Annotated in this window: 95 protein-coding genes, 3 tRNA genes, 1 rRNA gene and 1 pseudogene (1 of these 100 running past the window's edge); 36 read left to right on the top strand and 64 right to left on the bottom strand. The window is 43.4% G+C overall.

Annotated features, from left to right (window positions below; genetic code table 11):
• Positions 1-57 (top strand): annotated as a pseudogene (locus tag EDD70_RS15085) (low molecular weight phosphatase family protein); its annotated part reaches 217 nt to the left of the window's first position; the annotation flags it as partial.
• 392 nt (positions 58-449) lie between these two features.
• On the opposite strand, the gene EDD70_RS00500 reads toward EDD70_RS15085, so the two are convergent.
• The 3 genes from EDD70_RS00500 to EDD70_RS00490 all read right to left on the bottom strand — a co-directional run bounded on the left by EDD70_RS00500 (position 450) and on the right by EDD70_RS00490 (position 2,793).
• On the bottom strand, positions 450-1,460 hold the full coding sequence (locus EDD70_RS00500; RefSeq protein WP_092754060.1) for a hypothetical protein: 1,011 nt from the start codon (positions 1,458-1,460) through the stop codon (positions 450-452).
• A gap of 242 nt (positions 1,461-1,702) precedes the next feature.
• On the bottom strand, positions 1,703-2,101 hold the full coding sequence (locus tag EDD70_RS00495; RefSeq protein ID WP_092754062.1) for a VanW family protein: 399 nt from the start codon (positions 2,099-2,101) through the stop codon (positions 1,703-1,705).
• Positions 2,102-2,229: 128 nt separating this feature from the next.
• Positions 2,230-2,793, bottom strand: a complete 564-nt coding sequence (locus EDD70_RS00490) for a hypothetical protein (protein ID WP_092754064.1) — start codon at positions 2,791-2,793, stop codon at positions 2,230-2,232.
• A 197-nt stretch (positions 2,794-2,990) separates the two neighbouring features.
• Between EDD70_RS00490 and EDD70_RS00485 the strand changes: the two genes are divergently transcribed.
• A complete protein-coding gene (locus tag EDD70_RS00485; protein ID WP_242943143.1) occupies positions 2,991-4,229 on the top strand; it encodes a HEPN/Toprim-associated domain-containing protein in 1,239 nt (412 codons plus the stop codon).
• 341 nt (positions 4,230-4,570) lie between these two features.
• Here EDD70_RS00485 and EDD70_RS00480 read toward each other — a convergent pair whose 3' ends face one another.
• The 12 genes from EDD70_RS00480 to EDD70_RS00425 form a co-directional block, all read right to left on the bottom strand.
• Positions 4,571-5,332, bottom strand: coding sequence for a DUF2971 domain-containing protein (locus tag EDD70_RS00480; RefSeq protein WP_162840875.1), 762 nt, complete (start codon positions 5,330-5,332; stop codon positions 4,571-4,573).
• 281 nt (positions 5,333-5,613) lie between these two features.
• A complete protein-coding gene (locus tag EDD70_RS00475; protein WP_092754070.1) occupies positions 5,614-8,025 on the bottom strand; it encodes an ATP-binding protein in 2,412 nt (803 codons plus the stop codon).
• A gap of 21 nt (positions 8,026-8,046) precedes the next feature.
• Positions 8,047-8,856 carry a TIGR02391 family protein gene (locus EDD70_RS00470; protein WP_092754073.1) on the bottom strand — a complete coding sequence of 270 codons (810 nt, stop codon included), beginning with the start codon at positions 8,854-8,856 and terminating at the stop codon, positions 8,047-8,049.
• A 1,944-nt stretch (positions 8,857-10,800) separates the two neighbouring features.
• Complete coding sequence (locus EDD70_RS00465) at positions 10,801-11,970, bottom strand: hypothetical protein (RefSeq protein ID WP_092754078.1); 1,170 nt, start codon at positions 11,968-11,970, stop codon at positions 10,801-10,803.
• Positions 11,971-12,163: 193 nt separating this feature from the next.
• Positions 12,164-12,249: transfer RNA gene (locus EDD70_RS00460), tRNA-Leu, on the bottom strand.
• 71 nt (positions 12,250-12,320) lie between these two features.
• On the bottom strand, positions 12,321-13,589 hold the full coding sequence (locus tag EDD70_RS00455; RefSeq protein WP_092754678.1) for a methionine gamma-lyase family protein: 1,269 nt from the start codon (positions 13,587-13,589) through the stop codon (positions 12,321-12,323).
• Between the two features lie 19 nt (positions 13,590-13,608).
• Positions 13,609-14,361: a GNAT family N-acetyltransferase gene (locus EDD70_RS00450; protein ID WP_092754081.1), complete on the bottom strand. Its 753-nt coding sequence runs from the start codon at positions 14,359-14,361 to the stop codon at positions 13,609-13,611.
• A complete protein-coding gene (locus tag EDD70_RS00445; RefSeq protein ID WP_092754084.1) occupies positions 14,354-15,376 on the bottom strand; it encodes a M42 family metallopeptidase in 1,023 nt (340 codons plus the stop codon). The genes EDD70_RS00450 and EDD70_RS00445 overlap by 8 nt, the downstream gene beginning before the upstream one ends.
• Entirely contained in the window at positions 15,373-16,398 is a 1,026-nt protein-coding gene (locus EDD70_RS00440) for a M42 family metallopeptidase (protein ID WP_170162797.1), read from the bottom strand. The genes EDD70_RS00445 and EDD70_RS00440 overlap by 4 nt, the downstream gene beginning before the upstream one ends.
• A gap of 79 nt (positions 16,399-16,477) precedes the next feature.
• Entirely contained in the window at positions 16,478-17,869 is a 1,392-nt protein-coding gene (gene murD, locus EDD70_RS00435) for a UDP-N-acetylmuramoyl-L-alanine--D-glutamate ligase (RefSeq protein WP_092754090.1), read from the bottom strand.
• Between the two features lie 309 nt (positions 17,870-18,178).
• The gene (locus EDD70_RS00430) at positions 18,179-18,805 is read right to left on the bottom strand and encodes a GNAT family N-acetyltransferase (RefSeq protein WP_092754093.1); all 627 of its coding nucleotides are present in this window, start codon (positions 18,803-18,805) and stop codon (positions 18,179-18,181) included.
• A gap of 307 nt (positions 18,806-19,112) precedes the next feature.
• On the bottom strand, positions 19,113-19,658 hold the full coding sequence (locus tag EDD70_RS00425) for a Chromate resistance protein ChrB (protein ID WP_092754096.1): 546 nt from the start codon (positions 19,656-19,658) through the stop codon (positions 19,113-19,115).
• A 396-nt stretch (positions 19,659-20,054) separates the two neighbouring features.
• Here EDD70_RS00425 and asnA point away from each other — a divergent pair, with 396 nt between their 5' ends.
• From asnA to EDD70_RS00410, 3 genes are all read left to right on the top strand, one after another.
• Positions 20,055-21,050, top strand: coding sequence for an aspartate--ammonia ligase (asnA, locus tag EDD70_RS00420; RefSeq protein ID WP_205408610.1), 996 nt, complete (start codon positions 20,055-20,057; stop codon positions 21,048-21,050).
• Between the two features lie 102 nt (positions 21,051-21,152).
• Positions 21,153-23,234 (top strand): glutamine synthetase III family protein, encoded by a 2,082-nt coding sequence (locus EDD70_RS00415; RefSeq protein WP_092754102.1) that lies wholly within the window; start codon positions 21,153-21,155, stop codon positions 23,232-23,234.
• Positions 23,235-23,275: 41 nt separating this feature from the next.
• Positions 23,276-24,928 (top strand): peptide ABC transporter substrate-binding protein, encoded by a 1,653-nt coding sequence (locus EDD70_RS00410; protein ID WP_162840877.1) that lies wholly within the window; start codon positions 23,276-23,278, stop codon positions 24,926-24,928.
• Positions 24,929-25,090: 162 nt separating this feature from the next.
• Here EDD70_RS00410 and EDD70_RS00405 read toward each other — a convergent pair whose 3' ends face one another.
• The 8 genes from EDD70_RS00405 to yfbR all read right to left on the bottom strand — a co-directional run bounded on the left by EDD70_RS00405 (position 25,091) and on the right by yfbR (position 32,680).
• On the bottom strand, positions 25,091-25,684 hold the full coding sequence (locus tag EDD70_RS00405; protein ID WP_092754107.1) for a hypothetical protein: 594 nt from the start codon (positions 25,682-25,684) through the stop codon (positions 25,091-25,093).
• A gap of 97 nt (positions 25,685-25,781) precedes the next feature.
• Entirely contained in the window at positions 25,782-26,228 is a 447-nt protein-coding gene (locus tag EDD70_RS00400) for an N-acetyltransferase (protein WP_242943118.1), read from the bottom strand.
• Complete coding sequence (gene cysS, locus EDD70_RS00395; RefSeq protein WP_092754110.1) at positions 26,210-27,607, bottom strand: cysteine--tRNA ligase; 1,398 nt, start codon at positions 27,605-27,607, stop codon at positions 26,210-26,212. The genes EDD70_RS00400 and cysS overlap by 19 nt, the downstream gene beginning before the upstream one ends.
• A gap of 106 nt (positions 27,608-27,713) precedes the next feature.
• Complete coding sequence (gene pgsA / locus EDD70_RS00390; protein ID WP_092754113.1) at positions 27,714-28,298, bottom strand: CDP-diacylglycerol--glycerol-3-phosphate 3-phosphatidyltransferase; 585 nt, start codon at positions 28,296-28,298, stop codon at positions 27,714-27,716.
• Between the two features lies 1 nt (position 28,299).
• Entirely contained in the window at positions 28,300-29,634 is a 1,335-nt protein-coding gene (gene rimO / locus EDD70_RS00385) for a 30S ribosomal protein S12 methylthiotransferase RimO (protein WP_092754116.1), read from the bottom strand.
• 197 nt (positions 29,635-29,831) lie between these two features.
• A complete protein-coding gene (locus EDD70_RS00380; RefSeq protein ID WP_092754119.1) occupies positions 29,832-30,464 on the bottom strand; it encodes a regulatory protein RecX in 633 nt (210 codons plus the stop codon).
• Complete coding sequence (recA, locus tag EDD70_RS00375; protein ID WP_092754122.1) at positions 30,464-31,534, bottom strand: recombinase RecA; 1,071 nt, start codon at positions 31,532-31,534, stop codon at positions 30,464-30,466. The genes EDD70_RS00380 and recA overlap by 1 nt, the downstream gene beginning before the upstream one ends.
• A gap of 564 nt (positions 31,535-32,098) precedes the next feature.
• A complete protein-coding gene (gene yfbR / locus EDD70_RS00365; RefSeq protein ID WP_092754125.1) occupies positions 32,099-32,680 on the bottom strand; it encodes a 5'-deoxynucleotidase in 582 nt (193 codons plus the stop codon).
• A gap of 218 nt (positions 32,681-32,898) precedes the next feature.
• Between yfbR and EDD70_RS00360 the strand changes: the two genes are divergently transcribed.
• The 4 genes from EDD70_RS00360 to EDD70_RS00345 all read left to right on the top strand — a co-directional run bounded on the left by EDD70_RS00360 (position 32,899) and on the right by EDD70_RS00345 (position 38,042).
• Positions 32,899-35,478 (top strand): YfhO family protein, encoded by a 2,580-nt coding sequence (locus EDD70_RS00360; protein ID WP_162840878.1) that lies wholly within the window; start codon positions 32,899-32,901, stop codon positions 35,476-35,478.
• A 15-nt stretch (positions 35,479-35,493) separates the two neighbouring features.
• Entirely contained in the window at positions 35,494-36,438 is a 945-nt protein-coding gene (locus tag EDD70_RS00355; protein ID WP_092754131.1) for a glycosyltransferase family 2 protein, read from the top strand.
• A 104-nt stretch (positions 36,439-36,542) separates the two neighbouring features.
• Positions 36,543-36,618: transfer RNA gene (locus tag EDD70_RS00350), tRNA-Lys, on the top strand.
• Between the two features lie 599 nt (positions 36,619-37,217).
• On the top strand, positions 37,218-38,042 hold the full coding sequence (locus tag EDD70_RS00345; protein ID WP_092754134.1) for a leucine-rich repeat protein: 825 nt from the start codon (positions 37,218-37,220) through the stop codon (positions 38,040-38,042).
• A gap of 636 nt (positions 38,043-38,678) precedes the next feature.
• Here EDD70_RS00345 and EDD70_RS00340 read toward each other — a convergent pair.
• Positions 38,679-39,512 carry a DUF7927 domain-containing protein gene (locus EDD70_RS00340; RefSeq protein ID WP_092754140.1) on the bottom strand — a complete coding sequence of 278 codons (834 nt, stop codon included), beginning with the start codon at positions 39,510-39,512 and terminating at the stop codon, positions 38,679-38,681.
• Positions 39,513-39,876: 364 nt separating this feature from the next.
• Between EDD70_RS00340 and EDD70_RS00335 the strand changes: the two genes are divergently transcribed.
• Positions 39,877-40,173 carry a hypothetical protein gene (locus EDD70_RS00335; RefSeq protein ID WP_092754143.1) on the top strand — a complete coding sequence of 99 codons (297 nt, stop codon included), beginning with the start codon at positions 39,877-39,879 and terminating at the stop codon, positions 40,171-40,173.
• A gap of 191 nt (positions 40,174-40,364) precedes the next feature.
• Here EDD70_RS00335 and EDD70_RS00330 read toward each other — a convergent pair whose 3' ends face one another.
• From EDD70_RS00330 to EDD70_RS00315, 4 genes are all read right to left on the bottom strand, one after another.
• Positions 40,365-41,117 carry a hypothetical protein gene (locus EDD70_RS00330; RefSeq protein ID WP_092754146.1) on the bottom strand — a complete coding sequence of 251 codons (753 nt, stop codon included), beginning with the start codon at positions 41,115-41,117 and terminating at the stop codon, positions 40,365-40,367.
• Positions 41,118-41,505: 388 nt separating this feature from the next.
• Positions 41,506-42,585, bottom strand: a complete 1,080-nt coding sequence (mtnA, locus tag EDD70_RS00325; protein WP_242943119.1) for an S-methyl-5-thioribose-1-phosphate isomerase — start codon at positions 42,583-42,585, stop codon at positions 41,506-41,508.
• Between the two features lie 81 nt (positions 42,586-42,666).
• Positions 42,667-43,851, bottom strand: a complete 1,185-nt coding sequence (locus tag EDD70_RS00320) for an EpsG family protein (protein WP_092754149.1) — start codon at positions 43,849-43,851, stop codon at positions 42,667-42,669.
• 101 nt (positions 43,852-43,952) lie between these two features.
• Positions 43,953-44,462, bottom strand: coding sequence for a VanZ family protein (locus EDD70_RS00315; protein ID WP_092754152.1), 510 nt, complete (start codon positions 44,460-44,462; stop codon positions 43,953-43,955).
• Between the two features lie 321 nt (positions 44,463-44,783).
• On the opposite strand from EDD70_RS00315, the gene EDD70_RS00310 reads away from it, so the two are divergent.
• Positions 44,784-45,041: an HPr family phosphocarrier protein gene (locus tag EDD70_RS00310; RefSeq protein ID WP_092754155.1), complete on the top strand. Its 258-nt coding sequence runs from the start codon at positions 44,784-44,786 to the stop codon at positions 45,039-45,041.
• A gap of 117 nt (positions 45,042-45,158) precedes the next feature.
• Here EDD70_RS00310 and EDD70_RS00305 read toward each other — a convergent pair whose 3' ends face one another.
• Genes EDD70_RS00305 through EDD70_RS00290 form a run of 4 tightly spaced genes read right to left on the bottom strand, consistent with a single transcriptional unit; the run spans position 45,159 to position 49,432 of the window.
• Positions 45,159-46,211, bottom strand: coding sequence for a MupG family TIM beta-alpha barrel fold protein (locus EDD70_RS00305; protein WP_092754158.1), 1,053 nt, complete (start codon positions 46,209-46,211; stop codon positions 45,159-45,161).
• Positions 46,204-47,622 carry a PTS transporter subunit EIIC gene (locus EDD70_RS00300; RefSeq protein ID WP_092754161.1) on the bottom strand — a complete coding sequence of 473 codons (1,419 nt, stop codon included), beginning with the start codon at positions 47,620-47,622 and terminating at the stop codon, positions 46,204-46,206. The genes EDD70_RS00305 and EDD70_RS00300 overlap by 8 nt, the downstream gene beginning before the upstream one ends.
• A 27-nt stretch (positions 47,623-47,649) precedes the next feature.
• The gene (gene murQ / locus EDD70_RS00295; RefSeq protein WP_341465121.1) at positions 47,650-48,549 is read right to left on the bottom strand and encodes an N-acetylmuramic acid 6-phosphate etherase; all 900 of its coding nucleotides are present in this window, start codon (positions 48,547-48,549) and stop codon (positions 47,650-47,652) included.
• On the bottom strand, positions 48,503-49,432 hold the full coding sequence (locus EDD70_RS00290; RefSeq protein WP_092754167.1) for a MurR/RpiR family transcriptional regulator: 930 nt from the start codon (positions 49,430-49,432) through the stop codon (positions 48,503-48,505). Before EDD70_RS00290 ends, murQ begins: the two co-directional genes overlap by 47 nt.
• Before the next feature lie 335 nt (positions 49,433-49,767).
• Between EDD70_RS00290 and EDD70_RS00285 the strand changes: the two genes are divergently transcribed.
• The 4 genes from EDD70_RS00285 to EDD70_RS00270 all read left to right on the top strand — a co-directional run bounded on the left by EDD70_RS00285 (position 49,768) and on the right by EDD70_RS00270 (position 53,333).
• On the top strand, positions 49,768-51,153 hold the full coding sequence (locus EDD70_RS00285) for an MATE family efflux transporter (protein ID WP_092754170.1): 1,386 nt from the start codon (positions 49,768-49,770) through the stop codon (positions 51,151-51,153).
• A 103-nt stretch (positions 51,154-51,256) separates the two neighbouring features.
• Complete coding sequence (locus EDD70_RS00280; protein WP_092754173.1) at positions 51,257-51,742, top strand: TspO/MBR family protein; 486 nt, start codon at positions 51,257-51,259, stop codon at positions 51,740-51,742.
• An 85-nt stretch (positions 51,743-51,827) separates the two neighbouring features.
• Positions 51,828-52,469, top strand: a complete 642-nt coding sequence (locus EDD70_RS00275) for a Fe-Mn family superoxide dismutase (protein WP_123810984.1) — start codon at positions 51,828-51,830, stop codon at positions 52,467-52,469.
• A gap of 123 nt (positions 52,470-52,592) precedes the next feature.
• Positions 52,593-53,333: an N-acetylmuramoyl-L-alanine amidase gene (locus tag EDD70_RS00270; protein ID WP_092754179.1), complete on the top strand. Its 741-nt coding sequence runs from the start codon at positions 52,593-52,595 to the stop codon at positions 53,331-53,333.
• A gap of 127 nt (positions 53,334-53,460) precedes the next feature.
• Here the strand turns inward: EDD70_RS00270 and EDD70_RS00265 are convergent, their stop codons facing one another.
• Complete coding sequence (locus EDD70_RS00265; protein ID WP_092754182.1) at positions 53,461-54,897, bottom strand: anti-sigma-I factor RsgI family protein; 1,437 nt, start codon at positions 54,895-54,897, stop codon at positions 53,461-53,463.
• On the bottom strand, positions 54,894-55,487 hold the full coding sequence (locus EDD70_RS00260; RefSeq protein ID WP_092754185.1) for an RNA polymerase sigma factor: 594 nt from the start codon (positions 55,485-55,487) through the stop codon (positions 54,894-54,896). The genes EDD70_RS00265 and EDD70_RS00260 overlap by 4 nt, the downstream gene beginning before the upstream one ends.
• A gap of 251 nt (positions 55,488-55,738) precedes the next feature.
• On the opposite strand from EDD70_RS00260, the gene EDD70_RS00255 reads away from it, so the two are divergent.
• Positions 55,739-56,050 (top strand): hypothetical protein, encoded by a 312-nt coding sequence (locus EDD70_RS00255; RefSeq protein ID WP_092754188.1) that lies wholly within the window; start codon positions 55,739-55,741, stop codon positions 56,048-56,050.
• 89 nt (positions 56,051-56,139) lie between these two features.
• Positions 56,140-57,711: a hydroxylamine reductase gene (hcp, locus tag EDD70_RS00250; RefSeq protein ID WP_092754192.1), complete on the top strand. Its 1,572-nt coding sequence runs from the start codon at positions 56,140-56,142 to the stop codon at positions 57,709-57,711.
• An 80-nt stretch (positions 57,712-57,791) separates the two neighbouring features.
• Here the strand turns inward: hcp and EDD70_RS00245 are convergent, their stop codons facing one another.
• The 5 genes from EDD70_RS00245 to EDD70_RS00225 form a co-directional block, all read right to left on the bottom strand.
• Positions 57,792-59,366 carry a response regulator transcription factor gene (locus tag EDD70_RS00245; RefSeq protein ID WP_092754195.1) on the bottom strand — a complete coding sequence of 525 codons (1,575 nt, stop codon included), beginning with the start codon at positions 59,364-59,366 and terminating at the stop codon, positions 57,792-57,794.
• Between the two features lie 27 nt (positions 59,367-59,393).
• Positions 59,394-61,157, bottom strand: coding sequence for a sensor histidine kinase (locus EDD70_RS00240; RefSeq protein ID WP_092754198.1), 1,764 nt, complete (start codon positions 61,155-61,157; stop codon positions 59,394-59,396).
• Between the two features lie 144 nt (positions 61,158-61,301).
• Positions 61,302-62,354, bottom strand: a complete 1,053-nt coding sequence (locus EDD70_RS00235) for a substrate-binding domain-containing protein (RefSeq protein ID WP_092754201.1) — start codon at positions 62,352-62,354, stop codon at positions 61,302-61,304.
• A gap of 67 nt (positions 62,355-62,421) precedes the next feature.
• Positions 62,422-63,417, bottom strand: a complete 996-nt coding sequence (locus tag EDD70_RS00230; RefSeq protein WP_092754204.1) for an ABC transporter permease — start codon at positions 63,415-63,417, stop codon at positions 62,422-62,424.
• Positions 63,417-64,931 (bottom strand): sugar ABC transporter ATP-binding protein, encoded by a 1,515-nt coding sequence (locus tag EDD70_RS00225; protein ID WP_092754207.1) that lies wholly within the window; start codon positions 64,929-64,931, stop codon positions 63,417-63,419. Before EDD70_RS00225 ends, EDD70_RS00230 begins: the two co-directional genes overlap by 1 nt.
• A gap of 256 nt (positions 64,932-65,187) precedes the next feature.
• On the opposite strand from EDD70_RS00225, the gene EDD70_RS00220 reads away from it, so the two are divergent.
• A complete protein-coding gene (locus EDD70_RS00220; protein WP_092754210.1) occupies positions 65,188-66,033 on the top strand; it encodes an AraC family transcriptional regulator in 846 nt (281 codons plus the stop codon).
• A gap of 46 nt (positions 66,034-66,079) precedes the next feature.
• Here EDD70_RS00220 and EDD70_RS00215 read toward each other — a convergent pair whose 3' ends face one another.
• The 3 genes from EDD70_RS00215 to EDD70_RS00205 all read right to left on the bottom strand — a co-directional run bounded on the left by EDD70_RS00215 (position 66,080) and on the right by EDD70_RS00205 (position 71,265).
• Positions 66,080-67,015, bottom strand: a complete 936-nt coding sequence (locus EDD70_RS00215) for an aldose epimerase family protein (RefSeq protein WP_123810983.1) — start codon at positions 67,013-67,015, stop codon at positions 66,080-66,082.
• Between the two features lie 18 nt (positions 67,016-67,033).
• Positions 67,034-70,348 carry a tetratricopeptide repeat protein gene (locus tag EDD70_RS00210; RefSeq protein ID WP_092754214.1) on the bottom strand — a complete coding sequence of 1,105 codons (3,315 nt, stop codon included), beginning with the start codon at positions 70,346-70,348 and terminating at the stop codon, positions 67,034-67,036.
• A gap of 128 nt (positions 70,349-70,476) precedes the next feature.
• Positions 70,477-71,265 (bottom strand): AraC family transcriptional regulator, encoded by a 789-nt coding sequence (locus EDD70_RS00205; RefSeq protein ID WP_092754216.1) that lies wholly within the window; start codon positions 71,263-71,265, stop codon positions 70,477-70,479.
• Between the two features lie 269 nt (positions 71,266-71,534).
• Between EDD70_RS00205 and EDD70_RS00200 the strand changes: the two genes are divergently transcribed.
• Positions 71,535-72,587, top strand: coding sequence for a uroporphyrinogen decarboxylase family protein (locus tag EDD70_RS00200; RefSeq protein ID WP_162840879.1), 1,053 nt, complete (start codon positions 71,535-71,537; stop codon positions 72,585-72,587).
• Between the two features lie 92 nt (positions 72,588-72,679).
• On the opposite strand, the gene EDD70_RS00195 is transcribed toward EDD70_RS00200, so the two are convergent.
• Positions 72,680-73,390 (bottom strand): TraX family protein, encoded by a 711-nt coding sequence (locus EDD70_RS00195; RefSeq protein ID WP_092754220.1) that lies wholly within the window; start codon positions 73,388-73,390, stop codon positions 72,680-72,682.
• A 327-nt stretch (positions 73,391-73,717) separates the two neighbouring features.
• On the opposite strand from EDD70_RS00195, the gene EDD70_RS00190 reads away from it, so the two are divergent.
• Positions 73,718-74,062, top strand: a complete 345-nt coding sequence (locus EDD70_RS00190; protein WP_205408597.1) for a magnetosome magnetite crystal formation protein family — start codon at positions 73,718-73,720, stop codon at positions 74,060-74,062.
• A 56-nt stretch (positions 74,063-74,118) separates the two neighbouring features.
• On the opposite strand, the gene srtB is transcribed toward EDD70_RS00190, so the two are convergent.
• From srtB to EDD70_RS00175, 3 genes are all read right to left on the bottom strand, one after another.
• Entirely contained in the window at positions 74,119-76,932 is a 2,814-nt protein-coding gene (srtB, locus tag EDD70_RS00185; RefSeq protein WP_092754225.1) for a class B sortase, read from the bottom strand.
• Between the two features lie 130 nt (positions 76,933-77,062).
• Positions 77,063-78,235: a tRNA uracil 4-sulfurtransferase ThiI gene (thiI, locus tag EDD70_RS00180; protein ID WP_092754228.1), complete on the bottom strand. Its 1,173-nt coding sequence runs from the start codon at positions 78,233-78,235 to the stop codon at positions 77,063-77,065.
• A 37-nt stretch (positions 78,236-78,272) separates the two neighbouring features.
• Positions 78,273-79,406: a cysteine desulfurase family protein gene (locus EDD70_RS00175; protein ID WP_092754231.1), complete on the bottom strand. Its 1,134-nt coding sequence runs from the start codon at positions 79,404-79,406 to the stop codon at positions 78,273-78,275.
• Positions 79,407-79,619: 213 nt separating this feature from the next.
• Between EDD70_RS00175 and ypeB the strand changes: the two genes are divergently transcribed.
• Complete coding sequence (gene ypeB, locus EDD70_RS00170) at positions 79,620-80,999, top strand: germination protein YpeB (protein WP_092754234.1); 1,380 nt, start codon at positions 79,620-79,622, stop codon at positions 80,997-80,999.
• Between the two features lie 51 nt (positions 81,000-81,050).
• Here the strand turns inward: ypeB and argF are convergent, their stop codons facing one another.
• The 7 genes from argF to EDD70_RS00135 all read right to left on the bottom strand — a co-directional run bounded on the left by argF (position 81,051) and on the right by EDD70_RS00135 (position 89,113).
• Positions 81,051-81,962: an ornithine carbamoyltransferase gene (gene argF, locus EDD70_RS00165; protein WP_092754237.1), complete on the bottom strand. Its 912-nt coding sequence runs from the start codon at positions 81,960-81,962 to the stop codon at positions 81,051-81,053.
• A gap of 3 nt (positions 81,963-81,965) precedes the next feature.
• Entirely contained in the window at positions 81,966-83,147 is a 1,182-nt protein-coding gene (locus EDD70_RS00160) for an aspartate aminotransferase family protein (protein WP_092754240.1), read from the bottom strand.
• Between the two features lie 33 nt (positions 83,148-83,180).
• Positions 83,181-84,038, bottom strand: coding sequence for an acetylglutamate kinase (gene argB / locus EDD70_RS00155; RefSeq protein ID WP_092754244.1), 858 nt, complete (start codon positions 84,036-84,038; stop codon positions 83,181-83,183).
• Positions 84,039-84,142: 104 nt separating this feature from the next.
• Positions 84,143-85,366 carry a bifunctional glutamate N-acetyltransferase/amino-acid acetyltransferase ArgJ gene (argJ, locus tag EDD70_RS00150; RefSeq protein WP_092754247.1) on the bottom strand — a complete coding sequence of 408 codons (1,224 nt, stop codon included), beginning with the start codon at positions 85,364-85,366 and terminating at the stop codon, positions 84,143-84,145.
• Positions 85,367-85,390: 24 nt separating this feature from the next.
• Positions 85,391-86,428 carry an N-acetyl-gamma-glutamyl-phosphate reductase gene (gene argC / locus EDD70_RS00145; RefSeq protein WP_092754250.1) on the bottom strand — a complete coding sequence of 346 codons (1,038 nt, stop codon included), beginning with the start codon at positions 86,426-86,428 and terminating at the stop codon, positions 85,391-85,393.
• 1 nt (position 86,429) lies between these two features.
• Complete coding sequence (argH, locus tag EDD70_RS00140) at positions 86,430-87,806, bottom strand: argininosuccinate lyase (RefSeq protein ID WP_092754253.1); 1,377 nt, start codon at positions 87,804-87,806, stop codon at positions 86,430-86,432.
• 83 nt (positions 87,807-87,889) lie between these two features.
• Entirely contained in the window at positions 87,890-89,113 is a 1,224-nt protein-coding gene (locus tag EDD70_RS00135) for an argininosuccinate synthase (protein ID WP_092754256.1), read from the bottom strand.
• Positions 89,114-89,628: 515 nt separating this feature from the next.
• On the opposite strand from EDD70_RS00135, the gene EDD70_RS00130 reads away from it, so the two are divergent.
• The 6 genes from EDD70_RS00130 (at position 89,629) to EDD70_RS00105 (ending at position 97,482) form a co-directional block, all read left to right on the top strand.
• On the top strand, positions 89,629-90,636 hold the full coding sequence (locus EDD70_RS00130; RefSeq protein WP_092754259.1) for an ABC transporter permease: 1,008 nt from the start codon (positions 89,629-89,631) through the stop codon (positions 90,634-90,636).
• An 11-nt stretch (positions 90,637-90,647) separates the two neighbouring features.
• Entirely contained in the window at positions 90,648-92,171 is a 1,524-nt protein-coding gene (locus tag EDD70_RS00125; protein ID WP_092754263.1) for a sugar ABC transporter ATP-binding protein, read from the top strand.
• A 64-nt stretch (positions 92,172-92,235) separates the two neighbouring features.
• The gene (locus tag EDD70_RS00120; RefSeq protein ID WP_092754266.1) at positions 92,236-93,252 is read left to right on the top strand and encodes a substrate-binding domain-containing protein; all 1,017 of its coding nucleotides are present in this window, start codon (positions 92,236-92,238) and stop codon (positions 93,250-93,252) included.
• Positions 93,253-93,331: 79 nt separating this feature from the next.
• Entirely contained in the window at positions 93,332-94,354 is a 1,023-nt protein-coding gene (locus tag EDD70_RS00115) for a uroporphyrinogen decarboxylase family protein (RefSeq protein WP_162840880.1), read from the top strand.
• A gap of 76 nt (positions 94,355-94,430) precedes the next feature.
• Complete coding sequence (locus EDD70_RS00110) at positions 94,431-95,942, top strand: sensor histidine kinase (RefSeq protein ID WP_092754272.1); 1,512 nt, start codon at positions 94,431-94,433, stop codon at positions 95,940-95,942.
• Positions 95,935-97,482: a response regulator gene (locus EDD70_RS00105; RefSeq protein WP_092754275.1), complete on the top strand. Its 1,548-nt coding sequence runs from the start codon at positions 95,935-95,937 to the stop codon at positions 97,480-97,482. The genes EDD70_RS00110 and EDD70_RS00105 overlap by 8 nt, the downstream gene beginning before the upstream one ends.
• Positions 97,483-97,666: 184 nt before the next feature.
• Here EDD70_RS00105 and EDD70_RS00100 read toward each other — a convergent pair whose 3' ends face one another.
• Positions 97,667-98,347: a hydrolase gene (locus tag EDD70_RS00100; RefSeq protein ID WP_092754278.1), complete on the bottom strand. Its 681-nt coding sequence runs from the start codon at positions 98,345-98,347 to the stop codon at positions 97,667-97,669.
• 148 nt (positions 98,348-98,495) lie between these two features.
• Between EDD70_RS00100 and EDD70_RS00095 the strand changes: the two genes are divergently transcribed.
• Both EDD70_RS00095 and EDD70_RS00090 read left to right on the top strand, forming a co-directional pair.
• Positions 98,496-99,002, top strand: coding sequence for a flavin reductase (locus EDD70_RS00095; RefSeq protein WP_092754282.1), 507 nt, complete (start codon positions 98,496-98,498; stop codon positions 99,000-99,002).
• On the top strand, positions 98,999-99,313 hold the full coding sequence (locus tag EDD70_RS00090) for an MGMT family protein (protein ID WP_092754284.1): 315 nt from the start codon (positions 98,999-99,001) through the stop codon (positions 99,311-99,313). The genes EDD70_RS00095 and EDD70_RS00090 overlap by 4 nt, the downstream gene beginning before the upstream one ends.
• Before the next feature lie 35 nt (positions 99,314-99,348).
• Here the strand turns inward: EDD70_RS00090 and hflX are convergent, their stop codons facing one another.
• Both hflX and EDD70_RS00080 read right to left on the bottom strand, forming a co-directional pair.
• On the bottom strand, positions 99,349-100,590 hold the full coding sequence (gene hflX, locus EDD70_RS00085; protein ID WP_092754287.1) for a GTPase HflX: 1,242 nt from the start codon (positions 100,588-100,590) through the stop codon (positions 99,349-99,351).
• 304 nt (positions 100,591-100,894) lie between these two features.
• Positions 100,895-102,463 (bottom strand): ASKHA domain-containing protein, encoded by a 1,569-nt coding sequence (locus tag EDD70_RS00080; RefSeq protein ID WP_092754290.1) that lies wholly within the window; start codon positions 102,461-102,463, stop codon positions 100,895-100,897.
• Positions 102,464-102,658: 195 nt separating this feature from the next.
• On the opposite strand from EDD70_RS00080, the gene EDD70_RS00075 reads away from it, so the two are divergent.
• The 4 genes from EDD70_RS00075 (at position 102,659) to EDD70_RS00060 (ending at position 104,821) form a co-directional block, all read left to right on the top strand.
• Positions 102,659-103,405 (top strand): DUF1638 domain-containing protein, encoded by a 747-nt coding sequence (locus tag EDD70_RS00075; protein ID WP_162840881.1) that lies wholly within the window; start codon positions 102,659-102,661, stop codon positions 103,403-103,405.
• 131 nt (positions 103,406-103,536) lie between these two features.
• Positions 103,537-103,746 (top strand): helix-turn-helix transcriptional regulator, encoded by a 210-nt coding sequence (locus tag EDD70_RS00070; protein WP_092754297.1) that lies wholly within the window; start codon positions 103,537-103,539, stop codon positions 103,744-103,746.
• The gene (locus tag EDD70_RS00065) at positions 103,737-104,186 is read left to right on the top strand and encodes a hypothetical protein (RefSeq protein ID WP_092754300.1); all 450 of its coding nucleotides are present in this window, start codon (positions 103,737-103,739) and stop codon (positions 104,184-104,186) included. The genes EDD70_RS00070 and EDD70_RS00065 overlap by 10 nt, the downstream gene beginning before the upstream one ends.
• Positions 104,187-104,596: 410 nt before the next feature.
• Positions 104,597-104,821: a hypothetical protein gene (locus tag EDD70_RS00060; RefSeq protein WP_092754303.1), complete on the top strand. Its 225-nt coding sequence runs from the start codon at positions 104,597-104,599 to the stop codon at positions 104,819-104,821.
• 75 nt (positions 104,822-104,896) lie between these two features.
• Here EDD70_RS00060 and EDD70_RS00055 read toward each other — a convergent pair whose 3' ends face one another.
• From EDD70_RS00055 to EDD70_RS00040, 4 genes are all read right to left on the bottom strand, one after another.
• Entirely contained in the window at positions 104,897-106,063 is a 1,167-nt protein-coding gene (locus EDD70_RS00055) for a phosphoglycerate dehydrogenase (protein ID WP_092754306.1), read from the bottom strand.
• A gap of 46 nt (positions 106,064-106,109) precedes the next feature.
• On the bottom strand, positions 106,110-107,192 hold the full coding sequence (gene serC, locus EDD70_RS00050; RefSeq protein ID WP_092754309.1) for a 3-phosphoserine/phosphohydroxythreonine transaminase: 1,083 nt from the start codon (positions 107,190-107,192) through the stop codon (positions 106,110-106,112).
• Between the two features lie 338 nt (positions 107,193-107,530).
• Entirely contained in the window at positions 107,531-108,985 is a 1,455-nt protein-coding gene (locus EDD70_RS00045) for an ATP-binding cassette domain-containing protein (protein ID WP_092754312.1), read from the bottom strand.
• A gap of 28 nt (positions 108,986-109,013) precedes the next feature.
• Complete coding sequence (locus EDD70_RS00040; protein WP_162840882.1) at positions 109,014-109,604, bottom strand: nuclease-related domain-containing protein; 591 nt, start codon at positions 109,602-109,604, stop codon at positions 109,014-109,016.
• A gap of 230 nt (positions 109,605-109,834) precedes the next feature.
• Here EDD70_RS00040 and EDD70_RS00035 point away from each other — a divergent pair, with 230 nt between their 5' ends.
• Positions 109,835-110,347: a DUF4358 domain-containing protein gene (locus tag EDD70_RS00035; RefSeq protein ID WP_162840883.1), complete on the top strand. Its 513-nt coding sequence runs from the start codon at positions 109,835-109,837 to the stop codon at positions 110,345-110,347.
• A 62-nt stretch (positions 110,348-110,409) separates the two neighbouring features.
• On the top strand, positions 110,410-111,168 hold the full coding sequence (locus EDD70_RS00030; RefSeq protein ID WP_092754322.1) for a heparan-alpha-glucosaminide N-acetyltransferase: 759 nt from the start codon (positions 110,410-110,412) through the stop codon (positions 111,166-111,168).
• Between the two features lie 81 nt (positions 111,169-111,249).
• Here the strand turns inward: EDD70_RS00030 and typA are convergent, their stop codons facing one another.
• Complete coding sequence (gene typA / locus EDD70_RS00025; protein ID WP_092754325.1) at positions 111,250-113,070, bottom strand: translational GTPase TypA; 1,821 nt, start codon at positions 113,068-113,070, stop codon at positions 111,250-111,252.
• 205 nt (positions 113,071-113,275) lie between these two features.
• Here typA and EDD70_RS00020 point away from each other — a divergent pair, with 205 nt between their 5' ends.
• Positions 113,276-113,980, top strand: coding sequence for a hypothetical protein (locus tag EDD70_RS00020; protein WP_092754328.1), 705 nt, complete (start codon positions 113,276-113,278; stop codon positions 113,978-113,980).
• A gap of 23 nt (positions 113,981-114,003) precedes the next feature.
• Here the strand turns inward: EDD70_RS00020 and lexA are convergent, their stop codons facing one another.
• The 3 genes from lexA to rrf form a co-directional block, all read right to left on the bottom strand.
• Complete coding sequence (gene lexA / locus EDD70_RS00015) at positions 114,004-114,585, bottom strand: transcriptional repressor LexA (RefSeq protein WP_092754331.1); 582 nt, start codon at positions 114,583-114,585, stop codon at positions 114,004-114,006.
• Between the two features lie 389 nt (positions 114,586-114,974).
• Positions 114,975-115,050: transfer RNA gene (locus tag EDD70_RS00010), tRNA-Asn, on the bottom strand.
• A gap of 199 nt (positions 115,051-115,249) precedes the next feature.
• Positions 115,250-115,343 (bottom strand): 5S ribosomal RNA (gene rrf, locus EDD70_RS00005); the annotation flags it as partial.

Raw genomic sequence — 115,343 nt, 5'->3', positions numbered from 1 at the left:
CCATGTAAATATAGAGAAGATTGGGGATTGAATGATTCAGCTGGTAAGGATGATGAATAAAGTTCTTGAAATAAGTCTTAAAGCTAAATATATTATCATTTTAGGAAATAAATGATAGACTTTCCGTATAAGGTATATCAAAGATAAGATTAAGAAAGGATCATCAACCGACAACATAGCAATTATTATTTTATAATATTATGCGTTAATTGATGTCACGTGAAGGCGGAGGATTGAAGTAACCTGATTATAAAGGCTTTCGGGAGACGAAGACCCCAAAGAATGCATAGAAAAACAATAATCCATAGCTACCTCAACAAAGATAGCTATGGATTATTGAGTTCATATATAAATAATTGGTTCTGAGGCTTAGGTATGTCATAAACATAATGCGCAATTCATGTCACTACAGATAATTCTCAATTAAATAAAATTGAGAATAAAACACTTCACTTGGAAACAACCCTGTCTTTCAGTCGCGCGATAATGGAAGCATTACCACTTTGCCAGGTGCCGGTACAGTTGTAGTTCCATTCACCACCAGACAGTAATACCGTATCGGAATAGTTCTTTGTTATGCGAATAGGGGTGAGTTGTTTGTCTGGAGAATACAGAAACAGATTAACAGCGCCACCCTGCCAGTTCCCTGTTACTTCAAATTCCAGCAGCTGATCCGCTTTCGCCATAAAATCGGCGGTATATGTCATTCTTGTCTGGTTGTTCCCGCCAAGGTTTAAGACAACTGTTCCATCTGCGGTTTCGGTAATAGGATCGGGGTATACAAAACTACCGTCTCCAGGATCAGGAATCTGCATATCCTCCTGCCGGTTAGCCAGATACAGATAACTCCCATCTGCCCAAAGCCGGATATCCAGGACACCATATGCTGTTGTTTGATTGTAGCTGTTGACGATACAATATTCCAAATGCAGGATATCTTCCTCTTGCTGCGCATTGACCGCATATGCACCCCACGCGCCTCCAAGTCCCATTTCAACTACATACGCCTTTTTTCCATTGTCATAATTGCTAGACTTTCGAGTTTCTTCCGCAGTCATGCCAAAATAATCAGCTGTATAATTCTCCACATCTTCTGCGGGATAGAGATACTGTTGGTTTACAAGATATTTTTCTCGCAGAACCGGGTTGCCAATCATTTTAATTTCATATGTTGTAATGACGCTGTCTGGATCCAACTCCGCCGGCGACGACCACGGAACTCCTATAACAGTTGTGAGGCCCAGTGGGTTCAGGTACACTTTCTCCAGCAGATTAAGGTTGGTGCAATCGATTAAAGGAACAGGTTGGTTTGTTTTCATCTGTGTTTCCTGTTTCACTTCTTCCTGTCGACTTTCAATTGACCCGAAGCAGCTTTCCTGCTGTGACGTTTTTTGATCACTTTCTGTACAGGATGTTAACATCAATAGTACGATTACAGCAATATAAACTAATCTCTTCATAATTGCTTCACTCCATCCCATATATTGTTAAAAATCACCACCTTCCGTGTAGGCGGTAACCCTAATCATGAATAAGTACAAAACATTTCAATGCTCAATTCTTTGGTTAATTATTATTAATTACTCTTCTTGTATTTTGTTAATAGCAATATATAGCGACTAAGCTGGATGAGTACCATCACTTACAAACTTATTTGAGTGAGCTAAATGCTCTTTCAAGTAAAGAAATAGTAAATTCATACTCATTCAGTACGTTCTATCAAGAGATTATCCGTATCATACATAACTTTTGCATGATTTCTTTTAATCAACTCTTTTGTCAAAAGCTTACCTGTTTTCTTATCAAAACATTCTCTATAGATACAGTTGTTGCGAAATATTCCGCCCTGCTCTTTGGAGAAAAATTCTTCTTTCACTTTGATATGATAATTGAATGGAAGCTCCTTATCGGTTCGTAGTTCCCCACACAGATATTCTGACATAGTATAGACGATGAGCTGAAAGACGTTCTCAGTTGTATTTTTAAAGCAGTAATCAAGATAGTTGTACATGATAGAAGTCCCCACTCCAAAAGGGACCTGCCTGCCATAATCCGGGAACAAATCCATCCCGTCATGATGATGATGTTCCACAATTTGCATAGGCGTATGTAGTCAGATAAATCTTGCCAGCAATCTTGTTATCGATCAAATGAGATTTGGTCTTACTGGCGGATTGAAACGATTTTTCTAGGAGTTAGAGACTCTGCTGAACGTCATTGCTTTTTTATTTAGTGATAGAGACCTCTGATGTTTACATGTTTATATGTTTGGTATGTATTGCCTTCACTCATTTTCCAACCGTTGTCAGTTTGTTCAATTCGGCACATAAAACCATAAACATTAGTTTTTCTTTTTAGTGCAACAAAACCTTCTATGCAAAAGGATTGACAGTTAATAAGCAGCTCTCGTTCTTTTGGGGATTTGAAGTAGTAGCCTATCGCTAAAGCAACTTTACCATTTTTCGTAATTTTTGTGTAATTATTAGGCATGAGAGCTTTGTGCATTAGATTTCGATTGATCTTACACAATATCGCATTATCCGTTCGAATTGCCACACATTGAATATAAAACTTAAAATATGGATCACTGAATTTGTTTTCGAAACTTAGTTCTATTTCTGTCCTACCATATCCATAGTCATTACAATTTAAAGAATAATAATTAAGCTCATCCAATTCGGAATATGGGATATCTTTAGCCAATACAACACGACATCCTGATAAAACCAAGGCCTTACCTTCACTGGTAGGGACATCAGGAAGATTCACATTGAAAAGTGTCGTATCTAACAAATTAATCAACTCCTTTGAAATAATGTTGTAAACATATTGGGAAATTATATATTAGCATTTCAGATAACTGGAAATATATATATGACCATAAAGCTGGAGAAACTTGCAGGCGTATAGAACATTACTATATTTGAGCAAAGTAAGGTGGTATAATATAGCATATAAGAAAGACTATTGGAGATGATTTTTTGGATTCGATGATAACACTTGGGATTGGACAAATGGAAATAGATTGGGGAAAAAATAGTTCGTATAAAGACCATTCTGCTCTTTTCCAACTGTCTGACATAAAACAGATTCCTTATTATTATGTGGATACAGACACGGAAAGGCCTATTGTTAAAATGAGAGAAGGGGTTTCCAGAAAGCTTAAAAACATGAAATCTCGCTTAGACCTACTTGGATATGATATAGCTTCAATTCGAGAACGGTTTATGGAAATTGTTAGGGAGCATGAAGACCATAGTTGCACCGTCATGTTGTCATTTGATACTTTTTACAATGCATTTAAAGAAATTAATGTTTCTGAAGCAAATACTGTGAAATACGAAGTTGAAGGGTTTGAAAATGGGTACGATCTAGGCGAATACGTCTCGGAATGCATCTTGAAAATCCCTGACATAAAGGACAAGCTCTTTGGTGAATTTCCAAACGATGATTTTGAACGGAGGTCTTTAATTAATGATTTAGCAATTTTTTTAGAAAATATGGATCCATATATAACGCTTAGAATTTTAGCAGAGAATCCCGCAAATCTTGATTTAGAAGTACAATGGAATTTTTCCGAAGCAATTGATTGCGGTTGGGCTAATCGGATTGACTTACTTAAAGAAATAGATCCGAAAAGCCGAGTGCTTATCGTCACTGAGGGTTCGAGCGACTCTTTTATTCTGAAAAAGGCTATCGAAGAGATATCGCCTGACATATCCGATTTCTTTGACTTTGTGGATATGAAAGAGAATTACCCTTTTACTGGAACTGGAAGTTTGTATAATTTTTGCATGGGTTTATGTCGAATCAATATTCAAAATAATATTATAGTAGTTTTTGATAATGACACCGCCGGTGTAGAAAAGTATAAGCAAGCGGAGTTGCTTAAAAAGCCATCATCACTTCTAATCACAAAACTACCCGACCATCCCGACTTTTGTAGTATGCAAACCGTCGGACCTCAAGGAAATACAATAGGAAATATAAACGGAAAAGCTGTAGCCATAGAGTGTTTTCTTGATTTTCACAGTCTTCCTCAAAATCCCTATATTAGATGGACTGCATACAATCGGTGTGAAAAGGAATATCAAGGAGAGCTTGAAAATAAGGACGAATATGTTCGAGTGTTCAAGCAAGCTAACCTCACAAACGCTTCTTATAATAGTAGCAAACTAGAGTATTTAATTGAATATCTACTTCAACAGTGGATATTCAGAAAGCAGTAGAATCTTCAACCCGCCTGGTACCAAGGCGGGTTTTCTTATGTCTGAAATTAGGTGGTGACAAAAATATAAACATATGCTTTCCGCCGTATCTGTAATAGTCAAGATATAATAGCCCGAAACGACAGTGAGAATTGACCCACTTAGAAAAAACGGCTACCATTACTAAGAGAACAGTCATGGAGAAAAGCTGGACGCATACAAACCGCTGCTCCATGAAGTTTATGAGTCAGGGGATTTTCAATTATTTGACGTGTTTCACAAACTATTCCAGAATATTAACCGCTGACCTGTCCTTGGGTAAACATAATGCGAACTTTAAAAATTTAGATAAATAGCTTTGCTCATCGTATTTTTCCTTCGAGATTACTATTAATAAAACTTTCGCCATTAAAATTTGGCAAATAACTTTTCACAACTGATACGATAATATTTTTTTGCTCTTTGTCCATAAATGGATTGAAAATTATTTTCATATTCAATAATGATTCGTCCGGAATCTTACAAAAAACATAATTAAAATCGGGGTAATTATATCCTATGTCATCTCTTGAGCATCCTTGTTGAAAAATTCTAGACGGATGTTTCCTCACGACATCAACATAACATCTCACTCTGGTCTCTTGTTCATATTCCCAAACTTTTGTTTTTGCAAAACCTAGACAAGTATTAACCTGACTTGGCGAGTTACCACCAAAATCAAAATCCTTTTTAAGTCTTTCTAAATTATTAACATACAACACATCTAACAAAACACACTCTCTAACTTCCCACCTATCGTTTAATATGTAATTACTAATTTGCTCTAAAAAATCTAAATTTTCAAACAATAATGCGACACCATTTTGATTACTAGCATATATTTTCCACATTGGAATTGATTCGTTTTGTTCATGACAAAAACAAAGTGTAAAAATTTTATTTTTATATAGTGAGTCAACACGTTCACTTTCAATAGGGTCATTAACTAATTTTAATTCTGAAAGCCTAAATGTTTTGTTTGCAAGTATTTTAGCAAGTGAATCAAGATTTGTATAATGCAGGTATTTATTATGATCTTTTGCTTTCCTTTTCATTTCCGAATAATTCTGTTCTCCAATATTCATTACACATCTCGCCCTCATATTTTCTGTGGATATTGAATTGAATTCCTATGTATTTACATTGTACTAAAGCCAGCCTACTTAACGTACCAAAATGTGTTTTAGCTCTTGCTTACATGCAACAATCCTTTGTAAATTAAGTTTGCGAAAGTGAAAAGATACTTTCTCCATAGTCGCGCAACTCCTACCGCGGTTTCGTGCTATAAATTATCCAACTGCGAAATCCATTTCACTTGCAATATCACAAACACATAAGGATTAGTTAGCTTTTCTTAAAAGGGTAATTAAAGACTGTTTGAATCAAAGAACTTTTTAAAAGTATTATATGCGACAGAAAACGCAAGAATGGTAGAATCATCAATATTCCATCCATTGGGATATTTTGTTGTATCTTCTGCATCATAATGATCAGCGTCATTCCGTCCTGCATTCAAATCATCCATACAACTACAAAATTTATTCCTACTTATTTCTATACTAGTAAAACTATTACCAAGTAAACTCCATTTATCGTTTATTATCGTTTTTATTGAAGAAAAATACAAAATAAACAATTTATGATCAAAAAAATCGCCGAAAGTACAAGTTTTTGGATCTGGACAAGGGTTAGCTTTTTTATTTATATCAATTTTTACTTTTTGATTGCTTAAGTACCCTTGAAACATCTTTCTTCCTGCCGATGTTTGACCTGTTAATGTAAAGTAGTTTCTGATATATGTTTTAAGCTTAATTTCACATTCTACAACTTTATTTTGTACATAAATTCTACGCTCATCATTTGACATGTCTAGAGGATCTTTTTCATCATATTTTTTAATATAATCTCTTATGGACTCAATATTAAATGTTACATAGAATGTTGTTCTGTCATATTCAATAAGCCCATATTTTTCAAGATGATCTATTTTTGAAATGTCATTGTATTCGAATTTTTGGTATATTTCCGGCGAAAGAGCAATTTTTTTTAGCACATTATATTCGTCATTGAAAATGGTCAAGTGCTGTAAAATTATTTCACACAATCTATTACCTTCTGCTGAATTATTAAATTGAATTAACAAATGATCAACTGTGGCTCTACTGACCTCATAAAGTTTTCCATGTATGCGGTACTTTTTAATTTTATTAAAAACATATGAACAAAATTGACGTACAGCATATGGTTGCCCACCAAACGCCCGATTTATAATTGCGTAAACGTCAGTAAATGCTATGTTGCTATAGCTACCTAAAGTATTAATCATCACCTTAGTTTGTTCATCGCTAAATGCGGGTAAATATGTTTTTATTGAATCTGCACAGTTTGTAATACGACCATACATGGGATTATCTCCTGTCTTCCCATTGTAATTAATTGTATTTATCTCATTAATTGTAGAATTTACGCCACTTACAATTATCGGACAGCCACTATCTCTCAATGCTCCCCAAAAGCCACAATATGTTTCTACATTTTTCCACAATTCAAATTTAGCAGTGTTATATGTGATCAATTCAATCTCGTCTATTGCAATTACAAGAGTAGAACAATTTTTACAATATATTTTTATATCTTCAACAAAAAATTGAGAAGCACGTTTTTCATAGTCTTTTTCTGTACTATTTAACTGTAAGCGAGACTTAAAATCATCACGGTTTTCACTTTTAGCTTGATCAATACCTAATGTTGCTTGTCTAACTTTTTGTGCTATATAATATAACGCTGTATTCCAAGAATCCAAACTTTCAAGCTCAGACCTAGACTCAATTTTTATGTATTTTATATTGTCCCTCTCTAATCTTCTAAGGACTGCATTTAATACTGAGGTTTTACCGCTGCGCCGTAGCCCAAATATTCCAGAATTATTTTTTTGTTGGCATCTTGCCACAATGGAATCTGCTATTTTTCCACGATCTCCAAATAACAAATTGTCATCATCAATTGCGTTTGTTTCTCCTAGCATGTCGTTTTCATATAAATATTCGTGGAATCTGGTTAAGAATATATCTATTAAATCATTATCTGATTTACAATCAATTATTTCTTCAAATGAAAAAGGTATTACTGCAGCCGTAGTGCTTCCTTTAATCTTATCAATTTCTTCCTTTAAATTATTCGCATTGCTTACCATAATATAGAAATTAACCAGCGGTCTTCTATCGTATATTTCTCTGCGCTTTCTAATTTCACGCTCAACAATTAATGATTTTTGTTGCCAATTTCGTTCATTAAAGTGAGAAAATATTAGTAAAAATTCATATTGACCACGTATATATTGCTTAAATATCTCAGTTGCTCCAATTAGGCAGAATTGATAAATACTACTTTGGTCAATTATATGGTGTCCTATTTTTGTTATATATAGTATTTTGCTTAGCTTCTCTAAAATAACATCTTCTTTAGAACCCACTTTTAAAAACTGCGAAAAAATTAATTCCCTATTTGTGTCTATATGGCGTGCAAATCCAGGCGTGTAAAATTGAATTACATCTTTATAAGTGGCCAACTCAGGTAATAAAAGCTTAATATTTGTAGCTGTTCCATAATTCCACCCTTTTGAGGGTGTTGGCGTAAATTCAACACACTCATTTACGCTCAGGTCTTGAAATGATGTGTATTTATTAAGAAACCTACAGTCAAAGTAGTATTTATTCTTGTCATCACCCAAGATGTAACCGCAAAAATTTTTCTCAATACTTAAAATTTGTCCTTTCATAAGTCCTCCTATTGTTATATGTCAGGCTGTAAAGTGAGGAACGACAATGCATTGATCCAATTGTTTATGTAAAAAGGAAATTGTACACAGGATGTCCACTGCATCCGATTCATTTATAAGCCATTTTATCTTAGGTTCATGTGCAGTAACATTTCTGACCATGGAGGTGACTCCGTTCAACATTTGGTGGAGCCCGTTTTGCTGATTCTGTTCACTGCTGGTTTGAAGCTTATTCATAGCAAGATACGGGTTGCTAATCTTAAACGCTTCATCAAATAATTTGTACCCATCCAAAGACAAAGAGGTCAATTCTCTGACTCTGTCAGACAAACTTTTTGTTGCCTCAAATACAGCGTGAAAATAATTTTCTTGGAGCAATTCTTCTTTACAGTATTTTAGCACACATTCATGCACACAGCGTTGACGTAACATGCGCTCTAAGTTTTGTGTTCGATGCTTCACTTCATCAATGGTTGTTGCGGCGACAGCAAAACACAAATTGCCGTCCCTCTGTATTTCCAGCCCAGCAGTAAGGATTACCTGATTCACGTCAGTTCTAAATGCTTCATACTTGTCTGAATCGTTCATAAATAGAACAGGTTGTAGAGCTTCCTTGATAAAGCGGAGAATAGCATTAGGCGAGCGGTCTTTGTTTTGGCGCTCGATAAAACAGTAATCAAGCCGACGCCACTTTGTCGTTTGATTGCTATTATCGTCAATACCACATTGACACAGAAGTTTTGAGATTTCACTCCCTGTCATATAATTGCCAAGTGCCTTACTTAACGCTTCAACTTGGCCTCTATTAAAGCACTGGGCTTGTTGGCACATAATTTGCTCCTCACCTTCGCCACAAATTTTCTTGTAACCTTTGCTGCCAGTTTATTTGTTCTGCAAACTCATAGTAGCGTATAGATTTTAAATTTAATTGTGCTACAAGTTTTGAGTCACAATAAACTATTAATTTTATCTTTTATAGCCAATTGATATAAAGGATTTATGGCTTGCAGTAATTAATTTGCTCATTACTGCTATGCTCGGTCGTTGGATGAACTTCGTATAATTGCTATAATCAGCAAATAAATAAGCTTTGCAATATATAATTAAATTACAATATATACCAAATATACCACTTGTCCATCAAGATTTCAATGTAAGTCAGCACAATACGGCGGAATAACCCATTTTTTATATAATACTTTGCCATACGATCATCATATCCGTTCTAAGTTTTTATTTTATGGGCGTATCAACCGCAAAACAAGAAATTGTAAACCGACTTGAAAAAGATGAGTTCAGCATATTCATTGCCGGCAGCATCTTTGATTTGGGAAATAATTTTCTTGACAGCATCGAATTTATCAAACATTTGGCGGAAAATAATATAAGAGTAATTTGTATTGATAATAACTTGGATTCTGCTTATTCACTGTTCCTTAACCAATGATACTATGCGATTCTTCTAAGTCTTATAATTCCACTCTGACTAATTTTGAAAAGGCTACCGACATAAGTCTGTTCCTTTTTTGACCATACTTGCTTAGTGAACATAGTGTGCAACGTTCGTTTGCCTGCTGCCAAAGCCTTTATTTTATGCGGGTTTCCGAGTGTGTCGTTATGAACATTCGCACCAGCAAACCCTCACACTATTCGAGATATAAGAAAAGCCACCCATTAATGGGCGGCTTTTCTTATTGCATGGAACTAGCTAGCCTTTAGTTTGGATATTTATCTGCTGCTTTCTCAAAACAATATTCAATTTTATTTTAGATGGATTTTAACATCGGGTACCCCTTTGAATTTATTCAAGAATAGAATATCGCTTTCCTCCAATAATCATTTTAATGATTAATATGAAAGGTGACACAAAACTATACCAACGATCTTTATTTCACGATTTCTTCTTTTATAGATACTTTGTGTGTTTTGAGTATCTCTATGATTTCGTATGCTTGTTCTCTAAATCCAACTTAGGTATGAAATGTTATCTCCGATTCTTTATCAAAATAGCTATAAGAAAGTGATCTAAAGCCACCTTTGGGGCCTAAATATAACGTAACATCCTGAGCCGTTTTTAAATTTTCTGCAAAAATCTCTTTTTGTCTTTCGTTTTCTTGAATTACTTCTTCATCAATAATCTCTAATGAATTCCATAATACATCGAGCGTACCAATTCGGGGAAAGTTGACTGTAATAAACCGATCACTGCCTCTGCTCCATATTTCCTGACGTCCAACGGTAATCCCCTCTGTTTAGGGAATTAATCCTTTTGCATACTTTGTTAAATCCGTGGTTAACTTTACTTTTATATTTTTCTCCATAATTACTCCTAAAGCACATAATCACAAATTATTTGTCTTTATATAGATTAGATTAAATTCACCTGTAAATAAAAAACAATTGACTGACAAAATAAAGTTTGGTGCGCTAATTTCTGTTTCTCTGCACAATATAATAATTTTATATCCATAATACCACGCTTTCCTGGATATAAAAACATCTTCCCCTTGGCAGAAGATTGGAGAAAGTCAATCAGATTAATCATTTTGGGGCAATCAACAAGCAGTAATTACTACCTGAGTTTAGTTTGGATTACTCCAGAAACGATAAAAGCCAAGATGAAAGACCGTCGACATAAATTGAAGGTCTTTTCAATGGTGCGGGTGTTTATAACGACAAACTCGGAGACCCGCACAAAATAAAGGTTTTTGGCATTAGGCAAACGAATATTACAGTAGAACGCACTTCAAAAGAGAGTGCGTTTGATTTTTACGCTTATATGTACCCGCATTCAATTGTTAAATTAAGGGCTAGATATGGAAGGCCCTTATTGCCACTAGCAATTTCTTTACAAATTTCATCTTGAACAGAGGCAATAAGAATAATTTCTTTATGATAATCGCAATATTTAATTCTTAAAGTTGAATTAGGGAACTTTTCCCATAGCGGGTATAAAAATTGTGTACTATGGATTTTTCGCATCTGTATTTGCTCATCTGACAAGTTGCCATTATTCTTTAAATCTTCCACCACTATTTCAGAAACACTGTCTGTTATCTTGTAATCTAAAATTAAAAAGCTTTGGGTCAAAAAGGCCGTATTCAACTGGCTGACTTTCATAGGGGTTCTATCAATAGGCTTTAATGACCCATCGAATTTATCGGCGAGTATTTCTATGTTATCAAATAGAAATATTCTTCTTGCTATGTCCATAGCGTTACATGATGTGATAATTTGAGCAGCGTAATCACGCAGTTTTTCTATCGTCAAGGAAAAAGACTTATTTGCTTTGCCGTAATAACATGTTATTCTTTTCTCATCGACATGGTATGTGTGATGATAGGCAATATTTCTCCAATCAGAAAGTCTGATATCAACTGGAGAAGTTTTCAGTACTCGCATTAACTTTTTCTTATCTAATATGTTGCTTAGGGTTATTCCAAAGCTTGCCTTACGGATACTGTCAAAGTCGAAAGATTCGTTTTGAACAATTTTTATTACTGCATAGAGTTCATTTATTTCAATCTTTGCTGAAAGTTCCAAAGTGTCACCTATATGACTCATATATCTCATTGCAGCATCATAACAGTCATCTGGCACTGAATTTGGAGTTGCAACTTTAACATTCCACATCAGATTTTCATTATTAGCGAACTCATCCTTTGTTGAAATAATAATGTCCCATAGAAGATCGGCATTTTTTTCAAAGGCTGACCAATATAAACTCAAGATTTCGTTAATTCCATTTTTGAAAACTTCATTGTTGGTATAAATCATAAAATAGCCAAACATTGAAAGTATTTGGTCGTTCAAAATATAGTTGTCTAAAATATTTAGGTTTTTGAAATATGGTGCTAATGTATATCTGATGGCACCTTTTAATTCTGCAGAAGTAAATCCATTTTCCGATATGCTTTTCAACATGTCGTCAATTATAAAGCCCATTGTTTCACTTTCACCATCCTTCCATGACTTTAGCAACTGTTTTACAATCTATAGTAGTTTAATTGCATAACCGTGATCAATTTGGTTTCAACGTAATAATCATAGCACATTTTGAAGAATGATGATAAACAAAAACAGACTGGCAATAGCCAATCTGTTTTTGTCGTTATGAACACTCGAAGTTCATTCGTAGTGGTGCGGATGACAGGACTTGAACCTGCACGGGGGTAATCCACTAGAGCCTAAATCTAGCGCGTCTGCCAATTCCGCCACATCCGCAGTTGCAAAAGCTATTTTAACACAAAGTGGCGTTCTTAGTCAAGTGCAAATGCGATAAATCTCAAGGTTAATTATTTTGCAATCGCGCCGCGCTCTAACATAGACTGTGCGGCAAGCAAAATACCCATTTTTCCGCTGTGGTAGGTTAACCCGCCTTGCAGCCAAACTGCATATGGTTCGCGGATAGGACCATCTGCAGAAAGTTCAATGGATGCCCCCATGGTAAACGCACCCGCTGCCATAATAACAGGGCTGTCGTAGCCAGGCATAGCCCATGGCTCGGGCTGTACAAAGGCATCTACAGGCGAGCCCTTTTGTACGCCTTGACAAAATGCAACCAGTCCCGCTTCGCTGCCCAGTGTCACCGCCTGGATGATATCTGTGCGGGGTTCATCGAATTTTGGGTACACCTCAAACCCAAGCAGTTCAAAATAAGCCGATGCAAATACCGCAGTTTTTACCGCGTTCTCCACAACATCCGGCGCGAAAAACAACCCCATAAACATGTTGCGCGTCTGCCCCAGTGTGCAGCCAACCTCTTTGCCCATGCCGGGCGATGTGAGGCGATACGCACAAAGTTCAACCAAATCTTTTCTTCCGGCTATGTAACCGCCTGTTTGCGCTATACCTCCGCCCGCATTTTTAATCAGCGAACCGATAATCAAATCTGCCCCTGCCTGTGTGGGTTCTCTCTCTTCAACAAATTCTCCATAGCAATTATCCACCATAATAATGGCGTCCGGATTGCCCGCACGCACTGCTTTGCATAGCTTCTCAATTTCTGATATACGCAGCGACGGTCTCAGTGCATATCCGCGAGAGCGCTGAACATAGGCGACTTTTGCGCCTTTTACCGCTTCAGCTATCTGTTCGTAATCGGGGGTACCGTCCGGCAATAGGTTCAATTGGCGATAATGCACGCCAAAATCTTTAAGAGAACCGGTGTTTTCGCCTCGTATGCCGATTACTTCTTCCATCGTATCGTACGGCGAACCGGTGATAGATACCATCACGTCGCCGGGGCGCAGCACGCCGAACAATGCCGTGGTAAGCGCATGCGTACCCGATACAAAATTGTGGCGCACCAGTGCATCTTCGCACCCCATTACTTCGGCAAAAACAGCATCAAGCACCTCTCGCCCGCGGTCACCGTAGCCGTAACCTGTACTGCCTACAAAATGGGTTTCGCTCAACCCCTGCCGATTAAATGCAGAAAGCACCTTGAGTTGATTATATTCCGCAATCTCATCTATTTGGGCAAAGCGTGCAGCACATTTCTCCTCTGCCTGCTTTGCAATCTTTTGTAAATACGGGTCAATTTGAAAAAAGTTTTGTTCCATTTCTGTTTCCTTACTGTTTTTATTCAAGTGTAATCTCAAAATATTTACCGGCTTCTTCGAAACCAATATTTTGATAAAGCTGATATGCATGTTCGTTCAGCGCAATAATTTGCGGTAAGCGCCCCTCACTCAGTATGCGCTCAACAAGTGCATGTAAAATTTGGGTTGCAAACCCTTTGCCGCGCTGGTTCGGCCTGGTTGCTACCGAGCCGATGACGGCTGTATGTGGGTTTTGATAATACACGCCCGCTGTGGCAGATAATGTATGTGCTCTCTCTTCAGGGGCTGAGAACGATTCATCGTAAATACCGTAAACGTAGGCAAGCCCCCGACGTATTTTAAGCGAAACATCGCAATACCAGCGTTCAAACACAGCGGCTTGCATGTTTTCAAACGTTTCATAAAGTAAGGCAAAAACATCGTCCAGTTTCGGGGATGTCTCTACCCTGCTGTGGAACTCAATGTGCCCTTTGGCATAGCGCATAACGGATGTGGAGGTGTAACGACCTTTGACATTCAGCCTATTCGCCGCCTGCTCACCGCACACCACCGTGTGGCAGCCGCACATGCGTATGAACTGGTTGAGCTCATCCGAGTCAAACAGTTCGCCGTCTATGGTGAGCACCCCATCGCAGTACGAAAGTAGAGTACCTTCATCAGTGCGGTAAAAATACGGCGCATGCGGTAAGTCTTTATAAGCAATCCATTGAGTATAAATTCTTGCATTATATACAGATTGTATGCAATCCACCTTATCCGTCAGCTTAATCAAGGGCGGACATCTCCTTACACATGTGAGCAACCAATGCCCTTGTGTTCTCAATATCTTCTATTTTCAGCACACAAGACGGCGAATGCAGATAACGGCACGGCATAGAAACAGCGATACAACGCACACCTCCGCGCGAACACTGTATTGAACGCGAATCGTTGCCTCCATACACACCCTCTTTGGTTTGCACGGGGATGCTACTCCTTTTGCCGATGTCCATTGCAAGTTGGTATAGCTCCCTATCGTAAATGGTGCCTCGGTCCATAAAACCAACTACCGGGCCTTTGCCCACCGAGCACACTTTTTTCGCATCGGGTACGCCGCCCACATCGCCCGCAGTTGTGCTTTCCACCACAATTGCACAATCAGGAGCGATGGAAAATGCAGCCGTCTTAGCGCCTACTGTACCAATTTCCTCTTGTACCGTAAAGGCAAACCATGTGTCGTATTCCAATTCGTTTTGAATCATATCAATCAGGATTGCACAACCTGCGCGGTCATCCAGTGCACGCGCTTTAATCATACCGTCGCCAAATCGCACAAAGTCGCTGTCGTATACAGCGCGGTCGCCCACATTCACATACTGCTGTGCCTCTGCCTTGTCTTTCGCACCGATGTCGATGTACAAATCGTCTGTTTCGATTACCTTATCTTTTTCGGCAGCCTCTATCAGATGCACGGGGCGGGCACCGATAACTCCGTAAACGCCTTGGTTCCCCACCAACACGGCTTTACCGATGATGACGCGGCTGTCAATTCCGCCTACCGTAGTAAATTTAAGCAGGCCTTTTTCGTCGATATGTGTGATAATAAAACCAACCTCGTCCATATGCGCGGCGAGCATGACCTTTTTAAGCGGGCGCTTTGCACCCTGTTTAAACACCAGCAGATTACCTACATGATCGCTGTGGTACTCGCAGTACCCGTCTATTTCTTTCTTGATATATTCCGCCACGGCGGTTTCATCGCCCGAAACACCTTTTAACAGGCTCAGTCGCTCAATCAATTCAATCATTTGTGCGCCTCCTCTGCCTTGATGAACTCCGCAATCATTTTAGCGGTGTTTTCGATATCGCCTACACTCACCTTTTCTACCGGAGTATGCATGTATTGTTGAGGTATGGATAGTAACCCCGTAGCAACCCCTGCACCGCTGGATGCGATACTGTCTGCGTTGGTGCCTGTACCGCCGCCCATTACCTCGGTCTGATAAGGAATCTCTCTCTTTTTTGCAACTTCAACCAAACGGTCGCTCATATATTTGCTAAGAATGGGGGCAATGCCAATCATCGGCCCTTTGCACAAATCGCCGCATTTATAGCGCGGAGAATCGGGCGTATAGGCAAAGCTCACATCCACCGTAATACAATGGGTAGGCGCAACCGCAAATGCTGCTGTTTTAGCACCTGCCGCTCCCGTTTCCTCCTGTGTGGTGAGGGTAAGGGTAATGCCACAGTCGAGGTTGGTATCGGCAAGCAACTGCACAGCGCGGATAACCGCGGCACAACCCGCTCGGTCATCCAAAGCCTTGCTTGTAATCAGGTCTCCGAGCATCTCACGGCTGCGCGCTTTGATGGTAACACGGTCACCGAGAGAAACTGCCGCTTGTGCCTGTTCACGGTTCATACCAATATCAATATAGATATCGTCTATTTTGGGGTTTTTCTTTTCGCCCTCCCCCTGCAAATGCGGCGGAGTGGAACAGATGATACCTGTAAGCGGTTGTTTGCCGTACACAATTACCTCAGAAGCAAGCAGCAGACGGCGGTCGATCCCCCCCACATTGCTTACTTTGAGAAAACCGTCCGTGTCGATATAAGTGACAATCATACCGATTTCATCGATATGCGCATCGAGCATATAGTGGCGCGCGCCCTCTTTTGCCTTGCGCACACTGCAAATCAAATTGCCGAGGTTATCGGTTCTCACCGTTCCGTACGGGGCAAGAATTTCGGCTGCCATGGCGGTTACATTTTGTTCTGTACCCGAAACACCCACGGCGGCTGCCAGCCGCAGGGTTAGTTCTTTCGTATCCATCCTGTCAATTCCTTTCATGGTACTATTTACTCTCATCTATTATTGAAATACGTTGATTGTTCATTTTTTAAAATACCTGCTATAAAGCTTTGACGATGCTTTTAAAATGTTTTCCGCGCAATTCAAAATTTGCATATTTATCAAAGCTGGCACACGCGGGCGAAAGCGTAACAATATCGCCCTGCTTGGCAAGTTCACGTGCTTTTGCAACGGCTTCATCCATCGAATCCACTCGGTAAATCGGCAGGCTCTCGGGGGAATATCCTTCTTGAGCCGTTACCACTTCTTCAATTTTATCTGCTGTGTCCCCCATCAAAATAAGATGTTTCACTTTTTCAATAATTTTAGGGCCCAGAGGCTCAAAGGGGATTTTTTTATCGTAGCCGCCTGCGATTAAAATCACTTTATGCGTAAACGAATTTAACCCTGCTATCGCTCTTGTGGGGCTGCTTGCAATCGAATCGTTGTACCATTTTACGCCGTCCAGTTCACGAACCAGCTCAATGCGATGCTCAACACCGCCGAATACGCGCGCCACCATGGCGATGTTTTCGGGGGAAACCTCGCCCCACACCGCTGCAATCGCAGTAAGATAATTTTCGATATTATGCACGCCCGGGATTCGAATTTCATCGCGGTGCAGTACACGGTTCATTCCCTTTTCATCTACGGCACAAAGGTAACCCTCGCTGTCTAAAAAAGTGCCTCTTTCCACCCCTACACGGCGCGAAAACCAGCGCAGGTCGCCGCGAACCAGCTTGGCAAAGCTGCGGGTAATTTCGTTATCGTTGTTAAGCACAGTGCGCGAAAATGCATTTTGATGCGCAACAAGGTGCTGTTTCGCTTGAATGTATTCCTCCATGGTACCATGTATATCCAGGTGATTCGGTGCCACATTGGTGACTACCGCTACATCTACCGCCTGCCGCATAGAAAGCAGCTGAAAGCTTGAAAGTTCCACCACAGCACAATCATCGGGTGATATTTCTTCAATATAGCAAAGCAGCGGTTTGCCGATGTTGCCGCCGACGTGAACGGTTTTGCCCTGAATACTGAGCATTTCACCAATCAGGGTGGTGGTGGTGGTTTTGCCGTCCGAACCTGTCACAGCATACTTTTTACAAGGGCAAAGGTCGAGAAAAACCTCCATTTCGGACGTGACTACTCTGCCTGCTTTGCGGGCAGCCGTAAGCTTTTCGTTGTTGTAGTACATCCCGGGTGTACGAAAAATAACATCGTATTTGGTAAGGTTGTTGAGGTACCCCTCGCCAAGGTCAAACTTTACCCCGTACTCTTTCAACTCTTCTCCCGCTTCACCAAGCTGTTCTTCGCTTTTTTTATCGCATAGTGTGCAGTCGATGCCTTTTTGTGCCATCATCTGAATTAAACGGGTATGGGTAACCCCTAAACCGATAAACGCCACTTTTTTGTTTTGCATCTCATCAAAAAAACGCTTTACTTTACTGTCCATATTGTAAACCACCTCTGCGGCAAATTGCGCCGCCGTAATTAATCTTGCATATCTTTATATTATACTTTTGTAATGCCGAAATATCAACAAAAGCGCATAAAAAAGCACCTTTTTTCGCAAAACGGGTTACCATATACGCTTTTTGCCCCAATACGACAAAAAAGCCGCTGCCTTTTGGGGCAACAGCTTTTCTTGCAGCAGTTCCGTTTTAAAACGGGATTGTTTGCATAACGGCATTTGTTTGCAAAACCACTTGCGTGGCAGGCCCAATGCCTATTTTTTCGTTTCACAACGAAAAAAGCTATAGTTTCATCTTACCATGCAGAACTGTTTGAGGCTAAAGTTTTTTTGCACCGTTTCAAACAGCTTAAAGCCATAATGCTCATACATATGCACGTTCTCTACATTATGCGTTTCAAGTGATGTTGTCATTCTGTTTTTATCGGCATATTCCAGCACAGAGCTCATCATCTTGCTTGCAATGCCTTTACCGCGCATAGACGGGCGCACCGCAAAGTAGATAATATGCAGGCGATTTTCCTGCTTGATTTCCTCAGTCCACTCGGAGTTGAGGTAACTCTTACCCTTCATAAAGTTAATAAAAGTTTGCATACTGGGGTCATCTTTAATTAGGTATACGGCTGTTTTCAGCGCATAAAAAACCTCGGTAGCATAGTATTTAATCGGGTTGTACGGCTCACTTTCGTCCGATACAACGATAATACCGTTGACGTCCTCACTGTCTGCATAAACTTCGCAGTTTTCAAACATCTCATCCAAATCACAACTAAAAATATCCGGCAGAATCTTATTTCTGATTTCTTGTTTTGGTATCAATTGACAGTAGAGCGGATCCTCTCGGAAGCATTCAGTCAACAACTGTTTCAGCTTATCTTCGTCTTTTCTGTCTACCCTGTATAAACTTTCGGTTTTCACGATTTCACTCACCTTTATCATCATTAAAAAAGTATTTGTACATTTATGATAGGTAAGTATTGCTAATGCATAAATTTCACTCCCAATAGTGTTTTTGCCGGAGTGTGTTCTTTGGATGATTTTATTATACTCCTGTGGTCAAGCCGTCTGCAAACCGCTTAAACACAACAAAGACTGTAATAAGCAACTACTTATCACAGTCTTTTTCAATTTAAATAGCGAAAACCATTGTTTTCCTCATTATTTCACGTTCATGCTATGTTTCATGGCGTTTGTTCACATATCAATACAATTTGTACAAGTTTTGTTAAAATTTAGCTTTGTCAATTAACTTTTTCAGTTGGTCGGCAAAGTCCGAAGCGTCCGCCACACAACGGTCAAAAATACGGTCAATTTGCTTTTCAATTTCAGTTTCGGCAGATGCCCCAAAGTGGTCTCTGCTCTTTGCTCTGCCATACCGCCTAACAAGCTTTTTGATTTCATCCGAGGTCTTATCATCCAGTTTGGCAGACTTGGTTTTGATTTTAACCAGTAAACTGTTGCAGTTTTCAATCAAATCTTTATATTCTTCAACACTCTGCTGTTCAAAGCGTTGAATCATTGCCTGCTCGTCTTTTTGGTTTACAAAGTTCATTTCAATAATGGCAGCCTCGCCACCCAAGTTTTTTATTTTTTCACACAGCAGCACAAGTTCGCTTACCTTTCGGCTGCTTTTTGGCAGCAAAGAAACACCGTGGTTAAATGCCACAGCGCCAATATCTTTTAGTTTACGCCAAACATACACCCTGTTTTTCGAGGGGTTGATGGGTAGATTATAATTAAGGGCAATCCAACGGATTCGTGTTGCAGCCATAACATTTCCCCCTCTCGTTTCATGTAAATCTTTGCTTTTGGCAAGCCTTTTTATGCTCACATTTCTATTTCTATTGTAACAGGTGATACAAAAATGTCAACGTAAAATATGCGATTGGAAGGAACTGCAAATGTTAATTTATCTAAATAAAGCGCAGTGCATTCTGCCTTTGTGGTGTAGTGCTACAAATATCGTAACAAGCTTTTTGCGAACATTGCATTTTAAGGGCAAAAATGATACTATAAAAGTTGCGAAACGGTGACTCGACGCTTGATTTCCGGGTGTTTTTTTACCTGAAACCACAGCTTTTTACCGTATGCGGTAAATTAAAAATATACTTTAATTTATGTTGCAATGATCGAAACGGAGGAACGACCCGTGTCAACTCAAAATCTTATGATTCCGCAGGTATACCCTGCAAAGCTTGATATTATGGAAACGGAAAAAGCCATCAAGCTGGTGAAGGATACCTTTGAAACCGAACTAGCTGCTGTGCTAGAGCTTACCCGCGTATCCGCACCGCTGTATGTGCGCCCCGAATCAGGGCTGAACGACGACCTTAACGGCGTGGAGCGCCCCGTTCAATTCGATATTAAAGATATCGGCGCCGATGTTGCTATCGTACACAGCCTTGCCAAATGGAAGCGTATGGCGCTGAAACGGTACGGCTTTAAACCCGAAACGGGCTTATATACCGATATGAACGCCATCCGCCGTGACGAAGAACTCGACAACTTGCACTCGGTGTATGTAGACCAGTGGGACTGGGAAAAAGTGATTTTGGATGAGGACAGAACCTTGCATTTTCTCAAACACACTGTACGCGAGATACTGTCTGCGATTGTTGCCACACAAAAAATACTCTGCGCCCGTTTTGAACAACTCGACTGCTTTATTACAAAAGATGTACACTTTGTCAGCTCGCAGGAGCTGGAGGATCTGTACCCCGACCTGACCCCGAAAGAGCGCGAGAACGAAATTTGCAAACGATACGGTGTTGTTTTTATCACCCAAATTGGCGGCAAACTGCGCAGCGGCAAACCACACGACGGCAGAGCCCCCGACTACGATGACTGGGACCTCAACGGTGACCTGCTGATTTGGTACCCCGTACTCAACCGCGCAATCGAACTTTCCTCCATGGGTATCCGTGTAGATGCAGCTGCACTCAACCGTCAGCTTACTTTGGCGGGGTGCGAAAACCGCCGCGAGCTGCCGTTTCATAAAATGCTTTTAAACAACGAGCTTCCGCTCACTATGGGCGGCGGTATCGGTCAATCGCGCCTTTGCATGGTGCTTTTGCAAAAAGCACACATCGGCGAGGTACAGGCATCTGTTTGGCCGGACGATATGATGGGTGCCTGCGAGGCAAACGGTATCCATCTGCTGTAAGCAGCTTGCTTTCAGCCTTGTTTACAACCATAACCTTTGCAAGTAACAAACGGTATTGCTGAGATTCTCAAGTTTGAAAATCTTATTTAATGGGGGCTTATTATGGATATTATCGAGATTTTTGGAAGCAAGGTGTTTGGCGAAACCGAAATGCGCCAGCGCCTGCCCAAACGCGTTTACGACAGCCTAAAGCACACCAACCGCGAAGGTGCGCCGCTTGACCCTGCCATAGCAGAGGTGGTAGCGGGTGCTATGAAAGATTGGGCGGTTGAAAATGGCGCCACCCATTATACCCACTGGTTTCAACCTATGACAAATATTACAGCGGGCAAGCACGACAGCTTTCTTACCCCGACGAGCGACGGCTCTATTATTTTAGAGTTTTCGGGCAAAAGCCTTGTTGTCGGCGAGCCCGATGCCTCCAGCTTCCCCAACGGGGGGCTGCGCAACACCTTTGAGGCACGCGGCTATACCGCATGGGACCCAACCTCGCCCGCGTTTATCCGCGACCATACCTTATATATACCCACCGCCTTTTGTGCGTACACGGGTGAAGCGTTGGATATGAAAACGCCTTTGCTGCGCTCTATGCAGACTTTATCTGCAGAGGCATTGCGCATTTTACACTTGTTCGGCAACAACACATCTCACCGCGTTATTCCTACAGTAGGTGCCGAGCAGGAATATTTTTTGGTTGACCGCAATTTATACGAAAAGCGGCTCGACCTTAAAATTTGCGGCAGAACGTTGTTCGGTGCAAAGCCCCCAAAAGGGCAGGAGCTTGACGACCATTACTGCGGCAGAATTCGTCTGCGTGTAGCAGAGTTTATGGAAAAGCTGGACAAAGAATTGTGGAGCCTTGGCGTAACATCCAAAACCAAGCACAACGAGGCTGCGCCCGCACAGCATGAGCTAGCACCTGTGTTTGCAAGTGCCAACATCGCGTGCGACCACAATCACCTCACCATGGAAATGATGCGGATTACCGCAAAAAAACTGGAGCTTGCCTGCCTGCTGCATGAAAAACCATTTGCAGGCGTAAACGGCAGCGGCAAACACAACAACTGGTCGCTCTCCACCGATGACGGGCTGAATCTGCTCGACCCCGGCAAAACCCCGTGGGAAAACGTACAGTTTCTTACCTTTTTGTGTGCGGTCATCACCGCAGTGCACGAATACAGCGATTTACTGCGTCTTTCTGCCACCAGTGCGGGCAACGACCACCGTTTGGGCGGCTACGAGGCTCCGCCTGCTATCATATCCATTTTTCTCGGTGAGCAGCTCACTCACATCTTAACCGATATTGCCAACGGCAAGGATGTGGACGTGCCCGCTGCTGTTTCGCTGCAAATGGGTGTAGAAACTCTGCCCAACCTAAACCGCGACGAAAGTGACCGCAACCGGACATCTCCGTTTGCTTTTACCGGTAATAAGTTCGAGTTCCGCATGGTGGGGTCTTCCCAATCCATAGCGCTTGCCAACGTGATGCTGAACGCAGCGGTTGCCGATGTACTGCATAATTATGCCGACCGCCTTGCTCAGTCGGACGATTTTGATACCGAGCTGAAGGCAATTATCTCTGATACAGTTCGCGACCACAGTGCTGTTATTTTTAACGGGAACAACTATTCGGCAGAGTGGGTAGAAGAAGCGAAACGCCGCGGTTTGCCCAACCTCGCCAACACCGTTGATGCCATTGAGGCAATGATTGACTGTAAGAACATCAATCTGTTTGAGCGTACCGGCATTTTCTCCGAATCAGAATGCCGCAGCCGCTACGATATTATGCTCGAGAATTACTGCAAGGTTGTCTCTATCGAGGCCGCCACCATGCTCGAGATGGCAAAACGCCAAATCTTCCCCGCATGTGTAAAATACGCAGGCGATATTGCCACATCTTTTAATGCGATGAGTACCGCCGGGCTGGGGGCAGCATCGGTAAAAAAACACCTTGCTCTTTTGGACGAACTGATTGGGGACATACAGGATCACATTTGTGCACTTGAGGATGCCTACGCCTACGCACAAGGGATTGCATGCCATAAAGATCATGCCGTTGCTATGCGCAATTGTGTGTTGCCTGCAATGGATACACTGCGCGCAAGTTGCGACCGTATGGAAACGATTGTAGACTACGACTGTTGGCCGATGCCGACTTATACCGATTTACTGCACCGCGTATAAAAATGATGTACACTTTTTTGTTTAAGGGGGAATTGCGGAGCGTGAAAAAACTGATATCTCTGCTGCTTGCCACAGTTTTTTTGTTGACAAGCTTTGTTTCTTGCGGTAAAAAAGATAAGACCGGCTATACAGTAAAATATGATTTAACCGACGTACCGCGCTCCCTCGACCCTCAGCTTGCAACCACCAGCGAATCACTGATGGTTGTTGAGAATACCTTTGAGGGGTTGTTGCGCCAAGGTAAAAACGGCGAACTCATCCCCGGTGTTGCCACCGATTACAAAGTGTCGGAAGATGGGCTTACATATACGTTTGAACTGCGAAAAAACGCAACGTGGAGTGACGAAGAAAATACCCCCGTGACCGCCCATGATTTTGTATTTGCCTTTCAGCGTGTGGTCGACCCTGCAACAAACAGCGCTGGTGCCTCCAACTTGTTGTGTGTGGAAAATGCCCCCAAAATATTACGAGGGGAACTTCCCACGTCGGCTCTGGGAGTATCTGCTCAAGGCGACTACACGTTCATTGTAAAACTTGAAACTCCGAACCCGTTCTTTGCCGAAATTGTCACATCCTCCATTGCTATGCCCTGCAACGAAGAATTTTTTCTCTCAACAAAAGGGCGATACGGTCTGAACCCCGAATATTTAATATTCAACGGTCCGTTCATCGTCAAAAACTTTGATGAACAGCGCAGGATGACTCTGCGAGCCAATGAGAATTACCACTCAGGCACTCCGGTTACCGCAGGAGGTGTCGACCTCTATTTTCAATTTGATGACAAACCCGATAAAGATAACCCCAATTCCGTATTACAAACGGGTGTACAAAAATTGCTTGAACGTTTCTATACAGGCAAAACGGATGCAGCACCTATCACTTATAGCGATGTGGAGATCCTAAAAGCTGAAAATAAAGCTGCTATCTACAGTTTTGAAAATACGGTATGGGGGCTTGCATTTAACTGCACCACCAATACTTACGGCAACGAAAAAATCCGCCGTGCAATTATGCTTTCCATCAACACCGATGCACTTACGCCATCTATTTCGGGGAATCTCTCTCCTGCCAATTCCATTGTACCATCCGCAGTTACCATGCTAAATAAAACTTACCGCGAAATTGCAGGATACGATTTGCGTACCAAACGAGACCCTGCCTTGGCAAAAAAATTGCTGGAGGAAGGGCTTGCCGAGTTAGAGGCAAACAAGCTTTCTAAAACTACGATCATCTGCCCTGATACAGGCGGCTACGCGCCTATTCTGAGTGTTTTACAGCGGCAACTGCAAGAGAATTTAGGCATCTTCATCAACTTGGAGCCAATGCCGATGGATGCACTGAATGCCAAGGTTCGCAGCGGCGATTATATGCTCGCTTTGGTACCGCTTACTGCTGGGCGTAACAACCCCGACGCTGTGTTGAGCACGTTTGCCGGTTACTCCAATCAGAATATCACGGGGTATTCGAACACGGTGTACGATAAAATTCTTACCGATGCGATGGTTGCGGATGATATTGCAAAAGCGTCACTGCTGTATAAACAAGCCGAAAGCATGTTGATGGACAGCGCAGTGTTTCTGCCGTTGGCATTTGAAACCTCGTACTATGCAGCCTCGCCCAACGTAAAAGATTTAATCTTTTCACCCTTTTCGTATAAGGTGTTCTTTAAGTATGCTCAAGAAGCCGGTAAGTGAATATTAGTAAAGCCCTCTCCAAAAGGAGAGGGCTTTACTAATTGCAATATAAGGTCTTTGCCCGCTTTGAGCGAAACGAAAGCACAAAACTTTTTCTGTCTGCTTTCTATTGAACTCCACTTTTTCAAAAGCTCATTTTTAGTGCTTATATTACAAGATTGTTTAGCTACCATACGCCAATATCTCTGACATAATTGCAGAAGAATTATCAAGCACTCCATAAGTATTTTGTGTACCAACTATGCATATCTCATTATATCCTTCTGATAAAGGAAATATAATATCATTGAAAGTGAGTTCTTTAACAGGGATACCTTCATAATTTTCATGCATACAGTTCATTTTGACGGTTTGAGTATTATTATAAGTCAACCGTAAATAGTTAAATTCGTCAGACATTAAACTCCAATCAAAGTTGCCTTTATCATCTAAGCATAAAATAGCCATAGCTGCTTCTTTCATTGCTTCTGGAAAACGTCCATTCAATAACTTTAATATTTTTTCATACCCATCTGAATCAGGCTCGAATTGTATTTCTTTGCTATCCTTAATGATATAAATTCGGTTCGGGTGACCTATAAGGTCAGTTGGAGTGATGGCACTCCGAGAATCATATTTCTCCGAAAAAATACCGGATTGCATGCTCTCATCGTCTTTGAGAGTTCTATTTTGTGAAACTGCATCATCATTTGAATTTGAGCAGGAAGCAAACACAACCATACACAATAGCGTAATTAATAGCAGTAACTTCTTCATGGAGCACCTCTCCTTCTCGTTTTACTATTAGATATATTATAGCAGAAAAAGCAAAACCAACAAAGCCCTCTCCAAAAGGAGAGGGCTTCTTTGTTTATTATTCTTTTGTCCACGCCATAACATACAGGATGTGGTCGTTGTCTTCGGCTTTCTTTTCATCCGCGATAACAAACCCGCAAGACCGATAAAACCGTACAGCATTGCGGTTTTCTTTGTATACCTCCAGTGTAAGGGGGCTATACAAGTTTTTTATATAGTTTATCAATGCAGTGCCAATGCCGATGCCCTGTTGTTCAAAATCGACAAACAGCGCACCAATCAGCGTATTATCCAGTACACTCACAAAGCCAAGCACTTTGCCTTCCCGCTCATCCACATAAGTATCGGAGGAGGGTATCCAAACATTCTTGACGGTATCGTAGTTGTTGTACCAGTAATCTTCAGGGATAAACGGGTGCCCCTGAATTGTGGCGTTCAGCCAAATATCCATCACGCGTGGAATATCCAGCATACTGATTTTTCGAATCACTTTGCCAAACTCCATTTCACACCCTGCGGTGTATCTTCCAGTACCACACCCATATCTTTGAGTTTATCGCGAATTTCATCTGCGGTTTTAAAGTCTTTGTTTTTTCTTGCCTCCTGCCGCTGCTCAATCAGTGCTTCCACCTCGGCATCGATACTCTGATTTTTGCGGTTGTAGAGCAAACCGAGTACATCGGTAAGTTCATCAAACAGAGCTGCAGCAAACTCCAAATAGTCTTTGCTGCGCGGTTCGGCAATGACGGTATTGATGTCACGCGCCATATCAAACAAAGCGGCAATACCGTCTGCGGTATTCAGGTCATCATCCATTGCTGTGATGAACTGCTCGCGGCGTGCTTCCAGTTGTTTTTTAAGTTCTGCTTCGTCCTCACCAACGGTATCAATCGCATTTTTCAGTGCGAAATCCAGGTTATCGCGGCAAGTATGCAAACGCGCAAGTGCTGCCTGACATTGCTCGATGACCTCAATACTATAGTTGATGGGGCTGCGGTAGTGTGCCTGCAACATCATAAACTTAATGGGCTCGTAGCCAAATTTATTTGCCACATCGCGTGTGGTAAAAAAGTTATTCAGTGATTTACTCATCTTGCGGTTATCCACATTGATGTAACCGTTGTGCATCCAGTAATGAACATAATCTTTGCCTGAGCAGCACTCTGCCTGTGCAATCTCATTTTCGTGATGCGGGAAGATTAAATCCTGGCCGCCGCAGTGGATATCGATGGTTTCGCCCAGATATTTGCGTATCATTGCGGTACATTCAATATGCCATCCGGGGCGACCCATTCCCCAAGGGGATTCCCATGCGGGTTCACCCGGCTTTGCCGCTTTCCATAGCACAAAGTCCATTGCATCCTCTTTTTGCTCGCTTACGTCAATACGGTTGCCTGCATCCAGTTCCTCCAGCGGCATATGCGACAGCTTGCCGTAACCGGGGTCTTTCTTTGTGCGGAAGTATACATCGCCATTTTTTGCGTAGGCAAAGCCCTTTTCCACCAACTGCTCAACAATATGAATAATTTCGTCCACATTTTCAGTCGCTTTGGGGTGATAGGTAGCTTCGCGCACACCCAAACCTGTTGCATCGATTTTATATTCTTCGATGTAACGTGCCGCAACCTCTGCAACGGTGATACCCTCTTCATTTGCTTTTTTGATGAGTTTATCATCAATGTCGGTAAAATTCTGCACAAAGGTAACCTTATTGCCGCGATATTCAAGGTAGCGGCGCAGAACATCAAACACACAAATAGGGCGTGCGTTGCCAATATGGATATAATTATAAACAGTAGGCCCGCAGGCATACATTTTAATTTCACCCGGTGTTATGGGGATAAGTTCTTCTTTTTGTCTCGTGAGCGTATTGTATACTTTCATTTATGTTCCTCCGGTTATATAATTACTTCTCTGCTTTTTGCAGATACCGCATTGAGGTTATCATAAGTGCAGAGAGGTTTGCTCTAAACGAATTGCTGCTGCTGGTTTATTTCATATCGCTGATACAGCTGCGGTTTTTCCACACATAGTTCGTGCCGGAAATGACTGTAAGTATTACCGAAAGCCACATCAACACATCCGATGGTATGCGCAGCGCCACCCACAAGCCCTGGTCCCATGCGCCAACCAAGCCCGAGTTCATCAGTAGCCACAAAACTAAAATGGTGTAAATAATCCAAACCATTTGGCATACTGTTTTGTATTTGCCCCATTTGTCTGCAGCTATTACGATACCTCTGCCTGCGGCAATCAAGCGCAGAGAAGTAACCAAAAATTCGCGCGCAAGAATAATTACAATTACAAATGCGGGGGCATAACCCAGTTCTACAAAGCAAATCATACCAGCCATAACCAAAATTTTATCTGCAAGCGGGTCCATAAACTTGCCAAAATCGGTTACAAGCCCCTGTTTACGCGCAATTTTACCATCAAGCAAATCGGTGAGCGATGCTATTACAAAAACAAACAACGCCCATAAATAGTTATGCGCCATTCCATCCATTAACATGAACACCAGAAACACCGGAACCAGCGCCATACGCAATACCGTGAGTTTATTTGGTAAATTCAATTTATATCGCCTCCTGCACCCTGCCAATAAGATCGTATTCCATGACGTCTTCGATAGTAACTTTCACAAAATCGCCCTCATGCAGCTTCTGCTCGCTTGTAAAATACACTTTGCCGTCAATATCCGGGGCATCGGCGGCGGTTCTGCCGTAGTAAAGCTTATTTTGTTTATCAAACCCTTCCACCAAAGCTTCAAGGGTTTTGTCAATTTTTTTACGGTTGCGGGCCTCCATAATGCCCATTTGCTCTTCCATAATCACGTCGGCACGGCGGCGTTTCACCTCATCGTCAAGCTGTCCGTCAAACTCGGCGGCAGGGGTACCGTCTTCTGCCGAGTAAGGGAAGCAACCCAGGCGGTCGAACTGAACCTCTTTGATAAAAGTACATAGGTCTTCAAAATCTTGTTCGGTTTCGCCGGGGAACCCGGTGATAAACGTAGTGCGCAGGGTAACATCGTTCATTTTTTCGCGCACATGGTTCATTAAAGCGGTAAGAGATTCACGGTCAAAACGGCGGTTCATCCGCTTTAAAATGTTGCCGCTGGCATGCTGCAGCGGAATATCAATGTATTTGCAAATTTTGGGTTGGCGAGCCATTGTGTCCAGCAGCTCATCGGTAATGGTATCGGGGTATCCGTACAGGATACGAATCCAGTGTACACCATCAATCTCGCAAAGTTTGTCGAGCAATTCGGGCAGCATCAGCTTTCCGTACAAATCTTTGCCGTATCGTGTGGTGTCCTGCGCGATAACATTCAGCTCTTTTACACCGTTTGCAGCAAGCGTTTTTGCCTCTGCAATAATATCTTCCATCGGCCTGCTGCGAAAGCCGCCGCGGATAATGGGTATGGCGCAGTAGGTACATCGGTTGTCGCACCCCTCTGCCACTTTGAGGTAAGCGGTGTAGGGTGCAGTCGTCATTACGCGTTCGCCGCTCAGCATCACCTTGTTTTTATCGGCAAAGTCGTATACCTTTTGCCCTTGCATTGCTTTTTCAATGGCTTGGGCAATCTGATTGTTTGAGCCGATACCCAAAACAACATCTGCCTCGGGTATCTCTTTGGCTACTTCCATTTGGTAGCGTTCGGCAAGGCAGCCTGTTACTACAACCACTTTTACCTTGCCCTTTTGCTTGAGCCCTACAAACTCCAAAATATTCTCAATCGATTCGCGTTTCGCATCTTCAATAAACCCGCAGGTGTTGATGATAACTACGTCACATTTTTTTGCGTCCGAACACAGCTCGTAGCCATGCTTTGTGATGAGCGAAAGCATAATCTCTGCATCCACTTGGTTTTTGGTGCAACCTAGCGACACCATTCCTACTTTTATTGACATTACATTATCTCCAATATATATACAATTTTATACTAATTCGCAATCAAAAACATTCTACATTTTTGATTCGCCATGTGAAATACGGCTGCAAGTCCAGCTTGTGCAAATGTTGTGCCATACTATAAGCTGCCGCTTTCGCTGCACACTGTAATAGCAGTGGTTTAAAAAGCTATGCAGCTTTTTTAATGCGAAATGAATTATTCATCGTAGTCGTATTCCTGCGGTGTATCAAACGTATTCAGTACACGGCGGATGTCATCATAACGGTACCCAAGGCGAATCAGTGCGTTGATTGTTTTATCCACACCCTTTTTTGTCCCCAAATACCGCTGATATTTTCGCTCAATCAGTTCGCTTATTTTTTCGTCAACATCAACTGTTTGCGCGAGCTGCTCCAGTGTATCGTCAATCAGCTCTCTGTCAATGCCTTTTTTATAAAGCTGCTGCCGGATGCGCGACATCCCATAACCTTTGCTGTTGGCAAGCTGTCTTGCATAGCGTTCGGCATAATCGGCATCGTTTACAAGCCCCAGTTCCTCCATTCGCCCCGCTATTTCGGCGGCGGTATCTTCGTCCGAAGTTTTGGCGAGCTTGTCGGTCAGCTCTTTTTTTGTGTGGCTTTTGTAGCCGAGCAAATACAGGGCGCGTTCACGGGTACGGCGCAGGTCGCTCTGCTTTTGCAGTTCAAATAGTGCGTTTTGGTCAATCTCTCTGCCCGCCTTCAGCCCGGCATTAAATATAATCTCAGCGTCAAGCATCATCGCGTATTCGCCGTCTACATATACGGCGCTACGCGTGCCTTTTCGCTTTTCAATCGCGGTAATCAGCATTATTCTTCATCTTCAACTTCCACGTCAAGGTCTACCTGCTTTGCCGCCTTTTTGCTTGACTTTGAATTGCCGCGAACCATTACCAATTCACCCGCCCTTGCGCGGATTTGTTTATCGATTCCGGCTGTAAACTCGGGGTTCGCCTTCATGTATTCCTTGGCATTGTCGCGGCCTTGCCCCAGCCTTATTTCACCGCAGCTAAACCAAGCACCGCTTTTATTGATAATATCCAGTTTTACAGCAAGGTCGAGAATTTCGCCCTCTTTTGAAATACCCGTACCGTACATAATATCAAATTCTGCTTCGCGAAACGGAGGAGCCACTTTGTTTTTGACTACTTTGACACGTGTGCGGTTACCAATGCCCTCTGTGCCGTTTTTCAACTGCTCAATACGTCGGATATCCAAACGCACTGACGAGTAGAATTTGAGCGCCCGCCCGCCGGGGGTAACCTCGGGGTTGCCGTAGGTAACGCCCACCTTTTCGCGCAGCTGATTGATAAACAATGCAACGCAGTTGGATTTAGAGATGACACCGGTAAGTTTACGCAGTGCCTGCGACATCAAACGCGCCTGCAAGCCCACATGCGCGTCGCCCATTTCGCCCTCAATCTCTGCACGCGGCACCATAGCTGCAACCGAGTCGATTACAATTGCATCAATTGCACCCGAGCGCACCAATGCCTCGGTTATTTCAAGTGCCTGCTCGCCTGTGTCGGGCTGCGAAACCAACAGCGAATCAATATCTACGCCCAGTGCTTTTGCATAAACAGGGTCAAGCGCATGTTCCACGTCAATAAACGCAACTTCGCCGCCGTTTTTTTGTGCCTCTGCAATAATATGCAGCGCAACCGTGGTTTTACCCGAGCTTTCCGGCCCATAAATTTCTACAATTCTGCCGCGCGGGACTCCGCCAATGCCCAATGCAATATCCAGCGATATAGAGCCTGTAGAGATTGCCTCCACATTCAGCGTTGAGTTTTGCCCCAACTTCATCACTGCGCCCTTGCCGAATTGTTTTTCAATCTGGCTGAGTGCCGTCTCCAGTGCTTTTTGTTTATCCACTGCCATTTGTTTCCGTCCTTTCCGACAGGAACATTTTTCGAAAGAACAAATGTTTGCCCCGTCACTGCAACTGTTTTAATTATATATGAAACATTGCGCAATTGCAAGGATTGGCAAGTGTCTCGTGCCCCTTCTTTTTCGGGCATAATAAATGGTACTTGGTTGTATTTTCGGCTCATATCTGGTGATGAGCCAATTATAATTTAATCAATTTCTTTACAATGCAAAACCCAACAGTTGGCTACCCTAACTCGTTGCATTTCCTTTGTAATTTCGAACTTGCTGCCATTAATCGTATTGATAATCGGAGCGGTTTTTTGAGGAATTCAAACGGCAGGCTATTCTCGCCACAATGTTTTGCAATTGCCAAACAGATTTCTTCATCTTTTTTCGGAATATCATCCAACTCAATTAAAAATATTTTTTTAACATAACAATTCGTTCCCTTTTTTAAAACAATCCTATCGTTCATCTGCCACCATAATTTTACCATGATTGTTTTAACAATGCACTCGTATAAGAGCGTTTTTTGTAAAAAACCATCTGTTTTATTATGCAAACAGATGAACATTACAGTTCATCCAGTGTAAGCCCGTACGAATCGAAAAACTCGTTCAGAAAAATATCCGCTTCCGGCAGGTTCATATCCCGTATTGCCTGTTCGGTTGTATGCCGCGCTTTTCGAAATTCACGGTTGCCTGCATTTTCTTCCTCTACGCATTTAAGCAGTGCCGAAAGTTTGTCTGCCGCTTTTACTATTTTTGTCTCTTCCTCATCCAAAAAGCCTGCCTCAAAATAGCTTTCATAATCGGCACGCAAATCGTCAGGCAGCATCGCAAGCAGTTTGCGGTTGGAGGTATGCTCGATTTCTTTATAGCTATCGCGTATCTGCGGGTTATGGTATTTAATAGGGGTTGGCATATCCCCCGTCATAATTTCGGAGCAGTCGTGGTAGAGGGCGCATAGCACAAGCTTGCCTGCATCGTAGTTTTTGCCCAAACGCCTGTTGCCGATTGCCGCCAGTGCATGGGTAAGTGTTGCAACCTCAAGGCTGTGTTCGGCAAGGTTTTCTTCCCGTGTACAGCGCATCAATCCCCATCTGCCAATATATTTCATCCGCGATAACATTGCGTAAAAACTGTTGCTGCCCATAAAAGCCCTCCAAACCGCTTCCATCCAATTGCAATAAAAAGCTTAGTATCCGCCACTATTTTATCAGCAAGGCATATTCTGCCTGAGTTTTGCAAAACTTAACAGTAACCTTACTTTTATTATATCAATTTTATTGTTCCGATTCCACAATAATAATTGTAAAACTTCCACAATATGATATAATTTATATTGTATTAAATTCCATAAGAGGTGACGATTTGAACAGCTTAACATACAACCATCAAAAGAGCAAACACTGGCTCGCTTTTTTTACGGCATTGGGCACAGCCGCAGTAATCTTTCTGCCCTTCATCATTTATAACAAAGGGCTTTTTATTTACATCGGTGACTTTAATGTGCAGCAAATACCGTTTTACAAGCTGGCTCACGAAGCCGTTCGCAGCGGTGATATTTTTTGGAGCTGGTATACCGACCTCGGCGCAAACTTTATTGGGTCTTACAGCTTTTATCTTGCTTTCAGCCCATTTTTTTGGCTGACACTTCCGTTCCCCACCGAGGCGCTGCCCTATTTGATGGCACCCTTGCTGGTGCTGAAAACCGCCTGCGCCGCCCTTACCTCGTACTTTTTTTTGCAGCGCTTTGTACGCGATAAAAACTATGCCGTCATCGGCTCGCTGCTGTATGCATTTTCGGGGTTTACTGCATACAACATTTTTTTCAACCATTTTCATGAAGCAATCGTGTTCTTTCCGCTTATGCTCATTGGTTTGGAAGAACTTTTAGTAAACAACCGCCGCGGAGCATTTGCCATTACTGTGGCTATCAACGCCGTTGTAAACTACTGGTTTTTTGTGGGAGAAGTCGTTTTTGTCATTCTTTATTATTTCATCCGGTGCTCCGGGCTGAAAGGCGGCATTAAAAAGTTCTTTTGGGTTGCTTTTGAAGCCGTACTGGGTGTACTGTGTGCACTGTTCGCACTGTTGCCCAGTGTTTTAGCGGTAATGGGCAACCCGCGCACCACTATGCCCGATAACATGCTGGGCGGGTGGCAGTTTTGGTTATACACCCACGAACAGCGCCAGCCCGGCATACTCGCAAGCTTTTTCTTCCCGCCGGAGACACCCTCACGCCCCAATATGTTCCCCGATCACGGTGCAAAATGGGCGTCGCTTTCGGCTTGGCTGCCTGTGTTCTCGATGTCGGGTGTGCTTGCATTTCTCATCAGTGTACGCAAAAATTGGCTACGCAAAATGCTTATCGCCTGCTTTATTATTGCTATGGTTCCGGGCCTCAACAGCCTGTTTGTAGGGCTGAATCACTCCTACTATACACGTTGGTTTTATATGCTGGTGCTGCTGCTTTGCACTGCAACCATAATATCGCTTGAAAATGAAAAGATTGACCTTATGCGAGGGTTCCGCTGGACAGCAGTTGTAACCGGTGTGATTCTGCTTGCTTTGGGCTTTACCCCTGTGCTGAAGGACGGCGCGGTAGAAAAAATCGGGCTTGCCAACGACATGCAAATCTTCTGGATTTACGCCGCGATGGCGGTGCTGTCCCTTCTACTTTGTTACCTGCTGGTTGCACATGCACGTTTTAACGATAATTTTACCCGCACGGTCATCGTTGTGCTCGCACTGTTCAGCGTAAGCTATACCGCGCTGTATATCGGTATGTCTAAACAAGACTTGGCGGGAGACAATTATATCATCAACAACGGTGTGATGGGGCGGCGCAACCTGAAGATGCCCGACGTGGACAAACAGTTCTACCGTATGGATATTTACGACAGCGGAGACAACTTCGGCATGTACTGGCATATCCCAAATATACAGACGTTCCACTCGGTAGTCCCCTCCTCCATTATGAAGTTTTATCCCGAAATTGGCGTAAAGCGCGATGTATCCTCCCGCCCGCAGCCGGAGTTTTATGCATTGCGCAGCCTGTTCTCTGTAAAATATCTGTTTATCGGCACCGATAAAGAAGACCAAGAGCCTATGCCGGGGTATTTTCTTACCTCCAAACAGCTGCAGTTCAACATCTATGAAAATGAAAATTACGTACCGATGGGCTTTACCTTTGATGGTTTTATTACAGAAGACGAGCTAAAAGAAGTACCCGAGGCTGACCGCCATAAAATTTTAATGCGGGCACTTGTGCTGAATGAGGAACAAGCCGTACGCTTTGGCACCATGCTCAACCATGTAGTTGTCAGCGAAGATATGTTTGTAGACTACACCGATTTTCTTGATGACGTGGCTGCACGCCGCGCAAATTCATGTTACTATTTTAAAAAAGATACCCGCGGCTTTACGGCGCGCAGCAACCTAAACAAACCGGGGCTGATGTTCTTCAGCGTACCGTTTGACAAAGGCTGGTCTGCCACCGTAAACGGCGAGCCGGCAGAGATTGAAACGGTGGACATCGGCTTTATGGCAGTAAAAGTACCCGCAGGCGAAGCCGAAATAAGGTTTAACTATATGACACCCGGCTTGCTACCAGGCATTGCCGTAACCGGCGGTGCAGTTATTATTTTGGTGGTTTATTGGATGGTTGCCCGCAGGGTTTACCCGCGCAAAAAGCGCAAACAAACTTACGAGCTTTTTGACGATGAAATCATTCTGGAAGATCAGCTGGAAGATCAATTATCATTGGAGGAGTGCCTCGATACCTACGAAGCGCAAGAGGAGTACAAAGAAAGCCCCTCCGAAGAGGTAGCCAATGCGATAAACATCAACTGGAGTGAAGAAGATTTTATCGGTAAACAAGAACAGACTTCTCCGCAAAAAAATTCGAAACCCAAACAATTTAAGAAGAAAAGAAAGCATAAGAAATAACGGGAGGCGTAATAGATGGCTGACACCCTGTACTTGGTAGTACCCTGTTACAATGAGGAACAGGTTTTACCCGAAACCTCAAAAAGACTCACCCAAAAGCTGCAAACGATGATAGACAGCGGTACTGTCCATGCCCAAAGCCGGATTTTACTGGTAAACGACGGCAGTCGCGACCGCACATGGGAGATGATTTGCGAACTGCATGCGCAAAATCCGCTTATATCGGGGCTGAAACTGTCGCGCAATAAAGGGCACCAAAACGCATTGCTCGCAGGGCTGATGACTGCCATGCCTTTGTGCGATATGGCGATCTCACTGGATGCGGATTTGCAGGATGATGTGGATGTAATTGATGGTTTTGTGGCAGAATACTACAATGGATGCGACGTTGTATACGGTGTACGCAATAAACGCGACACCGACACGGTGTTTAAGCGCACCACTGCCGTGGGCTTTTATAAGTTTATGAAAGCACTGGGTGTTGATATTGTTGAAAACCACGCCGATTACCGCCTGATGAGTAAACGGGCATTGCAAGGCTTATCGGAATTCACCGAGGTGAACCTATTTTTACGTGGTATCGTACCGCTGATTGGCTACAAAAGCGCTGTGGTAAAATACGACCGCCACGAACGTTTTGCAGGCGAGAGTAAATATCCTTTAAAAAAAATGCTGGCTTTTGCCTTTGACGGCATCACCTCGTTTTCAGTCAAGCCAATCCGCATTATTACCACACTGGGTTTTGTTATTTTTGCTATAAGCATGCTGGCGCTTGTATATGCGCTGATTGTTTGGCTTATGGGTAAAACGGTGGCGGGCTGGACAACTTTAGTCGGTTCCATTTGGATGATAGGCGGTATTCAGCTGCTTTGCCTCGGTGTAATCGGTGAGTATATCGGTAAAATTTATGGTGAAGTAAAACGCCGCCCGCGTTACATTATCGAGGATTTTCTGCAATAATTGCTATAAAAATAAAAATGGCAACTTTTTTCGCAAAAACTATTGACAAATTCGCTGTGTTTTTGGTATACTAATTAGGCACTCGTAAATTACGAGTGTTCTATGAGCCACTAGCTCAGTTGGCAGAGCATTTGACTTTTAATCAAAGGGTCCGGAGTTCGAATCTCCGGTGGCTCACCATTTTAAAATTGTTACAACACAGAAAAGTCTATGGTATCATAGGCTTTTTTGCGTTGTAAGTAAATATTATGCAATCCACCTGTTAAATAAATACCAGCAATAGAAACCGCTTTAAGCACATAACTCTTTATTATCAATCATTTTTACGGCATTTTTTACTATACAATTTTATACCGCAAAACACAAAGAGGGATAGGCTGCTGCCTATCCCTCTTTGTTATCTCTTTTTGCGTTTATATACGATGATGTGCTGCATTTGTTCAACGTATCTTCTCCATTGCTCATACATCCCGTCTTTGGTAATTTCAACTTATCGCACTTTAATATTATTTTTGTTAAGGTGTTTTGTAAGATATTCCCGAAAATTCCAGTAAACGAAAGAAATCTTCAGAAAAATGCAGTAATTTGCGGATATTTGTTAAAAAATCGTCAATCTCGGCATTGACTTTAAATGGTAAAAAAGGTAATATACAGCGGTAGAACAAACATTGCTCTTAGTTAAAACAAGGAGGTAAAGATGTTTATTTATTTAACAGGGTTCTCTTAAAACATCCGCACTGCAAATCTAAAAACATTATAAGATTATAGGAGATATCGTAATGAAAAAGAGCTTAAGAATTATTGTTTTTATTGCTGTTCTAGTATGCACCCTTACCGCTTTAGCTATAACTTCATTTGCAGCTTACAATGCCAATGATTGGCAAATTGAAGGTGATGAAGTTTGGCGTTATAAAGGAACGGAATATAAATTGCAGCCAGATGACTGGCCTGAAAATGTTACTACCGTAGCTGATGGCGCTTTTGGCGATGCAAAACAACTTAATGCTATAACAATCCCCTCATACATTCGAGAATTGGGTATGACAAATCTTCTTTATTGCGATAAAATTACAACAATTGTGAATTTATCAAAAAACAATCAAAGAATTAGCCATAGACCAGGCTATGATATACCCATACGTAATCATCGAGTAGCTTATGGGTATTCCTCTAATATAGATTTCAAAAATTTTGTTGTTAAACAAGGATACCAATGGAAGGAATTACCGGATGATTTTTCTAATGATTGGGTAATTCGAGATGGCCAAATATTATATTATAGAGGATTGGCAGAAAAATTATCACTTAACGACTGGCCTAAAAATATTAGTGTTGTAGCCGATGGTGCTTTTGCAGACGCCCCACTTCTTAGCTCTTTGACAATCCCTCCGTATATCAAAGAATTGGGTATGACTAATCTTTTGTATTGCGATAATATTAAAGTAATTATAAATCTTTCGCGAGACAACCAAAAAATCAGCCACAGACCGGGTTATGATGGCCGTATAACCGACCGCAGAATCGCTATGGGGTATTCTTCAAATAAAGAATACAAAGATTTTGTTGTTAATCAAGGATATGAATGGAAAGAACTGCCGTTTTAAAGTTCTTTTCTCAAATTCAAGTTTGTAAGCAAACATATCCAAAAACAAAAGTACAGCCCTCAGGTTTATATAAATCTGAGGGCTGCTTATTATTTTTATAATTTTTTATGCATCAAAGCCCGTAAAGCACTCGTTTTTCATCATATCTTACTTTCAGCGACCAACTCTTTTTATGGATGAAATTTATAATTTTCCGTCACGCAAAACAACAGTGAATGCTGCTGTAATTTCATTCCCACAAATCTTGAAACAAGGCGGGTTGGGAATATTCACGGTACAATGAGTATAACAGTATTTTGGTTCATAAAACAAAACACTTCCCTCTTGGGTTACGGTTTTTTTATTGCCGTCACAATCTTTATATTTAAAACAAATGCCGTAACCAACCCGTATAAATGTAACACCGTTTATTTTATATTGTTTTATGCCATTATAATAAACATAACATTTGGTATTGCAAAACAAATCACTCACACTGAAAGTTTTTCGTATACACTTACAAACGCAATGACATTTACGTTGTATGGTTATTCTCCACGGATTGCTTGTTGCAATGATTTGCTTACCGTTACAAGCACCTTTTGCATTTGCCAGATTTATTATTTCTATCATTCTGACATCCCCTGTATTTCTGCTTTATAGAGATACGGTTACACTGAATTGAATCTTATAAGTATCTGAAGGGTTAAGATCTCCAATGTTGATACCGTCGGCGGGATTTTCATCGGTTAGTGGAAGTGTATCGTTCTTTAACGTTGAGTTCTGCTTATATGTCATTCCTTGAGGAATCGGGTTTGTTACCGTAATATCGGTAATTTTGATGCTGCCGGTGTTTTTAATAACAAGGGTGTATACAACCTCTTCGTTATTTTCTGTTACAAAAGTCTTATCTGCTGATTGTACAACCTGCAAATCTGCTGTAATAACAGTAGTGATTGCCTGGCTAGGATTGGTGCTTCCTGAATATTCATGATCTTTACAATCTTTAAATTTAATTGTTGCTGTTCCGTTGTTAATAATATCTCCGGCTGCGCCTTGGTTAACAGTTACCTGATACTCCAATGTTGCAGATTGGCCTTTGGGCACACTGCCCGCCTTAGTCTCGCTGGCACTTATAATTGTCACGCCCGTTTCTAAAGTTTCGCCAGGCTGTGGAACAGGAATAATTGAATCGGCAACTAAAGTGGTCATAGGTGAAATGGTATCCACAATTTTAACGTCATATAAGTCAACGGAAGAATTGTTGACAAAAGTTACGGTATATTTAATTTCATCGCCCACCTCTGCTAAGGTTTTATCGGGAATTTTATCAAGTGCCACCTTGATAAAATCTGTAGTAACAATATTACTGGTAACCTTAATTGTCTGCGGCTCGCCACCTACTTTTACGGTTGCAAACCCAATAACCGATGCATTATTCTTAAATGGTGCAAAAACTGTATTCAATGCTTGTGTCAAAAAATCTGTCATTCTAAGACTCCTTTGCAATTTTTAAAATAAAACATTCTGTGTTATACAAGAACTGTTTTGATGTAATTGATGTAATTGATGTAATTGATGTTTTGATTTTACTTGATGAGTAAGGCTGTTTTTTCAGTCCTCTTGTATAGTATATGTTAACTGCTTTGAAACGTTATCCAAAAGCAAACCGTATGTCGATGAATCTCTAATTTCCTTGCTTGCCAAGCTGCTGAATATTGCTGTTTATATGTGTTTAAGCTGTATTCGAGCGCTCCTCCCATTAAGCCCCCTGTTTTAGTCTATAAAAACTTTTAATAACATAATATTTAAAAAGTATTTTTCGTTACCGTCAACAAAGAAAGGGGCCGAAACAATGGAAGATCGCATTGATAATTTTAATGCTGATAAATCTTGTGCACAGCAAGATGGTAAACCGATTGAACAAAACAGCAATATTTTAGAAGAACTAAATGACTTGAACCAGAAAATAGCAAATTCAAATTATAAGCCCTACAAGAAGAGCACTTATTGGCATCAGCAAAACACAACGATGGATGAAGTAAAACAAGAAACTCAACAGAAAGAATTGATGGAGTGCCTTCTAAGAATAGAAGCTAAGCTGGCTAAAATCGAAAACTTGTTGGAGAAGAAGAAATTTCGGCTTTGGTGATTGGTACTCCAAAAAAACAATATAAAAGACTCCCTTTTGAGTAGAATTCAAGTTGTTAAGAATTCTACTATCAATAAGGAGTCTTTTGTTATTTTATATCATCAATTGATGAATGAAGTATAGCGTGACTATAGTGAATTGCTATTCAAAAAACAGGCTCTTTTAGAACATTATTTTACGAGAGATGACGATTAGCCTAATCCACCGCAAGTACCGCTGTTTACACAGGGGCCGATAGCATGCCCTTGGGCAAATTCTTGTTTTACTGTGACGTTATCGGTATATGGTTTTTGAGCCGATACCAGGAGGTTTTCATGCTTCCAGAGTTTGTCAACAACTGTATAATCAATTTCCAATACGCAATTATTTCCAGATACATCAACGCTTACATTGTTGATTATAATTACTTTGCAGGAGCCGTCAATAAGGGCAAGCTCATTTCTGAATTGGTTAAGCCCTGCAACGTTATTGGGATAAGCAACTCCACTCGGGAATCTTGCAAATTCATAAAAGAAACAATCAAATGTGTCAGCAGGGGTTACCACAACCAAGGTAGATGTGCCATACCGTAATACAATTTCAAACTCAACGGTGTTAACGATACGGTCACATCCGGTAGTTGGGCTCAAACGCTCTTCTGCGCACAAAACTCGCGAATTTACAACCGTCGGTGGTCCATCCGGTGTAAACCCGCCTCTGCAGCCTGCAGCTGCATCAGGGTTACAAGGAACACATGTTGTCAATATTCTTCTCTCTACACAAATATCTCGAACATCCTCCACGCAAATGTCATGGCATTCGCAAGCAGCAGATCCCAATTGATATCCAAAAGCATTCCTTAAATCAGGATTTAAAAATAGACTGTTGCACTCTGAACAATTAGAGCCAAATATACATGACGGCACTTGTTTAGCTTCAACATCGTCTGTTTTTGTGATATTCATATCTATTCTCCTTTTTCTTTATTAGAGTGAGTCTTTGTTTTCTCTATCTCATCAATATTTTATGTTACTGTGTTTGCAATTGTTACATTGTAAACCAACGCTAGCACAACACAAGCAGCTTTTTAGAGGAGAAATCAGATAAATTCGACAGTAGTTTTATAGCCGGTGTACTATAAGTCTGAATCAATCATATTGTAATTGAATTTATTCGACTTAAGGCTGGAGAGTAATAATAGGTGCAACAGTATTCTTGCATCCACCGTGAAACTAAAAAAGCCTGCTGATATCTTACAAGGCCGGAATATAAAAACGCAGCTTTGAATTTTATTCAAAGCTGCCTCGTCTTTTCATCATTTTTCAGTTTTTTAGTCTCTTTGCTTTGGTGCTGTTAAACTTTCAACTTATCTCTTTTAGAAAACATTTCACAAATAGATTTCTCAAACGGCGCTGTTGCAACACCGTATTCGGTAACAATACCTGCAATATTTTGGTGGTCTGTCACATCAAAGGCGGGGTTAAACACTTTTACCCCTTCGGGCGCCATACGCTTTTTGTACCACATCTCGGTAACTTCTTCGGCAGAGCGTTCTTCAATATGGATATCATCGCCTGTTTTACAGTTAAGGTCAAACGTTGAGAGTGGGGCACATACATAAAACGGAATACCGTAGTATTTTGCTAAAATTGCAACACCCGATGTACCGATTTTATTTGCTGCATCACCGTTGGCTGCAATACGGTCTGCACCTACAAGCACAGCTTGTACCCAGCCTTTTTTCATTACGGCAGACGCCATATTATCGCAGATGAGCGTGGTGTCTACACCCGAACTGTGCAGTTCAAAAGCCGACAGACGCGCCCCTTGCAGCAACGGACGAGTTTCATCGGTAAATACTTTGAAATGATAGCCTTTCTCCAATCCCACATAAATTGGCGAAAGTGCAGTGCCATATTTTACCGTGGCAAGCTGCCCCGCATTGCAGTGGGTGAGAATACCGTCACCGTCTTTGAGCAAGGCGAGGCCGTTTTCACCAATTCTGCGGCAAACACGAATGTCCTCTGCTTTAATTTCATTCGCTTCTTCCAACAAAAGATGTTTGAGCTCTTGCACAGATTTATCTGCATGATCAATCACGACTTTTTCCATACGATTGAGTGCCCAAAACAAATTCACCGCAGTAGGGCGCGAAGATGCCAGATAATCTTTCTTCTGTTTAAATTTTATACGGAATTCTTCATAACTTTGTGTTTCAATCTCCCGTGCGCCGATATAAACACCATATGCTGCCGCTACCCCGATTGCGGGTGCGCCGCGCACCTGCAGCAGATAAATAGCTTTCCAAACTTCTTCCTGCGTTCTCAGCTCCAACATTTCAATGTTGTAAGGCAGCTGGGTTTGGTCGATGATGACAACAGCGGTGTTGTCTTTGTTTAAACTAACCGTTTCAATGCTCATAATGTTCTGCATTCTGCACCATCCTTAATCTATGTTATGTATATTAAAAAATGGAGCTGCAAATCATACAACTCCATTTCAATCTATCTGCTATCACAGCATGGTCACATAAGGCACGAGCAAAAGGCGATTTGCATTCAGCAAAAACAAATAATATACAAAACTGCCAAACAAAATAAAGCCGATGGTTGCATTGTACATTGCCTGCTGGTCGCGCAGTTGTACTTTGAGTTCGCCGTATTTTTGCAGTGCTCGTTTTTTCTCATCCCCTGCTGTTTTCTTTGCCGCCTGGCGGGTAAGCTCTAGTTTCATTGCTTTATCTTCATCTATCTTCATACAACTCATAATTTCGGGCAAAAGCAGCATGGCAACGGGCAGCAAAATCAGTGCAAACCGTTGGAACACAAAATGCTTCAGCGTTAAAATAAACAACAGGCAGCAATAACAGCATAAATTGATAAGCGGTAAATTTTTAGCGTCGTGCTGCAATAATCGCTTTTTAAGCAGCATCACAACACCAAATAAGATAATGGGTATAAACGCCGTATTAAAATCTCTGCCCCGCATATAATAGGTACCCACTTGATATGACTTATAAATATATTGTGTAATAAAACTCAATATCGGCTCTGAAAAAATCAGTAAAAACAAGGTACCCGCACTATATACCGTCAGCGACTTCCAGTTGAGCGGGATCTGTGCAATGAAAAATAACGGAATCAGCAGCAGCATGCTCTTATGGAATGTTGCTGTAAGCAATACAATGAGTAGATAGGGAACAAACTTTTTGTTCTGTAAATAAGGCAATGCAAACATAAAGATGCAAATTGCAATTTGATGGCGAATAGTAACAAGGGTATAACCAAAAAAGCCAAAGGTAATAAACACAAACATACTAACCCAAACAGAGGGGGAATGCTTGTATAAAAATACCGCAGTCAGCACAATACATACCAAAGCAATGCCGAGCGCAAACCCAAGCTGGCTTTGTGTAACCAGAGAAATTACATAGTTCAGCAGGCTGTAGCCTATCTCTATGCGGTAAACATTCGCGGCACTGAATAAAAAGCTCCATCCGCCGTCACATACCTGCTTAAAGTATTCCAAGTAAGGCTTGTAATCTATACCGACCGTTGAACCCCTCACCGCCGACATAGCAATGAGCACAACCGACATGATAGACAAAAAAATGATATCATTGCGCTTGGACGGATGCCTTTCGCAGAGGAAATAGCCAAGCAGCCCCGTTGCTAAAGCTAAAATCAAATATGGTCCCATAATTGTTCTCACTTTCTCACTATAACTTATATCCAGTATAACTTTTTACGGTTTTCTTGTCAATTTCACCTGTACTTTCAAGTTAAACTACGAGTTGTCCTCTATAAATCTGCTTTGTTTTTATGCAATACCTGTAACATCCGTACCAAAAGAAGTAAAAAAAGCGCACATGCAATGCCTGCCATCACACCCGAAAAATCGATCAGCACGTCGCGCACCTGCGATGAACGCCCGTCTACAAACATCTGCAATGTTTCGTCCAAAACAGGAATAAGCAAACCAAAAAACAACGGTATTGTAATATGAGATAAGATCCGCCTTGTATACACCCGCAGGGTAAGCATCATCCAAAACCCAAGCAGTGCAAATTCGGCAAAATGTGCAAGCTTGCGCACAATATGCTCGGTGAACTGAAAACCAAATCCGAGCGATTGCAGCACACTGTTGAGCCACTGTGTTACCAAAGCACTTTTACCACCCGAGATTTCTGCAATTTCCACCGAGTTCGAGAAAATAAACAGGATAGTAGCAAACGTTGCAATGATAAACAACACTCGCATAGCAAGCACCAGTTTACTTTTTTGTATGTTGTTTTCTTTTTGTGTTAGCATAAAAACTCCTCTTCATCAACTATTATAAACACCTTATTCCTGCCACTTGTTTCTTTTATTATAACCCTTAACTATCATTTTTCAAATATTTAGAAGCAGTTAATTTTGTATGGTGTATCCAATCCATACATTTTAATCATCACATCTATCCCTGCATTTGTATGGATAGTAATGCTATATTTTTTGTCTTAATCACCTAATCTTGCTTTTAGCAGGTATACTATTTATAATAATTTTGGGTAAAACACTAAATTTGGCATATTTTTCTTTTCAAATGATTTATTGTAGACTTGTGAATTAACTGCGAAAGGATGTTGTATAATGGTTAGCTTTGATTATACGATTAAAGAGCCCATGGGGCTACATGCCCGCCCCGCAGGCTTTTTGGTAAAAAAGCTAAAGTCTGCGCCGTGTAAGGTAAGTGTGATTTGCGGGGAACGAACAGCAGATGCTAAAAAAATATTTTCTTTGATGAGCATTGCTGTAAAATGCGGAGAAACGGTTACAGTAAAGTTTGAAGGTGATAATGAGCAAACAGTAATGGACGAAGTCCATTGTTTTTTTGAACAGAACTTTTGATATAAAGGGACGCTACCAAACGTCACCAGAAGATACTGAAGATATTATCGCGGCAACGAAAGTTCCAGTTAAAATTGAAGCGCCCTGCAAATACAACTCGTACTTGCAGGGCACTTTTTATTTGGGGGTGGGGATGAGCTTTAGTTTTTTGCCATTCGGCAAACAATCTAATATTGCAAGGTAACGTTGGTCTACTCTGCCGATTACATTGACACGGTTATCGGCAGGCAAAGGGTTGCGTACAAACTGTATTTCGCCGGAATAACGGCTATATTCTATATTATCCACAGTAATACAGCCTGCTGCACGCTGCACGCAGTTGCATGGCATAATCGTCTTGCCAAAGCAAGAGTACTCCCGCGATTCCTGAAAGCGCATGGCACAAGCCGGTGAATCTACCCGAACTGTAAACACTTTGCCATACAGTTCCTCATTTTCGTTTGACAATTCAGCGGGGACATCACAAATACCCGAGGAGCAGAAATTGTCAATCAGCGCAAACTCATTCTCGCTGACGATTCCGTCACCTACAAAAACACCATCTATTCCATAATTTCGTACAAGGTCGAGGTAGCTTACATAAGGCGGCTGCCTGCGGTGACATTCCAAAGTAGGTAACCCCTCAAAAATAGGGGCACGTAACGCTTCGTCGCCCGCAATAAACGCCAGCACTCGTATACCCTCACGGTGTAGCCGCTCATTGCAGCTACGAAAAAACACGTCATCCAGCCCTGTTTCGGGGCGAGGGTAAAAATTGTGCATTGCGTATACCTGGTTCTCTGCCATCGCTAAACGTTGTGCAAGTTCGTCACCAAGTGTAGATGCATTTACAGCAATGGGCATTTTGGCAGCCAGGGCCGCTATTTCATCATTGGTAAACCCATAGTCGATACGCAAAATATCAATGCCCATTTCATGTGCAAATTCAACAATATCTTGTGTGCCAAACATGGCTAGCGTCTTTTTTGAGACATCTGCCAAAATGCGGTAGCCGGCGGTGGTAAGCCACTGGCACATCTCTTTTGCCCGCGCAGGATAAGTGTCATCGAATTCTTCACTGATATGAAATGAGGTAAACACATAGCTGCCTTTACGGCACAGCTTTTTTAGTTGTTCTTTCTGTTTTTCAAACGTTGAGAGATAAACAGAAAAACCTAACCGATTAAACATTTGCCACATCCGCATCCTTTATTCCTACATAAGTAATGATGAACCCGGCGACATACGCAATCACCAAACCAATAAAGAAATTCAGCATGCCTACTGTATTGGACATTAACGGAATGGCAACCAACCCCGAAGGGCCCCATGCAATCGACATAACATGGGTAAACATTACGTAGGCACCACCAAAACCAGCACCCAAACCGGCAGTAACAAACGGTTTGCCCATGGGCAGCGTAACACCATAAATAAGAGGTTCGCCCACACCAAGCAACCCTGCAGGCAGAGCACCCGCAATTACTTTGCGCATTCTTGCATTGCCAACTTTTTTCGCTTTTAAGTAAATTGCAATTGCTGCACCAACCTGGCCGGCACCTGCCATTGCCAAAACAGGGAACAAGCTAACACCGCCGAGCTTTTCAAGCTGGATAGCATAAATGGGGATGAGGCCATGGTGCAAGCCGAGCAAAACCATGGGGAGAAATACTGCGGATAACACATAACCTGAAATAACACTGACAACAGGGTTGCCGGAGTTGATAATAACGCTCAGAGCCTTTACCAGCCAATCTGATATAAAACCTGCTGCCGGCATAATAGCCAAAACAAATATCGCTGCGGTTAAAAACAAAGAAACAAGCGGAGTAACAATCAGGTCGAGCACATCCGGTACACGCTTGCGCACCCAACGCTCGATTTTTGCAAGAATCCATACACCCACGATGACGCCCATGATACCGCCTTTTCCTGTGGTAAGTACCGATTCAAGGGGAACTGTTTCGTTGTACAGCCCAAAAAACTTTGAGATATCCACAATCTGTGCCATAATCGACATAGCACCCACCATACCGCCGAGTGCCTCGGTAGCACCAAACTTTTTTGCTGCATTAATACCGGTGTAAATGGCAAAGTAACCCAAAAATCCGCCGCCAATCAGCGAGAACATAGTTTTAATAAGCGACCAGAAACCGTCTGCGGCAATCACCTTGTCGGTCATCATTTGCCCCAACAAACTTGCCAAACCGTTAAACAAACCTGCAGCAATAATAGCGGGGATAAGCGGAATAAAAATTTCTGCAATGGTGCGAAGCGCTTTTTTCAAACCGTTTTGTTTTTGCCCTGCTTTCATGGCAGCTTTGTTCTCTTGCCAGTCGGCTGCAACGCTTGCAACTCCCAGTTCTTCACGGAAAATATCCATCAGTTTTTTTGCTTTTCCCGGGCCGACAACAATCTGCAACGTGTTGCCGTCTTGTACAAGACCAAGCACGCCCTCTGCTTTTTTGATTTCATCTTTTTGCGCCGCAGAAACATCTTTGAGTGTGAGACGAAGCCGAGTCATGCAATTGGCTGCTGTAACAATGTTGTCTTTTCCTCCAACCAGCTCTAAAATTTTGTTGGATAGTTCGCTGTTTGTCATAACGTAACACCTCAATCTTTCTTTGTTCTATTGCAGAGCACCTCTGACATGCCCTTGTGTACCGTTTAATTTATCTTGTGCTTGTTCTGCATCGCAGCCAAGCAGTGCCATAACAACCGCTAGCTTCACACTGCCGCCAGCCTGTTTTAAAAGGTTTTTTGCGGTTTCTCTGTTAACATCGGTCGCTTCCATCAAAATATTTTGCGCCCTCACCTGCAGTTTTTCGTTGGTCTGCATCACATCTACCATCAGGTTTTGGTATGCTTTGCCTATCCCAACCATAGAGGCGGTCGAGATCATATTAAGAACCATTTTTTGTGCAGTACCTGCCTTTAGGCGGGTAGAGCCTGTAAGCACCTCGGGGCCAACAACCGGTTCAATGGCAAGCTCTGCTGCTTTACCAATGGCAGAACCGCAATTGCATGCAATTGCCACCGTATGGCAGCCCAAGCTTTTGGCATACTCCAACCCGGCAATTACATACGGCGTTCTTCCGCTTGCAGCAATGCCTATAACAACATCTTTAGGGCAGAGGTTTAAGTTTTTCAGGTCATCCACACCCATCGTGCGGCTGTCTTCTGCACCTTCTACCGCTTTTACAAACGCGCTTTCACCCCCAGCTATCAAACCGACAATCAAATCGGGCGATACCCCAAACGTGGGCGGGCATTCCACTGCATCCAGCACACCCAACCTGCCGCTTGTACCTGCGCCCATATAGATCAGCCTGCCACCTGCACGCAGAGAGTTGGTTACCCACTGCACTGCCTGAGCAATCTGCGGAAGCACTTCTTTAATTGCCAAGGGTATTTTTGCATCTTCTTCATTCATAACCGTAACGATCTCAAGCGGGGACATCATGTCGAGATCGGTAGTTCGTTCATTTCTGGTTTCTGTCGTCATCTTGGTCAGATCCAACATCTGCATCGTCTCCTTTATTTTGGGGTAAGTCAATTACAAATCGAGTGGTTTTAGGCTTTTGTATATGGGTTTTTGATAGCTGCTCAAGGCAATAATCATACTCGCAATTTGCAAATGCCGTATAAAGAATATCGACAACATTGAGCTGTGATATACGCGAGGACATTGCTCCGCTGCGAAAAATGGATTCGTTTGCCGCTACATAAAGGTTATGGTCGGCAAGCTCGGCAATGGGCGAAGAATCGTAACGCGTAATAGCTATAACAGGTGCCCCTGCCGCACGCATAGCACGTACGCATTCAATCATCTCTACCGTCTGCCCCGAATAAGATATGACAATTCCAACATCGTTTGCAGACATATTGCGCGCTTGCAAAAGCTGCGAATGCCAGTCGTCATTAATAAAACAGGGTTTGTTCAACCGTAAAAACTTGAGGTGTGCATCCTTTGCAACCACCAAAGAAGAACCTATGCCAAACAGGCAAATGGTTTTGCAATTGCAAATGAGTTTGACACATTGTTTGAGTGTATTAATATCCATAAGGTTTTTTGTGTTCTCTAAAGATATTATGTTTTTATAGGTTATTTTATCCACAATATCTTCAATACTGTCGGATTTTGTGATTTCTTTACGTTCTTCAGTAGCACTTTGCCGGCGTACTGCCAGCTCATAAATCATAGAGCTGCGAAACTCTTTGTAACCATCAAACCCAAGCTTACGGCACAGGCGAATTACCGTGGAGGGCGATGAAAAGCTTACCGCCGCCAGCTTATGGATGCTGAGGCTTACCGATTGCTGTGGATTCTCGAGCAAATACCGAATCACCGCACGCTCTGCCGAAGACGCTTGATTTTGATATTCTTTTAGTAAAACAAGAACACTTTTCATAATGCACCCTTCTTTATTTCTATTTTATTCGTCAGAAACATTTTTATCAATATTTTATCACATGAATGAAACTTTGTACCGCAAGTTGACAATTATCTGTTTGTTCTCTGTCAATTACCGCTACAAATTCTTCTACAATGAAAAAATATTTGGCAAATCGACAACCAATAAAGCAACGTTTGATAACAATTGACATTTGAGCCCAAAAGCAATAAAATAAGTATATAAGTGGCTGAAATTGGTGACTATAAGTTGAATCGTTCAAATCGACAACACCCCACACTTTTTATTTTTAAGTGTGGGGTGTTGTCGCTAATTAAATAAGGAGTGTTTAAATGGAAGAAATAGCAAAGAACAAAATGGGCAGTGCACCGATGCTGTCTCTTATTTTGTCTATGTCGGTACCCGCAATGTTTTCTATGCTGGTGCAGGCACTTTATAACATAGTGGACAGTTATTTTGTAGCAAAATTGGGTGTAGAGGCACTTACAGCGGTATCGCTTGCATTCCCCATACAAAACTTGATGATCGCAATTGCCGTAGGTACCGGTGTTGGTATCAACTCGCTGGTTTCGCGCCGTTTGGGCGAGGGGCGTATTGAAGAGGCAAGCCGTGCCGCTACCCACGGTATGATTTTGGGTGCTTTGAGCGGATTGGCTGTAGCACTGTTTGGTGCTTTGGGGACAAGCCTGTTTTTCCGCAGTTTTACCTCCAACCCAATCATTTATCAAATGGGGTGCGATTACGTTTATGTTGTCACCATCTTTTCGTTTGGTATTTTTATTCAAGTGAATATGGAAAAGACACTGCAATCCACAGGCAACATGATTATACCTATGTTTTCGCAGTTGATTGGTGCCATCACCAACATCATTCTTGACCCTATTATGATTTTTGGTTACTTTGGGTTCCCCAAAATGGGGGTACGCGGTGCTGCAATCGCCACAGTTGCAGGGCAAATTTTAGGTATGATTTATATTGTGATAATGGCATTAGCAAAAAACCATGCAGTAAATATCACGCTGAAAGGCTTTAAATTTAATACTAAAACCATTAAAGATATCTATGCCGTCGGTTTTCCATCCATTGTTATGCAGTCGATTGGTTCCGCAATGACTATGGGCGTCAATGCGATCCTCATCACATTCTCAGACGTTGCGGTTGCCATTTTCGGCATCTATTTTAAATTGCAATCGTTCGTATTTATGCCCGTATTTGGCTTAACACACGGTGTAATGCCGATTATGGGCTACAATTACGGTGCACGCAACAAAAAACGCATGATGGACGCACTGAAAATAGGCAGCACAGTTGCGCTGTTAATTATGGCTGCTGGTATGGGGTTGTTCATTATGATACCGGAGCGCCTATTGATGATATTTGATGCCACCCCCGAAATGTTAGAAATCGGCGTACATGCTCTGCGCACCATATCACTTTGTTTTGTCCCCGCTGCACTCGGTATTATGTTTTCCACTTTGTTTCAAGCAGTGGGTATGGGCGGTAAAAGCCTGCTCGTTTCTGTTCTGCGTCAATTGGTATTTATATTACCTTTGGCGTATTTCCTCTCAAAATTGGGGCTTTACTACGTTTGGTTTGCATTCCCTCTTGCCGAAACGGTTTCGTTTGGGGCAAGCCTCATCATCTTTACCCTACTGTACAAAAAACATCTTAAAAATTTGCAGCCGCTCACGAGTGAACCTCCTACAGCAGAGGCGTAAAAACTAAAACTGCAAGGGCCTTTTTAATAAAAAGGCCCTTATTCTTTATATGCAACATATTTGTTTTACAACTGCATAACATAGTACAAAAGGCGGTGCTAATATGAAAAAATCTTATGTTATTCGTTTTAAGCCATTGATAATCAGTTTGCTTATCAGCCTTGGTGTGGGCGCGCTTTCCGGTTTTTTAACAAAAGACAGTATGAAAATTTACCAAAGTCTTATACAGCCACCACTGGCACCTCCCCCTTGGGTGTTCCCTGTGGTATGGACAGTTCTGTATATACTAATGGGTATTTCGGCATACCTTGTTTTTATGTCTCACGCACCAGAGGCGCAAAAAGCAACGGCACTAACCATCTATGCGCTGCAGCTTGCTGTTAACTTTATTTGGCCAATATTGTTTTTTAATTTGGGTTGGATATTGTTTGCTTTTTTCTGGCTGCTTTTGCTCATTGTACTCATTGTATGGATGATTGTTCTTTTTCACCGTGTCAGCCCTTTGGCAGCATACCTGCAAATCCCCTACCTTGTTTGGACGATATTCGCGGGGTACCTCAATTTGGGTGTCTATCTCCTCAACCGATAAAGTATTTAGCCTCACATGTTACAAAAGAGCGGTGAACCAAATAAATTCTTTTTTAATATACTATTAACAGCATATTTGAGAAAGGATGATTCTTTTGGATGAGCATTACCCCTTTGAACTACGCCCGCTGCCATATGAATACGATGCTCTCGAACCGTACATCGACAAAGCAACGATGTACTTCCACCACGATAAGCATTTGGCAACCTATGTGCAGAATTTAAACAAAGCTTTGGCAAATTACCCGCGCTTTCATACTTGGAGCCTGACCGAACTGCTTACCAATTTAGGGCGTATCCCCCGCCCCATACAAACAGCTGTGCGCAACAACGGCGGCGGGGTTTACAACCACAATCTTTATTTTGAGGGTATGACGCCCAATTCAAGCCGAGAGCAGGCAGGCTGGTTGGGCGATGCCATTTTGCAGCAATTCGGCAGTTATCAGATTTTTGAAGAAAGAATGAAGCAAGCTGCGCTTGACCGTTTTGGCTCGGGTTACGCTTGGCTTGTCAGCGATAAGCAAGGCAGGCTGAAAATACTGTCGACACCTAACCAGGATACTCCGCTGCCGCTGTGCCCCATTCTTTTGCTTGATGTATGGGAACATGCGTATTACCTAAAATACCAAAACCGCCGCGGCGATTACATAAGCAACTGGTTTAATACAATTAACTGGAAGGTTGCGAACCAACGCTATGCTGTATGTGTTGGCAGACCAGAGCTTTAACGATGTTTGCTGCCTCCAAGCTGAAAAACAGCGGGGGCGGCTGGTTTTTTCACGTTATTTGGCAGTACTGCGTAAAATAGAATGTGTTTTGGTAAAAGACATAATCTGTTTTGGAGGAATACTATGCCGACCATCTATCTCAGCCCGTCCACACAAGAAAACAACTTATTTGTCAATGGCGGCACTGAGGAGTATTACATGAACCTAATTGCAGATGCCATGCTGCCCTATTTGCGCTCCAGTGGCATTCAATATGTTCGCAACACTCCTGAAATGACCGCTGCATCTTCCATACGCCAATCCAACCAAGGTAATTTTGACCTGCATGTTGCCCTGCACTCCAATGCTGCACCCGAGGGGCGCTACGGCGAAGTACGCGGGTCAGACATTTACTATTACCCCTACAGCGCTAAAGGTAAACGCGCAGCAGAAATTATTGCCAATAACCTGAAAAAAATCTATCCTATCCCCTCGCTGGTACGTGCCCTCCCCACCACCTACCTTGGCGAAGTGCGCCTTACTCGCGCCCCCAGCGTTTTTATTGAGCTTGCCTACCACGATAACATAGACGATGCAAACTGGATTAAAGACAACATACAAAGCATCGCTATCAATATCGTGCAATCACTTACTCAGTTTTTCGGCATCCCATTTATACCTGCACAACCTGCTAAAAGCGGTACCGTGAATGTCACATCGGGTAACCTCAACATACGCAGCCGCCCCAATACCGGCGCGCCCATTATCGCCCGCGCATATGACGGCGCACCTATTACTGTTCTCGGAGAATGGCAGGGGTGGTACGTTGTAAATTACAACGGCAATGTCGGCTATGCCGCTGCACGTTATATTGATGTAGAGTAAACACATAAACAAACCTTAACATGTTCTAAAGCACAAAAACATCCCACGGGCATAGCTCGCGAGATGTTTTTGTGTTTTTGTTTATACTTGGTATTTAAGATACTGTAGCAGATATTTGAGGCAGATGTCAGTCGTCATCTCTGTCGCTATCGTCATCATCGTCTTTCGTATCTTGGCTTTTTGTTTTGCTCTTTTCGTTCTTCTTATCGTCATCATCACGGTATTTTGATGAATGTTTGTTACCTGGTTTATTTGTTTGAGCATTTTCGCAGCCGGCAGGGCAATCATCACACCAACGGTCGCAGCCTTTATCTTCTTTGCAGTCTTCGCAGGTGCAACCAGAAGCACAGAACTTGCAGCCTTTTTTATCGGGCTTGGCTCCGGGTTTGTTTGCAGCCGAGTTCTTGCAGGTAGACGGACAATCATCACACCAGCGGTCGCAACCGTCACTGTCTTTGCATTCTTCACAGGTACAATCAGATGCACAAAACGTGCAGGGCTTATCATCTGGTTTGCTTTGCGGTTTATTTGCCTCTGCATTTTTGCACACAGATGGACATTCGTCACACCAGCGGTCGCAGCCATCACCGTCTTTGCATTCTTTGCAATTGCAGCTTGGTGCACAGTACTTGCAAGCGGGCTTGGTAGTGGCAGAAGGGGCGTTGGACGCAGGTGCGGTATAGTGCTTACAGGTGGTCAGGCACTTGGGGCAATGGTAATTGTAATCATCGCAGTCATCACAAATACAGCCCTCCGTACAGCCAATGCAGCGGTCGCCGTCGTTAAAGTCATCGATATCGTCATCATCGTAATCGACTATATCATGAAGGTCTATTTTCTTGTCGCTGACGAGATTCGCTATCTGCTCCATCGTAAGAGGGGCAAGCTGTTCCATCGTAAGCGATGGGTCTTTCAAAGTAAGCTGATACAGAAACACCGCTTTGCCGTATGATAATTTGTACTTCTTCGCCAGCGTCTCCAAATCTTTATCGGGGTTCACCTTTTGATTAAACACCGTTGCTTTGATATTGCTCTGCTGCAAGGACTGGTTAATGTCTGAAACGATGCTGGTTTTGATGGCATCTGCTTTTGTATCGTCATCGTTTTTCACCGTTACCAAAATCGAATTTTTAACATCGGTGATATAGCCTTTTTTCACCATCGAACCCATAATTGCATTGATTGCAACGTTAAGGTCGACACGTTTCAGGTTCATATCCCCAATAATATCCACTGCATCCTCGTTCAGCGGGCTGACGCTCAGTACCTTATCGGCTTTGTTGGTGGTAATCTCTACGCTTGGGTTTACGTCAATGGCAATGGTCGTCTCCACCTGATTGTAACTGGAGACAGTGTAGCCGCCAAATATCACACCCAACATTAAAAATGCGGCTGCTAAACCACCCATTATTTTTGTTTTACGGTTCCATACCAGTGTATTCTTCATCGGTTGCTCCGTCCTCTCTGTTTTATAGACGTAAGCAGAGGATACCTTTTCAAAGATATCGGGGGTAGACTGTGCAATAGCCTGCCGAATATGTTGCTCTACTTGTTTACGATTCATACAGTCTCCTCCTCTTTTGTTAGGTACTGTTTTAGCTTTTTCAGCGAACGGCTGTACTTCGAAAGTACGGTTGCCAAAGGCATCTCAAGCAGTTTTGCAATTTCACGGTGGCGCAGCCCTGTCAGCGCATGCAGCAGTACAATCTGCCGCTCATCATCCTTTAAAATCTGCAATGCCGCATCCAGCACCGCACGGTCCTCATAATGGATGGAGCCGGAGCAGTCGATACTGTTTTCCAGCTCTTCCATGGGCTGGCAGGGGTTGGCAGCTTTGCTGCGCAGTTTCATCAGCGCCAAGTTTTTGGTAATGGTGAGCACCCATGCCATCGGCTTTCCGCGCGGTTCATACAGATGTGCCCCCGCCCGTATCTTGAGATAGGTGTCTTGCATAATATCCTCTGCATCTTGTTGATTTTTTAAAATGGATAGGGCAAAACCATAAACAGCACGGTCGGTTTGGCAATAAAGGGTGCGAAAAGCCTCCCCGTCATCGTTTGCAATGCGGGTTATCAAACTCTCATCCAGCAGCTGGGGTGCCGTACCACCTATCTTTTTATCTTGGCCGGTCGACATCAAACAAAATAAAAACATGGTTTCTGTCCCTTTCACTTAATTAATGCAGAGGAAGTGCCTTTTATTGCATTTATAAAAAATATTGTAACATTTTTTATAAAACTACAAAAGAGGTGGAAGAAAATGTGCTTAATAAAATCAAGCTTTTTATAAAACACATAAATTTACTGTGTTCTTTACATACACGTATGCAACACAGTTTTGCGGCAAAACTAAAATAGGTATGTTAAAAAGGGCACATTAGCATTGAAAGAGAAAGCGGTGGTTTTATGAATATAACCGATAACGGCATACTAAGGCTTATTTTAGTTCTTTTGCTGTTTTCAATTCCTGTTGCGCTCATAGAATATCTGCTGTGCAGATTATCGCGCGGCAAAATTTCAAAGTTCATTCTGCCTGTTATAACATTAATTTTAGGTGCAGGCTTTATTTTTTACGCCAACACTGCCCAGATGGAAGGCTTTTTGGACTTGGCATATGTTTTGATTGGCATTATTTTTATCGGGTCCTTTCTATCTGCTTCTGTTGTGTTGCTCGCATGCGAACTGATGAAACGCAGGAATAAAAAAGATACGCAATAATACGAAGTTTATCCGTGCATAATAAACACAAACAGTAATGCTGTACACATTTGAACCGTTCAGCATAAAAAATAAAAAGGGGTAAAATTATGAGTGAAATGTTTTGCTTTCAGTGCCAGCAAACCGCAGGTAATAAAGGCTGCGTAAAAGTAGGCGTGTGCGGCAAGCAGCCGTCCACCGCATTATTGCAGGATGATTTGGTTTACGAATTGATTCGGCTTTCTGAAGCGGTTCGCGAAAACGGGAGTACCGAATTATCGGACAGGCTGGTGATGGATGGACTGTTTGTAACTTTGACAAATGTCAACTTCGACAATGAGAGCATTGAAAACTACATTAATAAAGTGATACGAGAGAGAAAAAATATCGGCGGAAACAAGCAATTTGATGTGGTTGAACTTTGGAAAGGAGAAACCGACATTGTCTCGCTTCGTTCCACCCTTTTGTTTGGCATGAAGGGTATGGCTGCCTATGCGCACCACAGCCTTGCTTTGGGTTATAAAGACAAAGAAGTTTCAAACTGGTTTTATAAAGGTCTTTGCGAAATTAATACCGAGCACACCATAGAAGAATGGCTCGCCTTGATTATGGAATTTGGCAAAATCAATTTAAAATGTATGGCGATGCTGGATACTGCCAATACCGAGAGTTACGGTGACCCAATCCCCACCAGAGTGAACACCGATATTAAAAAAGGCCCATTTATTGTTGTATCGGGGCACGATTTGCACGACTTAGAGATGCTGTTGGAGCAAACAAAAGGCAAAGGTATCAACATTTATACCCACGGCGAAATGCTGCCTGCGCACGGATACCCTGAACTAAAAAAATACAAGCACCTTGCCGGCAACTTTGGTACCGCTTGGCAAAGCCAGCAAAAAGAATTCGAGAATATCCCTGCGCCCGTGCTGTTTACCACAAACTGCCTGATGCCTACTCGCTCGAGTTACGAAGATCGAATCTATACCACATCGGTTGTGGGTTTTGAAGGGCTGATTCACATTGAAGCCGATGAAAACGGACGCAAGGATTTTACACCTTTAATCGAACAAGCACTGGAGTTGGGCGGTTATGAAAATGACCGCAGCATGAGCGGCATTAACGGCGGCCACATTCTTACAACAGGCTTTGGGCATAACACCGTACTTGCCAATGCAGAAAAAATTGTTGCTGCCGTTAAATCTGGGGCTATCAAACATTTCTTTTTGGTGGGCGGCTGCGACGGCGCCCATCCCGGCAGAAGCTATTACACCGAGTTTGTAAAACAAACCCCCATGGATACCATTGTTCTGACTTTGGCGTGCGGGAAATTCCGCTTTAACGATTTGGATTTAGGCGAAATTGACGGACTGCCAAGAATCATGGATATGGGGCAATGCAACGATGCTTACAGCGCCATTAAAGTTGCACTGGCACTTGCCGACGCGTTCGAATGCACTGTAAATGAACTTCCGCTTACCCTTGTGCTCACTTGGTACGAACAAAAAGCGGTTTGCATTCTGCTTACTTTGTTATCCCTTGGTATCAAAAACATGTACCTTGGCCCAACCATGCCCGCATTTTTGTCCGAAACCGTGGTAAAGGTTTTGGTAAACACTTATGGGCTGCAGCCAATCACAGCACCCGAGCAGGATTTAGACGCCATTTTGGGGCGCAAATAGACTGTTGCTGAATCAAGCAAGCAAAAATCCCAAACCAATGGTAGATGAACACCGTTGGTTTGGGATTTGTTTTTTACTAATTATTGTTTTTTAAATTCGTTGGGGGTAAGGTTGGTATGGCGTTTAAACACCGAAGAAAAATATTGCGGCGAAGCAAACCCCAGCTTTTCAGAAATCTCGTAAAGCTTAAGCGAAGTGCCGGTAAGCATTTCTTTTGCCTTGTCGATTTTGCAATTGATTACAAACTGCATTAAGTTTTCTCCGGTTTCCTCCTTAAATACGCGGCACAGATATCCTTTGTGTACGTGCAGCATATCCGCAATATCCCCTAGCGTAATATCTTTTTCATAATTCTGTTCTATTACATGCTTGGCACGCTGCGCCAGGCTGCCATCATTTTTGATGCTATTTTTTCCTTGTTCTATCAGTATGCCAAAAATTTCGCAAAAACAATCCGCCATTTGTTTTGCTGTTTCCATCGCTGCTATTTCCTCAATATCCAGCAAATTGTTGTGAAACAACTCGTTGTAATCAATGTCGTTCTGGTCGATGTAATGAAATGCCACCCCGTACAACCGCGTATTGAGGTAACGGTAATAATTGAGCTCCATAAATCCGTCCATTAAATCGGCAGCATACAGCCGCCGCACAAGTTTAAGGCAATGAATGTCCTTGGCAAACAACAATTCATGCACTTGACGCACCGAACGGTCGAGCGTCGTTTTATCAAATGTTTTGCGCTGCGTACCAATGCCATGGTACATTAAGTTTTTATTAAGCCCTGCAACTACCCGCATACCGCTTGCCTGCAAGGCTTGGTCATACAGCGCAGGAATATCGAGTTTAGAACTGAAATTAGAAATACCAATACTGACCGATGAAATACCCAGCTCGTTTGCAAGGCTGCGGATGTGGTTGGCGTACTGAATGGAAGAATTGATAAAATTCAGCATACTAAAACTGTCTCCCGCCTGAAAAATCAGAAGATACTCGCTCTCTTTTATTTCTACTGAGGCAAGGCTGTTGCTTTGCAGCTTCGCCTTAAAAGCAGCCATATTCTGGTGCCAGGTATTGGTTTCATGTTTCAATTTTGCTTTCATCTTTCCATAACTGTCCACAATTACAGAAAGCGCAGCGATTGCCTCTTTTTTGTTCAGCCCCAGTCGCTCTTGGGCTATCTCACGTTCCTGCGGTGTGATGGTTTCATCCTCCACAATCAGCCGTTCCACAATATCGTTGATATCAAACCCTTTTTGAATATCAGAATAGCTTGTTTGATCCTCCAGTTGTGACTTAAGATTGACCATATGTACACAAAGCTCATCTTCATCCATCAGGTCTTTGATGAGGTAATCTTCTACCCCCATCCGTATAGCACGCCTTGCATAAGCAAAATTTTCGTGGCAGCTGATAATAACAATCTTTTGTTGCGGGCAAAGTTCCCGTATCTTCTCGATTAATTTCAAGCCATCCATCAAGGGCATTTCAATATCGGTAAATACCACGTCAAAACGGTTTTGTTTGTATAACTCCAGTGCTTCCAACCCATTGTTGGCACAAACAGGCTGTTCAAAGCCAACCTTTTCCCACTCTATCAAACATTTTAGCGTCTCACGTGCTGCCATTTCATCGTCTACGATAAGGGCTCTGTACAAGCAATCATCTCCCTGATAAAATTCCGGCTAATCCTCAGAATGTTTTGGAATTGTAAAGCTTACGGTTGTGCCTTCTCCTACAGTCGATTCAATATGCAGTCCGGAGAGTTCACCATAATAAAGCTTTAATCTCTCATCTACATTTTTTATACCAATGCGGTTGAACCCCTTTGATTTATTGTTTAACGTTTTTAAAGTATCCGGGTCGATACCAATTCCGTCATCAGCCACAGAAATATCAATATAATCATCCGAACAGCAAATATCCACATGGATATTGCCGGTTACCCCTTTTGGGTAAATGCCATGCAACAGGCTATTTTCTACAATCGGCTGCAAAATAAGCTTGGGTAAGGTGCAGTCCAGTGCATTTTCATCCACATCGTAGGTTAAGTTAATCATATCTTCATAGCGGTAATTTTGTATTTTAACGTAAGACTGTAAAAAGTATATTTCTTTTTCAACTGAAACCAACTCGCTCTGGTCTGACAAAGTTGAACGCAGCAAGGTGTTGAGTGATTGAATTAATTCTCGAATTTCTGCGGTACGGTTTTTAAGCGAAAGGTAAGACACGGTGTTGAGTGTATTATATAAAAAATGCGGGTTAATTTGGCTTTGCAGTGATTCCAGCTGGAACTTCAGCGCAGCAACCTCTGCTTTTTTCTTTTCTTCCTGCTCGTGATAGACAGCATCCACAAAACGGCTGATGTCATCGAGCATCATGTTAAAGCCATTCACCAAATAGCCCAACTCATCCTGCGTGGTGGGAACAAGCTTTTCCGGCATTTCACCCTGCTCAAAACGGCCCATCGCCTGTTTAAGGCTGTAGATAGGCTGTGTGATTTTATTGGATATCACACGGCTGATAAATACAACGGTAACCAAACCGAGTAACCCCACCAACACAATGGTGGTATAAATAACATCCAAATCTTTTTTTAAGTTTGCATCGGACGATACCCCTACCACAATCCATTCGGGATAGGTAAGCACCGCCTGTTTAAACAGTGTTTGGTTTTTATTCGTACGAATACTCTCGTTAAAATAGCCTGTTTTTACAAATTCTACGGCTTGCTCTTCAAGATGCTTGTTTTTATCGCCAAAACGATAGACGACATCGCCTGACTTGGTGATGATATAAGTATTATCAAACAACGATTTCGCATATTCCTGCTTGCCCGAAAATAAATAATTCCGGGCTGTGTTTAATATTATATAGCCTTTGATTTTAAATTTTTCATCTCGAATAATGCTGATGTAGGATATTTTTACATTTTCCATATAATCGGTTAAGCTGCCTTGCGACGGAAAATTGTGCGGTATCGAAAAAAGTTCATCGCGCTCGGTCTGCCATATAGCAACCATCCCCGATGCTTGCATAAACTGCTGCCGAAAATCTTTCATACCATAGTATTGGTCTAAAATTTTGAGGTTCGCATCCAAAAGAGTAATACGCTCTACACCGTAAGTATATTGTGCAAGTTCATCCAGCCTTTTTTCTAAATTGCTGTAATCCTCATACAAGTTTTCGAGGTACAACTTTACTACGGCATCACGTTTTACGGCAGCCGCCAGTTTGCGGTAGCCGTTGATATTGTCTTCAATATCCTGTGTAATAAAAGCCATTCGTTCAAGCATCAGGTTGTTTTTTTGCTCCATAAATCGGCTTGTAAATACGATGCTGGTAATCGTAAGTATAAACACAATAATGGTTGCAATCAGCAAAGAGAACGACAGCACGATGCGTGTATTAATACTTTTTATCCTGAACCGCCTGTCCTTTTTCTCCATTGCGCTGCCCCCTCTTTATTCGCTTCAACACAACCTGTATTGATGCTATTATAACATAAATAACATGATATAAACAAATATCAAAATCCATGCAGGTATAACCCGCATGGATTTTAATTGTTTTTAGCAGATGTGCTTTAGTGATTATTCTGCCTGATCTTTCATAATTTCTTTATAGTTGTCTTTTGTAATCATAACAGCCGGGGTTTTGAATTCCATTGGAATCTCTACGCCGTCGTTGAGGAATTTCATCATGTTTTCTGCAGAGTAAGCACCAACGTCAACATAGTTGATGAATGCGGTTGCTTTAAATGCAGAAGGCTCAGCTTTTGCAAATTCCAATTTTGCAAGGTATCCGCCGATACCGCAAACGACAGAATCTTTATCGAGGCCTGCAGCTTCAAGAGCACGGGTAGCGCCGGCAGCACCTTCATCGTTCGGGGTCATAACAATCCATTTTTTGATTTTTGGATTTGCTGTAAAGATACCTGCTGCTGCGTTGTAAGCTTTATCCTGCTCGCCGTTGTAATCGGATTTAAAGGTGTTCTCTTTTTTCCAATCGGGGAGGATTTTGTTCCAAGACTCAACTTGACCCTCTGTTCTGGGTACACAGCTGGATACTTGATCCATAGTGAGGTACAAAACGCCGCAATCGTCGCCGGTCATTTTGTTTTCTTTTACATAGTTTGCAGTCCATTCGCCAACTGCAACACCGATTGCTTTGCCGTCGATACCAACCCAAGGAGCAATCATTTTGCCGCTTTCGTCGAGAAGCTGGTCGTCAGCAGCGATAACAGGGATGCCTGCCTCTTTACATTTCTGAACTGTAACGGCAGAAAGTTTTTGGTCGGGTACGCAAACAAGGATACCGGATACACCCTGTGTAATTGCATTGTCAAGTGCTTGCAAATAGGTATCGGGGTTCATTTTAGCGTCGATATACATAAAGTCTTTCGCACCCATTTCGAGCGCTTTTGCTTTTGCAGCTTCGCCTTCGCCGATGAACCACTGCTGGTCGCCTGCTTTATAAATACCTGCAAGCACAATATCGCCTTTTGGTGCTGTTTCAGACGCGCTCTCGGACGGAGCAGCAGATTCTGAAGGAGCAGCGGAAGCGGAACTCTCTGCTGGTTTAGAACAACCGAACATACCCAGTGCAAGAACCAAAGCAAGTGCCAATGCTAATACTTTTTTCATTGTGGAAACCTCCTAATATTTTATCTTTGATCAGCCCTGCGGCTGAAAGTATACTTTGCTATGCTGTTTATGCTTTACGTTTTTTCGCTCTCAAGTAATCAAAGGTTAAAGCAAGCAGCAGCAATGCGCCTTTTGCAACGTTCTGCCAGAAGGATTGAACGTTGAGCATGATAAGACCGTTGTTGAAGCCCTGCAAAATTGCCAAGCCAAGGAATGCACCGAAGATGGAACCGACACCGCCCTGATTTGAGACACCGCCCAAAATCGCTGCTGTGATGCCGTCAAACTCCAAACCAACGCAAGCCTGCGGTTGACCAGTATTCATACGAGCTGCCAAAATCATACCGCCAACAGATGCCAGAATGTTCATATTAATAAACAGCATATAGGTTGTTTTCTTGATTGAAATGCCCGCCAGCCTTGCTGCGGTTGGGTTGCCACCCACAATGTAAATCTCTCTGCCGATGCGGGTACGTTTTAAAATAATACCAAACAAAACGAAAATCAAAAGCATAAAGAAGATTGGGAAGGTTAAGAACTGCAGCCCGAAAATTTTCAAACTGCCTATTTTCAAGAAGGTAGGGTTTGTTATCAGTACACCCTCACCATTGGAGATAATAAAAGCAAAACCGCGCATGATGGACTGCATTGCAACCGTTGCTATAAACGATGACATTTTTAGTTTTGTAACAAAAAACGCAATACAGCAGCCTGTTAGTGCCCCTACTGCAATGACGGCAAGAATGGTAGCACCGGCAGGTAACCCTCTTTGCATAAGCAACGCAGCCAGTACGCCAGAAAATGCAGCCGATGAGCCAACCGACAAATCCATATGGTTGCCAATCAGCAGCATTGCCTCACCTACACAAATTAAGCCGGTGAGCGATGCGGATGTCAATACGCTGATTAGGTTTCTGCCTGTACGATAGTTCTCATTCAGTAAAGAGAATATTGTTATCATTACAATCAGCGCAAATATAAGACTGATGTTGTCTGATTTCATAAAACGTTTGAGTTCTGATTTAAAATCAAAGCCCTTCTTTTTAATCGCGGTGTTCTGCATTATACGGCTGCCTCCTTCTCATTTTCCTTCTCATCCAGCATAGCATAGCTTAAAATCAACTGCTCGGTGGCATCCTTGCGCGGGATATCCGCTTTGATTTTGCCATCTTTCATAACCAGTATGCGGTCGGAGATACCGATTACTTCGGGCAGTTCCGACGAAATCATAATAACCGCCACGCCTTTTCTTGCAGCTTCGCAGATCATATGATAAATCTCTGATTTTGCACCGACGTCAATCCCCTTCGTGGGTTCATCGAAGATGATAAGCTGAGGATTCATCGCCATCCAGCGTGCCAAAACAATTTTTTGCTGGTTGCCGCCCGATAGGTTATTAACTTTCTGCTCCATCGTGGGGGTTTTGATATTAAACTCTTTGATTGCCTTTGAGGTAAAATCGCGCTCCTGCTTAAAGTTTACAAACCCTGCTTTGCACAGGTTGCCCAAGATGGCAAGAGAACTGTTCTCTCTCACGGTCAGTATCAGCGAGAGCCCCTCCAGTTTTCTGTCCTCAGGGCACAGTGCAATACCACGGTCCATCGCATCGCGGGGCGATTTTGGATGATAGGGTTTGCCTTTGAGCGTTATCTCGCCCGATGTAATTGGGTCAGCCCCGAAAATCGCCCTTGCAACCTCGGTTCTTCCTGCACCGGCAAGCCCTGAAAAGCCTACGATTTCGCCTGCTTTTACCTGTAAACTAATATCCTTGATGGAGGAGTTGGAAACATTCTTCATTTCCAGCACCACATCACCTATTTTATCATTGCGCTTGAGGTCATTAAAAACGTCGCCAATGTCGCGTCCTACCATCATTTTTATCAGCTGGGCTTCGGTAACGTCGCCGGTGTTCTCCACACCCATCAGCTTACCATCCTTAAAAACAACAACGCGGTCGGTAATCTCAAAAATTTCGTTCATGCGGTGCGATACATAGATAATTGCCTTGCCCTGCGCCTTAAGCTTATTGATAATTTGGAACAGGATAACGATTTCGGAATCGGTCAGCGGGGCGGTGGGTTCGTCAAAGCAGATAATATCTGCTTTACGGTTGTACGCTTTCATAATCTCTACCATTTGCTGAAACGCCACTGAGATTTTTTTAACAGGGGTTTCAGGTGTGATTGGCAAGCCGAATTCGTCGATAATTTCTTTTGCCTTTTTGTTTAACTCTTTAAAGTCTATAAACCCGTTTTTTGTAGGCGGATTACCCATAAAAATATTTTCCGCTACAGAAAGATAGGGCGCAAGCTGTCTTTCCTGATAAATAACGCTGATGCCTGCTTTGATTGCTTCGTTAGGCGAATGGAATTCCACTTCTTTACCGTCGATATAAACTTTACCGCTGGTGTGGTGGTAGTCGCCGTTAAGAATTTTAAGCAAAGTGGATTTTCCCGCTCCGTTTTCGCCCAAAAAGGCAACGATTTCGCCTTTGTTTACTCCAAAACTCATGTCGTCCAGCGCTTTAACACCCGGGAACTCCATGCAAATTTTTTCAAATTTCAGGTATTCAGACATTTTATCCCTCCTCACAGGTGATTGCGATGATATCATACCAGTATTTTATCTGCTTGTTTTTATTTACAACCTGATTATACTTGTTTAAGCTTGGAATGAGAGTATAAAAAATTAACGTTTTTTTATACTTTATTAACTTTTTTGTATAAAAATTAGTATTACTTTTTAAAATATTTAGAAAACCTGTCTTAATTGTTGCAGCGTCTTATATTCAATGTTAATATAAATTCAACCATTCAAATTGGGAGGCGACTTTATGAAATGTACCGACCCCGGGGTATTACCCGGCTCTGATTATTATTTTGCAACCCCGTCTGTACTGGCAAAAAACCTCTTTTATTATTTACTTTGTGCCGGCAGTTACACCTGCGAGGCTGGTTATCATATCCGCCGAAAAAATTATAACAGTATCTTACTAATGTATGTATTGGAGGGCAGCTGTACCGTTCAATTTGAGGGGCGTACATACGTAGCAGAAAGCGGCGACATTATGCTGCTGAATTGCTACAAACCCCACGAATACTATACCAACGATTACTTAAAAAGTTTATGGCTGCATTTTGATGGCAGCCAGAGCCTCGAATTTGCTGAAAATATACTAAAAACGCAGGGCGTTGTTTTACCCTGTGAAAACCCTACATTGTTTATCAGCTCTATCAACAGTATTATGGAGATTTTCCGCAAGCACCTTACCATATCAGAGCCATCCGTGTCCTGTATCATTCATACCTTGCTGTGCAATTTGGTTTCTGTCACATCGGTATCCGGTGCTTTGGAAATTGAGAGCGGCGCCATTTTTGACGCAATCAATTTTATCAAAACAAACTACTGTGCCAACATTACTGTGGACGATATCTCCAAATACGTATCGGTCAGCCCTTCGCACCTTTCGCGCATGTTCAAAAAACAAACGGGATACTCACCTTATGAGTATCTGCTGAAAGTGCGGTTGGATAACGCCAAGAGTTTGCTGAAAAAAACAGATAAACCTGTGGCAGAAATTGCCGCATTAACCGGCTTTAACAGTTCTTCCAACTTTATTTATACGTTCCAGAGCCGTACAGGCATATCACCCAATAAGTTCCGCCATATGCCGTTTTAATTTTTACAGAAACAAGGCGCTGAGAGGAATTTCTCAGCGCCTTGTTTTATTGCAATGCAATTTTAATGTTAAAATCAAAGGTCTCTTTTGGTTTTAGTACCGAGCAGCAGCCGTTTTTCTGTGCTGTTGCAATGCTGTCGTAATAACCTGTGGCAGGTTCCAGCGCGCAGTTGCAGTCACCGCGAAAGCCGCCTGTCGTAATCCAAAAGCCAAGGTAGGGCAGCTTTTGTGCATCGTAGGTAATCAGTGCACGCACTTTTTCGCTTGGGTATTCATAACCGCAAACGCCTTGCTTTACTGCACCTACTGCATAATATTTTGCATACGACGGGGGATTTGCCGGCAGCACCGAGCGAAAATCCCCCGTCTTCCCCCCCTGCACCGTATCTGTAGGAAAGCGGTATTTTTCACCCACTGCACCCAACAACGGTGAGGCGCATACGTTCTCCACCTGTTCAACACCCTCGGGCAGTGTCAGGCGCATATTCTCACGGTAGTTTACAAGGCAGTGAAATGCCCACAGATACGGAAACTCGACTTCGCCAGTGTTGGTGATTTCGTAACTGCACACTACACTGTCTCGGTCTAACTGAATGGTTTTGGTGTAACGATACGGCAGGATTGCGCTATGGCAAAAAAGCTCCACCCGCTCCTCTTTCACGCAATATTCAAACGGTGCCGACCAAATTTCGCCGTGGTCGGGGTAGGCGACATATTCTCCGCCTACCCGCACATCACCCGCATCAATACTTGGGAATGCATCGTCAAACCCGCATGCTTCGTACTGTTCAAACGGAGAATAAAGCTTTGCCTCGCCGTATTGTGGTTTTGGGTTTTGAAACAGCAGTTCAAAATCTTTTGGCTTGCTGTAAACAGAGGCAAGCTTACCGCCTTTTGCGGGCAGCACTTTTACCCGTATCCATTCATTTTCCAACACAACGGCGGTAACATTTTGAAACTGCTCGGTTCGTACCACGGTCATCTCTTCTTTCTGTTTTTGTTACAGTTTCAGTGCCAAATGGGTTTTTACACCGAGGTGGTTGATATCGAGCTGTGCCGCTTCAGAAAGCTGACTTTCCGCTATTTTGGTATCTCCCAACCCCAAATGTCCCAGTCCCATCATATACAGGCAGTGGATTTTATTCTTTTTGTTCAAATCTTCATCAAAAATTTGCAAATCGGGCAGCGATACCGCAAAGTAATCGATTTTTACCGTGTCGTAAATGTGTTTTTCGCCAAATGCAATCAGCTTATGGAAGCGGCTGTTTGCACCGTCGGTGTCATTCAGCTTCAGCAGTGCCAAGCCCTGATAGAAAATCGTCTCAGGCGGCTGATCGTTGTAGTACATCATGCCCGTGGGTTCGGTAAGCCCGTGCGATGCTTTGGTAAAGCACTCGCGTGCCTTTTCGGTTTCATTCATGCCCTCGTATGCACAGCCCATATAGTAATAAATGTTGTTTTCTTGTGCGCCTGCCAGTTTGCCCTCGCCCAAGTTATGCGGGTAAACGGTTGCCTCGTTCAAAAGTGTTACTGCTTTTTCGTAATCTCCCGCCGAAATTGCCTGTTTTGCAAGCTCTACACGACAATGGATGTACTGCGCAGGCACTTTGCCTTCTCCGCCTTCCCATGGGTGGAACTTGCGCTGTGCAATCAGCTGCATGGCTGTTTCGTAATTGCCCAGGAAGTTTTGAAGGGTTACATACTCTAAATAAAGGTCATCACGTTCTTTTACTACATCCATGTGCTGTTCAAAACGTGCCATTCTTGTCTGCTGGCTGTCACCCAGTTTTTTGCAAAGCTGGTCCAACTCCATAAATACACGCGCGTCTTTTTGGTTAAGCGCAAAGGCTTTTTCCAGTTCGGCTTTTGCCCGTGCAAAGTCGTTGTGTTTGTTGTAGTATGCCAACGACAGGTTGCGGTGTACGGTGGGGAAATTATCATCCAACTCGGCAGATTTTTCCCAACATGCAACAGCTTTGTCATACTGTTTTTTATCGTACCACAGGTTGCCCAAATAATAGGGTGCTTTGGCATCCTGAGGGTTGCGTTCCATCGCAAACTGCAGTACAAGAATATCTTCCAAACGATGCGGGAAGCAATAGTCGCTGCAAGCTGCTGCTGCGAGTTTCAGGTATTTGTCTGCATTTGCATTGTCGCCCAATCTGCCAAAATTGTATGCAAGGTGGTAGTATACCAAGGGGTAAACCTTTTCGGCATCACCCATGCTATCGGCAAACTGTTTGAGCAATGTGTTGGCATCCTCGTAAAAACCTGCATCGCTGTATTCAAGCGCAACTTCTATGCATTCGTTGTGGTTTTGGTCGAATGCGGCAATCACCTGTGCCAAATCGCTTTGTGCCAATTTTGCCAGTTCGTATTTTGCAGCAAAGTCCATAATATCAAGTTTCAAGGTTTCTTCTGCAAACGCTTTTGCCTCTGCGTTTTTACCCAATTTGCGCAGAATTGCATTTTTTAAGGTACGTGCCTTTATATTTTGAGTGTTGCGTACAAGCGAACGCTCAATATGCTGCAAAGCGGTGTTGTATTCGCCGCATTGTGCAGCAATGCAAGCCAAATGGTAGAAAGAGCTGTCCTGCCAAGCGCCGTTCCAAGTTGCTTTGTAAAATGCGTCATAAGCTTTTTGCTGTTTATTTTGGTAACGCAGGCATATGCCCAAATTGTACAGCGGTTCCCCATCATATGGCTGGGGGCTGCTTCGGGTAAGTTTTTTGAAAGCTGCCTCAAAGTAAGGCTGTGCCTCAGCAAACAAACCACGACGCATCAGCAGGCTGCCGTAGGCATTGTTCAGGCGTACATCGGTGGGGTCGCGGCGCAAACCTTCTTTGTAATAATCTGCGGGCTCAAAGGTTGCATGGCGGTATTGCTCCAAATGCAGGCCGTAGAGGAACAAATCCTCGGTGGTGCGGCAATCTTGGGGGGCGGGTACTGCTTTTGCAGGGTCTGGGATTTTTTCGATAGTTTTTTCTTTTGGGGTGTACTCCACCATCAAAGCACCGCACTCGTCGTATACTTCAACAGTACATGCGCTTTCCTTAATACCATCTTCAACTGCAAAAGTTTCATCAAAGGTATCGACAGGCGAAAGTTTTATCGCTTTATCCGCTACAATCTTGCCGCCTGCTTTAACAAAAACTCTTGCTTTTTCGTGTTCTGCGGTAGCATATGCAATGACATGCAAGCCGTTTTCGGTAAGTTCTAAGTTTACTGCCGCGTCAATGGTAGCATTTTTAATCATTCCAACATCTTTATACGGCATAAAGTATTGGGTAAACACCTTTTCTTCGTAGGGTTTAAGCCAGGTAAAGTCGGGCTGGTTATCGGTAAAGCAGCCTGTCATCAATTCGATATACGGGCCGTCCTCATCGGTGAGGTTTCTGTCCCATGCTTTTCCAAAATCGCCGCAGCCCCAAGTCCACTGCTTTTTGCCGGGGGAAATATGATGGTCGGCAACGTGCAAAATGCCCGCTTTCTCGCCGTAATCGTAACCGCCCACAAAATCGTAGTCAGAATGATAAGCCATATAAGAGGTGGGTACGGGGATATTTTTGTAACGGGAAATATCAACACCCGCAGAATAATCTTGTTTATAGTAAGTGCCGGTTGCAATCGGGAAGGTGGAAACATCACGTTTTCCATGGTCCATAACCGCATTTACATCGGGCGGGAAAATCGACTGTGTATAATCATTTACCGCAATCGCGGGGTTCGCCCACCACAAAAAGGTTTGCATGGTATTGGTGCGGTTGTAAATCTGCGCTTTTATTTCGATATAAGCTTTATCGGGGTACAGCGTAAAGCTTGCCATGCCCTTGGTACGGAACATGTTTTCAATCTCGCTCACCACTACGGTGCAGCTTCCGTCTTCGTTCTGTTTCATCGTATAGTTGACAGGGTCGTACGTGCTGGGGCGGTGATGCTGGGGCCAGTTGAATTCGATTCCGCCCGAAATCCATGGCCCGTTCAGCCCTACCAGTGCAGGTTTGATGACATGGTTGTAGTACACAAAATCGTAGTTGTTGGTTTTATCCAGTGCGCGCTGGATTCTGCCGCCCAACTCGGGTAAAATCATAACATGCAGGTATTTGTTCTCTAAAAAAACTGCGCGGTAGGTTTGGTCTACCTTATCATCGTAAATTTTGTCAATTACACTATGTGGGTATACCTTGCCGGAACTGCCTTGGTAAACACGTTTTTCTAAAAACATCGGGTTCTTATCGGGTTCGCCAACGGGATAAGTAGGAATTACTACTTCCTGCTCCCAGACGGCTACATTTTCCGTAATATTTTTCAGCATATTGTTTCCTCCTTTAAAATAATCATTACAACCACATTATAATACAGGGGAACAAGAATTACAGTACCGTAAACAACCATAAAGTTTAGAAATCCTGCTTTTCTATCGATACCCAAATGCTTTATGAATTACCGCCGAAAAAATTTGCGATATTGCAGCGGAGGTATGCCAAAACGCTCTTTAAAACTGCGGCTGAGGTGGAATTGGCTGCAAAAACCCAGCTGAACTGCAATCTCTTCGATAGAGAGCAATGAATTTTCCAGCAGCTGCTGTGCAGAGTCTAACCTTATTTTTGAGATAAACTGCTTTGGAGAAAGCTCTACGGTGCTGTAGAACATATTGCGCAATGTCCGTTCATTCATTTGCAAGTGCTCGCTAAGCTGTGCAACCGATATGTTTTGGATGTTTTCGCGAACAAATTGCTCGGCAGCCTGCATACTTTCTGTATATTTCGAAACAGATGCAGTAGACAACATTTGCTGCAAAATACCGCAAGCCGAGGTAAACAACGAAGAGGATATATCCCACCGCCCCGCTTTGGCATAAACAAGGCTTTGTTCGAACAAACTCAGAACAAAATCGCTTACAGCCAAGTTAAATATCGTATCTGCAAATGCAAATTGCTGTGTGCCGCGGTATTCGAACCACCAAAAATGCCAAACATCCTCTTTGCAACGGTAATTGAATTTTTCATGGGGGTGCATAAAAATAAAATCGTTCTGCCCCACCTCAAAAGTAAGGTCATCGTAACTTATAATGCCGTTTCCGCACGTAGTATATACAAAATAAGTTTTCCCCTCGGTAACAGGCTTACGCGGGGTGCAGTAAGTATTGTCTCCGTTGATGTTAAAAATAGTATCCAGTGCGATTGGATTAAACAATGCAGGTTCATCATTAACGCAAAAATCAAAGTACAATCTTTATCACCTCTGCTGCAATATTATATATATTTTACTTTAAGCTATCACAAACCGTTGACGAATGCAACGTTAGGCAACTAATCCCTTGTTTTTTGTTATATTTTCGCATAGCAAATCATAAATTTGTTCAATCCAACAAAAAGAATCTTTTATTTTTGAACTGTATTTTTCCGATTTATATATATTTTTCCGTTTTGTGCATTCATTTTTCATATAAAGCAATGTAAGCTTTTCTTGAAGCAGCAATTATGAATGGAGTGAATAATATGACCTCGAAAGAACGAGTTTTAATGGCAATTAATCACGAAGAGCCAGACAGAGTACCTGTTTGTGCTACCTATGTGCCCGAAATAGCAGATAAGCTGGCAGCAAAATATCAGCCCGAAGGTGACCTCGGTGTTGCACTGGGCAATGATATGGTGAAAATTGCATCGGGGCTGGAAAACAGCTTTTATTATAAGCCCGACCCTGAGTATGTCTGCCCTTACGGTATTACATGGAAAAATATCAATAACGAAACCGGGCATTTTACCGAAATTCACAAACATCCTCTTGCAGGTGACGAGCAAAAAATTTACGATTACGTGATGCCTGACCCTGCCAAAGCCACCGATGTGATTGAGGCAACCAAACAGGCCGTTGCAAAGTACGGTAAAGAAAAATGGATCATCGGCTCTTGCCAGTGCAGTGTTTTTGAGGCAGCATGGTACTTGCGCGGGTTGGATACCTTTATGATGGATTTAGCGATGGAAGAAGATTACGCCATTGCCTTGCTGGATAAAGTAATGCAATACCCCCTGCAAATGGGGCACCAGTTTATCGATTTGGGTGTTGACATGGTGTGGCTTGGCGACGACATTGCTACCCAGCAGAACATGATGATGTCGCCCGCTATGTGGCGCGAGCATTTTAAACCGCGTTATGCACAGATGTTTAGCGAGTTTAAAAAGCACAACCCCAACATTAAGCTTTGCTACCACTCCTGCGGCAACTTGCAGGCTGTGGTGGATGATTTGGTGGAAATTGGGTTGGATGTGCTGAACCCCATACAGCCTATGGCAATGAACCCCGCCGAGTTTAAAAAGCGCTTTGGCAAAAATATTACCATGTACGGTACACTGGATGTACAGCGTGTTATGCCGTTTGGTACCCCCGATGATGTGCGCTGTGAAGTAAAACAGCTGATTACCGACTGTGCCCCAGGCGGCGGATTTATTCTTTCTCCTGCTCATCACATTCAATCCGATACTTCGGTAGAAAATGTGGAGGCATTTTATCAGGCTGCACACGATTTCGGTAGATATCCCATTGTTAAATAACGATTGTTTCCTACTATCAAAATGAACGGTATTGTTAAAACCAATACCGTTCTTTTTCTATGATCCGTGTTTGTTCCAGTGTATACTATCTGTCAGCCAATCCGTAATGCAACCTTGATTAAAAAGATAGCCAGTAAATGCATCGGATAAAAAGCATAAAACAGATATTTATTGATTTTTAAGTTGAAGTTTGTTTTGATGTAGATAAGCGGAAGCGCCAAAACTGCAAAACCTTGTATATCAAAAGAACGCCCTAATAGGAATAGTTCTCCCTGATTAAAAAAGGGAGCCGCAAGCATGACGGCTGAAAAAGCTATTGAAATTTTCCGTTCGTTCCGAAATAAATAAAACACAATAATCAGTAAGATTCCGCCGATTCCGTAATCGATATTTATAAAATTTGCTGCAAAAATCAATAGAATAAACAGCCACCATTTATGTTCTTTCATCGCGTATATGGCAGCCAGCCCTATCATTAATGTAAAAAATATATTCAGTATCAAAAGGTTTTGCACAAAATCATTCCAATTAGAATGAGCAGCCAAAACAGAAAACGGCTGCGAAATAAAAGCAAATACGGTCAGCCTTAAAAAATACTTTTTTATGTCATGAGTATAAACGCTGCCCACCGCAATGCAGTAGGCAAAAATGGGGAACGCAATTCTGCCGATAATTTGTAAAAACAGTACGTCGGGTAAAAGAAATTTGCCCACATGGTCGCATGTCATTGCAAAGATTGCAACCAGTTTTAAAAAATTGGTGTCGAGATTGGATGCTATTTTACATTCTTCTTTGTCTGTCATCTTGGATGCGCTCCTACTCTGCTTTTAAATTCGCTATTGTTCTGTAATTATAAATGTCAGTTATAACTCCGCATCAGCTGCCACCCAGTACATTGTGTCAACCCGCATCAACCGTACATATTCACAGCAATAGCCTATTTCGAAAATATTGCATATGCAACCAATATATCACTTTACATATAGTTAATCAATGCAAGCTAATATAGAGCGGCATACTTTATTTTGCTACTCTAGAATTCCACAATAACCAAATTTTTATAAACAAAATTTGAATTTATTGTTTGACCGTGATATTATAAAAACAATATATTATAGGGGGGTATTTTATTGAATTACGTTGAGGTAGATAAACAGGAAGCGGCTCAGGCAAAAGTAATTTCAATCTTTTCTTACATCGGGCTTTTATTTTTGGTTCCGCTGATTGCAGGCAAAGAAAATAAGTTTGCGCAATATCACGCCAATCAAGGTTTAGTATTGTTTATTGCTTCTTTCGCAATCGGCTTTGCAACCAAAATTTTAGCCTTTGTCGCTCCTTTGCTAAGTATGGCAATTAGCGGCGTAAGCGGCATTGTCATATTGGTTTTTGCCATTCTCGGCATCATCAATGTCTGCCAGCTCGAAGCAAAGCCACTGCCCATCATTGGCGGTATTACGCTCATAAAATCTTATTAATCTGCAAAATGTACATAATAAAAAGCACTTCTTCAAAACACATGAAGAGGTGCTTTTTATTTACCCACATTGCTGCCGGGGTAATAATATTTTAAAATTTCTTTGTAGCTGTATCCTTCTTTCGCCATTTCATTGGCGCCGTATTGGCTCATTCCACAGCCATGGCCGTAGCCGTATGTAGTAAATATCACCTTATCGTCGGTAAATCGCCACTCAAAGGCAGCTGATTTCAGCCCCAGTACACTTTCTCGTATATAACGCCCGGTGGTTCTTTTCGTACCGCCTACCGTCATCTTATCGTTGTAGCCTGCTGCTGTTTTACTGTCTACACGAAACCATTCATCCTCCTCCACATCTGCGAGGTCAACGTCCAGCTTCCCGTAAATTTTATCAATCACGGTATCTTTTGAAATCGAAGTTTCCATTCCGTAATAACGCGAGGTTTCATCCCAAGGGCTTTCTACGTTTTGATTGTGCCCGTTCAGGCTGCCACCCCATACTTCTTTGGAGGTGTTGGTCATTCCCGAAGAGGTAGAATAAAAATAGACGTCGATGGGTTTACCGTTCCATTGTACTGTTTCGCCCCACACTGCCTTAACGGCTTTTTCTACCGCGCTGTTGGGCGACCGCATCGGCATAGAAGTTAAGTTGCCGTTTCGTGCCACCATTCGGCTGTAAATTGCAACTGCCTGTGCTTTGAGTGCCTCGGCTTTAAACGTACCGCCTGTTTCGTTTTGTACCATAGCACAAACTGCGTCGTATGCCTCGAGTTCTTCGCCGTCTACCGTTATCAAATCGGTTCGTGCAATGCGCGCATCATCCGAGTCATCCATGTCATCGGAGGAATCCGAACTGGATTCCTCCGATGGTATGGACTGCGGTGGCTCCGAGCTGGACGAACTCTGTTCCTCTTCGCTGCTGGAGGAGCTTGGAGGAACGGACGAACTGCTGGAACTGGACGAGCTTGAAGATGAAGAAGAACTGCTGCTGGGTTCGCTGCTTTCTTCCTCGCTGGCATCCTCACTGCTGGTACTGGATGATGTGGAAGAACTATGCGAACTGCTTGCAGAGCTGGACGAACTGCTTGGTGCCTGCGAGCTTGAAGATGGAGAAGAACTGCTGCTGGGTTTGCTCGGTTTTTTATAATAGGCATCGGGCATCAGCGGGTTGGGGTTCATCTTTGCACCGTCGGTATCAACCTTTGCCTTTTCAAACGGGCGTACTTTACGGGCAACCACTACAAAACGCGCCACGCGCTGATTGGTTACCGGGTCTCTAAACGAGTAATCGCAAGTAGACAGTGTCAGCAGCTTATCGCCGGGTTTCACATCCACCGTGGTGTTGATAAGTGAACGTTCTCGTATTTTCTTGATAAAGTCGTTCATTTCCTGATTATTTTGAGTTTGTATAAAATCGTGGTACATAAATTGCGGGTCGTTTGCACTTGTAACAATTATCGCAACAATTTTATATTTGCCCTCACGGTAAACACTGTCAAACTTAATTATGGGATGCTGCTTATAGTAATCCAAGTTTTTATAGTTAATTAATTCACCAAATATCTGTCCGTCTGTCATGTTATGGCCGTAGATAATGGTGTTTGTACTTTCCTTTTTCAAGTCCACTCGGAAGTCGATAAACGGCACCCCGTGCTTATCATTTTTTTTGTAAAAGGTTCGGCGCAGATAGTAGTCGTTATCTTTCGCCTGCACAACCGCATATTTTAAGGGCGTACCTTCAATCTCAATTCTGCCTGCAACATCGGGGTTAATCTCCCACCAAGGCACAAATTTTTTCAGGTAATCTTTTGGGTATCCTGCGGGCACTTTGTAGTTGTCCGCATCAGAGAACATGCTCTCCAGTCCGCTTACCAGTTTGCGGTTCGCATCTGCTGCATAGTAGTACTGAAAAATATAACCCAGCGACCCAAGCAGCACCACTACCGCAACAAGCATGATCAGCTTGCGCACAACTTCTCTGCCGTCATCACCTTTTCTCGGTAAAATGTTTTGGTACCATCGGCGCTTTTTGGGCGGTTTGCCGCCGTTGCCACCCCCTGCAACCGCTTTTTGAACCCCTGAACTTTTTAGCGGTGCCTTTTGGGCAAGATTACCTTTGCTCACCACATAGCGCCCTATGTTTTTCATAATACCCGCAACCACAGATGCACACAGGTTTTCTGCCTGCTCTTTTGTGTTTGCCCTGCCGGTAACACGCAACATGGTTTTATCTTTGCTCATTGGGTAAATCGCCAAAACAGGGTTGCTGCTTTGTGTGTACTGCTGCAACTTATTTGCAACATCAAGCGGAGAAAGCCCCGCAACACGCAGTGTGCGGTAAGCAACTTTACCCGGCGCAAAGGCAGCCAGATACCCGTAGATGTACGACAAGAACATCGGTGCCAATTCACGCGGATTTTCAGGTAAAACGAGCATACACTGCGCACCCGCCGAAACGGCACAGCCGGGTGAGGTGCCTTGCTTGTTTGGAAATACCGTTGCCCCTTTGGGCAACATTGCCTGCTGCATGCACTCGGGCGGCATGGTTTTGCCGTTTCTCTGGTACACTTGCTTAATGTGCTCGAGACTTGGTTCGTGCAGTTCTAACGAACTGCCGATACCCTCAACAATGGTTTGTTTGGTTATGTCGTCCGATGTGGGGCCGATGCCCCCCATGAGGATTACAAGATCGCTGCGCTCGAGAGCATGCGCGAGGCACTTTTGCAAACGCAGCTTGTTGTCGCCAACAGTGGATTGAAATTGCAGATCAATTCCGAGAGCTGCAAGCTCGCGCGAAAGAAACTCTGCATTCTGATTGATGATGTCACCCGACAGCAGCCCGGCTCCAACTCCAATAATTTCTGCAACCACTCTGGCACCCCCTTCTGCGGCTTACTGCCGCTGCTAATCTGACAAGGCCCTGCCGATGCAACTTGCACGGAGACCCTCGATAATTTGTTTTGTCGAACGAACCAAGCTGTCCGCAGGCTAGTGCCCGCCGCTATATTTGAATTATCTGTTCTTCGATGTTGTCGATTGCGTTTTGAATGAGCGTTTCCTCATCCAATGCAACCTCTGCCTCTTCTACAAATCTCAGCTTTGGTTTTGTGCGCGGATGTTTTGGTGTAAACACCGTGCAGCAATCCTCAAACGGCAAGATAGAAGTTTCAAAGGTATCAATTTTGCGCGATATCTGCACAATTTCTTCTTTATCCATACCAATCACAGGGCGAAACACGGGGATGTCACACACCGCATCGGTGCAGGCAATCGCCGCTATGGTTTGGCTTGCCACCTGTGCCACGCTCTCGCCGGTAATCAGCGCGCTGTATTCATTTGCTTCGGCAATGCGCTGTGAAATTTTCATCATATATCGGCGCATAATAATGGTGAACAATTCTTCAGGGCAATGCTCTTGAATCTGCTCTTGAATCTCGGTAAACGGTACAACATGCAGTTTGATTCTGCCTGCGTAGGCGCTCACCTTTTCGAGCAGAGAAATCACCTTGAGTTTGGCACGCTCACTGGTATACGGCGGGCTGAAAAAGTGGATAGCCGAAAGCTCGATACCGCGTTTTGCCATCATATAACCCGCAACAGGGCTGTCGATACCGCCCGAAACGAGCAGTGCCGCTTTGCCCGAAGTGCCGATGGGCAGCCCCCCTGCACCCGGCAGCTGCCGTGCGTGGATGTATGCCGCGACCTCGCGCACCTCTACCCAAACCACCATTTCGGGGCTTTTAACGTCCACCGTCAAATTCGGGAAGGCTTCCAGCAGGATGCCGCCCAGCTCTGCACAGATTTGGGGCGAATTCATCGGGAATGTCTTATCGCTACGGCGCGCCATCACCTTAAAGGTGTTCACATAAGGCAGGGTATCTGCAAGATATTCCACCGCTTTGGTCTTGATGTCGTCCCAGTCTTTTTCCACCACCGCAGCACGGCTGAGTGCCGAAAAGCCAAACACCTTCGAAAGCCGCTCCACTGCCTCATCTAAGTCGAGGTCATCACTGGCAGGTTTGCAGTAAATGGTGGACTGCGCCTTGGTAAACTTAAAGCTGCCCAAGCTTGCCAGCCTGCGGCGTGCATTTTTGATAAGCACGTCCTCAAAGCTGCCGCGGTTCAGCCCCTTTAGCGCAATCTCACCGCTTTTCAGCAAAATAATTTCTTTCATCGCTCTACCTCTGTCTTTCGTTTCTGTTCTTTGCAAATTAAGCATGTCTTTTGATGTCTTTCATCCCCTGTTTCAGCACGGTAATAAACCTTGCAATATCTTCACAGGTGTTGTACTTGCCAAAACTGATGCGCAATGCGCTGTCAATCAAGTCGTCGCTAAGCCCCATGCTGCGCAGCACATGGCTTTTTTCGCCCTTGGCACACGCAGACCCGCTCGAGACAAAAATGCCCCGCTGCTCGAGATAGTGCATCATAATTTCAGAGCGGATGCCAACAGCACTGATGTTTACAATGCAGGGCAGTGCATCGTCAGGGGAATTCACATGGATTCCTGAAATGCCTGCAACTCCCTCTAGCAATGTTTTTGAAAACAATGAGGAGTTCTGTATCGCATGCGCACAATCAATCAGTTCTGCCGCCTTGCCAAGCGCTGCAATGTTGGGTGCTGCCTCGGTACCCACACGCAAGCCGCGCTCTTGCGAACCGCCGTATACCAGCGGACGAAGCCGCACACCCGCCCGCACATACAGCGCACCAATGCCTTTGGGCGCATAAATTTTATGCCCGCTGACGGTAAGCAGGTCTACCCCCAGCCGTTTTACCTTGATGGGCAGCTTGCCAAAAGCCTGCACTGCATCGCAATGGATGACGGTATCTTTGTTTTTAAAGCGAATGCCGCGTGCAATCTCCTCCACAGGGGTGATGCTGCCCACCTCATTGTTCACCAGCATGGTGCTTACAAGTACGGTACGGTTGTCCACCGCATCAATCACATCGCGTGCCGAAATATGCCCCTGCCCGTCGGGCTTTATGTAGATCACCTCGCAGCCCAGCTTTTCGAGCTGTGCAAACGATGCCATCACCGACGAATGCTCGAATGCAGTAGCAATCACCCTGCCTCCCATCCGTCTGCCCATATTCATAGTGCCAAAAACGGCAAGGTTGTTTGCCTCGGTACCGCCCGATGTAAAAGTAATTTCTGCTGCATCTGCCCCGATTGCGGCCGCCACCTGCTTGCGTGCAGCGGTAATTGCCAATTCGGCATCCAGCCCCTTACTGTGCAGAGAAGACGGGTTTCCGTAATGCTCACACATCATCGAAAGCGCCGCCTGCGCAACACGTTCATCCACACGGGTAGTGGCACTGTTGTCCAAATAAACTTCATTCATGTCATTACGCTCCAATCAAAGACAATCAGCCTTGATTTTTCCTGTCTTTTCCAAGCCTATGTATCTTAGGCGATAGCTGTCTAATTTAGTATTATATATCAAAAAACACCATCTTTCAATTTTTGATGCGTTCATTTTACATATTTTTAAGATGTATGGAAAAAATGAGAATAACTGTAGAATATAATTTTCTTATACTGGGGGATTGCGACTATGGAAAATGGGAAATCGGTACATCTCAATTTTACAAAACGCGGTTGGGTGCGGATAGTAAGTTACCTTTGTGCAGTACTATTGGTGCTGGGCGTAGGCACTGCGGTAAATTTCAACAACGCCGTACGTTATCGCATTTTACTGGAAGATACCTACTCACAGTCGATAACCGGGCTGGCGAGCAACCTTACCGGGATATCGTCAACGTTAAGCAAGGGGCTGTATGCATCCACTCCGGTACAGGTATCCAGCTTATCGGCACAGCTTTGGCGCGATGCCTCTGCGGCAAAAACCGCACTCACCAGCCTGCCCGTGGGCGAACTTCACTTAGATAACACCAACCGTTTTCTTTCGCAGATCGGCGATTACGCCATGACACTTTCGAAAAAATCGGTGAGCGGCGGTGAAATTTCAGAACAAGAGCGCAAGCAGTTTGCCGCTTTGTGCGAATACGGGCGCAAACTATCCGATCAGCTTTTTCAGATGGAACAAAACATCATTCAAGGGCAAATCACCATGGAGCAAATCAAGAAGGATATTGAAAACACCAACAAAGAAAACGGTGCAGAACCTCAATCGGGCGAAACCATCGGTTCCTTTGAAGGGCTTGAAAAATCGTTCACCGATTATCCGGAACTGGAATACGACGGTCCATTCTCCGACCATATCCTAAAGAGAGAGCCGCAGATGCTCAAGGGAGCGGCGCAGATTCCGTACGAAGAAGCACAAAAGCTGGCAGCGAAAGCTGCTCAGGTAGAGTACGCTTCTTTAAAGCCGGGCTCGGATGAAAACTCAACCATGCCGTCCTATACTTTTAACGATGATGACGTATGGGTAGGTGTAACCAAAGCGGGCGGCTTTGTGGTGTATGTCATCAAATCTCGCATACCTCAGGCAACCACTCTCACTACCGACCAAGCCATTAAAACAGCAAGAACTTATCTCGAAGGCTTAAACTTAAAATCGCTTACACACACCTATTACCAGATAAAAGACAACCAGTGCACCATCAACTTTGCCCATACGCAAGGCGGTGTTACCATTTACCCCGATTTGGTAAAGGTAACCGTTGCGATGGATAACGGCGAAATTTTGGGATTTGATGCGCGTGGTTATATCTCAAACCACTACAACCGCACCATTACCACTCCAAAGCTTTCGCTCGAACAGGCAAAACAAGTGGTGGATAAAAAGCTGAAGATTGAAAGCAACCATCTTGTCATCATCCCTACCACAGGGCAATTTGAAACCTATTGTTACGAATTTACAGTCACTTCTGAAACAGGCGACAAACTGCTGATTTATATCAACGCCGATACCGGTGTGGAAGAACAGATTTTAATTCTTACCGAGGATGAAAACGGGCGCATTACACGCTAAGCAATAAAAAGGCGGCTATCCATACACGGACAGCCGCCTTTTTATTGCCAATCATTTGTTTGCCATCAATTTTACCATTACCGCTTTTTGTGCATGCAGCCTGTTTTCTGCCTCATCGTAAATCTCGTTTTGATGTGCCTCGAACACCTCTGCGGTAATTTCTTCTTCGCGGTGCGCAGGCAAGCAATGCTGTACCATAACGTCTTTTTTTGCCACGGCAAGCAGTTTGCTGTTAATTTGGTAAACACCTTCAAACAGCTTGCGGCGCTCGGCGGCTTCGCCCTCCTGCCCCATGGATGCCCAAACGTCGGTAAAAATAACATCTGCATCCTTTGCAGCTTCAAACACATCCTCGGTGAGTGTAAATTTGCCGTTTTGTTTTGCAAACTCCACTACATCTGCCGCGGGTTGGTAGGCTTTGGGGGTGGAAATGCCTACCTCCATACCCATTTTGATAGCACCGACAATCAGCGAGTTTGCCATGTTGTTGCCGTCGCCAATGTAGCACATTTTAAGCCCCTCGAGCTTGCCCTTGTATTCGCGTACCGTCATTAAATCGGCAAGCACCTGGCAGGGGTGCGCATAGTCGGTGAGCCCGTTGATGATGGGAATACTGCCATATTTTGCGAGGTCGTCTACTTCCTGCTGTGCAAAGGTACGAATCATAATGCCGTCAAGGTAGCGCGATAGCACGCGTGCGGTATCTTCCACCGGCTCGCCCCTGCCAATTTGCAGGTCGCGCGCGCTTAAAAACAGCGCAGAACCGCCCAACTGGTACATCCCCACCTCAAACGACACACGGGTGCGCGTGGAGGATTTTTGAAAAATCATTCCGAGGGTTTTGCCCTCCAGATGGTGGTGCTTGATGCCGTGTTTTTGCTCGTATTTAAGCTGGTCGGCGAGGTTTAAAATCTCGGTGATTTCCTCGGTAGACAAATCCATTATTTTCAGCAGATGTTTCATATATTAGTCCTCCCAGTTTGTGAGTATATCATTCAGAATATCCAAGCCCTTTTGTATCTGTTCGTCGGTAATAACAAGCGGGGGCAGCATACGCAATTTTGCTTTGGCTGTGAGGAAAATGATCCCCTCATCCAAGCATTTGTTTACCACGTCTTTGCCCGCAAGGGTGTCAAACTCCACCCCGATCATCAACCCAAGCCCGCTTACGCTTTTGACATGCGGCATTTTGCCCACCGCGTCAAAAATAAACTTGCTTTTGCGCCGTACCTCGGCAAGCAGGGGAGCGGTGAGTTTATCGAGCACCACATTTGCCCCTGCACACACAATGGGGTTGCCGCCAAAGGTGGTGCCGTGGTCTCCGTATCCAAAGGTGTTTTTGCATTTATCAAACAGCAACACCGCACCGATTGGCAAGCCGCCGCCCAATCCCTTTGCGAGTGAGACCAAATCGGGCTTTAAACCAAACTGTTCACATGCAAGCAGGGTACCCGTGCGCCCCATACCCGTCTGCACCTCATCCACCATTAGCAGAATGTCCCGCTCCGCACAGATGGATGCAACGGCATCGACAAACGCTTTTTGCAGCGGGATAACCCCTCCCTCACCCTGTATCATCTCAATGAGGATGCCGCAAATTTTATCGCTCACCTTTGCTTTTAAGTCATCTATATCATTTGCAGCCGCGTGTACGAACCCCTCTGTAAACGGAGCAAAGTTTTTATGGAATACCTCTTGCCCTGTGGCAGAAAGCGTGGTTATGGTGCGCCCGTGGAATGAATTTACCAATGTGATAATTTCGTTTCTGCCCTCGCCGTATTTGTCGGCACTGTATTTGCGCGCCGCCTTAATTATACCCTCGTTTGCCTCGGCACCCGAGTTTGCAAAAAACACTTTTTTACAGCCCGTGCGTTCACAGAGCTTTTTTGCAAGCTTAACATCGGGCAGGGTGTAGTAAAGGTTGCTCATATGGCAGATTGTCCCCGCCTGCTTGCTCACCGCCGAAACCCAATCGTCATCGCAAAATCCAAGGCTGTTCACCCCGATGCCCGAGGTAAAATCGATGTACTCTTTGCCGTCTATACCGCGGCACAACGCACCTTTGCCCTCTGCCATCGCAACGGGGAAGCGCGCATAAGTACCTGCAATGTATTCGGTATCCATCTGCTGCAATTTGTTAAAATCCATTTATCCACCTGCTTTCTGTATACGGTTCGTCTTTTAGCTAAACATCGTACCGACGCCCTCGTCCGAAAGAATTTCGATTAGAATCGAGTGAGGGGTGCGCCCGTCTATGATAACGGCTTTTTTGACCCCGCGGCGAACCGCCTCAACACAGCACTCTATTTTTGGTATCATACCGCCCGAGATGATGCCCTGTTTTTTGAGGTAAGGCACTTCGCTTACATTCACATGCGGTATCAGCGTTGTTTCATCGTCTTTGTTTGCCAACAGCCCGCGGATGTCGGTCATCAAAATGACATTTTCGGCACCCAACTCTGACGCAATGCGCGCTGCGGCAGTGTCGGCATTGATGTTATAAACGTTGCCCTCCTCGTCGGCACCCACCGTTGCAATTACGGGAATGTAACCATTTTTGAGCGTATCCAAAATAACAGAAGTATCGATTGATACAATATCGCCCACAAAGCCGAGGTCGACCTCACCCTCCATTTTTTTCGCCTGAATCATACCGCCGTCAATACCGCAAAGCCCAATGGAGCGTCCTTTGTTTTGCTCGATGAGCGAAACCAGCCCTTTGTTTACCTTGCCCGAAAGTACCATCTGCACCACCTCGGCGGTTTCTTTGTCGGTGTAGCGCAGGCCGCCTATAAACTTGCTTTGTTTGCCCATTTTATTCAGCACATCGCTGATTTCGGGGCCTCCGCCGTGCACCAGCACCACCTTGATGCCCACGAGAGAAAGTAGCACAATATCGCTCATCACAGCCTGCTTGAGCTGTTCGTCAATCATCGCGTTGCCGCCGTATTTTACCACCACAATTTTATCGTAATATTTTTGGATATAAGGCAGTGCCTGTATCAGCACCTGCGCCTTGTCGGTATTGGATATTTTCATATTCTGTCCCTCAAGCTATAAATTTCGCAGTTTTCAAATGAAACAAAACCCGCCGATAAGCACATCCAATGCGGTATGGCGGGGATTTGTTTTGGTTTGCATGCTTAGGTGCGGTAGTCGCCGTTAATTTTTACATAATCATAGGTAAGGTCACAGCCCCATGCGGTGGCGCTGCCTGCACCGTCGTTCATATCAATAGTAATTTGGATGGTGTCTTGGGTGAGGATTTGTTTTGCTTTATCCTCGCTGAACTCCATGCCTGCGCCGTTTTTGCATACGGCGATGCTGCCCGCCTGTGAGGCAAAGCTTACATCCACTTTGGTAATGTCAAACTCTGCATCGGTGTAGCCGATGGCGCACAGTACGCGCCCCCAGTTGGCATCTGAGCCAAACATGGCGGCTTTAAACAAGCTGCTGCATATCACCGATTTTGCCACTTTTTTGGCAATTGCCTTATCGGATGCACCTGTCACCGTGCATTCTAGCAGCTTGGTTGCGCCCTCGCCGTCTTTGGCAATGTTTTTTGAAACCAGTGTGCAGATATGATAAAGCGCCGCGCAAAACTCTTGGTAAGCGGTGCTGTCCGCACTGCTGATAACAGGGTTGTTCGCCTCACCGTTGGCAAGGCAGGTAAACATATCGTTGGTGGAGGTATCACCGTCCACACTCACCATATTAAAGGTGTCGCTCACCACACTCCATACCGCTTTTTGCAGCAGTGCGGGGACGATTGCAACATCGGTTGTAACAAACGCAAGCATGGTTGCCATGTTGGGGTGGATCATCCCGCTGCCTTTTGCAATCGCACCCATCTTACAAGGCACGCCATCCACGGTAAAGCTGATGGCAAATTCTTTTTTGAAGGTATCGGTTGTCATAATGCCTTCGCACGCATCACTGCTGCCCTGTGTTGAAAGCGACTGTACCAGTTGCTGCATCCCCTGTGCAATCGGTTCGATAGAGAGAGGCTGACCAATCACGCCGGTGGATGCCACGACCACATCAGCAGGGGCAATCCCCAGTGCTTTGCCGGTAAGCTCGCACATTTGGGTGGCAATCTCTATGCCGTTGGCGTTGCAGGTGTTGGCATTGCCGCTGTTGCAGATGATGGCTTTTGCCGTGTCGTCTGCCACGTTTTGCATGGTAACAGTAATGGGTGCACCTTTTACCTTGTTTTGTGTATAGGTACAGGCAACCGCACAAGGAGTTTTGCTGTAAATCAGCGCAAGGTCGCGCTTGGTTTTATTTTTACGAATACCGCAGTGGATGCCGCCCGCCGCAAAACCCTGCGGGGCACAAACTCCGCCGCCGATTGGTTGAATGTTCATAACCACTTCTCCTATCTATTACTCTTAAAAGCAAGGCGGAACCGAGTTTAAACCGGTATTCTCGGACAGCCCGCACACGATATTCATATTTTGGATTGCCTGCCCTGCTGCGCCCTTACCCATATTGTCGATGGCAGAGACTACAATCAGGCGGTTGGTGCGCTCGTCAAGGTGCAGTGAAATATCGCAGTAATTGCTCAATCGCACATTTTTAAGGTTCGCCGCCGTACCTTTGGGGCAGATGCGCACAAACTGCTCCTCTTTATACGTACTTTTGTAGAGATCAAACACTTCATCCAGTGTGATGTCTTTTTTGAGTGTGCCGTAGATGGTGGAAACTATGCCGCGGTTAACCGGCAGCAGGTGCGGCACAAAGGTAACGGTTACCCGCTCGCCCGCTATGTCGCCAAGTGTCTGCTCAATTTCGGGGGTGTGGCGGTGATCTGCTATTTTATAGGGCGAAAACGCCTCGTTGCAGTCTGGGTAATGGGTGGTTTGCGAAAGCCCTCTGCCTGCGCCCGTCACTCCCGATTTGGCATCGATAATAATACTTTTTGTATCAAGTAAGCCACTTTTCAACGCAGGGTATAACCCCAACCCAATGGAAGTAGGGTAACAGCCGGGGTTGCCCAAGATAGTTTTGCCTTTGATTTGCTCACGGTACAGTTCGGGCAGGGCATATACCGCGTTTTGATGCAGTGTAAGGTCATGGTACTCCAAACCGTACCACTGCTTGTAATCTTCTTCTGCCCACAGCCGAAAATCCGCGCCTAAGTCGATAAATACTTTGCCCTGTTCTGCACAGCTTGCGGCATATTTTTCGCTAAGCCCATGCGGCAGAGATGCAAAGATAACCTCGCTTTTTTCGATTACCTGCTCATCACTTGTAAGCACCGCTTCGAAGATGCCCGCAAGGTTAGGGTAAATTTCGCTGATGGGTTTGCCCTCGAAGCTAACCGAGCCCACCGCGGCAAGTTCTGCCTGCGGGTGGTTTAGCAGCAAGCGCACCAATTCTACGCCTGCGTAGCCTGTTGCACCGATAATGCCAACTTTTATGCCCATGTTACATTGCCTCCAAACATTTGCCAACTGCCTGTATTTGCGTTTTTACCGCCTCGGGTGAGGGGCCGCCGTCTACCTTGCGTTCTCTTACACAGGTTTCCAAACTAATTGCCTCGTATACATCCTGCTCAAACAAGGCATGAGCCTGCTTGTATTCGTTAAAGGTGAGTGTTTCGAGCGTTTTTCCGTTGTCGATACAGTAAGCCACCAAATTGCCGGTTATTTTATAAGCATCACGGAACGGCAACCCTTTTTTTACAAGATAATCGGCACAATCGGTGGCATTGATAAAGCCTTTGGCTGCCGCCGCACGCATATTTTGTTTGAGCACCTTCATGGTATCGATCATCGGTATCATGGTAGCAATACACAGCTTTACAGTATCTACTGCATCAAAAATCGCCTCTTTGTCCTCCTGCATATCTTTATTGTATGCAAGAGGCAAGCCCTTAAGCATCGTGAGCAGGGCGATTAAATCGCCGAACACTCTGCCGCTTTTGCCGCGCACCAATTCGGTGATATCGGGGTTCTTTTTCTGCGGCATAATCGAAGAACCGGTTGCAAATGCATCATCCAGCTCGATAAACTTAAATTCCCACGAGCACCACAGCACAATCTCCTCCGAAAAACGCGAAAGGTGTACCATAATCAGCGACATTGCACCGGCTATATCTACACAAAAGTCGCGGTCGGAAACGCCGTCCAAACTGTTAGCGGTAATAGCACTAAACCCCAGTAACTCGGCAACCTTGCCACGGTTGAGGTTGTAGGTGGTGCCTGCCAGTGCACCGCTGCCCAACGGCATTACATCCATACGAGTTTTTGCCGCCTGCACACGATCGATGTCACGCAGCAGCATTTGGGCGTACGCCATCAGGTGGTGCGCAAATGTAATAGGTTGCGCCCGCTGCAAATGGGTGTAGCCGGGCAGTACCGTTTCAAGGTGCTGCTCTGCCTGCATGCACAAGGTTTGGGTAAGCTTTTTCAGCAAAGCAGTTACTGCATCGCATTCCTCTTTTAAATACATGCGGATGTCGAGCGCAACTTGGTCGTTGCGGCTGCGGGCGGTGTGTAGGCGCTTGCCTGTATCGCCAAGGCGGCGGGTAAGTTCTGCCTCGATAAACATGTGCACATCCTCGGCGGTATCATCTACCTCTAAGCTGCCGCATTCCAGATCATGCAAAATACCAAGTAAGCCTTCTGTAATCAAATCGGCTTCGCTTTTTTCAATAATCCCCTGCTGTGCAAGCATGGTTGCATGTGCAATGCTGCCCTGTATATCTTGTTTGTACATCCGAAAGTCAAAGCGGATGGAGGAGTTAAAACCATTCACCCGCTCATCCACCTCTTTTTTAAAACGCCCTGCCCATAGTGCCACGTCATTTCCTCCTACCACTAATACAATGCTGAAATTTGCAACAGGGCGAGGATACCCCCCGCCCCGTTCAATTGTTTCTGCTCTTATTTTAACCCGTTTTTCAGTTCCATTTGCGCTTTTACCTTGATGGGCAGCCCAAACAGATTGATAAACCCTTCCGAATCTGCCTGATTGTAGCAATGGTCTTCGCCAAAAGTTGCAATCTCCTCCGAGTAGAGGGAGTACGGGCTGGTGACTCCGGCATCGATGATGTTACCCTTGTAAAGTTTCAGCTTTACTTCACCCGTAACCGTCTGCTGCGTGCTTTCCACAAATGCAGAGAGTGCCTCACGCAGCGGGGTAAACCACTGGCCGTAGTAAACCAGTTCAGAAAACTTAACAGCAACCTGCTCTTTGTAGTGCTGGGTGTCGCGGTCTAAGCAGAGTTCCTCCAGTTTTTTGTGTGCGGCGTAAAGGATGGTACCGCCCGGGGTTTCGTACACGCCGCGGCATTTCATACCCACCAAACGGTTTTCTACCATATCGATGATGCCGATGCCGTTTGCACCGCCGATTTCGTTGAGTTTTACAATCATGTCTGCTGTCTTCATTTTTACGTCGTTTAACGCGACGGGGGTGCCTTTTTCAAACGACAGTGTGACGTAGGTTGCTTTATCGGGTGCGTTTTCGGGGGATACGCTCATCTCCAAAAAGCCCTCTTTGTTGTAATCCGGCTCATTGGCAGGGTCTTCGAGGTCTAACCCCTCGTGAGAAAGATGCCAGAGGTTTTTATCTTTGGAATAGTTGGTTTCTTTGGTGATGGGGAGCGGAATGCCTCTTGCCTCGGCATAGGCGATTTCATCTTCACGGCTTTTAATTTCCCATGTCCTCCATGGTGCAATAATTGCCATATCGGGTGCAAACGCTTTAATGGCAAGCTCAAAACGCACTTGGTCGTTGCCTTTACCGGTACAGCCGTGCGCAATGGCATCTGCGCCCTCGGTTTTTGCAATCTCTACCAAACGTTTGGCAATGATGGGGCGTGCAAACGAAGTGCCCAGCAAATATTTGCCTTCGTATACCGCACCGGCTTTTATGGTGGGGACAATGAATTCTTCGGCAAATACATCTTTTAAATCCTCAATGTAAAGCTTGGATGCACCGGTTTTGATGGCTTTTTCTTCCAGCCCCGACAGCTCTTTGCCCTGCCCCACATCGGCTGCAACTGCAATTACCTCACAACCGTAGTTTTCTTTGAGCCATGGGATGATAACGGAAGTATCAAGCCCGCCCGAATATGCAAGAACCACTTTGTTATATTTTTTCATATTCTATGCAACCTTTCCTGTTGATGTTCTGTTTCGTTTATACAGTATCTCTTATCTATATTCATAATTATACATGTATTTTTTTAAATTGCAAGCTTTTTATGTATAAATATTCAATTATTTTCTCTGCGCTTTTGTACCATGTTGTATAAAAATAAGTATTATTCATTATTTGTGTATAAAAATTTGCATTATCAAAGAAAAAGCACAAACTGAAAACAGCAGTAACTTAATCCAATGCATCTAAGCAATTAGAAAATATTATATTTAAATAACCGTGAGGATTTGTTTGACACGATGATTGTAGTATTCGATATATCTTAAGGCTCAAGTTACTATTCTTTGGCAGTTTAGCATTTTTTAGACTTGAGAACAAAAATTTGCTAATCATGATTCCCTTCTGCACAAAATTGCACTAAAAATAACAGTATTTTACTAAAAGTCAAACAACATCACCTTAAATAAATGCTTTATAATTTTTACAGTAGCAAAAATGCAAGCGGGGGGTAATTTAAATGAGTAATCAATTACAAGAAAAGAAAAAATCAAGTTTAGAATCGAAATTTCGCTGGTTCATTCAAAAACAAGAGAGCAGTATTATCCTTGCAACCATACTTTATATGGCGGTAGTAACTTGTGTCAATCCTGTTTTCATTTCATCAGGCAACCTATTTAATGTACTCAAAACAATGGGGTATACCCTTATAACCGTTGTAGGTATGTCTTTTATACTGATTACCGGAGGATTGGATTTATCGGTTGGTTCAGTGCTTGCTCTTGGCGGTGTCATCACCGGTATGGCTTGCAAAGCAGGCATCCCTGTTGCTTTTGCAATTTTACTAGGTGTCTTAACCGGGGTTTTAATTGGATTTATCAATGGGTTTATTATTGTAAAAGCGGGTATTCCGCCGCTGATTGTAACACTTGGTATGCAGTATGTTGCAAGAGGGTTAGTTTCCGTTCTCACACAGGGTGTGCCTATCTATCCGCTGCCCGATGGTCTTATGAAAATCGATCAGCTTAAAATTTTACATATCCCTATGGTAGTTATTGTAGCATTGGCTATCGCCGCTATCGGTCACATCTTACTTGCCTATGCTCCGTTTGGTCGTGCCATTTATGCACTGGGCGGCAACGAAGAGGCGGCGCGTATTTCGGGTATTAATACAAGACTGACTAAAATGATGGTTTATGTAATTACTTCAACACTCGCGGCTTTAGCGGGAATATTTATGTCGGCAAGACTTGGTTCAGCAGAGGCCGCTGCGGGCACAGGCTATGAGTTAACGGTTATTTGCGGTGCAATTATAGGTGGTATTTCTACTTTTGGCGGTATGGGCTCTATTGTTGGCGCAACCATTGGTGCCTTTTTTATGGAGGTACTTACCAATTCGCTTACTCTTATGAGAATTTCGGTTTACTGGCAGAATTTAGTGGTAGGTGTTATCTTGGTGCTGGCAGTTTTACTTGACCAATACAAGAGAAATATTATTCTTAAAAACTCCATTAAAGCAAAAGATTAGGAGGGTACGTTTTGAATAATACGAATACTGTACTTTCAGTACAAAATGTAACCAAAAAATTCCTTGGAACAACTGCGCTGTGTAATGTATCTTTAAAGCTTTATCAAAACGAAATTCTCGCAGTGATGGGCGAGAACGGTGCAGGCAAATCTACGCTTATGAAAATTTTAAGCGGTTCTTATCCATGTGCTGAATATGAGGGAAATATTTTTCTCAATGAGCAGATGTGTCGATTCAACTGTCCTACTGATTCGGAGAATATGGGAATCGCTATGATTTATCAGGAGCTCAACCTTGAGCTCGATTTGACCGTGGCAGAAAATATTATGCTGGGCAGGCTCCCTTTAAAAAAACATAGACTTATTGATTGGGAACAGACTAAAACCATTGCCCGCTCTGCACTGGATAAACTGCATGCCGATATTGATGTGAATGTTACTGTTCGCAGTCTGAGTCCATCTATGCAACAACTGGTGTGTATTGCAAGAGCTTTGGTGCGCAACCCAAGAATTCTTATCCTTGACGAGCCAACTTCTGTGTTAACCGAAACCGAAACACAGAAACTTATGAATGTACTGTGCGAACTGCGCGAGCAGGGCATTTCATGCATTTATATATCTCATAAGTTGGATGAGGTTTTTGAAATCAGCGACCGCATGGTTATTTTGCGCGATGGTCAGTACATTAGTGAATATCGGAAGTGTGACGGTTATGACAGTACAAAAGTGATTGAGGATATGATTGGACGCCGTTTAGATGTAATGTACCCCACATTGGAACGCGAAATTGGCAAAGAGATGTTGCGCATAGAGCATTTCAAAGTACCGCACACCTTTGCAATAGGCAAAAACATCATAGATGACGTAAGCTTTTCATTGTACCGCGGTGAAATTCTTGGGCTTGCAGGGTTGGTTGGCTCGGGGCGATCTGAACTCATCAATGCACTGTTTGGCATTATACCCAAAACCAATGGCAAGGTTTTTCTTGAAGGCAAAGAAATTACAATCAACAGCCCGCAGGATGCAAAAAAATATGGCATAGGGCTGATGACGGAAGACCGCAAGAAAAACGGATTTGTCGGTACGATGTCTATCTGCCACAATATGACACTTACCATCTTAAAAGAGCTAAAAGGGCTGTTGCTGATAGATTCTAAAAAAGAGCGCAAGCGTGCCAAAGAGTATTTCGATACTTTGCGAGTTAAGGCGCCAAGCCTTGATACTCGTATTACCAGCCTCTCCGGCGGTAATCAGCAAAAGGTTATCTTATCCAAATGGCTCATGACAGACCTTAAAGTTATTTTGTTGGATGAACCTACTCGCGGTATCGATGTTGGAACCAAATCAGAAATTTATAAGCTGATGCTTGAACTTTCAGCAAAAGGAATCTGTATTATCATGATTTCATCTGAGATGCCCGAGCTGGTGGCTATGTGCGACCGATTTGTTGTACTTGGTAAAGGAAAAGTGCAAAAGATTATGAGTAAAGAAGAAGCAAATGAAATCAATTTACTCAAAGCAGCATCCAATACCTAATCAACTTGAATCTACAGTTTATGAGCACGATGTGCTAAAATAGAGAAAAGAAAGAGGTTGTATTATGAAAAAGATACTTGCTTTGGTTCTGGCAGCTTTAATGGTAATGTCAATGGCATCCTGCGGTTCGCCTGCATCGTCTTCTGCGGCACCTTCAGAATCCACCCCTGCTTCTGATGCACCTACCGAATCTGCCCCTGCAAAAGACCTGCATTTTGTTTATGTATCTCCTTTGCTTGCTCATCCGGTTTGGCTTCTTGCAAAAGAAGGCTTTGATCAGGCGTGCACAGAGCTTGGTATTCAGGGCGACTGGGTTGGTCCACAAAACATTTCCCCCGAAGAAATGGCAAAACTCATTGAAACAGCAGTTGCACAAAAAGCAGATGCCATTATCACCCAAGGTCTTGTCCCCGCTGCTCCTGTAAAACTTGCAACAGAAGCCGGCATACCTGTGCTGGTAGTTGACTCTGATATTCCGGATGTTGACAGACTTGCATTCTTCGGCAAAGATGTTGATATTCAAGCAAAACTTCTTTTGGATGCAGCCGAAGAAAAACTTGGTAAAGATAAGCCTATCAAATGCTCAATTCAAGTTGCAGCACTCAATTACCAAATTGCCCACGACCAGATTGATGCAATAAAGAAAGCATTTGAAGCGCATACTGCAGGCTTTGAGGTTGTAAACATTACCGAATCCAAATCTGACAAAATGAAAGCAACTACAGAATGGCAGAATACCTTTAAAGCCTATCCTGATGTAAACCTCGCAATCAATCTTGCCGCAGAAGCCGGCCCGGCATGTGCAAAAGTTGTGGAAGAAATGGGCATCGGTGAAAAAGTGGCTGTATATGGTGTTGACGATGTGGAAGAAACTCTTGATTTAATCCGCAAAGGCGGTTTGGACGGCACCGTTGCAACTTCCTTCTATAATTACGGCTATCAGGCAGCTTACTGGCTGTATCAAAACATTACCGAAGGCAAAAAGCCAAAGATGATTCTTAATGATGCCGGTACAATTATGATTACGAAGGATAATGTTGAAAACTATTCAGATGCTTTGAAAGTTAAAGTTGACCTGTAATCACGGTTCGAATAAAATATAGTACAATAGGAATATTGAAGAATACAATCAATCTTCAATATTCCTTATGGAGGGCATTATGACTGGTTACGAAAGAATAACGGCTGTTATAAACGGCAAAAAAACCGACCGCGTGCCGATGATGCTGCATAATTTTATGGCAGCAGCTGGTGAAGCAGGTATGTCGATGGGTGAATATCGCAGAAGCCCTCAAAATATTGCAAAAGCACATATCGCTGCGGCTCGCAAATACGGGCTTGATGGCATTCTTTTGGATATTGATACCTGTATGGAAGCAGATGCAATCGGGGTTCCCATCGATTTCCCCGATGACGAGCCTGCACGCGCAATCGGTGCTGCTTCAAAAGATATTGATGCACTCATAGAATTAATGACACCCGATAAACTGCTGAAAAACGACCGCATTAAAATTATGCTGGAGGCAGTTTATCTTATCAAAAAAGAAGTAGGCAACGACCTTTTGGTTCGCGGTAATTGTGACCAAATGGCATTTAGTCTTGCGATGCTAAGCTATGGCATGTCCGATTTTATGGCTGATTTGCTGGATGAAGATTGTGAAGAAAAAATTCTTCAGCTTATCGATCGCGCCTATGCGGTTCATTTGGAGTATCATAAACTGATGCATCAAGCGGGAGCAGATCTTACCAGTTTTGGCGACAGTTCCTGTGGCCCCGATCTTATCAGCCGTGATTGTTATATGAAATTTTCCTATCCATTTCAAAAGCGATTACAACAAGACTTGGAAAAAATGAATATCAAAACGGTGTGTCACATCTGCGGCAATCTGGATAACATCATAGAAGATGTTGCAGAAATTCGTTTTTCAGCAATTGAGGTGGATTATAAAACCAACATACACAATGCGGCTAAGGTACTTGATGGAAAATCTGTGATGTTCGGCCCAATTGACCCGTCGGGTGTTTTCTATTTTGGTACACCCCAAAGGGTTGCAGAAGAAACGCAAAAAGTTCTGGAAGCTTTTGACGGAAAGCGCTTGGTAATCGGTGCGGGGTGCGCACTTCCTACCGGAACCCCCAAAGCAAACATCCGTGCATTTACCGAAACAGTAAAGAATTTTTAATAAAACTTATAACACAGGATCTTTTCGTGAAAGGTCCTGTGTTTTGGCATATTTTTGCAGGAGGAAAGGTGAAGCAATGCATAAAATAAAACGGTTTTTTTGGCGTTTTAGCAGTGTAAAACAAGAACTTATATTTTATAATATTGTTCTTTTCGTATTTGTTTTCGCCGTGGTGATAATTTTAAACTTTTCAAACCTAAAAACAATTTCAGCCTATGCCGATTTTTCCGCACAATATAGTACCCTGAGTAGTTTTTATAAAAATGTAAAAGCTGCAGACCAACTTGCCCAGAACTGCCTGTACACGGGGTCTGTGGAAGAACAGGCAAAATACAACCTTTGCAAAAATGATGCGAACCACAATATAAATGACCTCAGTAATATGTTTGAAGATGAAAAGCTTCGATGGAGATTTGGACGGCTGAAAAACATGGTACAAACCTATGATGAAGTTTTTTTAGAACTTCGAGAAAAAAAGGATATCTCTCTAGAGGAATACAACATAAAATATGATTTTTTAGTGGACACTGCTAAAAATATTGATTTAACCGCTACGCAGTTTTATAATCTCCTCACAGATGAAATGAACCGGCAAAGCAAAGAAATGATTCGCAATTGGCAAGTGCAGGCTAAATTTATTATTTTGTTAACTGCGGGCATGATTGTTATTGCCATAGCGTTTTCAGCTATGTGCATTAAAGATATTACTCAGCCAATCGGGCGCATAGTAAAAAATATTCAAAAAATTAAAATGGGTAAATACGACCTTAAGCAAGTAAAGCATGCAGGTAAAGAAATTTCTATTCTTTGTGATGCCTTTGATGATATGGCAAAAAGTGTACAGGGGCATATTCTTAGTGTAGAAGAAAATGCAAAACTGGAAAAAGAACTATTGGAAAAAGAAAATGAAAACCTAAAAATCAGCGAACTTTTAATGGAAACTGAATTAAAAGCATTGCAGGGGCAAATGAACCCACACTTTTTATTCAACACACTCAGTATGATATCAAAAATGGCATATATGGAGCAGGCAGAACAAACAAGCGAAATGATGGAAACAGTCTCCGATTTGCTTCGTTACAGTTTGGATAAATCCAGTAAAACTTCTGACCTCTATAATGAAATCGAATGTGCGCAAAATTATCTAATTATCCAACGCAAGCGTTTTGGGCATCGGGTAAAATTTGAACTTTTTGTGGCGGAAGATGTGCCCAATATAACCATGCCGGGTATGATTTTTCAGCCGCTGATAGAAAATGCCGTAATTCATGGTGTCGGCCAATTGGTACAAAATGCTTTTGTAAGTATACAGGTAATCAGAGATGAAACTAAAATTTATATTGTTTTTGAAGATAACGGAAAAGGAATGGAAAGCGACCTTGTTGAAAGTATATTAACCGGAAGAAGAGCTGGAAACTTTAAAAAGAGCAACGGAACCAATATTGGTATGAACAATGTATTTCGCCGTTTAGAGATGTTTTATGGACCGGACAGTACGGTGCAAATCGAAAGCAGTATCGATTGCGGTACCGTTATTATACTGACACTGCCTATTGCCGCGGAAGAGGAGGAAGAACAAGATGTATAAATTGCTAATTGTAGAGGATGAACCAATTGAGAGAGAAGCAGTAAAGTTGGTAATCAGCAACAATTGCGAAAATATATCACGAATTGAAGAAGCCGAAAACGGTTTTATTGCAATTGAAAAGTGCAAAGTTTTTCGTCCTGATATTGTAATACTGGATATTAACATGCCGGGAATTAACGGTTTGGATACGATTAAAGAATTGCAAAAACAAAGCAGCCAAATGAAATTTTTGCTGCTTACCTCCTACAACCGTTTTGAATATGCTCAAGAGGCAATTCAACTTGGCGTGGAAGATTTCGTCTTAAAGCCCGCTAAAATTGCACGTATTAAACAAGCGGTTGATGCAGTGATTGAAAAACTCAATTGCGAATTACAAACTCAGAAGCAAAATACCATACTGGCAAACCGCATGGAAGATATCCGCCCCATTGTGGAAAGCGATTGTATTTATGCACTCATATCAAAAGAACCCAATGAAGATTTACAGCGTATTTTTTCTTTTCTTGATTTTACCGTAAACAGCGGGTTCTGCTTTGCCGTAAGCTGCAACGGAAATCATCGTTTTGTGTTAAATAAAATAAAAAAAGCTCTTCATGATGTTGGTATCGAGTGTATTGGAGAACAGCTTTATAATATGCTGATTTTCTTTGTTTTAGAAAATAAACAGCTAGAAACTCGAAGGATGTCTGAGGTAGGCAACTTTGTATCTATGTTGCTGTATGAAATGGGCAAAGTGGGCAAAGTGGGTATCGGTAACATCTATGATAATCCCTATGAACTAAACCTATCTTATCATCAGGCTATTGATGCATTGAATATGTGTGATATAAAAGGAGCACGATTTTTAATTTATGAAGAAACCTGCAATTTTAATAAAACTGCGGAAATAGACTTATATTCAATGGCAAACAAACTCATGACGGTTCTTCAAAACGGCAGCCAAAGCGATTTAGAAAAAAACTTAGAAAATATCACTTCTGCACTTATTTTCAAAGATAATATCTTATCTAAAGCAAAAGAACAAATTTATCGTTTAATTATTTTAACCATTCAGGAAATTAAAGATTCGATTCCATCATTTCAAATCGAAGATGGCCTTTCAAATTTATCTATGAATAATATTATGACGATTACAGATGGTAAGGAACTAAAATACTATTTCAAAATGACAATCAATAATTTGGCATGGTTGGTAAACCAACAAAAAAATGCGGGAACCAGTGCTATTATTCAGCAAGCACTCACTTATATTGAAACGTCTTATAACAAAGACATTTTTTTGGATGATATTGCAGACAGTTTGGGGATTACTCCGTTTTATCTCAGTAAAATAATAAAAAAGCAAACCGGAAAAAACTTTACCGATTTGGTTGCAGAAAAAAGGATTTCTAAGGCAAAAGAACTTTTAACCGTAAGTAAAAGCATTAAAGAAATTACCTATGAAATAGGGTTTAACAGCCAAAACTACTTTACTAAAATATTTAAAAAATATGTTGGAGTCACCCCATCAGAATATAAAAACAATTTAAATATAAAATAATGCCAAAACAAAAAATCTCTTTATTATTCAGCCAAATATCTTTAGAAATATACCCAAACGACTATATGATGCAGCATGAACAGCTTGAAAAAGCTGAGAGATAGTCAAGAAAAGAGAAAAAAGCAGACAGTTTATAAAAAACCGTCTGCCATTTTACATTAAAGTATAAAACAAAAGTATTTCTTCATCCACCGTAAGCCAAGCCTTGGCGGTAGCGGTCCATAATCATTTTAATCTGTTCGCCGTTGGTGGGCGGCGTCCATGTAATTGCGTTTGCACCTGCCTCTATGGTTTCGATAATGCTTTCATCGGTGGGGCCGCCTGTTGCCATAATGGCAAGCTGCGGGAATTGCTCGCGAATTTTGCACACCAGCTGGGGGGTTTTCGATGCGGCAGACACGTTGATGATAGCTGCACCGGCTTTTATGCGCCCCTCTATGTCTTCCGCCTCACTGGCAACCGTCACTACAACCGGAATATCGATTTCATCTACCACATTGCGGATGGTTTCGTTTAAGGTGGGGGCATTTACCACCACACCAATCGCACCTTGATACTCGGCGTGCAGGGCAAGGTTGACCACGCGCTTGCCCATGGTAATGCCGCCGCCCACACCGCAAAACACGGGAATATCGGAGGCAATCATAATGGACTGAGTGATGATAGGTTGAGGGGTAAACGGATAGACCGCAATCACCGCATCTGCATTCACATTGCGGATGACTGAAACATCTGTGGTAAATACAATGGATTTAATTCTCTTCCCAAAAATCTTAATTCCGGTGCAGCGGCGGATGCACTCGGGTACGACCAAACAATGCTTGCGCAAATTCCCCTGAAACTCAGGTATAAACGGTGTGTCCATAGCTTGTCCCTCCTGTATGCAATGATATTGAAATTAATACCTATTATACCAAATTTTCTTGATATGGAAAAGAAATATTATGTGGCAGAAAATAAAATATATGATAAACTGTAATTATATGAACAAATAACATGAGGAGGTAATTGAAATGGCTTTTAAAGTAATTCAACCCAACCAAATGGAAGACAATGTTTTTGACAAAATCAAATTGGGTATGCCTTTGCTTACCGCAGAAAGCGGCGGAAAAGCAAACACCATGACGGTAAACTGGGGGCAGATGGGCTACCTTTGGAACAAATGCGTTACCACAATCTATCTGCGCCCGCAGCGTTTTACTTTGCCGATACTGGAAGGTGCAGACGGTTATAGCCTGTGCTTTATGGGGCAAAAATATGCCACCGAGGTAATGTTCTGCGGCAGGAACTCGGGCAAAGACGTTGACAAAATTGCGCATTGCGGCTTTACCCTTGCCCACAAAGACGGTATCCCCTACTTTGAAGAGGCAGAAATGGTACTGCTTTGCAAAAAATCGTTCGGCAGCTGGATGACCGAAGAGAACTTTATTGACCGCGAATTGGTTTCGGCAAACTACCCCGAAAAAGATTTTCACCGAATGTTTATCGGCGAAATAAAAGAGGTCCTGGTGAAAGAATGAACTTTTACGAAAAAGTTTACCAAATCGTACAGATGATCCCTGCCGGCAGGGTAGCATCTTACGGGCAAATTGCTCTGATGGCCGGCAACCCAAAAGCATCCCGCGCTGTTGGCTATGCTTTGCATGTCAATCCGCTACCCGGTGTCATCCCCTGCCACCGCGTGGTAAACCGCGAGGGCAGGTTGGCACCCGGTTTTGCATTCGGCGGGCAGGACGAACAAAAAAAGCTGCTTGAAGCCGAAGGCGTGGATGTGGATGACAACGGTTACGTCAACATGCAGCTTTATGCGTGGAACAATGCCAATCCATAAAAAAGAGATGAGATCGAGTTCTCATCTCTTTTGCTTTATACGCGGTATTGCTCTACCTTGTGAAGGATTTTTTTATCCACAAGTGCATCGATTTGTGTACCTGTTTCGACATACTGCTCATCAAAAATTTTACCCTCTGCGCGGATTTCTGAAATCAAACCGCCTTTGTCGTAGGGGATGACCAATGTCATGCGAACCTGTGATGGTTCTAGTGTTTGGGCAATTTTATTGAGAAGAGCATCAAAGCCAAAGCCTGTTTTTGCACTGATCATCACATTGTTGCCAAGGTTGATAACCGGCTCAAAGTGCTCCACCTTATCGCATTTGTTCAGCACCGTAATCATAGGGGTACCGGCAACACCCAGTTCCGCCATCAGGTCTTCGGTAACCGAAATCTGCTCTTGCACCTCTTCGCTTGATACATCGCACACATTAAGCAGCAGGTCGGCATTCGCCGCCTCTTCCAATGTGGATTTAAACGCCTCTACCAAGTGATGCGGCAGACGGCGCACCAATCCTACGGTATCCACCAGCATCACACTCCGCCCATCGGGCAGTTCAAGGCTTCGTGCGGTTGGGTCGAGTGTTGCAAACAGCTTATCCTCTGCTAAAACACCGGCATCGGTAAGGGCGTTGAGCAACGTGGACTTGCCCACGTTGGTGTAGCCTACAATCGCAACGGTTGTTATGCCGTCTTTTTTGCGGCGCGCACGCAGGTTGCCTCTGCGTTTTTCCAGCTCGGCAAGCTGTTCTTCCAGCGCCTGTATTCTGCGGCGGATGTGCCTTCGGTCGGATTCCAGCTTGCTTTCGCCCGGGCCACGTGTGCCAATGCCGCCGCCAAGCCGCGAAAGGCTTTGCCCCTGCCCGCCCAAGCGCGGCAATCGGTAACGCTGCTGTGCCAGCTCTACTTGCAAGGTGCCCTCGCGCGTTTTTGCACGCTGCGCAAAAATATCCAAAATCAGCATCGTACGGTCAATGACGTCAATCCCCGTTGCATCGCTGATATTACGTATTTGGCTTGCAGTCAGCTCATGGTCAAAAATCAACAGGTTTGCATCGCTATCCTCGGCAAACAGCTTTACTTCCTCCAACCTGCCCGAACCAATCAACGTTGCCTTGTCGTACTCGGGGCGTTTTTGCGAAACTTTTGCAAGTACCTCGGCACCTGCACTTTCGGCAAGCTCGGCAAGTTCGTCGAGCGAAACATCAACATCAAACTCGCCCGTGTCTGCGGCAATCAAAATTGCCCGCTGTATCTCTTCTTTATTTTCGTACATATTGTATTTCACCACATTTCTTATTAATCGTCATATCCGTTTTATTATGCGCATTTTACTCACCTCCGACGCAAAAAACAAAAAAGCACTTCTGAAATTAGTCAGAAGTGCTCGAATCTGCATCTTTAGGCATAGCAATGCTCTGCATCAAACAAGAACATGCGCAGCTGTATAGGCAGACAAAAAAACTCCTGTAGATTTTCTTATTGTTTTTACGCGCATTTTGTCCGCCTCCTTTTGATAAACTTTCTGTATTATAATGCAAAAAACAGCTTCTGTCAACGAAAAAGCGTAAAGAACAGCCTTAAATGGGGAACATCATCTCGTCAATATAGCTCTCTTGAAAAAAAGCATGCCCCGAAAGCTCGACGTATTGTGCCCGTGCGGCAATCTCGCGCAGGTGCGTTTTGCCCTCTGCGGTAAGCAGTGCCTGTTGCGCACCCCTGCCCGCAGCGTTGCCCGTAAATACAATTTTATCAAGCAGTGCTGAAGGCAGCAAACCTATGGCACATGCGCTTGCCTTGTTGATGTGTGCACCAAACCCGCCCGCGATGTACAGCTTATCAATATCGGCAAACGAAAGCCCTTTTTCGTGCAGCAGCGTGTTGATGCCCGCTGCAATTGCCGCCTTTGCAAGCTGGATTTCACGCACATCCTGCTGTGTCAGCGAAATACCCGTTGCTTTGTCCAATACAATCGAGTTTTCATCCTCATTGATGTAATGCACAATAAAGCCTTCTGCCTCATCCGTATCGGGGATTCTGCCCGTTTCGTCGATACCGCCCGCCTGCAACAGCGCTGCCGCAGCATCGATAATGCCAGAACCACAAATGCCGATGGGCGGCAGCCCGCCGATCGTTTCAATATGCAAAGCATTGTTTTTGCACACTACTTTTTCGATTGCACCTGCCACACCGCCTACACCATATTTGATGTGCGCACCCTCAAATGCGGGGCCTGCTGCGGTAGAACAGCACACCAGCTCGCTTTTGCTTGCAAGTGCCATCTCACCGTTGGTGCCGATATCAATAAACAGCACCGGTTTTTCACTGTATACCGCACTCGATGCAAGCAAGCCTGCGGTAATATCCGCGCCGACGTATGCGGATATAGAGGGAGCGTGGTACACCTTGCCGCCGATGTTCAGCCCCAGTTCTGCACCCGCCTGCTCGTACCCAAACAGCGACTTGGGGGTAAACGGCGCCGATGCAATGCCGGTAGGGTCCAACCCGCAGAGTAGGTGCTGCATGGTTGTGTTTGCTGCTATCACCGCCTGCCCAATGGCGTTGCACGAAATTTTAGTTGCCTGCTCGAAGTCTGCAATGTAGCGGTTCAGCTGTGCTATGATGATTTTTTGAAGAGCAACAAGATTTGTGGGGTTCTCGATGCATGCACCAATACGTGATATGACATCTGCACCGTGCACCCGCTGGCCGTTGATGCCACTTGCGGTATAAAGCAGCCTGCCTGTTGCAAGGTCATGAAAATAGGCAACCACAGTCGTTGTTCCGATATCCACCGCCATACCAACATTTTGCTGCGCATCGTATTCTGCGGTTACCGCAAATCCCAAGGGGCTGCTCTCAGCGCAAACATCAAAATCTTCGCGCGACATGGTATGTACGACTGCATCGCCCAGCAAAACCGTTTCGCAAGCAAGGCGCACATCCGCTGCAATCTCTTTGGGAGATAACAGCTTTTGCTCGGTTTTTGTAAGCGCAGACAGTGCCCCCTGTGCAGTTACACGGCATTTTCCGCATCTGCCTTTGCCGCCGCAAGGTGCATCTATAAATGCGCCTGCTGCCAGCAGTATCGAAAGCAGGTTGCCCTGTTCTGTTTGCTCAAACGTTTTGTCATTGATTGTAAGTTTCATTGTCGAGCCCTCCCACTTTACTTAAATACTTGTATTGTAGCATAAATTTAGGCTTAACCACAGTAATTTTTTAATATTCCATGTACTATTTTATGGGGATTTCTTTGCTCATCATTTCCTGTTGAATTGCCATCGAAAAACAGCTATTCTATGAAAAGAACCAGACAAAAAATATACATAAAGTTGGTGGATTTAGTGCGACTGAAAGTAATTTCCTGTAAAGTTTTAACGCGCGAATTGGGGTATCTGTCGGCTGACTGTCCGAATGTTCTCGATATCTCATGGCTGCGCCAGGGTTACCATGATAATCCTGAACTGTTACACAGCATTTTACAGGAATGTATTGACAAAATTGACAGCGGCGATGACCCTTTTTCTTGCAGCAGAACCGTAGGCGCTTTTGATGCGATTGTACTGGGATACGGTTTGTGCAGCAATGGAATTTGCGGAGTACAGAGCAAACGTTACCCTATTGTTGTGCCTCGTGCGCACGACTGTATTACCTTGTTTTTGGGCAGCAAAGAGCGGTATCGCGAACTATTCGAGCAAACCGGTGGCGGCGCTTTTTGGTATACACCCGGTTGGATTGAAAACAGCTTGGTTCCATCCCAAGATACCCATGCAAAAAAACTTTCAGAGTATATTGAAACATACGGTGAAGACAACGCCGAGTATTTGATGCAACTGGAAGAAACCTGGATGAAGGGTTACAAAGATGTTGCATATGTACAAATGCCAAACATCAGCTACCCGGATTATCGTGGATACGCCCGCGATTGCTCGGATTACCTTGGATGGGATTACCACGAATACAAAGGGGATGACGCGCTTCTGCGCGACCTCATCGGCGGGAACTGGGATAATGAGCGGTTTTTGGTGATCCCACCAAACCATACCTGTGAACAAAGCTATGATGAAGCTATTGTAAAAATAAAAGAATAATGGTTGACTCTATCGGCTGTGGTAAAACACAGCCGATTTTTTATGAACAAATGTAAAATTCACTTGACTTTTAATGTAAAGCCAGCTATACTTTATTTGTAAAGCAAACTATACAATAAAGAGGTGAGCAAATGGAGAATAAAATTCAGCTGCTGCGCAAAGAACGGCGCATTACCCAGGAGGAGCTTGCCGATGCAGTGCATGTTACTCGCCAAACCATTATCTCGCTTGAAAACGGGCGGTACAATGCTTCGCTGCAGCTTGCACACAAAATTGCAAAATATTTCAGCCTTACCATTGAACAAGTTTTTATTTTTGAGGAGGAATCAACATGTCAATAAAATCACGTAAAATGCCTTTTATTAAAAAGATAAAGCTACGCATCTTTTTTGGTTTTGTGATTGCTGCCATAGGTGCGGGTACGTTTGCCCTTGCATTGCCGAACAACCCTGCCGCACAAACTTTTATGAGCGGTTTTTACGTTGGAACAGGCGGCGGGCTGTTTGGTGCTGGGCTTGTTACTGCCATTAAAAACCTGATGTACCTTAAAAACAAAGAACGCTTTAAAAAGCAGGAGCTCAAAGAAACCGATGAGCGCAATGTGTTTGTTGCCGCGCGTTCGGCGCAGTTTGCGTTCTACATCGGTATTTACGGTTTGTATTTGGCAACCGTGATAACGGGGTTATTTAATGCCGCCGCAGCTACCGTACTGCTATGGGTGCTTGGTGCATTGTTTTTAATATGGCTGGTTGCCTATACTGTTTGCAATAAATTTTATTAAAAATACAGCATAACGGCTATAAGGCTCTGCTACAATGCAGAGCCTTATTTTTTTATTGATTTTTTCTTTACAAATAATTTGCAAGTCAATCTGATAATACTGCCGCCAAAATTGAAACTACAACAACAGTTTCGCCGTGCTTTCCCTATTCATAGATGCCTTTATAAAATTATTTTATCATAGTAATTCTAACACATTCAGCTTGTGATTCATAATCTTGCAATATCGACGCTCTGTTCGTGATGTTATACAATATTATTTTATTGTTTTTGTGCAATATGCTAATGGTTTTACAAAAATCTCCCCCACATTTTGCTATTTTATATCTATCTTTTTTGTGAAATATCAGATATAATGAACATGTAGAAAAAGATACTACTTAACAATAAACCAATAGGAGGGTTATGTTTATGATAAAAATGATAAAACTAGACACCGCAGAGCAGCTCAGAGAATTTATGAACCTCGCTTGGGAGTGCCCCGATGACATTGGCGTACATACGGTTGATGACCAAATTGCCGATGCAAAATCTGTTTTGGGCTTGATGAGCCTTGATTACACCAAACCCGTTAAGGTTGTTACCGAAAGCGAGCGTTTTATGAAGTCACTCGACAAATGGGCTACCAAAGAGTAATCTCTAAAATTGTAAAAACAAAGTAAGCCTGTGTATCATTCAGATACACAGGCTTTTTTGGTTTTGTTACTATTTTTATCTGTAGAGATTAACGCGGACTACATTTTCAATCTCGTTGAGTTTTGCCAAAAGTGCCTGGGATACGTGACCATCCACATCCACTACCGTGTAAGCATACTCTTTTTTGGATTTGTTGGTCAGATTATCGATGTTAAGGCCTTCGTCCGAAATCGCCTGCGAGATTTTTGTAATCATTGTAGGCACATTTTTATGGATGAGAGCAATTCTGCATGAACCGCTGCGCTCCATCTGCAGGGTCGGCAAATTTACCGAGTTTTTAATGTTGCCGTTTTCAAGAAAATCAATCAACTGCATTGCTGCCATTTTTGCACAGTTGTCCTCCGATTCGGGGGTAGAGGCACCCAAATGCGGTATGGCAATCACTCCGTCTACCCCAATCAATTCGTCACAGGGGAAGTCGGTGACATAAGCAGAAACTTTGCCCGTACCGATAGCCGCAATGATATCTTCGCTGTTCACCAAGTCTCCGCGTGCAAAGTTGAGAATACGCACGCCGTTTTTGCAAGATTCCAGGCTTTCGCTGTTGATCATATCCTTGGTTTCGGGGGTAAGAGGTACATGAATTGTGATGAAATCGCAGTTCTGATAGATTTCACGCAGACTTTTTGCATGAATAATCTCGCGAGAAAGCCCCCAGGCGGTATCTACCGAGAGGTAAGGGTCGTAGCCGTATACCTGCATGCCCAAATGGCGGGCGGTATTGGCAACCAATACGCCAATGGCGCCCAAACCGATAACGCCGAGCTTTTTGCCCGCAACCTCGGGGCCTGCAAAAGAGCCTTTGCCCTTTTCTACCAGTTTGCCCACTTCTGCGCCCTGCCCTTTGAGGGTTTTTGCCCAGTCAATGGCAGGTATTACCTTACGTGCAGAAATAAGAATGCCAGCCAAAACCAGCTCTTTTACTGCATTTGCGTTTGCGCCGGGGGTATTGAACACAACGATGCCCTGCTCGCTGCATTTTTCTACAGGGATGTTGTTTACACCCGCACCCGCCCTTGCAATGGCTTTAAGCCGTGTGTCAAATGCCATATCATGTAAAGATGCAGAACGCACCATAATCGCATCTGCTGCGGTGTTCTCATCTACAAACTGATATTTTGTTTTATCGAAATTATCAGTCCCTGCGGGGCTGATTTTATTTAATGTTTTAATGCTGTACATTATACACCCTCCTATTCATAAATGCATTGATAGATGCCGTAAGAACTTAGTTGTTGGCTTCAAACGCCTTCATAAAATCAACCAGTTTTTCAATGCCTTCCACAGGCATTGCATTATAAATCGACGCTCTCATACCGCCTACGCTGCGGTGGCCTTTTAGGTTTACAAAACCTGCCGCTGCAGCCTCTTTGCAGAATTTTTTGTCGAGGTCTGCGTCGCCAGTAACAAAGGTAACATTCATCATCGAGCGGTTTTTGCCCTGTATTGTGGCACGGAACATCTTAGAACCGTCGAGATAATCATAGAGCATTTTTGCCTTTTTCTCGTTGCGTTCTTTCATCTTCTCAAGCCCGCCGATATCATTGAGAATCCACTCAAGTACCAGCTTGCACATATAAATGGAATAGCAGGGCGGTGTATTGTACATCGAGTCGTTGTCGGCATGAACTTTGTAATCAAACATAGTGGGTGCACCCTCGCGCACATTGCCGATAAGGTCTTCACGCACAATTACCACAGTAAGGCCTGCGGGTGCCATGTTTTTTTGTGCACCGGCATAAATCAAACCGAATTTACTTACGTCAAACGGCTCAGAAAGAATGCAGCTGGACATATCAGCAACCAGAGGGATAGCGCCGGTTTCAGGAATATAAGGGTATTTTGTGCCAAAAATAGTATTGTTGAAGCAGATGTGAACATAATCTGCATCTTTATCAAAATCACTTGCGGTTACTTCGGGTATGTAGGTAAATTGCTTGTCGGCAGAGGATGCCACCACGCGCACCTCACCAAATTTTTCTGCCTCTTGTTTTGCTTTTTTTGCAAACTGGCCGGTAACCAAATAGTCAGCTTTGCGGTTTTTGTTCATTAGGTTAAGCGGAACCATTGCAAACTGCGAGGACGCACCGCCCTGCAAAAACAGCACCTTATAGTTATCGGGGATGTTCATTGCCTTACGAAGCAGACTTTGACAGTCGTTTATAATCTCTTCGTAAACGGGAGATCGATGGCTCATCTCCATTACCGATTGACCGGATCCGTTATAATCCAGCATTTCACTTGCAGCTTTTGCAAGAACAGTTTCCGGTAAGATAGACGGGCCTGCAGAAAAGTTATAAACTCTTGCCATTGTGTTTTCCTCCATTAAAATAGATTAAATTTATAGCACTGCATTTTGCAGCTCTACTTATACGAATTTGCAATGAAAAATCTATGTTTTTCATAAGCCGTGTGAAATGCGGCTACAAGCGCAGCTTGTGCAAATGTTGTATCATACTATAAGCTGCCGCTTTTGCGGCACACTGTAATAACAGCGATTATAAAAGCTTTAAAAGCTATTATAATGCAAAATAGTATTACTTTAGCAAAACAGGCAAACTGTGAATTTCACCGATTGCCAGTTTTTTAACAAGTTGATTCTTATATTATAAACCTTCTGACGCTTTAGTCAATTAAATACGCAAAGTTTTACTCTTTTAACAGTTTTGCCAGGGTTGAGGCATCCGTTTCTTTTGCATTTTTGTCAAAAACAATTGTGTTTGTACCCAGTACAAGTATGCGGTCGGCGAGCCCCACCGCTTCGTGAACATCGTTTGTAAAATACAGGATGCCTTTGCCGTGTTTTGCAAGCTGCGCAATGTCGCTGTAAACGCGCATTTTTGTTTGCAGGTCAATCCCGTTTGTGGGGTCTACCAAAATATAAATGTCACCGTCTTTTGCCAGTGTGCGCAGCACCAGTTCTTTTTGGCGGTATCCGCCCGTCATATACTCTTTTTGCTGCAATTTAAGGCCAACCACATTGTTTAGCATTTTGCCTACCCCATTTATGGTATCGCGAAAACGTGCACTAAGAACAGCAAACCTGCCCACAGCACGGCCGTCTTTGCTGTCGTAGTTGCTCAGCGTTTCCTCCATGTCCTCATCAATTGCCGAAACAATGCGCAAAGAGTTGGCGGTAAGCGGGTTATCAATTTTTACTTCTTTGCCATCTACCTGGATACTCCCATTATATTGAAGCAAACCGTTGAGTGTGCGGTAGATACTTTGCGCGCACATACCCAAATCGGATACAAGCGCGATTACTTCACTTTTGTGCAAGGTAAAATTGATATCTTTTGCTTGCCCTGCACTGAGGTTTTGCACCTTTAAAACAGGCTCGCCAAGCTCTAACGGCTCTTTGCTGTAAATGTTATCAACGCGAAAGCCCTCGATTGCCTCAATAAGGTCAAGCTCGGTCATATCCGCTGTACTGCGCACCTCTTTGAGTTTGCCGCGTTCTATAAATGCAACCCTGTCCGCCAGTTTGATAATTTCATCCAAACGGTGGGTAATATAGAGGATGCTGACACCGTTTTCGCGCAATGCGCGTACGGTACTGTACAGCACCTCACACTCCTTTTGGGGCAGACGTGAGGACGGTTCATCCATAATGATTAGTTTTGCATCAAATAGATAGGCGCGTGCAATGGCAACCGCCTGCTTTTGTGCCGGAGTAAGCGTATAAAACGGGGCGCGCGGGTCAATAGCAATCCCCAGCTTTTCAAAACATTCGGCACAAACCGCAGCGAGTTTCCGTGGGCTCATCTTGCCGGTTTTGTAGTATTTATCGTTGCCAAACAGCACATTATCTGCAACGGGCATTTGTTCAAAACCCTGGTTGTTCTGCATCAGCGTAATAATACCCAATTTCAGCGCGGCGCCGGGGTCGGGTAACTGCACCTGCTGCCCCTCAAAATAGATTCTTCCGCTGTCTGCCGGCAAATAGCCGTTCATTACACTGGCAAGGGTAGATTTGCCCGCGGCATTTTTGCCCGCCAAGGCAAAAACCTCGCCCTTGTTGATGGTAAGATTTATTTTACGGATGTAGAATTCGCTGGTTATTCTGCGGGTAACTTGTTCAAGCCGCATCAATTCCTGTGCCATAGGGTTTGCCCTCCTTACAGTAAGGTGGTTACTTCACTTTATTTTCTTCAATTAGCTTTACCAGTCGCTCTACATCTACCCCGTTGTCTTTTTCAAAACGGGTTTTCGAAAGCAAGCTGCTCAGTTTGCGCACGTTCACAACGGGCAGGGTATCTTTTATGTACAGCGTGTTCTTTTTGAATGCCGATGTAAAAACCACAACCTGTTCCATCTGAATATTGTATATATTATTTTTAGCGAAAATTTTACGGGTTGCATCCATTGCGGCGATTCCTTCATTAAGAGGATTATTAATATATGTTTTTACGTCGTTTTTTACCACCGACCACTGCTCGCCGGTCTCATCACCGTAATAATCGGCATTTTCAACCTCAACATTTACAAACAGCAAACCAAAAAAGCCTACCAAAATGTGGTCGATATGTACTGCTTCTTTCCCGCAATCCAGTGTAATATCTTGCAGCACTTTATAACTGCGAATGGCGGCAAACTTTTTTAACACACCGGCAGCACGCCTTTTCTGCCCCTCTGCACTGGAGCTTCTTTTCCACAGAATAAGCACTATCAGCGCAATAATAACCCATACCGCCACCGCTACCATAATCTGCATACCATTCATAAAATTCATCCTTTACTTATATTCATAATATCAGTCAATCAGCCGCTAAGTTTAGCGAATAAATGCTTTACCAGTTATTTTACCATAAACCTTACTTAAATAAAAGAATGGTTTGTATTGCATAAACTGTAAACTTTTTTAACAGGTTGCCTGTAAACTTGACTAACCCGTGAAATAGTTTATAATTTTAATAGTATTTTATATTGTTAAATATATTTATGGAGATGCTTATGAAAAAGATATTATCAGTGCTGTTGGCGGCAGCCATGCTGCTTACATTACCAGCTTGCGGTAAAGATAAAACAGATGCCCCCCAGGCGGGTGAAAGCACCATTGTTTACGCGCGCGCCGAACCCGAAGATTTAAGCGATGTCATCGACCTTATTTACAAGGATGTTAAGGTTAAGGGGCTGCAAGATGCAACCGAAGAAGAATTATCCGATTTGTTTCACATCGAACCGGATATGGTGCAAAAGTATGCTATCCGCTACGCCTCGGGGCGTTACGGCGTTGCAGATGTGGCAATCATCGAACCTGTTGAGGGAAAGTCAGATGCCGTGGTAGAGGCACTGGAGGAGCGCAGGGACGATCGCATCGGCGAATTTGAAAACTATGATATTCATGATTCGTTCCGTATTGCAAAAGAAGCCGAAATTTATACCCGTGGCAAATATGTTATTATGCTAATGCTTGCAGATATGGAAACCGCACGCAAAACTATTTTAGAGCAGATACCGGGCTAACCGATTCAATCTTGTTTGTCTACTGTTTAGGGCTGTACAAATCTTTTATGAGGTAGCAGGATATGTTTGAAAAAAAAGACCTCAGCCGCCGAGTGTGGTTGATTGATGAAGGACGCGGAGTATTTATTCTCCTGATGGTTCTATATCATCTGTTTTACGACCTTGTCTTTATTTTTGAAGTCAATCTGCCGGTGTTCGAATGGAAAGCAACCGGTTATTTCCAGCTTATCATTGCAGGCTTTTTTGTCTTCATCTCAGGGGTATCTTCGCGTTTTTCACGAGGGAATCTCAAACGCGGTGTACAGTGCTTTGCTTTCGGCTTGCTTATGACGGCGGGGACATGGCTGTTTTTGCCTTCTCAAATTGTCCTGTTTGGCATATTGCATATGCTCGGTATTTCTATGATACTTTTTGGGCTGCTAAAACCCATTTTGGATAAGATACCGCCATTGGTGGGGTTGATTGGCTGCGTACTATTGTATTTTGTAACTTACCATACACAAACAGGCACTTGGGGGGTATTGGGCTGGCAAATTGGTCTGCCCACTGGATGGTACACCACTGATTTTCTTTTCTTTTTGGGTTTGCCCAAACCTGAATTTTGGTCGTCCGATTACTTCCCGCTTCTGCCGTGGATTTTTATGTATTTGAGCGGTACGTTTGCCGGAGTTTATGTTAAGAACAGGCAGTGCCCCTCTTGGTTTTATACCCCACACAGCCGTGTACTTGCCTTTTTGGGGCGCAACACCATCTTGATTTATTTGGTGCACCAGCCCATCATCTATGCTGTACTGTATGTGTTATTTGCATTGATGCGTTAATCCGAGTAAGTGCTGCTGACTCTATTTCTTTAATGGCAAAATAAAAGGACTGAGAAATTAATTTCTCAGTCCTTTTTGCTATTATATTTTTTTGTTGGATGCTTTCATACGCTGGTTGTTATCAAGAATCTTCTTGCGAAGACGGATGCTCTTTGGTGTTACCTCTACAAGCTCATCATCGCTGATAAACTCAAGGCTGTCCTCCAAGCTCATACGGCGAGGCGGAACAAGCCTCAACGCATCGTCACTGCCGGAAGCACGTGTATTGGTCATCTGCTTCTTTTTGCAGACATTTACCGCCATGTCGTCACCCTTGGGGTTTGAACCAATAACCATGCCCTCGTATACCGGCACACCTGCGCCAATAAACAAAACGCCGCGCTCTTGTGCGTTGTAAAGGCCGTAGGTAATCGATTCACCGGTTTCAAATACAATCAGCGAACCGGTAGCACGTTTAGGAATATCGCCCTTATACGGCTGATAATCGTGGAACACAGCGCTCATAATGCCCTCACCGCGGGTATCGGTCATAAATTCGCTGCGGTAACCGAACAAGCCTCTCGACGGAATGATAAATTCCACCTTAAAGCGGCTGCCCATTTGCTGCATATGGGTGAGTTCACCTTTGCGCGAACCCATTTTCTCCATAACCGAGCCTAGCGATTCTTCAGGGACATCGATTACCAGTTCTTCCATCGGCTCGTAAAGCTTTCCTTCTATCTCTTTATACAAAACCTTTGGTGTACTTACTTGGAACTCATACCCCTCACGGCGCATGGTTTCTATTAAAATGGAAAGATGCATTTCACCTCTGCCGCAAACGCGGAAACTGTCGGTGCTTTCTGTTTCGTTCACGCGCAGCGAAACATCTTTCAGCAGCTCGCGGAACAAGCGGTCGCGCAGCTGGCGGGAGGTAACAAACTTACCTTCTCTGCCTGCAAACGGGCTGTCGTTAACCGCGAAGGTCATCTCTACCGTTGGCTCTGAAATCTTCATAAACGGCAGGGGTTCTTCCAACCCAAGCTGGCAGACTGTATCCCCGATGGTAATATTCTCAACACCCGAGAAACAAACAATGTCACCAAACGATACTTCGTCTGCAGGCACACGTTTGAGGCCTTCAATCTGATAGATATTGGCAACCTTGCTTTTGAAAGGCTTCTTCTCTTTGTGATAATCGCAGATTGTAACTTCCTGATTTGCTTTTAGGCTGCCGTGTTCAATTCTGCCAATAGCAATTCTGCCAACATACTCGTTGTAGTCGATGGAAGATACCAACATCTGCAAGGGTTTGCTCGGGTCGCCCTCGGGCCCGGGAATATGAGAAAGAATGGTTTCAAACATCGGGGTGAGATCCTCACCCTCTTCTTGGGGATTTAAGGATGCGGTACCCGTTCTGCCCGAGCAATAAACCACCGGGCTTTCCAACTGCTCATCCGATGCATCCAAATCCAGCAAAAGCTCCAGCACTTCATCCGCAACCTCTGCGGGGCGTGCGCCGGGCTTGTCCACTTTATTAACTACAATAATAATTTTGTGCCCAAGTTCGAGTGCCTTTTGCAGCACAAAGCGTGTTTGGGGCATTGGGCCCTCAAATGCGTCAACCAACAGCAGTACGCCGTTTACCATTTTAAGCACACGCTCAACCTCACCGCCGAAATCGGCATGTCCCGGCGTGTCAATAATATTAATCTTTACGCCCTTGTAGTGAGCCGCCGTGTTTTTTGCAAGAATGGTGATGCCACGCTCACGCTCAAGGTCGTTGTTGTCCATAACTCTATCCGCAACCACTTGGTTGTCGCGGAACACGCCGCCTTGTTTAAGCATTTCATCTACCAGTGTGGTCTTGCCATGGTCAACGTGGGCTATGATTGCTACATTGCGTAAATCTTCTCTAATCAAATTCGATTACCCCTCAATTTTAGACTTCTAGCTTTTTCTATTCATACCGCATATAATTATATTCCTTTTTTCGTCATTGTGCTACACTTGCACAAAAATATCTTGTTTTGACTAAACAAAATGTATTTATTTCGCCTGTTTTTGTGTACTTTTTTGCGTATTTGATGTAATATGGTATTATCTAGAACAAAAGGGGACCATTGCTTTGAAAAAAATTTTTTCATTGTTGCTCATGATGATTCTTTTGTCCTTTCTTTCAGCCTGCACACAAAAAGAGCAAACCCCCGTTAAGGGGCTGAACGGCTTCGGCATTTACAACGATTTTATTAACAACATGTCGTCGGGCGAAGTGTATAAATTGCATTATAGCTTTCACTCTTGGTTCGAGTTCTGCACATCTGAATCCACCGTAATTAAATTTAGCGAGGACGAAGCTGGTAAGCGTCAGCTGCTTTACCGCAAACGCAATCCGTTTGTATTCTGGTACTTTCCATCCTATGATTATTATGACGGCAATGCTTACTATTATAAGTATAAAAACGAATGGTATATTGATACTTTTAACAAATACAACTTTGCACAGCAAAAAGACCTTGCAGGCATCCGCGACCAGTTTTTTATAGGGGATAACGTATTGACAAATAACGTCTATAAACACGGCAGCGGTTATCGATTGGAGCTCATTGTGCAAAGCCTGGACAAGAACACTTACTATTCACTGACAGGATATACAAACAAAGACTTTATTTTTTCTAAGATGAAAGCACAAGAATATCATTTGGACGACGATACCAATCAATACAAAAACATTGGCACTTATTTTTTCCGTTTTACAGGTGTAAACAAAGGTAAAGAAATTGTGCGCCCGAAAAGTTTAAAAATAAATGAAATTGTCAACACCCCAACTTAAATTGAGATGGGGTGCAATTCAAGTTATTCGTAAAAACGCATTACGGAAATCACTTTGCCCAAAATACGCACTTCTTTTGCTATAATAGGTTCATAATCATCATTTTCGGGCTGTAGCCGAAAATGCCCTTTTTCTTTGTAAAAACGTTTCACAGTCGCCTCATCATCTATCATTGCAACAACAATTTCACCATTCTCTGCGGTGGTGGTTTTACGCGATACGATAATATCTCCATCTAAAATACCTGCGTTGATCATACTATCCCCGCGTACACGCAGTGCAAACAAATCTTTGTCGTTGCCGTAGCGTGCTTTATAGGGAATATAATCTTCTATTTGTTCTACTGCCAGTATTGGTAAACCCGCAGTAACGGTACCCAGCAGCGGCACCTTGGTAGTACACCCGCCCGGCATTTTAATAGAGCGGTTAAGGTTTTGGTCGCGCTCAATGTAGCCTTCCTGCTCCAACTGCTTTAAATATTTGTGTACAGTAGACGTGGATTTAATACCTAAATCGGCGCAGATTTCTCTTACTGATGGAGGTACCCCTTCATTGATACGTTCATTGATATATTCTAAAACACTTTGTGCCTTTTGATCTAACATGGCTCGAACCCCTTTCCGAGTTTTCTGCTTTTATCATACCATATTATAGCTCATGATGCAAACATACGTTTGTGCTTTGCCAAATTTTCAAGCCTCATTGTTTAAAATTTTTCCACCGATTATTAAACCTTTGTTTACAGCACTGTAACAAACAAATTTTTAAATCCAGTATAATAAGAACATACCCAAACAAAACGCAGCCGCAGCGTTTATGGGTATAAGCTCTACCCTCCTCAAGAAAACACACCTCAAACAAATAAAAGTGTCTGCATGTTGCATGCAGGCACTTTTATTGTTTCAGTCCTGCCAGCTTTATACTTTGTATAGGGTACTTATACTGTAAGATGATAAATAAAAAGCAGCTCAATCATTAAGATTAAGCTGCTTTTTGGCTCCCCAAGTTGGACTCGAACCAACGACCCTGCGGTTAACAGCCGCATGCTCTACCAACTGAGCTATTGAGGAATATTTAACTAACTTGTTAGGATTTTCTGCATCTTAAGGCTCACTGCTTTTTCTATGGGGGTTGGAATGACTGAACTACAAGCATTCAAACTTCGCTTTTAGCTCGTTTTCATTGTGTATTTCATGTCTACCAACTGAGCTATTGAGGAATGTAAAGCCAAATGACTGAAAAACATAAATGTCTTTCAGTCAAACAAAGTGTCGGCATCGACTTATCTTCCCAGGCAGCTTCCCACCAAGTATTTTCAGCACAAATGAGCTTAACTACCGTGTTCGGTATGGGAACGGGTGGA

Source organism: Hydrogenoanaerobacterium saccharovorans, from assembly GCF_003814745.1.
Taxonomy (GTDB): Bacteria; Bacillota; Clostridia; order Oscillospirales; family Ruminococcaceae; genus Hydrogenoanaerobacterium; species Hydrogenoanaerobacterium saccharovorans.
The sequence above is the reverse complement of the archived record's forward strand: the minus strand, read 5'-3'. Positions and strand labels throughout refer to the sequence as shown.

Excerpts from the sequence above, each read along its gene's own strand:
- EDD70_RS00275 (WP_123810984.1), top strand. The coding sequence starts at position 51,828 with ATGATTCTTTTGGATGAGCATTACCCCTTTGAACTACGCCCGCTGCCA.
- EDD70_RS00380 (WP_092754119.1), bottom strand. The coding sequence starts at position 30,464 with ATGCTGATTACCGCGATTGAAAAGCGAAAAGGCACGCGTAGCGCCGTA.
- EDD70_RS00060 (WP_092754303.1), top strand. The coding sequence starts at position 104,597 with ATGATAAAAATGATAAAACTAGACACCGCAGAGCAGCTCAGAGAATTT.
- serC (WP_092754309.1), bottom strand. The coding sequence starts at position 107,192 with ATGGCAAGAGTTTATAACTTTTCTGCAGGCCCGTCTATCTTACCGGAA.
- EDD70_RS00095 (WP_092754282.1), top strand. The coding sequence starts at position 98,496 with ATGGCTTTTAAAGTAATTCAACCCAACCAAATGGAAGACAATGTTTTT.
- EDD70_RS00480 (WP_162840875.1), bottom strand. The coding sequence starts at position 5,332 with ATGAATATTGGAGAACAGAATTATTCGGAAATGAAAAGGAAAGCAAAA.
- hflX (WP_092754287.1), bottom strand. The coding sequence starts at position 100,590 with ATGTACGAAAATAAAGAAGAGATACAGCGGGCAATTTTGATTGCCGCA.
- EDD70_RS00230 (WP_092754204.1), bottom strand. The coding sequence starts at position 63,417 with ATGCAGAACACCGCGATTAAAAAGAAGGGCTTTGATTTTAAATCAGAA.
- EDD70_RS00470 (WP_092754073.1), bottom strand. The coding sequence starts at position 8,856 with ATGTGCCAACAAGCCCAGTGCTTTAATAGAGGCCAAGTTGAAGCGTTA.
- EDD70_RS00335 (WP_092754143.1), top strand. The coding sequence starts at position 39,877 with ATGGAAGATCGCATTGATAATTTTAATGCTGATAAATCTTGTGCACAG.
- EDD70_RS00040 (WP_162840882.1), bottom strand. The coding sequence starts at position 109,604 with ATGAATGGTATGCAGATTATGGTAGCGGTGGCGGTATGGGTTATTATT.
- EDD70_RS00310 (WP_092754155.1), top strand. The coding sequence starts at position 44,784 with ATGGTTAGCTTTGATTATACGATTAAAGAGCCCATGGGGCTACATGCC.
- thiI (WP_092754228.1), bottom strand. The coding sequence starts at position 78,235 with ATGAAAGAAATTATTTTGCTGAAAAGCGGTGAGATTGCGCTAAAGGGG.
- murD (WP_092754090.1), bottom strand. The coding sequence starts at position 17,869 with ATGGACAGTAAAGTAAAGCGTTTTTTTGATGAGATGCAAAACAAAAAA.
- EDD70_RS00345 (WP_092754134.1), top strand. The coding sequence starts at position 37,218 with ATGAAAAAGAGCTTAAGAATTATTGTTTTTATTGCTGTTCTAGTATGC.
- EDD70_RS00235 (WP_092754201.1), bottom strand. The coding sequence starts at position 62,354 with ATGAAAAAAGTATTAGCATTGGCACTTGCTTTGGTTCTTGCACTGGGT.
- EDD70_RS00415 (WP_092754102.1), top strand. The coding sequence starts at position 21,153 with ATGGATATTATCGAGATTTTTGGAAGCAAGGTGTTTGGCGAAACCGAA.
- EDD70_RS00175 (WP_092754231.1), bottom strand. The coding sequence starts at position 79,406 with ATGAATGAAGTTTATTTGGACAACAGTGCCACTACCCGTGTGGATGAA.
- ypeB (WP_092754234.1), top strand. The coding sequence starts at position 79,620 with ATGGAAAATGGGAAATCGGTACATCTCAATTTTACAAAACGCGGTTGG.
- EDD70_RS00495 (WP_092754062.1), bottom strand. The coding sequence starts at position 2,101 with ATGCAAATTGTGGAACATCATCATCATGACGGGATGGATTTGTTCCCG.
- EDD70_RS00030 (WP_092754322.1), top strand. The coding sequence starts at position 110,410 with ATGTTTGAAAAAAAAGACCTCAGCCGCCGAGTGTGGTTGATTGATGAA.
- EDD70_RS00115 (WP_162840880.1), top strand. The coding sequence starts at position 93,332 with ATGACTGGTTACGAAAGAATAACGGCTGTTATAAACGGCAAAAAAACC.
- EDD70_RS00500 (WP_092754060.1), bottom strand. The coding sequence starts at position 1,460 with ATGAAGAGATTAGTTTATATTGCTGTAATCGTACTATTGATGTTAACA.
- hcp (WP_092754192.1), top strand. The coding sequence starts at position 56,140 with ATGAGTGAAATGTTTTGCTTTCAGTGCCAGCAAACCGCAGGTAATAAA.
- argF (WP_092754237.1), bottom strand. The coding sequence starts at position 81,962 with ATGAAACATCTGCTGAAAATAATGGATTTGTCTACCGAGGAAATCACC.
- EDD70_RS00120 (WP_092754266.1), top strand. The coding sequence starts at position 92,236 with ATGAAAAAGATACTTGCTTTGGTTCTGGCAGCTTTAATGGTAATGTCA.
- EDD70_RS00485 (WP_242943143.1), top strand. The coding sequence starts at position 2,991 with ATGATAACACTTGGGATTGGACAAATGGAAATAGATTGGGGAAAAAAT.
- EDD70_RS00265 (WP_092754182.1), bottom strand. The coding sequence starts at position 54,897 with ATGAATCGTAAACAAGTAGAGCAACATATTCGGCAGGCTATTGCACAG.
- EDD70_RS00080 (WP_092754290.1), bottom strand. The coding sequence starts at position 102,463 with ATGAAACTTACAATCAATGACAAAACGTTTGAGCAAACAGAACAGGGC.
- EDD70_RS00315 (WP_092754152.1), bottom strand. The coding sequence starts at position 44,462 with ATGCTAACACAAAAAGAAAACAACATACAAAAAAGTAAACTGGTGCTT.
- EDD70_RS00285 (WP_092754170.1), top strand. The coding sequence starts at position 49,768 with ATGGAAGAAATAGCAAAGAACAAAATGGGCAGTGCACCGATGCTGTCT.
- EDD70_RS00105 (WP_092754275.1), top strand. The coding sequence starts at position 95,935 with ATGTATAAATTGCTAATTGTAGAGGATGAACCAATTGAGAGAGAAGCA.
- EDD70_RS00045 (WP_092754312.1), bottom strand. The coding sequence starts at position 108,985 with ATGGCACAGGAATTGATGCGGCTTGAACAAGTTACCCGCAGAATAACC.
- EDD70_RS00405 (WP_092754107.1), bottom strand. The coding sequence starts at position 25,684 with ATGAAGAAGTTACTGCTATTAATTACGCTATTGTGTATGGTTGTGTTT.
- EDD70_RS00110 (WP_092754272.1), top strand. The coding sequence starts at position 94,431 with ATGCATAAAATAAAACGGTTTTTTTGGCGTTTTAGCAGTGTAAAACAA.
- EDD70_RS00425 (WP_092754096.1), bottom strand. The coding sequence starts at position 19,658 with ATGGCTGCAACACGAATCCGTTGGATTGCCCTTAATTATAATCTACCC.
- EDD70_RS00290 (WP_092754167.1), bottom strand. The coding sequence starts at position 49,432 with ATGAAAAGTGTTCTTGTTTTACTAAAAGAATATCAAAATCAAGCGTCT.
- EDD70_RS00300 (WP_092754161.1), bottom strand. The coding sequence starts at position 47,622 with ATGACAAACAGCGAACTATCCAACAAAATTTTAGAGCTGGTTGGAGGA.
- EDD70_RS00255 (WP_092754188.1), top strand. The coding sequence starts at position 55,739 with ATGAATATAACCGATAACGGCATACTAAGGCTTATTTTAGTTCTTTTG.
- asnA (WP_205408610.1), top strand. The coding sequence starts at position 20,055 with ATGATTCCGCAGGTATACCCTGCAAAGCTTGATATTATGGAAACGGAA.
- mtnA (WP_242943119.1), bottom strand. The coding sequence starts at position 42,585 with ATGCAGAACATTATGAGCATTGAAACGGTTAGTTTAAACAAAGACAAC.
- murQ (WP_341465121.1), bottom strand. The coding sequence starts at position 48,549 with ATGCAGATGTTGGATCTGACCAAGATGACGACAGAAACCAGAAATGAA.
- EDD70_RS00330 (WP_092754146.1), bottom strand. The coding sequence starts at position 41,117 with ATGAATATCACAAAAACAGACGATGTTGAAGCTAAACAAGTGCCGTCA.
- EDD70_RS00090 (WP_092754284.1), top strand. The coding sequence starts at position 98,999 with ATGAACTTTTACGAAAAAGTTTACCAAATCGTACAGATGATCCCTGCC.
- argJ (WP_092754247.1), bottom strand. The coding sequence starts at position 85,366 with ATGAACATTCAACCAATCGGCGGCGGAGTTTGTGCCCCGCAGGGTTTT.
- EDD70_RS00340 (WP_092754140.1), bottom strand. The coding sequence starts at position 39,512 with ATGACAGATTTTTTGACACAAGCATTGAATACAGTTTTTGCACCATTT.
- argB (WP_092754244.1), bottom strand. The coding sequence starts at position 84,038 with ATGAAAATATCCAATACCGACAAGGCGCAGGTGCTGATACAGGCACTG.
- EDD70_RS00355 (WP_092754131.1), top strand. The coding sequence starts at position 35,494 with ATGGCTGACACCCTGTACTTGGTAGTACCCTGTTACAATGAGGAACAG.
- EDD70_RS00305 (WP_092754158.1), bottom strand. The coding sequence starts at position 46,211 with ATGTTTAATCGGTTAGGTTTTTCTGTTTATCTCTCAACGTTTGAAAAA.
- EDD70_RS00280 (WP_092754173.1), top strand. The coding sequence starts at position 51,257 with ATGAAAAAATCTTATGTTATTCGTTTTAAGCCATTGATAATCAGTTTG.
- EDD70_RS00440 (WP_170162797.1), bottom strand. The coding sequence starts at position 16,398 with ATGGATACGAAAGAACTAACCCTGCGGCTGGCAGCCGCCGTGGGTGTT.
- EDD70_RS00160 (WP_092754240.1), bottom strand. The coding sequence starts at position 83,147 with ATGGATTTTAACAAATTGCAGCAGATGGATACCGAATACATTGCAGGT.
- EDD70_RS00065 (WP_092754300.1), top strand. The coding sequence starts at position 103,737 with ATGTCAATAAAATCACGTAAAATGCCTTTTATTAAAAAGATAAAGCTA.
- EDD70_RS00135 (WP_092754256.1), bottom strand. The coding sequence starts at position 89,113 with ATGAAAAAATATAACAAAGTGGTTCTTGCATATTCGGGCGGGCTTGAT.
- EDD70_RS00070 (WP_092754297.1), top strand. The coding sequence starts at position 103,537 with ATGGAGAATAAAATTCAGCTGCTGCGCAAAGAACGGCGCATTACCCAG.
- EDD70_RS00475 (WP_092754070.1), bottom strand. The coding sequence starts at position 8,025 with ATGAAAGGACAAATTTTAAGTATTGAGAAAAATTTTTGCGGTTACATC.
- recA (WP_092754122.1), bottom strand. The coding sequence starts at position 31,534 with ATGGCAGTGGATAAACAAAAAGCACTGGAGACGGCACTCAGCCAGATT.
- yfbR (WP_092754125.1), bottom strand. The coding sequence starts at position 32,680 with ATGGGCAGCAACAGTTTTTACGCAATGTTATCGCGGATGAAATATATT.
- EDD70_RS00260 (WP_092754185.1), bottom strand. The coding sequence starts at position 55,487 with ATGTTTTTATTTTGTTTGATGTCGACCGGCCAAGATAAAAAGATAGGT.
- EDD70_RS00215 (WP_123810983.1), bottom strand. The coding sequence starts at position 67,015 with ATGACCGTGGTACGAACCGAGCAGTTTCAAAATGTTACCGCCGTTGTG.
- EDD70_RS00130 (WP_092754259.1), top strand. The coding sequence starts at position 89,629 with ATGAGTAATCAATTACAAGAAAAGAAAAAATCAAGTTTAGAATCGAAA.
- EDD70_RS00270 (WP_092754179.1), top strand. The coding sequence starts at position 52,593 with ATGCCGACCATCTATCTCAGCCCGTCCACACAAGAAAACAACTTATTT.
- rimO (WP_092754116.1), bottom strand. The coding sequence starts at position 29,634 with ATGTCAATAAAAGTAGGAATGGTGTCGCTAGGTTGCACCAAAAACCAA.
- EDD70_RS00035 (WP_162840883.1), top strand. The coding sequence starts at position 109,835 with ATGAAAAAGATATTATCAGTGCTGTTGGCGGCAGCCATGCTGCTTACA.
- EDD70_RS00200 (WP_162840879.1), top strand. The coding sequence starts at position 71,535 with ATGACCTCGAAAGAACGAGTTTTAATGGCAATTAATCACGAAGAGCCA.
- EDD70_RS00445 (WP_092754084.1), bottom strand. The coding sequence starts at position 15,376 with ATGATTGAATTGATTGAGCGACTGAGCCTGTTAAAAGGTGTTTCGGGC.
- EDD70_RS00240 (WP_092754198.1), bottom strand. The coding sequence starts at position 61,157 with ATGGAGAAAAAGGACAGGCGGTTCAGGATAAAAAGTATTAATACACGC.
- EDD70_RS00195 (WP_092754220.1), bottom strand. The coding sequence starts at position 73,390 with ATGACAGACAAAGAAGAATGTAAAATAGCATCCAATCTCGACACCAAT.
- argC (WP_092754250.1), bottom strand. The coding sequence starts at position 86,428 with ATGGGCATAAAAGTTGGCATTATCGGTGCAACAGGCTACGCAGGCGTA.
- EDD70_RS00465 (WP_092754078.1), bottom strand. The coding sequence starts at position 11,970 with ATGGGCTTTATAATTGACGACATGTTGAAAAGCATATCGGAAAATGGA.
- EDD70_RS00210 (WP_092754214.1), bottom strand. The coding sequence starts at position 70,348 with ATGCTGAAAAATATTACGGAAAATGTAGCCGTCTGGGAGCAGGAAGTA.
- EDD70_RS00055 (WP_092754306.1), bottom strand. The coding sequence starts at position 106,063 with ATGTACAGCATTAAAACATTAAATAAAATCAGCCCCGCAGGGACTGAT.
- EDD70_RS00220 (WP_092754210.1), top strand. The coding sequence starts at position 65,188 with ATGAAATGTACCGACCCCGGGGTATTACCCGGCTCTGATTATTATTTT.
- EDD70_RS00455 (WP_092754678.1), bottom strand. The coding sequence starts at position 13,589 with ATGGAACAAAACTTTTTTCAAATTGACCCGTATTTACAAAAGATTGCA.
- cysS (WP_092754110.1), bottom strand. The coding sequence starts at position 27,607 with ATGAAAGTATACAATACGCTCACGAGACAAAAAGAAGAACTTATCCCC.
- lexA (WP_092754331.1), bottom strand. The coding sequence starts at position 114,585 with ATGTTAGATCAAAAGGCACAAAGTGTTTTAGAATATATCAATGAACGT.
- EDD70_RS00225 (WP_092754207.1), bottom strand. The coding sequence starts at position 64,931 with ATGTCTGAATACCTGAAATTTGAAAAAATTTGCATGGAGTTCCCGGGT.
- EDD70_RS00100 (WP_092754278.1), bottom strand. The coding sequence starts at position 98,347 with ATGGACACACCGTTTATACCTGAGTTTCAGGGGAATTTGCGCAAGCAT.
- EDD70_RS00320 (WP_092754149.1), bottom strand. The coding sequence starts at position 43,851 with ATGGGACCATATTTGATTTTAGCTTTAGCAACGGGGCTGCTTGGCTAT.
- EDD70_RS00400 (WP_242943118.1), bottom strand. The coding sequence starts at position 26,228 with ATGGAGTTTGGCAAAGTGATTCGAAAAATCAGTATGCTGGATATTCCA.